Source organism: Halomonas sp. YLGW01, assembly GCF_014840935.1.
GTDB lineage: Bacteria > Pseudomonadota > Gammaproteobacteria > Pseudomonadales > Halomonadaceae > Onishia.
Map to the genome: position 1 here is coordinate 1 of NZ_CP062005.1, position 113741 is coordinate 113741.

At 66.1% G+C, this 113741-nt stretch carries 100 protein-coding genes, 1 other RNA gene and 4 pseudogenes (1 of these 105 running past the window's edge); 70 read left to right on the plus strand and 35 right to left on the minus strand.

Features of this window, described 5'->3' with window-relative positions; all coding sequences use genetic code 11:
• The 4 genes from dnaA (at position 1) to gyrB (ending at position 6230) form a co-directional block, all read left to right on the plus strand.
• The gene (gene dnaA / locus IEJ03_RS00005; RefSeq protein WP_192035735.1) at positions 1-1470 is read left to right on the plus strand and encodes a chromosomal replication initiator protein DnaA; all 1470 of its coding nucleotides are present in this window, start codon (positions 1-3) and stop codon (positions 1468-1470) included.
• Positions 1471-1531: 61 nt separating this feature from the next.
• Positions 1532-2635: a DNA polymerase III subunit beta gene (gene dnaN, locus IEJ03_RS00010; RefSeq protein WP_192035736.1), complete on the plus strand. Its 1104-nt coding sequence runs from the start codon at positions 1532-1534 to the stop codon at positions 2633-2635.
• Positions 2636-2696: 61 nt separating this feature from the next.
• Complete coding sequence (gene recF, locus IEJ03_RS00015) at positions 2697-3806, plus strand: DNA replication/repair protein RecF (RefSeq protein WP_192035737.1); 1110 nt, start codon at positions 2697-2699, stop codon at positions 3804-3806.
• A 3-nt stretch (positions 3807-3809) separates the two neighbouring features.
• Entirely contained in the window at positions 3810-6230 is a 2421-nt protein-coding gene (gene gyrB / locus IEJ03_RS00020) for a DNA topoisomerase (ATP-hydrolyzing) subunit B (RefSeq protein ID WP_192035738.1), read from the plus strand.
• Between the two features lie 127 nt (positions 6231-6357).
• On the opposite strand, the gene gmhB is transcribed toward gyrB, so the two are convergent.
• The 3 genes from gmhB to glyQ form a co-directional block, all read right to left on the minus strand.
• Positions 6358-6996 (minus strand): D-glycero-beta-D-manno-heptose 1,7-bisphosphate 7-phosphatase, encoded by a 639-nt coding sequence (gene gmhB / locus IEJ03_RS00025; protein WP_192035739.1) that lies wholly within the window; start codon positions 6994-6996, stop codon positions 6358-6360.
• 208 nt (positions 6997-7204) lie between these two features.
• Positions 7205-9271: a glycine--tRNA ligase subunit beta gene (glyS, locus tag IEJ03_RS00030; RefSeq protein WP_192035740.1), complete on the minus strand. Its 2067-nt coding sequence runs from the start codon at positions 9269-9271 to the stop codon at positions 7205-7207.
• Positions 9272-9274: 3 nt separating this feature from the next.
• Positions 9275-10222 (minus strand): glycine--tRNA ligase subunit alpha, encoded by a 948-nt coding sequence (gene glyQ / locus IEJ03_RS00035; protein WP_192035741.1) that lies wholly within the window; start codon positions 10220-10222, stop codon positions 9275-9277.
• A 118-nt stretch (positions 10223-10340) separates the two neighbouring features.
• Between glyQ and rfaD the strand changes: the two genes are divergently transcribed.
• Both rfaD and waaF read left to right on the plus strand, forming a co-directional pair.
• Positions 10341-11297 (plus strand): ADP-glyceromanno-heptose 6-epimerase, encoded by a 957-nt coding sequence (gene rfaD, locus IEJ03_RS00040; protein ID WP_192035742.1) that lies wholly within the window; start codon positions 10341-10343, stop codon positions 11295-11297.
• On the plus strand, positions 11290-12330 hold the full coding sequence (waaF, locus tag IEJ03_RS00045) for a lipopolysaccharide heptosyltransferase II (RefSeq protein ID WP_192035743.1): 1041 nt from the start codon (positions 11290-11292) through the stop codon (positions 12328-12330). The genes rfaD and waaF overlap by 8 nt, the downstream gene beginning before the upstream one ends.
• Here the strand turns inward: waaF and IEJ03_RS00050 are convergent.
• Entirely contained in the window at positions 12314-13078 is a 765-nt protein-coding gene (locus IEJ03_RS00050; RefSeq protein WP_192035744.1) for a glycosyltransferase family 2 protein, read from the minus strand. The genes waaF and IEJ03_RS00050 overlap by 17 nt on opposite strands.
• 195 nt (positions 13079-13273) lie before the next feature.
• Between IEJ03_RS00050 and IEJ03_RS00055 the strand changes: the two genes are divergently transcribed.
• Positions 13274-14317, plus strand: a complete 1044-nt coding sequence (locus IEJ03_RS00055) for a glycosyltransferase family 4 protein (protein ID WP_242458001.1) — start codon at positions 13274-13276, stop codon at positions 14315-14317.
• Between the two features lie 175 nt (positions 14318-14492).
• Positions 14493-15470, plus strand: a complete 978-nt coding sequence (locus IEJ03_RS00060) for a glycosyl transferase family 90 (RefSeq protein WP_192035746.1) — start codon at positions 14493-14495, stop codon at positions 15468-15470.
• On the opposite strand, the gene IEJ03_RS00065 is transcribed toward IEJ03_RS00060, so the two are convergent.
• Complete coding sequence (locus IEJ03_RS00065) at positions 15446-16225, minus strand: 3-deoxy-D-manno-octulosonic acid kinase (protein WP_192035747.1); 780 nt, start codon at positions 16223-16225, stop codon at positions 15446-15448. The two genes, IEJ03_RS00060 and IEJ03_RS00065, sit on opposite strands and share 25 nt — an antisense overlap.
• Between IEJ03_RS00065 and IEJ03_RS00070 the strand changes: the two genes are divergently transcribed.
• From IEJ03_RS00070 to waaA, 3 genes are read left to right on the plus strand one after another with little or no spacing between them, the layout of a single operon-like run.
• Complete coding sequence (locus IEJ03_RS00070) at positions 16224-17297, plus strand: glycosyltransferase family 9 protein (RefSeq protein ID WP_192035748.1); 1074 nt, start codon at positions 16224-16226, stop codon at positions 17295-17297. The two genes, IEJ03_RS00065 and IEJ03_RS00070, sit on opposite strands and share 2 nt — an antisense overlap.
• Positions 17287-18717 carry a bifunctional D-glycero-beta-D-manno-heptose-7-phosphate kinase/D-glycero-beta-D-manno-heptose 1-phosphate adenylyltransferase HldE gene (gene hldE / locus IEJ03_RS00075; protein ID WP_192035749.1) on the plus strand — a complete coding sequence of 477 codons (1431 nt, stop codon included), beginning with the start codon at positions 17287-17289 and terminating at the stop codon, positions 18715-18717. Before IEJ03_RS00070 ends, hldE begins: the two co-directional genes overlap by 11 nt.
• Positions 18717-20063 carry a lipid IV(A) 3-deoxy-D-manno-octulosonic acid transferase gene (waaA, locus tag IEJ03_RS00080; protein ID WP_192035750.1) on the plus strand — a complete coding sequence of 449 codons (1347 nt, stop codon included), beginning with the start codon at positions 18717-18719 and terminating at the stop codon, positions 20061-20063. The genes hldE and waaA overlap by 1 nt, the downstream gene beginning before the upstream one ends.
• An 8-nt stretch (positions 20064-20071) precedes the next feature.
• Here waaA and rpiA read toward each other — a convergent pair whose 3' ends face one another.
• Positions 20072-20752 (minus strand): ribose-5-phosphate isomerase RpiA, encoded by a 681-nt coding sequence (gene rpiA / locus IEJ03_RS00085; protein WP_192035751.1) that lies wholly within the window; start codon positions 20750-20752, stop codon positions 20072-20074.
• A 190-nt stretch (positions 20753-20942) separates the two neighbouring features.
• Between rpiA and ilvA the strand changes: the two genes are divergently transcribed.
• Positions 20943-22457, plus strand: coding sequence for a threonine ammonia-lyase, biosynthetic (ilvA, locus tag IEJ03_RS00090; RefSeq protein WP_192035752.1), 1515 nt, complete (start codon positions 20943-20945; stop codon positions 22455-22457).
• Positions 22458-22887: 430 nt separating this feature from the next.
• Here ilvA and IEJ03_RS00095 read toward each other — a convergent pair whose 3' ends face one another.
• The 3 genes from IEJ03_RS00095 to IEJ03_RS00105 all read right to left on the minus strand — a co-directional run bounded on the left by IEJ03_RS00095 (position 22888) and on the right by IEJ03_RS00105 (position 24139).
• Complete coding sequence (locus IEJ03_RS00095; protein WP_192035753.1) at positions 22888-23574, minus strand: 5-formyltetrahydrofolate cyclo-ligase; 687 nt, start codon at positions 23572-23574, stop codon at positions 22888-22890.
• Between the two features lie 35 nt (positions 23575-23609).
• Positions 23610-23794, minus strand: a non-coding RNA gene (gene ssrS, locus IEJ03_RS00100) — 6S RNA.
• A gap of 45 nt (positions 23795-23839) precedes the next feature.
• Positions 23840-24139 carry a cell division protein ZapA gene (locus IEJ03_RS00105; protein WP_192035754.1) on the minus strand — a complete coding sequence of 100 codons (300 nt, stop codon included), beginning with the start codon at positions 24137-24139 and terminating at the stop codon, positions 23840-23842.
• Between the two features lie 142 nt (positions 24140-24281).
• Here IEJ03_RS00105 and IEJ03_RS00110 point away from each other — a divergent pair, with 142 nt between their 5' ends.
• The 4 genes from IEJ03_RS00110 to IEJ03_RS00125 all read left to right on the plus strand — a co-directional run bounded on the left by IEJ03_RS00110 (position 24282) and on the right by IEJ03_RS00125 (position 28830).
• Positions 24282-24857 (plus strand): UPF0149 family protein, encoded by a 576-nt coding sequence (locus IEJ03_RS00110; RefSeq protein ID WP_192035755.1) that lies wholly within the window; start codon positions 24282-24284, stop codon positions 24855-24857.
• Between the two features lie 20 nt (positions 24858-24877).
• A complete protein-coding gene (gene pepP, locus IEJ03_RS00115) occupies positions 24878-26215 on the plus strand; it encodes a Xaa-Pro aminopeptidase (RefSeq protein ID WP_192035756.1) in 1338 nt (445 codons plus the stop codon).
• Between the two features lie 77 nt (positions 26216-26292).
• Complete coding sequence (gene ubiH / locus IEJ03_RS00120) at positions 26293-27537, plus strand: 2-octaprenyl-6-methoxyphenyl hydroxylase (protein ID WP_192035757.1); 1245 nt, start codon at positions 26293-26295, stop codon at positions 27535-27537.
• A gap of 54 nt (positions 27538-27591) precedes the next feature.
• Positions 27592-28830: a UbiH/UbiF/VisC/COQ6 family ubiquinone biosynthesis hydroxylase gene (locus tag IEJ03_RS00125; RefSeq protein WP_192035758.1), complete on the plus strand. Its 1239-nt coding sequence runs from the start codon at positions 27592-27594 to the stop codon at positions 28828-28830.
• Between the two features lie 223 nt (positions 28831-29053).
• Here the strand turns inward: IEJ03_RS00125 and IEJ03_RS00130 are convergent, their stop codons facing one another.
• From IEJ03_RS00130 to gpmI, 3 genes are all read right to left on the minus strand, one after another.
• Positions 29054-30358: a S41 family peptidase gene (locus IEJ03_RS00130; RefSeq protein ID WP_192035759.1), complete on the minus strand. Its 1305-nt coding sequence runs from the start codon at positions 30356-30358 to the stop codon at positions 29054-29056.
• A gap of 78 nt (positions 30359-30436) precedes the next feature.
• Positions 30437-31702 carry a peptidoglycan DD-metalloendopeptidase family protein gene (locus IEJ03_RS00135; RefSeq protein WP_242458002.1) on the minus strand — a complete coding sequence of 422 codons (1266 nt, stop codon included), beginning with the start codon at positions 31700-31702 and terminating at the stop codon, positions 30437-30439.
• Positions 31699-33270 carry a 2,3-bisphosphoglycerate-independent phosphoglycerate mutase gene (gene gpmI / locus IEJ03_RS00140; protein ID WP_192035760.1) on the minus strand — a complete coding sequence of 524 codons (1572 nt, stop codon included), beginning with the start codon at positions 33268-33270 and terminating at the stop codon, positions 31699-31701. Before gpmI ends, IEJ03_RS00135 begins: the two co-directional genes overlap by 4 nt.
• A 225-nt stretch (positions 33271-33495) precedes the next feature.
• Here gpmI and IEJ03_RS00145 point away from each other — a divergent pair, with 225 nt between their 5' ends.
• The 9 genes from IEJ03_RS00145 (at position 33496) to IEJ03_RS00185 (ending at position 41312) form a co-directional block, all read left to right on the plus strand.
• Positions 33496-33918: a rhodanese-like domain-containing protein gene (locus tag IEJ03_RS00145; RefSeq protein ID WP_192035761.1), complete on the plus strand. Its 423-nt coding sequence runs from the start codon at positions 33496-33498 to the stop codon at positions 33916-33918.
• Positions 33919-33978: 60 nt separating this feature from the next.
• Positions 33979-34488, plus strand: coding sequence for a protein-export chaperone SecB (gene secB, locus IEJ03_RS00150; protein WP_192035762.1), 510 nt, complete (start codon positions 33979-33981; stop codon positions 34486-34488).
• A 27-nt stretch (positions 34489-34515) separates the two neighbouring features.
• The gene (locus tag IEJ03_RS00155) at positions 34516-35247 is read left to right on the plus strand and encodes a 16S rRNA (uracil(1498)-N(3))-methyltransferase (protein WP_192035763.1); all 732 of its coding nucleotides are present in this window, start codon (positions 34516-34518) and stop codon (positions 35245-35247) included.
• A gap of 99 nt (positions 35248-35346) precedes the next feature.
• Entirely contained in the window at positions 35347-36120 is a 774-nt protein-coding gene (locus IEJ03_RS00160; protein ID WP_192035764.1) for a S1-like domain-containing RNA-binding protein, read from the plus strand.
• A gap of 135 nt (positions 36121-36255) precedes the next feature.
• Entirely contained in the window at positions 36256-37263 is a 1008-nt protein-coding gene (gshB, locus tag IEJ03_RS00165) for a glutathione synthase (protein WP_192035765.1), read from the plus strand.
• A 9-nt stretch (positions 37264-37272) separates the two neighbouring features.
• On the plus strand, positions 37273-38148 hold the full coding sequence (locus IEJ03_RS00170) for a TonB family protein (RefSeq protein WP_192035766.1): 876 nt from the start codon (positions 37273-37275) through the stop codon (positions 38146-38148).
• Between the two features lie 14 nt (positions 38149-38162).
• Positions 38163-38720 carry a YqgE/AlgH family protein gene (locus IEJ03_RS00175; protein ID WP_192035767.1) on the plus strand — a complete coding sequence of 186 codons (558 nt, stop codon included), beginning with the start codon at positions 38163-38165 and terminating at the stop codon, positions 38718-38720.
• The gene (gene ruvX, locus IEJ03_RS00180) at positions 38720-39175 is read left to right on the plus strand and encodes a Holliday junction resolvase RuvX (protein ID WP_192035768.1); all 456 of its coding nucleotides are present in this window, start codon (positions 38720-38722) and stop codon (positions 39173-39175) included. The genes IEJ03_RS00175 and ruvX overlap by 1 nt, the downstream gene beginning before the upstream one ends.
• Positions 39176-39578: 403 nt before the next feature.
• Positions 39579-41312 (plus strand): PilZ domain-containing protein, encoded by a 1734-nt coding sequence (locus IEJ03_RS00185; protein WP_192035769.1) that lies wholly within the window; start codon positions 39579-39581, stop codon positions 41310-41312.
• A 113-nt stretch (positions 41313-41425) separates the two neighbouring features.
• On the opposite strand, the pseudogene IEJ03_RS15840 reads toward IEJ03_RS00185, so the two are convergent.
• Positions 41426-41709, minus strand: a pseudogene (locus IEJ03_RS15840) (aspartate carbamoyltransferase); the annotation flags it as partial.
• A 10-nt stretch (positions 41710-41719) separates the two neighbouring features.
• Here IEJ03_RS15840 and IEJ03_RS15845 point away from each other — a divergent pair.
• The 4 genes from IEJ03_RS15845 to IEJ03_RS00205 all read left to right on the plus strand — a co-directional run bounded on the left by IEJ03_RS15845 (position 41720) and on the right by IEJ03_RS00205 (position 48701).
• The gene (locus IEJ03_RS15845) at positions 41720-42070 is read left to right on the plus strand and encodes a GGDEF domain-containing protein (protein WP_242458003.1); all 351 of its coding nucleotides are present in this window, start codon (positions 41720-41722) and stop codon (positions 42068-42070) included.
• Between the two features lie 264 nt (positions 42071-42334).
• Complete coding sequence (locus IEJ03_RS00195; RefSeq protein WP_192035770.1) at positions 42335-44041, plus strand: methyl-accepting chemotaxis protein; 1707 nt, start codon at positions 42335-42337, stop codon at positions 44039-44041.
• 34 nt (positions 44042-44075) lie between these two features.
• Complete coding sequence (locus IEJ03_RS00200; protein ID WP_192035771.1) at positions 44076-46604, plus strand: EAL domain-containing protein; 2529 nt, start codon at positions 44076-44078, stop codon at positions 46602-46604.
• Positions 46605-46715: 111 nt separating this feature from the next.
• Positions 46716-48701, plus strand: coding sequence for a diguanylate cyclase (locus tag IEJ03_RS00205; RefSeq protein ID WP_192035772.1), 1986 nt, complete (start codon positions 46716-46718; stop codon positions 48699-48701).
• Between the two features lie 115 nt (positions 48702-48816).
• Here the strand turns inward: IEJ03_RS00205 and IEJ03_RS00210 are convergent, their stop codons facing one another.
• The 5 genes from IEJ03_RS00210 to uraD form a co-directional block, all read right to left on the minus strand.
• Complete coding sequence (locus IEJ03_RS00210; protein WP_347400986.1) at positions 48817-49788, minus strand: alcohol dehydrogenase family protein; 972 nt, start codon at positions 49786-49788, stop codon at positions 48817-48819.
• A gap of 70 nt (positions 49789-49858) precedes the next feature.
• Positions 49859-50389, minus strand: a complete 531-nt coding sequence (locus tag IEJ03_RS00215; protein WP_192035773.1) for a TetR/AcrR family transcriptional regulator — start codon at positions 50387-50389, stop codon at positions 49859-49861.
• 226 nt (positions 50390-50615) lie between these two features.
• Positions 50616-51647, minus strand: a complete 1032-nt coding sequence (locus IEJ03_RS00220) for an aspartate carbamoyltransferase (protein ID WP_192035774.1) — start codon at positions 51645-51647, stop codon at positions 50616-50618.
• A gap of 120 nt (positions 51648-51767) precedes the next feature.
• Positions 51768-52604, minus strand: coding sequence for an IclR family transcriptional regulator C-terminal domain-containing protein (locus tag IEJ03_RS00225; RefSeq protein ID WP_192035775.1), 837 nt, complete (start codon positions 52602-52604; stop codon positions 51768-51770).
• A gap of 164 nt (positions 52605-52768) precedes the next feature.
• Positions 52769-53338: a 2-oxo-4-hydroxy-4-carboxy-5-ureidoimidazoline decarboxylase gene (gene uraD, locus IEJ03_RS00230; protein ID WP_192035776.1), complete on the minus strand. Its 570-nt coding sequence runs from the start codon at positions 53336-53338 to the stop codon at positions 52769-52771.
• A 97-nt stretch (positions 53339-53435) separates the two neighbouring features.
• On the opposite strand from uraD, the gene uraH reads away from it, so the two are divergent.
• The 11 genes from uraH to IEJ03_RS00285 all read left to right on the plus strand — a co-directional run bounded on the left by uraH (position 53436) and on the right by IEJ03_RS00285 (position 63008).
• Positions 53436-53786, plus strand: a complete 351-nt coding sequence (gene uraH, locus IEJ03_RS00235; RefSeq protein WP_192035777.1) for a hydroxyisourate hydrolase — start codon at positions 53436-53438, stop codon at positions 53784-53786.
• A gap of 21 nt (positions 53787-53807) precedes the next feature.
• A complete protein-coding gene (locus IEJ03_RS00240) occupies positions 53808-55010 on the plus strand; it encodes a urate hydroxylase PuuD (protein ID WP_192035778.1) in 1203 nt (400 codons plus the stop codon).
• A gap of 3 nt (positions 55011-55013) precedes the next feature.
• Positions 55014-55958, plus strand: coding sequence for an allantoinase PuuE (gene puuE / locus IEJ03_RS00245; RefSeq protein ID WP_192035779.1), 945 nt, complete (start codon positions 55014-55016; stop codon positions 55956-55958).
• Between the two features lie 404 nt (positions 55959-56362).
• Positions 56363-57178 carry a transporter substrate-binding domain-containing protein gene (locus tag IEJ03_RS00250; protein ID WP_192035780.1) on the plus strand — a complete coding sequence of 272 codons (816 nt, stop codon included), beginning with the start codon at positions 56363-56365 and terminating at the stop codon, positions 57176-57178.
• A gap of 8 nt (positions 57179-57186) precedes the next feature.
• Entirely contained in the window at positions 57187-57864 is a 678-nt protein-coding gene (locus tag IEJ03_RS00255; protein WP_192035781.1) for an amino acid ABC transporter permease, read from the plus strand.
• Positions 57861-58517, plus strand: a complete 657-nt coding sequence (locus IEJ03_RS00260; RefSeq protein ID WP_192035782.1) for an amino acid ABC transporter permease — start codon at positions 57861-57863, stop codon at positions 58515-58517. Before IEJ03_RS00255 ends, IEJ03_RS00260 begins: the two co-directional genes overlap by 4 nt.
• A complete protein-coding gene (locus IEJ03_RS00265; protein WP_192035783.1) occupies positions 58498-59226 on the plus strand; it encodes an amino acid ABC transporter ATP-binding protein in 729 nt (242 codons plus the stop codon). The genes IEJ03_RS00260 and IEJ03_RS00265 overlap by 20 nt, the downstream gene beginning before the upstream one ends.
• A 46-nt stretch (positions 59227-59272) precedes the next feature.
• Complete coding sequence (locus IEJ03_RS00270; protein WP_192035784.1) at positions 59273-60133, plus strand: MurR/RpiR family transcriptional regulator; 861 nt, start codon at positions 59273-59275, stop codon at positions 60131-60133.
• Positions 60134-60303: 170 nt separating this feature from the next.
• Complete coding sequence (locus IEJ03_RS00275) at positions 60304-61155, plus strand: bifunctional allantoicase/(S)-ureidoglycine aminohydrolase (RefSeq protein WP_192035785.1); 852 nt, start codon at positions 60304-60306, stop codon at positions 61153-61155.
• A 20-nt stretch (positions 61156-61175) separates the two neighbouring features.
• A complete protein-coding gene (locus IEJ03_RS00280; RefSeq protein ID WP_192035786.1) occupies positions 61176-61664 on the plus strand; it encodes an ureidoglycolate lyase in 489 nt (162 codons plus the stop codon).
• Positions 61665-61793: 129 nt separating this feature from the next.
• Positions 61794-63008 carry an amino acid deaminase gene (locus IEJ03_RS00285; RefSeq protein WP_192035787.1) on the plus strand — a complete coding sequence of 405 codons (1215 nt, stop codon included), beginning with the start codon at positions 61794-61796 and terminating at the stop codon, positions 63006-63008.
• Positions 63009-63054: 46 nt separating this feature from the next.
• Here IEJ03_RS00285 and IEJ03_RS00290 read toward each other — a convergent pair whose 3' ends face one another.
• The 3 genes from IEJ03_RS00290 to serA form a co-directional block, all read right to left on the minus strand.
• Positions 63055-64407: a nucleobase:cation symporter-2 family protein gene (locus IEJ03_RS00290; protein ID WP_192035788.1), complete on the minus strand. Its 1353-nt coding sequence runs from the start codon at positions 64405-64407 to the stop codon at positions 63055-63057.
• A gap of 351 nt (positions 64408-64758) precedes the next feature.
• Complete coding sequence (locus IEJ03_RS00295) at positions 64759-65742, minus strand: rhodanese-related sulfurtransferase (protein ID WP_192035789.1); 984 nt, start codon at positions 65740-65742, stop codon at positions 64759-64761.
• A 290-nt stretch (positions 65743-66032) separates the two neighbouring features.
• A complete protein-coding gene (serA, locus tag IEJ03_RS00300; RefSeq protein ID WP_192035790.1) occupies positions 66033-67283 on the minus strand; it encodes a phosphoglycerate dehydrogenase in 1251 nt (416 codons plus the stop codon).
• A 360-nt stretch (positions 67284-67643) separates the two neighbouring features.
• On the opposite strand from serA, the gene IEJ03_RS00305 reads away from it, so the two are divergent.
• The 6 genes from IEJ03_RS00305 (at position 67644) to IEJ03_RS00330 (ending at position 73925) form a co-directional block, all read left to right on the plus strand.
• Positions 67644-67916: an exodeoxyribonuclease VII small subunit gene (locus IEJ03_RS00305; RefSeq protein ID WP_242458004.1), complete on the plus strand. Its 273-nt coding sequence runs from the start codon at positions 67644-67646 to the stop codon at positions 67914-67916.
• Between the two features lie 23 nt (positions 67917-67939).
• Complete coding sequence (gene ispA, locus IEJ03_RS00310) at positions 67940-68824, plus strand: (2E,6E)-farnesyl diphosphate synthase (RefSeq protein ID WP_192037117.1); 885 nt, start codon at positions 67940-67942, stop codon at positions 68822-68824.
• Positions 68825-68840: 16 nt separating this feature from the next.
• Positions 68841-70763 (plus strand): 1-deoxy-D-xylulose-5-phosphate synthase, encoded by a 1923-nt coding sequence (gene dxs / locus IEJ03_RS00315; protein ID WP_192035791.1) that lies wholly within the window; start codon positions 68841-68843, stop codon positions 70761-70763.
• A 348-nt stretch (positions 70764-71111) separates the two neighbouring features.
• Positions 71112-71399, plus strand: a complete 288-nt coding sequence (locus tag IEJ03_RS00320; protein ID WP_192035792.1) for a hypothetical protein — start codon at positions 71112-71114, stop codon at positions 71397-71399.
• Positions 71400-71593: 194 nt separating this feature from the next.
• Entirely contained in the window at positions 71594-72361 is a 768-nt protein-coding gene (gene djlA / locus IEJ03_RS00325; protein ID WP_192035793.1) for a co-chaperone DjlA, read from the plus strand.
• 322 nt (positions 72362-72683) lie between these two features.
• Positions 72684-73925, plus strand: coding sequence for a DUF4172 domain-containing protein (locus IEJ03_RS00330; protein ID WP_192035794.1), 1242 nt, complete (start codon positions 72684-72686; stop codon positions 73923-73925).
• Positions 73926-73961: 36 nt separating this feature from the next.
• Here the strand turns inward: IEJ03_RS00330 and IEJ03_RS00335 are convergent, their stop codons facing one another.
• Together IEJ03_RS00335 and ribA are read right to left on the minus strand one after the other, a co-directional pair.
• Positions 73962-74663: a hemolysin III family protein gene (locus IEJ03_RS00335; RefSeq protein WP_192035795.1), complete on the minus strand. Its 702-nt coding sequence runs from the start codon at positions 74661-74663 to the stop codon at positions 73962-73964.
• Positions 74664-74809: 146 nt separating this feature from the next.
• On the minus strand, positions 74810-75445 hold the full coding sequence (gene ribA, locus IEJ03_RS00340; RefSeq protein ID WP_192035796.1) for a GTP cyclohydrolase II: 636 nt from the start codon (positions 75443-75445) through the stop codon (positions 74810-74812).
• A 196-nt stretch (positions 75446-75641) separates the two neighbouring features.
• Between ribA and hemE the strand changes: the two genes are divergently transcribed.
• The 7 genes from hemE to IEJ03_RS00375 all read left to right on the plus strand — a co-directional run bounded on the left by hemE (position 75642) and on the right by IEJ03_RS00375 (position 82723).
• Entirely contained in the window at positions 75642-76709 is a 1068-nt protein-coding gene (gene hemE, locus IEJ03_RS00345) for a uroporphyrinogen decarboxylase (RefSeq protein ID WP_192035797.1), read from the plus strand.
• 4 nt (positions 76710-76713) lie between these two features.
• Positions 76714-77085, plus strand: coding sequence for a VanZ family protein (locus IEJ03_RS00350; RefSeq protein WP_192035798.1), 372 nt, complete (start codon positions 76714-76716; stop codon positions 77083-77085).
• Positions 77086-77147: 62 nt separating this feature from the next.
• A complete protein-coding gene (speE, locus tag IEJ03_RS00355) occupies positions 77148-78011 on the plus strand; it encodes a polyamine aminopropyltransferase (protein ID WP_192035799.1) in 864 nt (287 codons plus the stop codon).
• A gap of 475 nt (positions 78012-78486) precedes the next feature.
• A complete protein-coding gene (locus tag IEJ03_RS00360) occupies positions 78487-79521 on the plus strand; it encodes an amino acid ABC transporter substrate-binding protein (protein ID WP_192035800.1) in 1035 nt (344 codons plus the stop codon).
• 73 nt (positions 79522-79594) lie between these two features.
• Positions 79595-80785: an amino acid ABC transporter permease gene (locus IEJ03_RS00365; protein WP_192035801.1), complete on the plus strand. Its 1191-nt coding sequence runs from the start codon at positions 79595-79597 to the stop codon at positions 80783-80785.
• 9 nt (positions 80786-80794) lie between these two features.
• Positions 80795-81889 carry an amino acid ABC transporter permease gene (locus IEJ03_RS00370; RefSeq protein ID WP_192037118.1) on the plus strand — a complete coding sequence of 365 codons (1095 nt, stop codon included), beginning with the start codon at positions 80795-80797 and terminating at the stop codon, positions 81887-81889.
• 105 nt (positions 81890-81994) lie between these two features.
• Complete coding sequence (locus IEJ03_RS00375) at positions 81995-82723, plus strand: amino acid ABC transporter ATP-binding protein (protein WP_192037119.1); 729 nt, start codon at positions 81995-81997, stop codon at positions 82721-82723.
• A gap of 119 nt (positions 82724-82842) precedes the next feature.
• Here the strand turns inward: IEJ03_RS00375 and IEJ03_RS00380 are convergent, their stop codons facing one another.
• Complete coding sequence (locus tag IEJ03_RS00380) at positions 82843-83373, minus strand: hypothetical protein (protein ID WP_192035802.1); 531 nt, start codon at positions 83371-83373, stop codon at positions 82843-82845.
• A gap of 219 nt (positions 83374-83592) precedes the next feature.
• On the opposite strand from IEJ03_RS00380, the gene IEJ03_RS00385 reads away from it, so the two are divergent.
• From IEJ03_RS00385 to IEJ03_RS00400, 4 genes are all read left to right on the plus strand, one after another.
• A complete protein-coding gene (locus tag IEJ03_RS00385) occupies positions 83593-84021 on the plus strand; it encodes a host attachment protein (protein WP_192035803.1) in 429 nt (142 codons plus the stop codon).
• Positions 84022-84163: 142 nt separating this feature from the next.
• Positions 84164-86056, plus strand: coding sequence for a methyl-accepting chemotaxis protein (locus IEJ03_RS00390; RefSeq protein WP_192035804.1), 1893 nt, complete (start codon positions 84164-84166; stop codon positions 86054-86056).
• 285 nt (positions 86057-86341) lie between these two features.
• Positions 86342-88189, plus strand: a complete 1848-nt coding sequence (locus IEJ03_RS00395; RefSeq protein ID WP_192035805.1) for a methyl-accepting chemotaxis protein — start codon at positions 86342-86344, stop codon at positions 88187-88189.
• A gap of 43 nt (positions 88190-88232) precedes the next feature.
• Complete coding sequence (locus IEJ03_RS00400) at positions 88233-90332, plus strand: methyl-accepting chemotaxis protein (RefSeq protein WP_192035806.1); 2100 nt, start codon at positions 88233-88235, stop codon at positions 90330-90332.
• Between the two features lie 24 nt (positions 90333-90356).
• Here the strand turns inward: IEJ03_RS00400 and IEJ03_RS00405 are convergent, their stop codons facing one another.
• Positions 90357-91283: a LysR family transcriptional regulator gene (locus IEJ03_RS00405; protein ID WP_192035807.1), complete on the minus strand. Its 927-nt coding sequence runs from the start codon at positions 91281-91283 to the stop codon at positions 90357-90359.
• Positions 91284-91453: 170 nt separating this feature from the next.
• Here IEJ03_RS00405 and IEJ03_RS00410 point away from each other — a divergent pair, with 170 nt between their 5' ends.
• Positions 91454-92230, plus strand: coding sequence for a ferredoxin--NADP reductase (locus IEJ03_RS00410; protein WP_192035808.1), 777 nt, complete (start codon positions 91454-91456; stop codon positions 92228-92230).
• A gap of 193 nt (positions 92231-92423) precedes the next feature.
• Here IEJ03_RS00410 and glnK read toward each other — a convergent pair whose 3' ends face one another.
• The 3 genes from glnK to IEJ03_RS00425 form a co-directional block, all read right to left on the minus strand.
• Positions 92424-92762 carry a P-II family nitrogen regulator gene (gene glnK / locus IEJ03_RS00415; protein WP_192035809.1) on the minus strand — a complete coding sequence of 113 codons (339 nt, stop codon included), beginning with the start codon at positions 92760-92762 and terminating at the stop codon, positions 92424-92426.
• Between the two features lie 165 nt (positions 92763-92927).
• Positions 92928-94178 (minus strand): ammonium transporter, encoded by a 1251-nt coding sequence (locus tag IEJ03_RS00420; RefSeq protein ID WP_192035810.1) that lies wholly within the window; start codon positions 94176-94178, stop codon positions 92928-92930.
• 101 nt (positions 94179-94279) lie between these two features.
• Positions 94280-94618, minus strand: a complete 339-nt coding sequence (locus IEJ03_RS00425; RefSeq protein WP_092526622.1) for a P-II family nitrogen regulator — start codon at positions 94616-94618, stop codon at positions 94280-94282.
• A 343-nt stretch (positions 94619-94961) separates the two neighbouring features.
• On the opposite strand from IEJ03_RS00425, the pseudogene IEJ03_RS15850 reads away from it, so the two are divergent.
• From IEJ03_RS15850 to IEJ03_RS00440, 3 genes and pseudogenes are all read left to right on the plus strand, one after another.
• A pseudogene (locus tag IEJ03_RS15850) lies at positions 94962-95201 on the plus strand (accessory factor UbiK family protein); the annotation flags it as partial.
• Positions 95202-95504: 303 nt separating this feature from the next.
• A pseudogene (locus IEJ03_RS00435) lies at positions 95505-96152 on the plus strand (magnesium chelatase domain-containing protein); the annotation flags it as partial.
• 298 nt (positions 96153-96450) lie between these two features.
• A complete protein-coding gene (locus tag IEJ03_RS00440) occupies positions 96451-96771 on the plus strand; it encodes a hypothetical protein (protein ID WP_192035812.1) in 321 nt (106 codons plus the stop codon).
• Between the two features lie 1420 nt (positions 96772-98191).
• Here the strand turns inward: IEJ03_RS00440 and IEJ03_RS00445 are convergent.
• The gene (locus IEJ03_RS00445) at positions 98192-99739 is read right to left on the minus strand and encodes a recombinase family protein (protein WP_192035813.1); all 1548 of its coding nucleotides are present in this window, start codon (positions 99737-99739) and stop codon (positions 98192-98194) included.
• 65 nt (positions 99740-99804) lie between these two features.
• Here IEJ03_RS00445 and IEJ03_RS00450 point away from each other — a divergent pair.
• Positions 99805-100677: pseudogene (locus IEJ03_RS00450) on the plus strand (YifB family Mg chelatase-like AAA ATPase); the annotation flags it as partial.
• Positions 100678-100685: 8 nt separating this feature from the next.
• Here IEJ03_RS00450 and IEJ03_RS00455 read toward each other — a convergent pair.
• The 3 genes from IEJ03_RS00455 to IEJ03_RS00465 form a co-directional block, all read right to left on the minus strand.
• On the minus strand, positions 100686-101783 hold the full coding sequence (locus tag IEJ03_RS00455) for an aminotransferase class I/II-fold pyridoxal phosphate-dependent enzyme (RefSeq protein ID WP_192035814.1): 1098 nt from the start codon (positions 101781-101783) through the stop codon (positions 100686-100688).
• 135 nt (positions 101784-101918) lie between these two features.
• Positions 101919-102476 (minus strand): hypothetical protein, encoded by a 558-nt coding sequence (locus tag IEJ03_RS00460; protein WP_192035815.1) that lies wholly within the window; start codon positions 102474-102476, stop codon positions 101919-101921.
• Positions 102473-103459, minus strand: coding sequence for an alpha/beta hydrolase (locus IEJ03_RS00465; protein WP_192035816.1), 987 nt, complete (start codon positions 103457-103459; stop codon positions 102473-102475). The genes IEJ03_RS00460 and IEJ03_RS00465 overlap by 4 nt, the downstream gene beginning before the upstream one ends.
• A gap of 232 nt (positions 103460-103691) precedes the next feature.
• On the opposite strand from IEJ03_RS00465, the gene IEJ03_RS00470 reads away from it, so the two are divergent.
• Both IEJ03_RS00470 and IEJ03_RS00475 read left to right on the plus strand, forming a co-directional pair.
• Positions 103692-105875, plus strand: a complete 2184-nt coding sequence (locus IEJ03_RS00470; protein WP_192035817.1) for a malate synthase G — start codon at positions 103692-103694, stop codon at positions 105873-105875.
• Between the two features lie 280 nt (positions 105876-106155).
• On the plus strand, positions 106156-106569 hold the full coding sequence (locus tag IEJ03_RS00475; RefSeq protein ID WP_192035818.1) for a PaaI family thioesterase: 414 nt from the start codon (positions 106156-106158) through the stop codon (positions 106567-106569).
• Between the two features lie 15 nt (positions 106570-106584).
• Here the strand turns inward: IEJ03_RS00475 and IEJ03_RS00480 are convergent, their stop codons facing one another.
• Positions 106585-106956, minus strand: a complete 372-nt coding sequence (locus IEJ03_RS00480; RefSeq protein WP_192035819.1) for a DUF423 domain-containing protein — start codon at positions 106954-106956, stop codon at positions 106585-106587.
• Positions 106957-107067: 111 nt separating this feature from the next.
• Between IEJ03_RS00480 and thiS the strand changes: the two genes are divergently transcribed.
• Genes thiS through trmB form a run of 3 tightly spaced genes read left to right on the plus strand, consistent with a single transcriptional unit; the run spans position 107068 to position 108979 of the window.
• Positions 107068-107268: a sulfur carrier protein ThiS gene (thiS, locus tag IEJ03_RS00485; RefSeq protein WP_192035820.1), complete on the plus strand. Its 201-nt coding sequence runs from the start codon at positions 107068-107070 to the stop codon at positions 107266-107268.
• Between the two features lie 47 nt (positions 107269-107315).
• A complete protein-coding gene (locus IEJ03_RS00490; protein ID WP_192035821.1) occupies positions 107316-108113 on the plus strand; it encodes a thiazole synthase in 798 nt (265 codons plus the stop codon).
• Between the two features lie 41 nt (positions 108114-108154).
• Positions 108155-108979 carry a tRNA (guanosine(46)-N7)-methyltransferase TrmB gene (gene trmB / locus IEJ03_RS00495; protein WP_192035822.1) on the plus strand — a complete coding sequence of 275 codons (825 nt, stop codon included), beginning with the start codon at positions 108155-108157 and terminating at the stop codon, positions 108977-108979.
• Here the strand turns inward: trmB and IEJ03_RS00500 are convergent.
• Positions 108877-110022: a DMT family transporter gene (locus tag IEJ03_RS00500; RefSeq protein WP_242458005.1), complete on the minus strand. Its 1146-nt coding sequence runs from the start codon at positions 110020-110022 to the stop codon at positions 108877-108879. The two genes, trmB and IEJ03_RS00500, sit on opposite strands and share 103 nt — an antisense overlap.
• 121 nt (positions 110023-110143) lie before the next feature.
• On the opposite strand from IEJ03_RS00500, the gene IEJ03_RS00505 reads away from it, so the two are divergent.
• Positions 110144-111055, plus strand: a complete 912-nt coding sequence (locus IEJ03_RS00505; RefSeq protein WP_192035824.1) for a LysR substrate-binding domain-containing protein — start codon at positions 110144-110146, stop codon at positions 111053-111055.
• 363 nt (positions 111056-111418) lie between these two features.
• Positions 111419-112420: a 2-hydroxyacid dehydrogenase gene (locus IEJ03_RS00510; protein ID WP_277950334.1), complete on the plus strand. Its 1002-nt coding sequence runs from the start codon at positions 111419-111421 to the stop codon at positions 112418-112420.
• Positions 112421-112435: 15 nt separating this feature from the next.
• Here IEJ03_RS00510 and IEJ03_RS00515 read toward each other — a convergent pair whose 3' ends face one another.
• Positions 112436-113353, minus strand: a complete 918-nt coding sequence (locus IEJ03_RS00515) for an AEC family transporter (RefSeq protein ID WP_192035825.1) — start codon at positions 113351-113353, stop codon at positions 112436-112438.
• 115 nt (positions 113354-113468) lie between these two features.
• Here IEJ03_RS00515 and IEJ03_RS00520 point away from each other — a divergent pair, with 115 nt between their 5' ends.
• On the plus strand, positions 113469-113741 hold the 5' portion of the coding sequence (locus tag IEJ03_RS00520; protein WP_192035826.1) for a hypothetical protein. It continues 237 nt past the right edge of the window; only the first 273 of its 510 coding nucleotides appear in the window; the start codon lies at positions 113469-113471; its stop codon lies off the right edge, out of view.

Here is a 113741-nt window from a genome sequence, read left to right on the forward strand (position 1 = left end):
GTGTCTGTCGCTCTTTGGCAACAATGTCTGGATTACCTGCAGGACGAACTGAGCGCCCAGCAGTTCAATACCTGGATCCGTCCCTTGCAGGCGGAAGAAGGCGAGTCCAACGAGCTTTGCCTGTTGGCCCCCAATCGCTTCGTGCGCGATTGGGTCAGTGATAAGTACGCCAAGCGCATCAGTGAGCTGATGCGTGAACTGTCGCCGGCGAAGCCTCCCAAGGTGTCGCTGTCTGTCGGCAGTCGGCGGGCCGCGCCTGCGCCCCAGCCGCGTGAGTTGGGTAACCCCGTTTCTGCTGGCCCGCGCCCGGCGCCGGCTGGGCCGGCGGTGCATACGCCCCCCCGGGGCGATTACGCCGATGAGCGCGAGATCGATCAGATGCGGGATGAGGGGGCCAGGCGTCCTGCCGCTAACCCCCGTCAGGTGCAGGTCGAGGGCAGCCTCAAGCACCAGAGCGGCCTCAACCCCAACTTCACCTTCGAAACCTTCGTCGAGGGCAAGTCGAACCAGTTGGCCCGTGCCGCCTCGCGGCAGGTCTCCGAGAATCCCGGGGGCGCCTATAACCCGTTGTTCCTGTATGGCGGTGTCGGCCTGGGCAAGACGCACCTGATGCATGCGGTGGGCAACCAGCTGGCCGGGCGCAGCGAGAACGCCAAGGTGGTCTATCTGCATTCCGAGCGTTTCGTGGCCGACATGGTCAAGGCGCTGCAGCTCAACGCCATCAATGACTTCAAACGCTTCTACCGCAGCGTGGATGCCCTGCTGATCGACGATATCCAGTTCTTCGCCGGTAAGGAGCGCTCCCAGGAAGAGTTCTTCCATACCTTCAATGCGCTGCTCGAAGGCGGTCAGCAGATGATCCTGACCTCTGACCGTTATCCTAAGGAAATCAGTGGGGTAGAGGAGCGTCTCAAGTCACGCTTCGGCTGGGGACTGACGGTGGCCATCGAGCCGCCGGAGCTCGAGACTCGGGTCGCGATCCTGATGAAGAAGGCCGATCAGGCCAAGGTCGACCTGCCTCACGACGCGGCCTTCTTCATTGCCCAGAAGATTCGCTCCAATGTGCGCGAGCTCGAAGGGGCCCTCAAGAAGGTCATCGCCGATTCCCATTTCATGGGCAAGACGATTACCCAGGACTTCATCCGCGAGTCCCTGAAGGACCTGCTGGCCCTGCAAGACAAGCAGGTGGGGGTCGACAACATCCAGCGCACCGTCGCCGAGTACTACAAGATCAAGCTGGCCGATCTGCTCTCCAAGCGTCGCTCGCGCTCGGTGGCGCGCCCTCGTCAGGTGGCCATGGCCCTGGCCAAGGAGCTTACCAACCATAGCCTGCCGGAGATCGGCGACGCCTTCGGTGGGCGCGATCACACCACGGTGCTGCATGCCTGCCGCAAAGTGCAGGCCCTGCAGGAAGAGAACGCGGATATTCGCGAAGACTACAAGAACCTGTTGCGCCTGCTGACCAGCTGATGGCGGCCGACCGGTTACTCTCGCATCACGTCATCGAATTCAGGACAAGAGTGGAGCTCCCATGAAATTTTCCATCTCCCGCGAAGCCCTGCTGCGCCCTCTGGCGCTGGTCGCCGGCGTGGTCGAGCGACGCCAGACCCTGCCGGTACTGTCCAATGTGCTGATCCAGGTTCAAGACACCCAGGTAGCCCTGACCGGCACCGACCTCGAGGTCGAGCTGATCGGCCGCACCGCCCCGAGCCAGGTTGATGAGCCGGGCTCGGCCACGGTGCCGGCACGCAAGCTGATGGATATCTGCAAGTCGCTGCCCGAGCAGTCCGAGATCCAGTTCGTGCTGGAAGACGGGCGTGCCGTGCTACGCAGCGGTCGCTCACGCTTCACGTTGTCCACCCTGCCGGTGGCCGAGTTTCCCAATATCGAGGACGGCCAGGGCAGCGTCGAGCTCAGCCTGCCGCGGGGCACCCTGAAGCACCTGATCGAGTCGACCTCCTTCGCTATGGCGCAGCAGGACGTGCGCTACTACCTGAACGGCATGCTGCTCGAGCTGCGCTCCAATCTGGTGCGCACCGTGTCGACCGACGGTCACCGCCTGGCGGTCTGCTCTCGCCCGGCCGACATCGAGGTCGAACCGGCCCAGAAGTTGATCGTGCCGCGTAAGGGGGTGCTCGAGCTGTCGCGCCTGCTCGACGACAGCGACGAACCGGTCAGTCTGACACTGGGCTCCACCCATGTGCGCGCTCATACCGGCGAGTTCACCTTCACCTCGAAGCTGGTCGACGGCAAGTTCCCGGACTACGAGCGGGTGGTGCCGCGTAACGGTGACAAGGTGTTCATCGCCGACCGCGCCGAGTTGCGTCAGGTGCTGTCACGGACCTCGATCCTGTCCAACGAGAAGTATCGTGGCGTTCGACTGCACCTCGAGGAGGGCAACCTGCGGGTCATGGCCAACAACCCCGAGCAGGAAGAGGCTGAAGAGAACGTGGCCATCGAGTATTCAGGGCCGGCCATGGAAATCGGCTTCAATGTCGGCTATCTGATCGATGTGTTGGGGGTGCTCGACGAGGACCGCGTGCAGATGACCCTGGCCGATCCCAACAGCAGCGCCCTGATGGAAGAACCGGGCGGCGGCGATGCCATGTACGTGGTCATGCCGATGCGCCTCTGATTTCATCCCTCCCTGCACCACGGATGATGCCCGGTTCACCGGGCATCCCGGGAAGCGTGTCATGACCCTCGATCGTCTCGCCTTCATGGGGTTGCGTAACCTCTCCCGCCTGGAAATGACGCCCCGGCCGGGGATCAACGTCATCGTCGGAGCCAATGGCAGCGGCAAGACCAGTCTCCTCGAGGGGATCCATATCCTTGGTATGGGGCGCTCCTTCCGCACCCAGCAGCTCAAGCACGCCATCGATCATGACCAGCAGGCGATGACCCTCCATGGGCGTCTGGTCGGCGACCCGTCGGTGCCGCTAGGCATTCGCCGGCGTCGCGACCAAGCCGAGCTAGAAATGCGCATGGCCGGCGAGCGGGTAGCTCGGGTCTCCCAGCTGGTCGAGGCGCTCCCCCTTCAGCTGATCAATCCCGATGCCTTCCGGTTACTGGAAGGGGCGCCTTCCGCACGTCGCGAGTTTCTCGACTGGGGCGTGTTTCACGTGGAACACGAGTTCCTCGAGGCCTGGCGCCGCGTGCGGCGGGCTCTGAAACATCGGAATGCGCTTCTCAGGCGTGATAGAATGGATGGTCGTTCACTGGACGTCTGGGACCACGAGCTGGCGCAATGGAGCGAGCGTCTGGACGCGCTGCGGCACGCCTATATGGATGCCTTTCTGCCGGTGTTCGAGGACACGCTCGACGAGCTGCTTCCGCTGCCTGGCCTGAGCCTGCGCTACTCGCGAGGCTGGGATCGGCAGCGCAGCCTCGCGGAGGTGCTGCGCCAGGGACGGGACACCGATAGCCAGATGGGCTTCACCCAGCAGGGTCCGCAGCGAGCCGATCTGAAGCTTCGCGTGCAGCGACGTCCGGCGGTCGAGGTGCTGTCTCGCGGCCAGCAGAAGCTGGTGGTCAGCGCACTCAAGCTGGCTCAGGGGCGGTTGCTGGAGATGGCCACGGGGCGGACCTGCATCTACCTGATCGATGATCTGCCTGCCGAACTCGATGCGGCTCACCGTCAGGTGTTCTGCCGCTGGTTGGAGCGCATGGAGTGCCAGGTGTTCATCACCACTGTCGATCCCGAGGTTCTCGCTGGGGGCTGGCAGTCGACAACGCCAGTGGCAATGTTTCACGTGGAACATGGCCGGCTGGCGGCATACGGAATGAAAGACTTCACGACGGAGTAGTCAATGAGCGAACAGGCTTACGACTCATCGAGCATCAAGGTACTCAAGGGGCTGGATGCCGTACGCAAGCGTCCCGGCATGTATATCGGTGACACCGATGACGGTACCGGCCTGCATCACATGGTGTTCGAGCTGGTAGACAACTCCATCGATGAAGCACTGGCGGGGCACTGCAGCGAGATTCGGGTCGTCATCCACCCGGATGAATCCATCACCGTCAGCGACAACGGCCGCGGCATCCCCACCGACATCCATGAGGAAGAGGGCGTGTCGGCGGCGGAAGTGATCATGACCGTGCTGCATGCCGGCGGCAAGTTCGACGACAACTCCTACAAGGTCTCCGGTGGTCTGCACGGGGTCGGGGTCTCGGTAGTCAATGCGCTCTCCGAAGAGCTGAAGCTGACCATCTGGCGTGCCGGCCAGGTGCATGAACAGATCTATCATCATGGCGTGCCGGCATCACCGCTGGAGGTAGTCGGCAAGACCGAACAGAGCGGTTCACGGGTCCATTTCCGGCCGTCCCCCGAGACGTTTGCCAACATCGAGTTTCACTACGACATTCTCGCCAAGCGCCTGCGCGAGCTGTCCTTCCTGAACTCCGGGGTGGCGATTCGTCTGATGGACGAGCGCAGCGGCAAGGAAGAGCTGTTCCACTACGAGGGCGGCCTCAAGGCCTTCGTCGATCACCTCAACACCAACAAGTCGGTGCTGAACCCGGTCTTCCACTTCAACGTGGAGCGCGAGGACGGCGTCGGCGTCGAGGTGGCGATGCAGTGGAATGACACCTTCGCCGAGAACATCTTCTGCTACACCAATAACATCCCGCAGCGCGACGGCGGGACGCACCTGGCCGGCTTCCGTGCCTCGCTGACTCGTAGCCTCAACAACTACATCGAGGCCGAGGGGCTGCTCAAGAAGTCGAAGGTCAACACCTCTGGCGATGATGCCCGGGAAGGCCTGACCGCGATCATCTCGGTCAAGGTGCCGGATCCCAAGTTCTCCTCCCAGACCAAGGAGAAGCTGGTGTCCTCCGAGGTCAAGACCGCCGTCGAGCAGGAGATGGGACGCCAGTTCTCCGATTACCTGGTCGAACGGCCGAACGAGGCCAAGGCGATCGTCAACAAGATGCTCGACGCCGCCCGCGCCCGCGAAGCGGCCCGCAAGGCACGCGACATGACGCGTCGTAAGGGTGCGCTGGATATCGCCGGGTTGCCTGGCAAGCTGGCCGATTGCCAGGAGAAGGACCCGAGCCTGTCCGAGCTGTACCTGGTCGAGGGCGATTCGGCCGGTGGTAGTGCCAAGCAGGGGCGTGATCGTCGTACGCAGGCGATCCTGCCGCTCAAGGGCAAGATCCTCAACGTCGAGAAGGCGCGCTTCGACAAGATGCTGTCCTCGGCCGAGGTTGGCACCCTGATCACGGCGCTGGGCTGTGGCATCGGGCGTGAGGAGTTCAATCCCGACAAGCTGCGCTATCACTCCATTATCATCATGACCGATGCCGATGTGGACGGCTCCCACATCCGCACACTGTTGCTGACCTTCTTCTTCCGTCAGATGTCGCAGCTGATTGAGCGTGGCCATGTCTTCATCGCCCAGCCGCCGTTGTACAAGATCAAGCGTGGCAAGCAGGAAAGCTACCTGAAGGACGAGCAGGCGCTGGTCAATTACTTGACCACCACCGCCCTGGACGGTGCCCGCCTGCACGTGAATGCGGATGCTCCCGGGATCGGCGGCGAGCAGCTTGAGACGCTGGTGCAGCAGTACCGCGATGTCATGAATCGCATTGATCGCCTAGCGCGGGTCTATCCCAGCGAGGTGCTGCGCAAGATCGTCCATGCCGAGAGCCTGGCGGGTGAGGAGAGTCTCAAGGACCGCGCCCTGATGCAGCGCTGGATCGATGAGCTGCAGGGCGAGATGGATGCCCTGATCGCCTACGAGGGCGGCCCCCGTTACACCTTCGAGCTCCAGGAAGACACCGAGCGTGGCCTCTTCCTGCCCGGCGTGACCCTGACCGCCCACGGTGTGTCGACCGATTATGTGTGGGGCATGGATTTCTTCCGTAGCGCCGACTATCAGGCCATGACAGGGCTCGGCGATACGCTGGAAGGACTGCTCGAGGAGGGCGCCTATGTGTCCCGTGGCGAGCGTCAGCAGCCGATCACGACCTTCTACGAGGCTCTGGAATGGCTGATGAAGGAGGCCCAGCGCGGCTTCTCCATCCAGCGCTACAAGGGGCTGGGGGAGATGAACCCCGATCAGCTGTGGGACACCACCATGAACCCGGATACCCGTCGAATGCTCCGCGTGACCATCGAGGACGCGGTGGCGTCCGACATGATGTTCAACACCCTGATGGGGGACGAGGTGGAGCCGCGGCGCGACTTCATCGAACGCTTCGCTCTGGTGGCCAACCTGGACGTGTGATGTCCAGTGAGCGCCATGTTTTATGTGAAGCGTGTTCCACGTGAAACATGGCGCGACTTCCTATCTCTACAACGACCGAGGCCGGCATTCGCCGGCCTCGTGTCGTTGGGGGGCCGAACTAACGGCCTCATGAAGCCTTGGGCTGGTCCTCGGTCGCGCCCAATGCAGAAGCGCCAGGCGCCACGTCGTCGCGTCGAGAATCGTCAACGGCGACACTGTCCTCGATCAGCCAGGTCACGAACGCGGACAGGTCGTCGAACACCCTGGCCTGCGCCAGTCCCTCCCCCTTAGCCTCGGTTTCTCGGCCCTTGCCCGTGCGGACCAGGGCGCTGCGACAGCCAATGGCTTCGCCTGCCTGCAGGTCGCGCAGACTATCTCCCACCATCCAGCCCCGCTCTAGGCCGGCCAGTCCCAGCCGGTCGCGGATCGTTGCCAGCAGCCCCGATCGGGGCTTGCGGCACTCACAGTCATCATCTGGGCCATGGGGGCAGTAGACGATCTGCTCGATCTTGCCACCGGCCGCTTCTACCAGGGCCACGAGGTGTGCATGAATCTCGTCCACCACGGTGTCATCGAAATAGCCCCGAGCGATGCCAGACTGGTTGGTGGCCACGGCCACGGTCCAGCCGTCGCGAGACAGGCGCGCGATGGCATCGATGGCGCTGGGGTAGGGGGTCCACTCGTCGAGAGACTTTATGTAGTGATCGGAGTCCTGGTTGATGACGCCATCTCGATCGAGGATCACCAGTTTGGGAGCAATGGGCATGAGGGGATCTCAGTAGGGAGTCGCAAGGTTTTAGTGTAGGCGGGTGTTTCACATGGAACAAACGTGAGGCCGAGGGAAGGCATTGTCGGCAAATTGTGAGTGTTTCACATGAAACATCCGGCTCAGGTGCAGCGGAACAAAAAAAGGGCCCGCCTGGCGGGCCCTCTCTGTGGCGAGCGTCGACGCGGGGCGCCGCCCCATCGCCCGGTTACTGCTGAAGTTCGGCGATATCGGCCACGCCCAGGAACAGGGCCTGGAGATTGGCCAGCAGGGCCAGGCGGTTGCGGCGGACGCCATCGTCCTCGGCCATCACCATGACCTCATCGAAGAAGCGATCGACGGGCTCACGCAGGCTGGACAGGGCATCCAGCGCCTCGCTGTAGCGGGCCTCGGCGAACAGCGGCGTCACGGCGACTCGGCGCGCTTCCAGTACCTCGGCCAGGGCATGCTCCGCGGCTTCCGCAAGCAGATTGGTATCGACATGAGTCGACCCGTCGTGCTCCTGCTTGGCCAGGATGTTGGCCACGCGCTTGTTGGCGGCGGCCAGGGCGGCGGCTTCCTCCCGCTGGCTGAAGGCATGCACGGCCTGTACACGGCGAGCGAAGTCCAGCGGCTTGGTCACGGGGCGGGCACGCACGGCGAGGTAGACCTCGACGGCGATGCCCTCGTCCTGGGTCCAGGCCCGGAAGCGGTCGAGCATGTAGTCGAGGACATCATCGACCAGTCCCTCGGCCTTGGGCAGATCCTGATGCTGTGCCGCGGCCAGCTCGAGCAGCTCGCGCAGATCCAGGTCCAGCTCGCCCTTGATCAGGATGTTCAGCACGCCGATAGCGGCACGGCGCAGGGCGAAGGGGTCCTTGGCGCCGGTGGGGCGTGCGCCGATGCCGAAGATGCCGGTCAGGGTGTCGAGGCGATCCGCCAGGGCCAGTGCCTGGCCGGTGCGGGTCTGCGGGATGACATCGCTGGCGAAGCGCGGCAGGTATTGCTCGTACAGGGCCTGAGCCACGTCCTCGGCCTCACCGTCCTGGCGGGCGTAGTAGCAGCCCATGATGCCCTGCAGCTCGGGGAACTCCAGCACCATCTCGGTGACCAGGTCACACTTGGCAAGCTGGGTGGCGCGCTCGGCATGACCGGCATCGCCGCCTATCTGCTCGGCGATGAAGCGGGCTACCGGTACGCTGCGCGCGGCCTTGTCGGCCAGGGTGCCCAGCTGCTGCTGGAAGACCACGCTGGCAAGCCCCTCGCGGCGGTCGGCCAGCGCCGTCTTGCGGTCGATGTCATAGAAGAAGGCCGCATCGGCGAGACGCGGACGGATCACCTTCTCGTTGCCCTCGATCACCTGCTGCGGATCACGGCTTTCGATGTTGGCGATGGTGATGAACAGCGGCTTGAGCCGGCCATTGGCATCGAGCAGGTGGAAGTACTTCTGGTTGGCCTTCATCGAGGAAATCAGGCACTCCGGCGGCACTTCCAGGAAACGTTCGTCGAAGCTGCCGGTGAGGGCCACCGGCCATTCCACCAAGCCACTGACTTCGACCAGCAGATCCTCGTCGATCACCGCCTCGGCGTCCTGACACTCGGCCTCGGCGAGTACCTGTTCGCGGATGCGTTCGCGACGACGGTCGCGGTCGGCGAGCACATAGGCCTCTTCCAGGGCGCCTAGATAGTCATCGGCATGGGCCAGCGCAATCGCCTCGGGGGCGTGGAAGCGGTGGCCATAGGTGGTGCGGCCGGCCGCGAGCCCCAGGACCTCGGCCTCGACGATCTCGTTGCCATAGAGCATCACCAGCCAGTGCACCGGACGCGAGAACTCGATGCGCGAGCTGCCCCAGCGCATGTTCTTGGGCACCGGCAGGCCGGCGATGGCCTTGGCGACGATCGCCGGCAGCAGTGCGGTGACGGCTTCGCCCTGCTGCTGTTCGCGATAGCCAAGCCAGGTGCCCTTGGGGGTCTCGAGATGGATCAGGTCATCGACGCTGACGCCGCAGGAGCGGGCGAAGCCTTCGGCGGCCTTGGTGGCCACGCCGTCCTTGAAGGCGGCGGCCAGCGCCGGGCCGCGGCGCTCGACCTCGCGGTCGGGTTGCTTGTCGGCCAGGGCCTCGATCTGGACGGCGAGCCGGCGGGGCGTGCCATAGGCACGTACCTCGGCGAAGGGCACCTCTGCCTCGGTGAGGCCCTGACGCAGGCTCTTGGCCAGGGCGTCCGAGAGGCTGTCGATGGCACTCGGCGGCAGTTCTTCAACGCCGAGTTCGATCAGAAAGGTATCGGTGGCCATGGCTCAGGCGTCTCCTTGTTCGGCTAGCAGTTCGCGTTTCAGGGCGTCCGGGGCCATCGGGAAGCCAGCGGCCTTGCGCGACTCGTAATAGGCGTTGGCCACGTCGCGGGCCATGGTGCGTACGCGCAGGATGAAGCGTTGGCGCTCGGTGACCGAGATGGCATGGCGGGCATCGAGCAGGTTGAAGGTGTGGGAGGCCTTGAGCACCATTTCATAGGCCGGCAGCGGCAGGCCGGCCTCGAGCAGCTTGCTGCACTCGCGTTCCTGATAATCGAAGGCATCGAACAGAGCCGGCACGTCGGCGTGCTCGAAGTTGTAGGCCGACTGCTCGCGCTCGTTCTGCAGGAATACATCACCGTAGGTGACCGTCGAGCCGTCCGGGGCGATGGTCCAGACCAGGTCGTAGACGCTGTCGACGTCCTGCAGGTACATGGCGATGCGCTCGAGGCCATAGGTCAGCTCGCCGGTCACCGGATAGCATTCGATGCCGCCGGCCTGCTGGAAGTAGGTGAACTGGGTCACCTCCATGCCGTTGAGCCACATCTCCCAGCCAAGCCCCCAGGCGCCCAGGGTCGGCGATTCCCAGTTATCCTCGACGAAGCGGATATCGTGGACCAGCGGGTCGATGCCGAGACGCTCCAAGGAGCCCAGATAGAGCGCCTGGAAGTCGGCGGGTGAGGGCTTCATGACCACCTGGAACTGATAGTAGTGCTGCAGGCGGTTGGGGTTCTCGCCGTAGCGGCCATCGGTCGGCCGGCGCGAAGGCTGTACGTAGGCAGCGTTCCAGGTCTCCGGGCCGATGGAGCGCAGGAAGGTGGCCGGGTGGAAGGTACCGGCACCGACTTCCATGTCCAGCGGCTGCATGATCGCGCAGCCCTGTTCGGCCCAATATTGCTGCAGGGCGAGGATCAGGCCCTGGAAGGTTTTCACGTCTGGCGTCGACTGTGTCATTGGTGAAGCACCGTTGGCCCATGAATTCAAGAACCGCCAAGTATACAATCAGAGGTTAATCGGATATAGGCGCGCGGACGGATTGAGCCGGGTGCCGGGACATGATGAGGAATCAACGATGATCGTAGTCACAGGCGGTGCCGGCTTTATCGGCGCCAATCTGGTCAAGGCGCTGAATGCTCGCGGCCGCGACGACGTGCTGGTGGTGGATGATCTCTCCGACGGCACCAAGTTCGTCAACCTGGCCGACTGCACCCTGGGGGATTACCTCGACAAGGATGACTTCCTGATGCGTGTCGAGGCCTCCCTGCGCGGCGACGATGCCGGCCTGCCGGAGATCGAGGCGATCTTCCACGAAGGCGCCTGCTCCGACACCACCGAGTGGGACGGCCGCTTCATGATGGAGAACAACTTCGAATACTCGAAGGTGCTGCTCCACTTCTGCCAGGCCAAGGGCATCCCCTTCCTGTATGCCTCGTCGGCGGCGACCTACGGCGGCAGCGAGGTGTTCGTCGAGGCCCCGGAGCACGAGAAGCCGCTCAACGTCTACGGCTACTCCAAGCTGCTGTTCGATCAGTACGTGCGGGCGCGCTGGAACACCTTCACCAGCCAGGTGGTGGGGTTTCGCTACTTCAACGTCTACGGGCCCCGTGAACAGCACAAGGGCAAGATGGCGAGCGTCGCCTACCATCACCACACCCAGGTCCAGGCCGGCCAGAATCCCAAGCTGTTCGGCGCCTGGGATGGCTATGAGGCCGGCATGCAGAGCCGCGATTTCGTCTATGTCGGCGACGTGGTGGACGTCAACCTGTGGTTCCTCGACCATCCGGAATGCTCGGGCATCTTCAACCTGGGCACCGGCCGGGCCGAGCCGTTCAAGGCTATCGCCGACACCGCGATCGACTACTACGGCAAGGGTCAGATCGACTTCATCGACTTCCCCGACGAGCTCAAGGGCCGCTACCAGAGCTATACCCGCGCCGACATCACGCGCCTGCGCGAGGCCGGCTACACGGCCGAATTCAAGACCGTCGCCGAGGGCGTGCGCGAGTACCTGGAGTGGCTGAATGGCTGAAGCCGGCGAGCGGATCCTGGTGGTGGGCCCCTCCTGGGTCGGAGACATGGTGATGGCTCAGAGCCTGCTGATGACGCTCAAGGCGCGCCACCCCGGCTGCACCCTGGGGGTGGTTGCCCCCGGCTGGTCGTTGCCGATCCTCGAGCGCATGGCCGAGGTCGACGAGGCGCTGGCTCTTGAAGTCGGCCACGGCGAGTTCGGCCTCGCCGCCCGCCGCGAGCTGGCGGGCCGGCTCAAGGGTCGCTTCGATCGTGCCATCGTGCTGCCACGGTCCTGGAAATCGGCGATGGTGCCCTTCCTGGCCCGCATTCCTCAGCGCCTTGGCTTCACCGGCGAGCAGCGGCTGTGGCTGCTCAACGAGCGGCGTCGCCTGGACAAGACGGTGCTCGATCAGACCGTCAAGCGCTTCGTGTCCCTGGGGCTGTCCGAGGACGATGCGGCCAGCGGCGAGTTCGCCATTCCGCGCCCGCGCCTGGCGGTGGACACGGATAACCTGGTGGAACTCAGGCTCACTCACCAGCTGTCCTCGCGCCCGGCCATCGGCATGATGCCGGGGGCCGAGTACGGCCCCGCCAAGCAGTGGCCCCTCGAGCACTTTCATGCACTGGCGGCGAAGCTGGTCGCCGAGGGCTACGAGATCCGGGTGTTGGGTGGGCCGAAGGACGCCCCCGCCGGGGAGGAGATCTGCGCGGGGTTGTCCCACGCTCATAACCTGTGCGGACGCACGCGCCTTGCCGATGCCGTGGACTTGCTCGCCGACTGCGAGCAGGTGGTGACCAACGACTCGGGGCTGATGCATGTGGCTGCCGCCGTCGGCACCCGGGTGCATGCCATCTACGGCTCCTCGACGCCCGCGTACACGCCGCCGCTGACCGACAACGCCCGGATTCACTACTTGGCGCTGTCCTGCTCGCCGTGCTTTGCCCGCGAGTGTCCGCTGGGCCACACCAACTGCCTGAAGGACATCTCCCCCGAGCGGCTGTTGGCGGCCATCCTGACGGCATCGCCCAGGGTGCTCACCCCTGCCGGTTGATGCGCTCGTTCTCGTAGAGTTCGTTGAGCTTGGCGTACTTCATGTAGGCACGAAAGGCGGTGGTCATCGCGACGGTCATGCCGTCGCTGCCCTGGAAGATGCCTCCCTTGAGGATCAGTTTGCGCAGGGTGGCGGTCAGGGCATGCAGCGCCGGTGCCCAGGGGGAGGCCTTGACGCCGCGATCCTTCATGGCCCAAGCGTCCCGAGAGGAGAGCTGGTTGATGCGCTCGATCCAGTGCTTGAGGTCATGATAGGTGAAGTGATGCAGGTGGGCGCCGGTCTGCTCGATGCGTGGCGCCTTGACGGCGGCATGGCCCTTCTTCGGCTCGTAGCCCGACCGGGTCCGGTTGTAGAGCCGGGTGACCGAGTCAGGATAGAAGCCTGCGGCGCGGATCCAGTGGTGGCCGACATAGTTCTTGCGCCGGAAGGCATAGCCGACGTCAGGGTCCTCGAGCGACAGCGACTGGATCTTGGTCACGGCATCGTCGTCGAGCCGCTCATCGGCATCGAGGGCCAGGATCCAGTCGTGGCTGGCCGAGGGCACGCCGAAGGCCTTCTGTGGTCCATCACCCAGGTAGGCCTGCTCGATCACCCGAGCGCCCTCGGCCTCGGCGATCCTGACGGTGCCATCCTGGCTTAGCGAGTCCACCACGATGACCTCGTCGCAGACCCGAAACAGTGAACGGATACAGTCGGCGATCAATTGTTCTTCATTGAGAGTGATGACCACTCCGGTGATTGGCATCATGGTGCGATCTCTTGTTGAGCGATGACGAGCATGGTGACCTCGCGGCGGATACCGAGCAAGGGCGTGGCCGGCGCGAGCCAGCCGCCCGGAAGGAGGATTTAATCCTCGAGGCACAGCCGCGTATAGTACTCGGGGTTGCGCTCGGGAGACCAATATCGCCGGTCCGGCCTTTGCCCTTGTCATTGGGAGTCATTGTTGAAGATCATTCATGTCAACCTCGCCAAGGGGTATCGCGGCGGGGAGCGTCAGACCGAGCTGCTGATTCGGGAACTGGCGACGCGACCCGATGCGCGCCAGTGGCTGGCCTGTCGCCGGGATTCGCCGCTGCGTCAGCGGCTGGCCGGAGTTCGCGAGCTTGGCTTTATCGCGGCCGATCACCAGCTGGCCGGTCATCGTGCGGCCGGCCGGCTCGCCGCGGATATCGTGCATGCTCACGAGGCCAAGGCCGTTCACTGGGCGGGGCTGCATCATCTGCGCTATCGGGTGCCCTACCTCCTGACCCGCCGGGTCGACACACCGATCAAGGACAAATGGAGCAACCGGCTCTTCTATCGCGGTGCGGCCAGCCGGGTGGCGATCTCTATGCCTATTCGCCAGCAGCTCCTCGAGCATGGCTGGGGCGAGGCGGCGCTGATTCCCAGTGTCCACTCCGGAGGCGAGACCGATCCTGGCGTGGCGAGGGCGCTGCGGGCCGATTTCCCCGGCAAGTACCTGATCGGGCATGTCGGTGCCCTGGTCGATCGCCATAAGGGGCAGCGGGTGCTGATCGAGGCCGCACGACACCTCGAGACGCACCGTCCCGACCTGCAGGTGCTGTTCTTCGGTCGTGGCGAGGATGCCGAGCGACTTGAGGCCGAAGCCGCGGGTCTGGGCAACGTCACCTTCATGGGCTTCAAGGACAATATCGGCGACTACCTGCCGGGACTCGACCTCTTCGCCTTCCCCTCCCGCAACGAAGGGCTGGGATCGGTGCTGCTGGATGTCATGCACGCTGGGGTGCCGATCGTGGCCTCCCGGATCGGCGGCATTCCCGACATTGTCCATGACGAGGAGACAGGGCTGCTCGTGCCGCCCGATGATGCCGTGGCCCTGGCCGAGGCCATCGGGCGCCTGAAGGATGATGCCGTGCTGGCACGCCGGTTGGTCGATGGTGCGCGGGCACGTCTCGATCGCTATACCCCGAAGGCCATGGCCGAGGCCTACTGGGGGCTTTATCAGGGGCTGGTGGCCATTCGCTGATCGGCCGGGGTGGACGCGGCGGATGCGTAGCGCAGAATACGCCTCTGCTATTGCGAGAAACGAAGCGGCCAGCAGATGATCCAGGGATGAGGCCGTTAGGTGCAGGGATGCCGTCTAATCAGAACGCCGATGCCTTCCATCTTTGAGGGGCGGCGACGACGGGGTAAGTCTCGGCATGAACGCACTGGCCAAGTTGCACAAGAACGCGCACAAGTTTCACTTCTATTCGCGTCAGGCCGCCGGCCTGGCGGTGCCGGCGGCCATGCACCGCCGTCGCCTGGCGAGGATACTGGGCGAGCTCGCAATCCTCGACGAGGAGGTGCGCCGGGATATTGAGACCCGGGTCGCCTACTACAATCAGCAAGCGATGCCCTTCACGCTGGGTGAGGCCGCGACTCGGGTGAGCACCTTCACCCGGGACAAGAGCTGGGCCTACTATCTGGATCTGCTTGGCTACCTGCGCTTCTTCCCACGTCACCTGCGCTTTCATCATCGCTTCGGCGATGTTCGCGAGGTGCCGGATGTTCCCACCTTCGTCAAGAGCCGCCCGCTGAGCGAAAACAACCGCAATTCCGTGCTGCTCAAACTGAACACGGTGCGCCATTACTACATCTATCCCGATCGTACGCCCTATACGGCCAAGCGGGATCGGGTGGTATGGCGCGGCGCTTGCCATCGGCCGCACCGTCAGGCCTTCGTCGAGCGCTTTCACGACCATCCCCTCTGCGATGTTGGCGACGTGCGGCGCAGTGCCCAGGGCCAGCCCTGGTATCGGCCCTTCCTGAGTGTTCCGGAGCAGCTCGAGTACAAGTTCGTGCTGAGCATCGAAGGCAAGGACGTGGCCACCAACCTCAAGTGGATCATGGCCTCGAACTCCCTGTGTCTGATGACGCGGCCGCGCTTCGAGACCTGGTTCATGGAGGGGCGGTTGATCCCGGGCCATCACTATGTCGAGCTGGCTGAGGACTACAGCGATCTCGAAGAGAAGCTTGCCCACTATCGAGCGCACCCGGAAGAAGCTCAGCGTATCATCGCCAACGCCAACGCTTACGTGGCACAGTTTCAGGACGCCTGGCGCGAGCGGCTGGTCAGCCTGCTGGTGATGGACAAGTACTTCGCTCGCTCGGGTCAGCCGTCGCTCTTGTCGTGGTAGCCGGCGAGGATCGCGGGCAGCGATGCACTCGCACCGAATTTCTTAAGCGAGCGCTCCAGACGTGAAAGGTTGCCGGCCTGCCATCGGCCCGGCTGGCGCAGGCGGCAGCGATCCAGGTCGATCAGGAACACCTCGCCGCCCGGGGTGACGAGCAGGTTGCGGGCGTTGAGGTCCACATGGTCGAGGCCTGAGTCATGGAAGCGGCGGATGGTGGCACCGACCCGCTCGAGCAGGGCGGCATCGGCATCTGCCAGGCAGTCGGCCAGGGCGCGGGCGCCGGTCAGGCGCACGGTGATCAGCGCGGCCTGATAGGTGAAGCCGTGCTGCCAGACGCCGGCCGCGACCGGGCGTGGCACCGGCAGGCCCTTGGCGTGAAGGGCGGCGGTCAGGCGAAGCTCGCGAAAGGCGCGGGTGCGTTCGCGTCCGGTCCATAGATAGTGTGCGTCGTTCACGCGGGCGATCAGACCGCCGCGCCGGTAGGGGCGCAGCACCCATTGCTCATCCGGCCGGTCGGGGGCGGTGAGAAAGAGGCTCGCCCCGCGCCCCGGGGCCTCGCCGGTCACGGCGTCGCGTTCGCGCCAGTAATCCGGGAAGAACCAGCGCGGCTCCAATGGCATGGAAGACGCACATCGGCCGCGTGCCGCCCCTTCTTGAGCACCAATACCGGGAGGTTCCAGTGGCTTTCCCCCGTCACAAAAGCGCTCCGCATCATATAGAATGAAGTTCTTTTCTTTCTGGAACGTTGCCAACTGCATGAAGCATCCTCTGCCCGCCCACCCCACGCACCTGTGCGTGCTTCGGCTCTCGGCCCTGGGCGATGTCTGTAACCTGGTGCCGACCGTGCGTGCCCTGCAGCGCCAGTGGCCAGGCGTGCGCATTACCTGGATCGTCGGTAAGGCGGAGCACAGTCTACTGTCGGGCCTGACCGGGGTCGAGTTCGTGGTCTACGACAAGGCGACCGGACTCGCCGGCATGCGCGAGATCTGGCGCACGCTCAAGGACACCCGCTTCGATGCGCTGCTGCACATGCAGCAGTCGCTGCGCGCCAGTGTGCTGTCCCTGGGGCTGCGTTCCCGGGTGCGCATCGGGTACGACAAGGCTCGGGCCAAGGACTGGCAGCACTGGTTCACCCAGCATCAGCTGGCGCCGCATCCCCGTGCTCATGTGCTCGAGTCCTTCATGGACTTCGCTCGAGAGCTCGGCGTTGAGGACCTGACGCCCGAATGGGACCTGGCGATTCCCGAGGACGCCCGGCGCGAGGCGCGCCAGGTCAGCGGCGAGGGGGAGTACGTGCTGATCAGCCCCTGCGCCAATCCGCGGCTTCGCAACTTCCGCAACTGGTCCGCCGAGGGCTATGCCGCGGTGATCGAGCACCTGTGGAGCCGCCACGGCCTCGCGACGGTGATGAGCGGCGGCGGCAGCACCCAGGAGCGGGAGATGGGCGCGCGCATCCAGGCGCTTTGCCCCGAGGGGGCGGTGATCGACGCCATCGGCGGCACCTCGCTGAAGGGGCTGCTGGCGTTGATCGACGGCGCCTGCGCGGTGGTCGCCCCCGACTCCGGCCCCGTGCACATGGCCAACGCCCTGAATACCCCGACCGTGGGGCTCTATGCCACCACCAACCCGGAACGCGCCGCCCCCTACCGCTGGCGCGCGCATGTCGTCAATCGCTATCCCGAGGCCGTGCGCACCTACCTGCACAAGTCGCCCGACGAGATCGTCTGGGGCACGCGGGTGCGTCACCCCGATGCCATGTCGCTGATCCACGCCGAAGACGTGATTGCCCACCTCGACGCCCTATTGCTGGAGCCCCGTGATGAAGCTTGACCTGACCGCTCTCGAACAGGCCCGCCTGCTGGTGGTGGGCGACGTGATGCTCGATCGCTATTGGCACGGGGGCACCTCGCGGATCTCGCCTGAGGCCCCGGTGCCAGTGGTCAAGGTCAATGACGGTGAGGACCGTCCCGGCGGCGCCGCCAACGTGGCCCTCAACATCGCCTCCCTGGGCGCCCACGCCGCGCTCGCGGGTCTGGTCGGCGATGACGAGAATGCTGACCTGCTGACCCATCGCCTCGAAGACTCCGGAGTGAGCACACACTTTCAGCGCAGCGCCGAGATCCCGACCATTGCCAAGCTCCGGGTGATGAGCCGCAACCAACAGCTGATTCGCCTGGACTTCGAGCAGGCCCTCGATGAGGTGGATACCCAGGACCTGCAGGCTCGGGTCGAGGCACAGCTCGGCGACGCCGACCTGGTGATCCTCTCCGATTACGGCAAGGGCACCCTGAATCGCGTCGAGTCGCTGATCCCGCTGATCCGCGCCGCCGGCAAGCGGGTGCTGGTCGACCCCAAGGGCAGCGATTTCCGCCGTTACCGCGGGGCCAGCGTGGTCACCCCTAACTTGACCGAGTTCGAGGCCGTGGTTGGCCCCTGCCGCAGCGACGAGGAGCTGGCCGCCAAGGGCGAGGCACTCCGCGCCGAGCTCGATCTCGAGGCCCTGCTGATCACCCGCAGCGAGAAGGGCATGACCCTGATCCGCGGCGATCATGCTCCGCTTCACCTGCCGACCCGGGCCCGCGAGGTCTACGACGTCACCGGCGCCGGCGATACCGTGATCGGCGTGCTGGGCCTGGCACTGGCCGCCGGCCACGGCTTCCCCGAGGCCATGACGCTGGCCAACCTGGCCGCAGGCCTGGTGGTAGCCAAGCCGGGCACCGCGACCCTCTCGATCGCCGAGCTCTATACTGCCCTGCACGGCGACAAGCTGGCCGAGTTTGGCCTCATCCAGGCCGCGCCGCTGGTCGAGGCAGTGCGTGCCGCTCAGGCCCGCGGCGAGAAGGTGGTGATGACCAACGGCTGCTTCGACATCCTGCATGCCGGCCACGTGGCCTATCTCGAGCAGGCTCGCCGGCTCGGCGACCGGCTGATTGTGGCGGTCAACGATGATGCCTCGATCGCCCGGCTCAAGGGCCCCACCCGGCCGATCAACCCCCTTAACCGGCGCATGCAGGTGCTCGCGGGCCTGGGCGCCGTGGACTGGGTGGTGCCCTTCGGGGAGGACACTCCCGCAGCGCTGATCGAGACCGTGCTGCCCGACGTGCTGGTCAAGGGCGGCGACTACCGGCCCGCCGACATCGCCGGGGGCGAGGCGGTGATCAGTAACGGCGGCGAGGTGCGGGTGCTCGACTTCGAGGACGGCGTTTCTACCACCGCGATGATCTCGACCATCCTCGACCGGGAGCGCTGATGCCCGCCCGCTGGCCCCGGCTCGCCTACTCGACGGCGCTCTATGGCCTCGCGCCGTTGATCTGGCAGCGGGTCTGGCGTGAGCAGGCGCTCGCTCACCCGCGGCGAGAACGTCTCGGGCTGATTCCCCACTCCTCTGCGGGCACATCGGCCGACGGCCTCGCCGAGCGTCCCGTGACCTGGCTTCATTGCGCGTCGGTCGGCGAAGTGCTGGCGGCCCGGCCGTTGATCGAGGCGCTGGTCGCCGCCCGCCCCGGCCACCAGTTGGTGGTCACCACCATGACCGCCACCGGCGCCGACCGGGTTCAGGCCCTGGCCGACAAGCTCAATACAGAAGGTGCTGGCGCGATAGTGAGCCATCACTTCGTTCCCCTGGATTTCCCCGGTGCCGCGCGGCGCTTCGTCGACCGCCTCGCCCCGGTACAGGCGATCTTCTTCGAGACCGAGCTGTGGCCCAACCTGCTCGCCGCCTGCCGTCGTCGGGGCGTGCCGGTGGCGGTGGTCAACGGCCGCCTGTCGCCCCGCGCCTTCGCCCGCTACTTGAAGATCCGCCCACTGATGGCGGCGGCGCTCGCCAACGTCGACTGGCTGGCCGCCAAATCCGACGAGGACGCCGAGCGCTTTCAGGCGCTGGGCATGGCCGAGGCGAACACCGCCATGGTGGGCTCCCTCAAGTTTGATATGTGTGCCTCCGACGAGGATCTCGAGCGAAGTGAGCGCTTGCGTACCTGGCTCGGCGAGCGGCCGACCTGGGTCGCCGGCTCGACCCACCCCGGCGAAGACGAGCCGCTGCTCGCCGCGCATCGGCGCCTGCTCGAGACGCATCCCGAGGCGCTGCTGATCCTGGTCCCCCGCCACCCTCAACGCTTCGATGAGGTGGCCGCTCTGTGTGAGACGCAGGGTGAGACACAGGGCATGCGCGTGGCGCGCCGATCCCGGGACGAGCGCCCCGGTCCCGAAACAGAGGTCTATCTCGCCGACACCATGGGCGAGCTGTCGACGCTCTATGGGGCCGCGGATATCGCCTTCGTCGGCGGCAGCCTGGTACCGATCGGCGGCCACAACCTGCTCGAGCCCGCGGTGCTGGGAGTGCCGGTGGTCACCGGGCCGTCGCTCGAGAACTTCAGCGACGTCGCCGCGACCCTGCGTGAGGCCGGAGCGCTCACCGAGGTGCCTGATGGCGAGGCGCTGGCGGCGACCCTGGCCGCGTTCCTCGACGACCCGGCGGCTCGGGACCGCCTCGGCGAGGCGGGGCGACGAGTGGTGGCGGCCAACCGGGGCGCGCTTTCGCGCACCCTCGATGGCCTGGGTCGGATGCTGGAGGCTAAAGGGGTAAGGGCGAAGTAAGTATTCGCTTACGACTGGCCTTTCTCGATGCGCTCCACGCCCTGGGCGCCGCCGAGTAGCAGCACATCGGCACTGCGCGCGGCGAACAGGCCGTTGGTGACCACACCGACGATGGCATTCAGGCGGGCCTCCATGGCCACCGGGTCCTCGATCATGAACTCATAGCAGTCGAGGATCTGGTTGCCGTTGTCGGTCACCACCCCGTCGCGGTAGACCGGTGTGGCGCCTAGCTTGACCAGCTCCCGGGCCACGTAGGAGCGCGCCATCGGAATCACCTCCACCGGCAGCGGGAAGTCACCCAGCACCTCGACTCGCTTCGAGGCATCGGCGATGCACACGAAACGCTCGGCGCAGGCGGCGACGATCTTCTCACGGGTCAGGGCCGCCCCGCCGCCCTTGATCATCTCTAGGCGAGGGTTGATCTCGTCGGCGCCGTCCACGTATACCGGCACCGTTCCCGCCTGGTTCAGCTCGACCACCTCGATGCCATGATCGCGCAGGCGCCGGGCGGTGGCCTCGGAGCTGGCCACGGCGGCCTGGAAGTCGTCGCGCAGGGCGGCCAGGCGGTCGATGAAGCGGTCGGCGGTGGAGCCGGTGCCGACGCCGATGATCACCTCGCGGCCGAGCAACGGGCGAATTTCCTCGATGGCGGCGGCGGCCACTGCGTCCTTCAGTTCGTCTTGAGTCATGGGAGCTCGCTTGGGAATGGCGGAAGGGTGGCGGCGATTATAGGTCAGTTGGGCGCCCGTGTTGATGCTTCCGCCCTCCGGCGGTGACGGCGCTGGACGCCACGGCTGCGGGTCTGCTACCAATAGAAGCTTTGCCACGCACGCGTTGATCGCATGGCGCCCGCCATGCCGCTGCCCTTGGGACATCAGGATGCTCGAAGAAACCGTCAAGAAGATACTCACCGCCCGGGTCTATGAAGCCGCTCGGGAAACGCCGATTTCACCGGCCACCATCCTCTCCAAGCGTCTGCACAACCAGATTCTGATCAAGCGCGAAGACCTGCAGCCGGTCTATTCCTTCAAGATCCGCGGCGCCTACAACAAGATGGCGCAGCTCACTGAAGAGCAGAAGGCCAAGGGCGTGATCGCCGCCTCGGCGGGCAATCATGCCCAGGGGCTGGCGTTGGCCGCCAAGCTGATGGGCGTGAAGGCGGTGATCGTGATGCCGCGCATCACCCCGGAGATCAAGGTCCAGGCGGTGCGGGCGCGGGGTGCCAAGGTGATCCTCAAGGGCGATGCCTTCGCCGCCGCGGCCGCCCACGCCCAGGAGCTGATCGAGGAGCACGGCTACACCTATATCCCGCCCTTCGACGACATCGACGTGGTGGCCGGTCAGGGCACCATCGGCGTGGAGATCCTGCGCCAGCACGGCGGCCGCCTGGATGCAGTCTTCGTGCCGGTGGGCGGCGGCGGCCTGATCGCGGGCGTGGCGGCCTACATCAAGTACCTGCGCCCCGAGATCAAGGTGATCGGTGTCGAGTCCGAGGACAGCGCCAGCTTCAAGGCGGCACTGGAGGCAGGCGAACGCGTGGTGCTGGATCAGGTCGGCGTCTTCGCCGAGGGCGTCGCCGTGGCCCAGGCCGGCGAAGTGCCCTTCGCCGTCGCCAAGGATCTGATCGACGAGATCATCACCGTCAACGCCGACGAGATGTGCGCCGCGGTCAAGGACATCTTCGAGGATACCCGGGCGGTGGCCGAGACCTCCGGCGCCTTGTCGCTGGCCGGCCTGAAGAAGTATATCCAGCGCGAAGGCGCCGAGGGCGAGACGCTTCTGTGCATCAACTCGGGCGCCAACACCAACTTCGATCGCCTGCAGCATATCGCCGAGCGCACCGAGCTCGGCGAGCAGCGCGAGGCGATCCTGGCGGTGACCATCCCCGAGCGGCCGGGCAGCTTCAAGCGCTTCTGCAAGGCCATCGGCAAGCGCATGGTCACCGAGTTCAACTACCGCTACGCCGACCCCGACGGCGCCCATATCTTCGTCGGCGTGCAGGTCAAGCCGGGCGGCGAGGACCGCCAGGCGGTGATCGGCAAGCTGCGTGACGCGGGCTACCCGGTGGTCGACCTCACCGACGACGAGATGGCCAAGCTGCATATTCGCCACCTGGGTGGCGGGCGTCCCAAGGAGCAGTTCGAGGAAGAGGTCTATCGCTTCGAGTTTCCCGAGCGCCCCGGGGCGCTGATGAACTTCCTGACGCACCTGCCGGCGGACTGGAACATCTCGCTGTTCCATTACCGCAACCACGGCGCCGCCTATGGCCGGGTGCTGGTCGGCATGCAGTTGCCCAGTGATGATCGCTCCCACGTCGAGGAGTACTTCGATGCCATCGGCTATCGCTACTGGAAGGAAACCGACAACCCGGCCTATCGACTGTTCATGGCCTGAGTCTGGTGGATATCACTGTGTGTAAGCGGTAACTAACGGCTAGCCTTAGCTATGGCAGGCGTTTTATCATGTGCTCAGGCTATCGAGGCAATTGTCATTCTTTAGGCTTAGCCGTATAGTCTTTTTACGTCGTTTGTCAGACGACGCTTACATCTTTTGTTACGACATCATGGAGTTGGCAATGAAACGCAAGCCCGATCTGGTCATGGCGCTGGTGCTGGTCTTCGGCCTCGGAGTGGTCGCCACCGGTTATGCCCAGGCCCTGGGCGGTAGCTGATTCCCAGGCTTCGCCAGAGCTCTTGCAAGAGCCCCCGCCAGACCCTGTACGCATCATCCAGGCGCCTTACCCGGATGAGCCCAAAAAGACCGGCCACTGCTCAGTCAGTGGCCGGTCTTTTATTGTGCCTGCGTATGCTCGCGTGACGTGCTCTCAGGGCCGCAGCACCCGGGCGTCGCTGACGATGGCGTCCAGCGGCACGTCCCAGCTCGCCACCGGCAGGGTTGGCACGCGCTGGCAATCATGGGCCAGGCCGATCAGCTGGGGGCGTGGGCCCCGCTGGCGGGTGAAGGCGAAGCTTCTATCGTAGAAGCCGCCCCCCATGCCCAGGCGCTGGCCCTGGGCATCGAAGCCGACCAGCGGCATCAGCACCACCTCCAGGGCCCAGGCGGGCAGGCGCCGGGCATGATGGGCGCCATGGCGGGTGTCGGGTTCGCGGATGCCGAAGCGATTGCTGACCATCGGCGTGCCGCTGTGGTAGCGCACGAACCACAGCCGGTTGTGGGTCAGCGGCGCCAGCACCGGCAGATAGACCTGGGCGCCCCGCCGCTCCAGCCAGGCGATCAGCGGCCGGGGGTCGATCTCGCTATCGTTGGGCAAGTAGAGCGCCACGCGCCGGGCACGACGCAATTCCGGCAGGCCACGCAGGCGGCGACACAGGGCCTTGGCGGCCTGGCGCTGCTGTCGCGGGGACAGGGCGCGGCGTCGGCGGCGCAGGGTGCGGCGCAGCTCGCGTCGCTGAGTCTGGGTGTCGTCGGGCTGGGTGGGCAGGCCGGAGGGCGGCTCGCCGCCGTGAGGGGCACGGCAGATGGGCGTATCGGTCAGGGGCGCATGAGGCATGGCGTCTGAACTCATGGCGGGCGGCGGATGAGCGGAGGTTTCCCAGAATGCCGCTGTCGTTCTGGCCCTTGAACCCATTGGTTCAAGGTGGGTGGCCGCAGACAGACCGTCAGGCTTTCCGTCGCGCGGACATGCACACGGGCCTGTCTAGCATGTGGCCCCCTGGGTAATGCGCATAGGCTCGAGGGACTGTAACGACTGGCGCACATTCCAGGAAACGCCCTCATCCTACCAGAGCGGGACGAGGCGCCAAAGCGCAGATTGCTCAGTCGGTGCTAGTGGCGCCCAGCACCCGCTCGAGCCGCTCGTTGAGGCGGTTGAGGCTGTCCTCCCCGGCCTTGCGCTCGTCGAGCACCTGCAGGAGCTCGTGGGTGATGTTCAGTGCCGCCATGATGGCGGTCTTCTCGGTGCCGAGCACCTTGGACTGCGAGTGGATGCCGTGCATGGCACGGTCCAGATAGCGGGCGGCGCGATCGAGCTGGTCCTGCTCGTCCGGCGGACAGGCGATGACGTAGCTGCGGCCCAGGAGGGTGATGTCGGCGGTACGCCGGGCGTCATCGGTCATCGGTGGGCTCCAGACCGGGCCAGCGACGGGCCCGATGCGTTACTATGAAAGATATCGATTCACTATAAGAGAGCCGCTCGCGAGCGGTCAACGCAAGCCATGTTCGCCGGCCCCCCGCGCCGGCTCCATCGAAGAGTGCTTCATGTCCCTGATCAACGATCGCCTCGACTTTTCCACCGTCGCCGACGTCTTCCTGATGCACGGCAGCATGCAGTCCCCGGCCTTCCAGGACGGCCGCCTGGCCGGTGCCCTGGCGCTCAACGACCTGAGCGCCGAGGCCTGGCTCGACGAGCTGTGCGCCGGTTTCGGCGTCGAGCAGCCCCGGGACCCGGAGAGCGCCGAGGTGCTGCTGGGCTGGCGTCGCCAGGCGCTGGACGCCCTGGCCGCCGCCGAGCTCAACTACGAGCCGCTGTTGCCCGACGACCTGTTCTCCCTGGCCGAGCGCGCCCAGGGGCTGCAGGAATGGACTCTGGGCTTTCTCGAGCTGGTGCAGACCGTCGACGCCGAGACCCGCAATGCCTGGTCGGCCAATCTGCGCGAGGCGCTGGATGATCTGCAGACGCTGGCGAGTATCGAGGTCGACCTGGACGACAGCAGCGAGAACGAGAATGATCTCTTCGCCCTCACCGAACATGCGCGCATGGCGGCCATGTTGCTCTACACCGAGCAACATCCCGGCAAGCCGCAGGTCGAAGAGGCCGACGCCCCGCAACAGTGAACCCCGTCTCAGGAGCCGTGATGTCCCCCGAACTGCTTCCCCGTCCGGCCGCCATCGGCCGGGACGAGTATCGCCGGCGCTGCCAGACCCTGATGGCCGCCCTGCCCGCGCATAGCGCCGTGTTGCTGCCTGCCGCCAGCCTAGTGACGCGCAGCAACGACAGCGAGTACCCCTTTCGCCAGCGAAGCGACTTCCACTACCTGACCGGCTTCCCCGAGCCCGATGCCCTTTTGCTGCTTCTGCCCGGGCGCGAGGCCGGCGAGAGCGTGCTGTTCTGTCAGGAGCGCAACCCGGCCATCGAGGCCTGGACCGGCATCCGGCTGGGCACCGAGGGAGCCCTCGAGCACTTCGCCATCGACGAGGCCTTCGAGAACCCGGTGCGCATCGAGCAGCTCGCCGAGCTGATCGACGGCCGCGAGACGCTGTATCTGCTGCTCGACGACGCCGAGAGCCTGGCGCTGGCCGACGAGGTGCGCAGCGAGCTCAAGGGCCGCGCAAGGCGCGGGGCCATCGCGCCGCGGGCGCTGGCCGACCTGGCCCCGCTGCTGCACGAGCAGCGCCTGATCAAGAGCAAGGCCGAGCTCGCCCTGCTGCGCCACGCCGGCGAGATCTCGGCGCGAGCCCATGTGCGCGCCATGCGCACCGCCCGTCCCGGCCTCGCCGAATACCACCTGCAGGCCGAGCTGGAGCACGAGTTCCGCTGGCAGGGCGCCAATGGCACGGCCTACGACAGCATCGTCGGTGGCGGCGCCAATGCCTGCGTGCTGCACTACATCGAGAACCGCGCGCCGCTCGAGGACGGTGAGCTGGTGCTGATCGATGCCGGCGCCGAGTTCGATCTCTATGCCGGCGATATCACTCGCACCTTCCCGGTCAACGGACGCTTCGAAGGCGCTCAGCGCCAGCTCTACGACATCGTGCTGGCGGCCCAGGAACGCGCCATCGAGGCCGTGACGCCGGGTGCCACCCTGGCCGCCATTCACCAGGGCGTGGTGCGCGACCTGTCTCGGGGGCTGGTGGAACTCGGTCTGCTCGAGGGGGAGCTCGAAGCGGTGATAAGCGAGGAGCGCTACAAGCGCTTCTATCTGCATTCCACCTCCCACTGGCTGGGCCTGGATGTTCACGATGTGGGCAGCTATCGCCGCCAGGGCGAGCCGCGCCCGCTGGCGCCGGGCATGGTGCTGACGGTGGAGCCCGGCCTCTACATTCCCGATGACGAGGACATTCCCGAGGCCTTCCGCGGCATCGGCATCCGTATCGAGGACGATGTGGCGGTGACCGCCGACGGGCACGAGGTCCTGACCGATGGCGTGCCCAAGCGAGTGTCGGAAATCGAGGCCCTGATGGCCAAGGAATGATCAACTCAGATGATCAGCGAGATCGCCTTACGTAATTTACGTAAGGGAGTGGTTTTCTTTACGGTGAGCGAGAGCGGATGCAAGAGCGCGAGACCCGAAACGCCCGCGTTGCGCAGGATCGGCCCTGCCAGCGAGTCGATATCGCCATCGTCGGCGGCGGTCTGGTAGGGGCCAGTCTGGCCTGCGCCCTGGCGCCCCTGATCGAGCGGGCGGGGCTTAGAGTGGCGGTGATCGAGGCCAATCCCCTGCCCGACCTCGATGAGACGGCCTACCAGCCGAGCTTCGATGCCCGGGCCAGTGCCATCGCCCAGGGCTCCCGGGAGCGTCTCGAGACTCTGGGGCTGTGGACGGCCATGGCCGAGGAAGCCGAACCGATCCGCCGCATCCACGTCAGCGAGCGCGGACGGCTGGGGGCCACCCGGCTGAGTGCCGAGGAATTCGACGTCGAGGCGCTGGGCTACGTGTTGCCCAATGCCTGGATGGGTCGGGTCCTGCATCGACGGCTCGATGCGTTGTCGCTTGATTGGCACTGCCCGGCGCGGGTGGCATCGATCACGCCGCAGGCCGGCGGCCACCGGTTGGCGCTGGACGATGGCAGCGTGCTCGAGGCGGATCTGACGGTGCTGGCCGATGGCGGCCGCTCCGGGCTCAAGGAACGGCTCGGCATCGAGAGCCGCCGGGAGGCCTACGATCAGGTGGCGGTGATCGCCAACCTGGAGGTCAGCCGGCCCCACGGCGGCGTGGCCTACGAGCGCTTCACCCCCGAGGGGCCGCTGGCGCTGCTGCCCCTGTCCGGCGAGCGCATGGAGTTGGTGTGGACTCATCAGGGCGGCGCCGAGGCGGCGACCCTGGCCATGAGCGACGGCGACTTCCTGGCGCGGCTGCAGCAGGCCTTCGGCGACCGGGCCGGCCACTTTCGTCGGGTGGGCAAGCGTCACGCCTATCCGCTGTCGCTGGTCACGGCCACCGAGCAGGTGCGCCCGGGGCTCGCGGTGCTCGGCAACGCCGCTCATGCCCTGCACCCGGTGGCCGGCCAGGGCTTCAACCTGGCGCTGCGCGGGGTGATGGACCTGGTGGCCGCCCTCGAGGCGGGGCTGGATGCCGGCCGTTCCCCGGGCGACATGGCCACCCTGCAGGCCTTCGAGGCGCAGCGGGCCACCGATCGTCACAGCGTCATCCGCTTCAGCGATGGCCTGATCCGGCTGTTCGGCATCGATCACCCGCTGCTCTCCCATGCCCGGGCGGCGGGGCTGATCGGCCTCAACCTGGCCGGGCCGCTGCGCCGGGCCCTGGGGCGCCGCGCCATGGGGCGCGAACGCTGAGCTGGCGCTTCAGGGGGGGGCCCTCCTGGGCATCATGAAACACGGGAGAACGAGATGCACGAACAGCAAGGGACGCCGGACGAGGCGATCATCGTCGGTGCCGGCATGGTGGGCATGACCCTGGCGGTGTTGCTGGGCCAGGCCGGCATCGCGGTGCGGCTGCTCGATGCGCGCCCGGCCAGCCTGCCCGACGAGACGGCGGGCCGCGGCCGGCCTGGCCTGCGGGTCAGCGCCCTGACCCCGGTCTCCCAGCGTCTGCTCGAGGGCCTCGGGGTCTGGCCGGCGATGGCCGAACGGCGCCTGTCGCCCTACACCGCCATGCAGGTATGGGACGCCGAGGGCAGCGGCGAGATCCGCTTCAGTGCCGACCAGGCCGGGGTGCCGGTGCTTGGCCATATCGTCGAGAACGACGTCACCCAGGCGGCCCTGGAGGCCCGTCTCGCTGCCCTGCCCAACGTGCGCCGCGAGGCCGAGGCGCGGGTGATTGCGCTCGATGAAACGCCCGACGGTCGTGAGCTGCGCCTGGAAGACGGCCGGCGCTTCTCGGCGCCGCTGGTAATCGCCGCCGACGGTGCCCGCTCGCCGCTGCGCGAGCGGGCCGGCATCGAGACGACCGTCCGGGATACCGGCCATGTCGCCATGGTCACTACCGTGCGCCTGGCGCAGTCTCACGGTGGCGTGGCCCGTCAGGCCTTCCTGCCCACCGGCCCCCTGGCCTTCCTTCCGCTGCGCATCGAGGGCCGGGACGATCACTGCTCGATCGTCTGGTCGACCAGCCCCGACGAGGCGGCGCGACTGACCAGGCTATCCGCCGAGGCGCTGGGCGAGGCACTCGCGGCGGCCATCGATCACCGGCTCGGTGAGGTCACGCTCATCGATCGTGCGGTCAGCGTGGCACTGACTCAGCGTCACGCCCGGGACTATGTGCAGCCGGGGCTGGCGCTGGTCGGCGATGCCGCCCACAGCATCCACCCGCTGGCCGGCCAGGGGGTCAACCTGGGGCTGATGGACGTGGCGGTGCTGGCCGAGGAACTGCTCTCCGCTCGTGAGCGGGGCGTGGCGATGGGCGATGGGCGGATCCTTGCCCGCTACGCCCGGCGCCGGCGCGGCGACAACGCCAGCATGCTGGCGTTGATGGACGGCTTCCGGCTACTGTTCGGGGCGCGTCAGCCGGCGCTGACCCTGGCCCGCAACCTGGGGCTTGCCGGCATCGACCGGATCACCCCGCTCAAGCGGATGATGATGCGCCAGGCAATCGGCGAACGGGGGCGCCTGCCCGCCAGCTGTCGCTGACGCACCGAAAGCGCGACTCGCGGGGCATCGCATCGCCCCTCTTTCTCGCGTGCTCTCGTTAACTGCTCTCCTCACTTGTCCTTGTCCTTGTCCTGCGAGGACGGCTCTGGGCCGCTGACAGACAAAAGGGGCGCATCGACTCAAGGTCGATGCGCCCCTTCTTGCTGTCGGTTCGTGATCCTTCGGCGTTTTGCCGGCGGCCCGGAAGGCGCTGGCCGCCGCCCTAGCGCTCGGCCCGGGGGCCGAGCACCTTGAGGGCCTTGAGCAGGTTCAGCGCCTCGCCGAGCTGGTAATCCTCGCGCACCCGCGGCGAGGTCTTGTCTTCGCCGGCGCGATCGCCGTTGCCCTTGAGGTGGCCGGAGAGGTCGGCCTCGCGCAGCCGCTGGGCGGAGCTGTCGGTGACCTCCAGACGTCCCCGCACCACCTGCACGTCCGGGGTGATGCCGAGGGCCTGGATCGAGCGGCCGTTGGGGGTGTAGTAGAGCGCGGTGGTCAGCTTCAGGCCGTCGCCGTTGCCCAGTGGCATGATCTGCTGCACCGAGCCCTTGCCGAAGCTCTCGGTGCCCATGATCACCGCCCGGCGCTGATCCTGCAGGGCGCCGGCGACGATCTCCGAGGCCGAGGCGCTGCCGCCGTTGATCAGCACCACCACCGGCACCCGGGGCGCGGCGGTCTGGCCATGCGCCGAGAAGCTCATCTGGCTGTCGGTCAGGCGTCCCTCGGTGTAGACGATCAGGCCCTGCTCGACGAAGGCATCGACTACCTCCACCGCCGCTTGCAGCACGCCGCCGGGGTTGTTGCGCAGGTCCAGCACCAGGCCGTCCAGGCCATTGCCCTCCTGCATCGCGGCCAGGGCATCGTTGACCTGCTCACCGGTGGTGCTCTGGAACTGGCTGATGCGCAGGTAACCGTAGCCCGGCGCCAGGAACTCGTGCTTGACGCTCTCGGTGCGGATCACCTGGCGGGTCAGGGTAAGGTCCCGGGGCATGCTCTCCCCCGAGCGCAGGATGGTGATGCGAATCTCGCTGCCCGGCTCGCCGCGCATCAGCTCCACCGCTTCCTGCAGCGACAGGCCGTCGGTGGCGGTGTCATCGATGCGCAGGATGGCATCCTGGGACTGCAGGCCGGCGCGGGCCGCCGGGGTATCGTCGATCGGTGCGATCACCATCAGCTGGCCGTCGCGCATGCCGATCTCGATGCCGATGCCGCCGAACTCGCCCTCGGTGGATTCCTTGAGGCTCTGGAATTCCTGCGGGTCGAGATAGGTCGAGTGCGGGTCCAGCTCGCTGAGCATGCCGCGCATGGCGTTATGCAAAAGGGTGCTGTCGTCGACCTCATCGACGTAGGCGCGCTTGATGCGCTCGAAGACCTCGGCGAAGGTCTGGACGTCGGCGACCGGCAGGTCGTCGTCCGCTGTGGGGGCCGGCGTCTGAGCGGACGCGGGAAGCGCCAGCAGGGCCGTGCACAGCCAGGTGGTGAGCCTGGTCGAGAACTTGGTCGAAAAAATAAGGGGGGCCTTGACGCGCATGCGGTCTCCGGTCGCGGAACTGGGGGCAGGGCCCCAGCATAGCGTTACAGCGGGGCGCGAATCCATCGGTGGCGGAGCTTAGCGTCGGGCGACCCAGGTCGCGGGGTCGATCGGCTGGCCGTGGCGGCGCACCGCGAAGTAGAGCGCCGGGGTGGTGCGACCGCCGCTGACCCCCACGGCGGCGATAGGCTGGCCGCGGTTCACGGCCTCACCGGGGGATACCGTGAAGTTCTGCAAGTGGGCGTGCAGGGTCATCACCCCGTCGCCATGATCGAGGATCAGCAGATTGCCGAAGCCGCGCATCCAGTCGGCGAAGACCACGCGCCCGGCATGCACCGCCTTGACCGGGCTGCCCGCCGCGGCCTGGATCAGCAGGCCGTCGCGATCCACCCCCTCGCCGGCACCGAAGCCCGACAGCACGCGCCCCTGGGTCGGCCAGGGCAGCTCGCCCCGGGTCGATTCGATGGCGGTGGTCGGCGGCGGGCGTTTCAGCGCGGCGAGGCGTTCGCGGACCTCGCCGAGCACCCGCTCGGCATCCTCCCGCTCCTGCTTGAGGCGCGCCTGACGCGAGTGCCCGCGGCTGATATCGGCCTCGAGCTCGGCGAGCAGTGTCTCGCGCTCGGCAAGGCGCGAAGCCAGCGTCTGGCTGCGTGTCTCGAGCTCCTCTCCCACCCTGGCCAGCTGGTCGATCTGGGTGGTGAGGGCTCGGCGGTTGTCGGCCAGGCGTGTATCCAGGCGCGCGAGCTCGTCCAGGCGCGCCTGACGCGCCCGGGACAGATGATTGAGGTAGGTCTGCAGGCGATCCAGGCGGGCCGGGTCGTCCTGGTTGAGCAGCAGCTTGAGCTGGGGGGCAACGCCGAGGCGATAGAGGGCGTCGAGCTGCTCGGCCAGCGCCGCCTCCTGGGCGCGACGCTCGCCTTCAAGGATGGCTCGGCGCTCCTCCAGGTCGGCGATCTCGTCACCCAGCGTACGCCGTTCGGCCTGGAGCTCATCCAGGCGGCGGTGGGTCGCGGCCAGCGCCGTCTCCACCTCGGCAAGCGCCTCGGCGGCATCGTCGCGGGCCTCCCGACGGCCGGAAAGCTCGCGCTCCAGGGCCTTCAGGTCCTCGGCCAGGGCGTCCACCCGGGCCCTGGCCGCCTCCTCGTCGGGAGCGGCCAGGGCGGGGGTGGCGAGGCCACACGTGAGGCACAGGATCAGGCTAGACGCCAGCAGCACCGTCAGCCCGGCCCGGGGCCGCGACGACAGGGCATCGGCGAGGCGGGGCGTGAGGCGCCCGCCCGCCGTGCGAGACGGGGGGCGCCGGGAGGTGGCTGACGGTTCGGCGTGGGCGTGAGGCGAGGTCACGACAGCTCGGTGAGCACCTGGCCGGTCATCTCCTCGGGGACGGCCTCGCCCATCATGGTCAGCAGGCTCGGTGCCAGGTCGCACAGCCGGCCATCCTCGCGCAGCCTGGCCTGGCGCTTGGTGACCCAGATCAGCGGCACCTCGCAGGTGGTGTGAGCGGTCTGTGGCGCCCCGGTCTCCGGGTTGACCATCTGCTCGGCGTTGCCGTGGTCGGCGGTGATCAGGCATTCGCCGCCGACGCGCTCGAGGGCCTCGACCACGCGCCCGACGCAGGCGTCTACCGCCTCGATGGCCTTGACCGCGGCATCGAAGTTGCCGGTGTGGCCGACCATGTCGCCGTTGGCGTAGTTGCACACGATCAGGTCATAGGCGCCGCCGTCGATGGCCTCGACCAGCTTGTCGGTGACCTCGACCGCACTCATCTCGGGCTTCTCGTCGTAGGTCTTGACGTCCTGGGGCGAGGGAATCAGCTCGCGGGTCTCGCCGGCGTAGGGTTCCTCGCGACCACCGGAGAAGAAGAAGGTCACGTGAGCATATTTTTCGGTCTCGGCGATCCGCAGCTGGGTCATGTCGCGCTTGGCGATTACCTCACCCAGGGTGTTGGTGAGCTCCGCCGGCGGGAAGGCGGCCGGCGCCGGGATGTCGGCGGCATACTGGGTCAGCATCACCAGGCCGTCGGCGGCAAGCTGGGGCCGCGCCTGGCGGGTGAAGCCCGCGAAGTCGTCCTCGGCGAAGGCGCGGGTGATCTCCCGGGCGCGGTCGGCGCGGAAGTTCATGAAGATCGCCGCGTCGCCGTCGACCATTTTCACCGGCTCGCCCTGGGGGCGGATGCTGGTGGCGGCCACGAACTCGTCGGTCTCGTCGCGCTCGTAGGCGGCGGCCAGGCCCTCGACCGCATAGGACGCAACGTGCTCGCCCGCGCCTTCGGTGATCACGCGATAGGCCTTTTCGACCCTATCCCAACGGTTGTCGCGATCCATGGCGTAGTAGCGACCGACCAGCGAGGCGACGAAGCCGTTGCCCTCGCCGACCAGCTCGGCGAGCCTGGCGTCGGCGCGCTCGATCGAGGCCTTGGCGCTCTTTGGCGCGGTATCGCGGCCGTCGAGGAAGGCGTGCAGGTAGATCTGCTTGGCGCCGCGGGCAGCGGCCAGTTCGGCCACGGCCAGGATGTGATCCTCGTGGCTGTGCACGCCGCCGGGCGACAGCAGCCCCAGCAGGTGCACGGCGCGGCCGGCCTTGACGGCGGCGTCGATCGGCGCGGTCAGGGTGGCGTTATCCTTGAGGGTGTCGTCCTCGATGGCCTTGGTGATCCGGGTGAAATCCTGATAGACGATGCGCCCGGCCCCCAGGTTCATGTGGCCGACCTCGGAGTTGCCCATCTGGCCCTCGGGCAGGCCGACATACTTGCCGTCGGTATGGATCAGGCTATGCGGATAGTCCCGGCCCAGGCGGTCCATCACCGGGGTATTGGCGGCGGCGATGGCATTCGATTCGAGCGAATCGCTGTGGCCATAGCCATCGAGGATGATCAGGGCCACCGGACGTGGGCGGGAGTTGGCATCGGACATGAAAAGGCCTCGTTGGTAAACGTCGGAGAATCCCCAGCCGGCGGCGCCGGTCCGGGGTCGCGACTCACGGCTCCTTGGGGCATCATATCCTAGGGCGGTGCACAGCGTCAGCCGCCCGGGTGCCAGACGCGTCAGGACGCCTTGTGTATACTGGGCGCCGCCCCGGCGGCGGGGCATCCAGTGATTCCCCACACCAGTGATTTTTAACGAGAGTGTCCCGGACCCATGATCGATCAGTTGTTCGAATTCGTGCAGAACCACCTGCTGCTGACTGGCGCCTTCGTGGTCGTGCTGGCGGCCTGGATCGCCTATGAAACCATGCAGAGCGGTCGCAGCGGCGTCGATGCCGGCGAGGCCACCCAGCTGATCAATCGCGAGGATGCGGTGGTGCTCGATGTTCGCGATGCCAAGGACTTCAAGGAAGGCCATCTGGCAGGCGCGCGCAACATCCCCCAGAGCAAACTCGACAACCGCCTCCATGAGCTCGACAAGCTCAAGGACAAGCCGGTGATCGTGGTCTGCAAGCATGGCCAGGCCTCCGGCGCGGTGCTCGCCAAGCTCGACAAGGCCGGCTTCACCCGGGCGCTCAAGCTCAAGGGCGGCATGGCCCAGTGGCAGGCGGATGGCCTGCCGATGGTGCGCAAGTAAGTCGCTGCGCGCCCCGTCTATAACCACATCTCATCACGCACGCTTCAAGGAACAAAAGCCATGGCGGAAGACAACAATCAAACCACCGGTAGTGCCGAAGGTGCCGCTTCCGGCGAGCAACAGGCCCAGCCGCAGTTCGCCCTGCAGCGCATCTACGTCAAGGACATTTCCTTCGAGTCACCGAACTCTCCGGGGGTGTTCCAGCAGCCGTTCAAGCCCAAGGTCGGCCTCGACCTGAACACCACCAGCAGCCAGGTCGGCGAGGGCCTCTATGAGGTCGTGATCAAGGTCACCGCCCAGGTCTCTCACAGCGAGACCGGCACTACCTCGTTTCTCGCCGAGATCGAACAGGCCGGCCTGTTCCGCATCGCCAACATCGAAGGCGCACAGCTCGAGCACACCCTGGGTGCCTTCTGCCCCAACCTGCTGTTCCCCTATGCCCGCGAGTGCATCGACAGCCTGGTCAACCGCGGTGGCTTCCCGCCGCTGATGCTGGCGCCGGTCAACTTCGAGGCGATGTACGCCCAGAAGAAGCAGCGCGAGGCTCAGGCCAGCGAGGCCACCCAGTAAGATGCGCCTGATTGCCGGAGAGCGGCCGTGAGCGGCCCGCGCATCCATGTCGCCGCCGACCTCACCGTCGGCGGTGAGCTCGTGCTGCCCGAGGGCCCGGCGCGTCACGTGGCGCTGGTGCTGCGCCTCAAGGAAGGCGCGGCGCTGACGCTGTTCGACGGGGCGGGCCTCGAGGCCGCCGCGGTGCTCGCGGAGGTCACCCGCAAGCGGGTGGTGGCGCGTCTCGAGTCGGTGACCCCGGGACGCGGCGAGTCGCCCCTCGGCGTGCATCTCGGTCAGGCGATCTCCAAGGGGGATCGCATGGACTACGCCATCCAGAAGGCGGTGGAGCTCGGTGTGGCGGCGATCACGCCGCTCTACACCGAGCACGGCGACGTGCGCCTGAAGGGCGACCGCGCGGCCAAGAAGCTGGCCCACTGGCAGGCGGTGGCCGCCAGCGCCTGCGAGCAGTGCGGCCGCGCCACTCTGCCGCCGGTGCATGCGCCGATGTCGCTGACCGACTGGCTGTCGGCGCGCGACGAGCCGCTGCGCCTGGTGCTGCATCCGGCCACCGAGGGCGTCTTTGCGCCCGGTGAGGCCACGGCGCCCGAGCGGGCCAGCCTGCTGATCGGCCCCGAGGGCGGGCTCTCGCCCCGCGAGGTCGAGCGTGCCCTGGCCGACGGCTTCGCCCCGCTGACCCTTGGCCCGCGCATCCTGCGCACCGAGACCGCCCCCGTGGTGGCGCTCACGCTGCTGCAGCACCACTTCGGCGATCTCTAGCCCACAGCGTTATCCGGCGCGCTATCCTCCTTGTGCGCCTTTCCGTCTTGTCGGCTCCGTTCATCATCGCCTCTCATCGTTATTTCTCAGGATATGCCCATGACCCGGTCTTCCCAGGATCGCCCCGCCGCCCGTGGCGCTCGTGCCGCCCACCCTGCTGCCTCTACCCCCGCGGCCTCCGCGCCGTTGGCCGAGGTCGGTCAGGTGGCCTATCTGGAGGTGGTGGCGGTCAACAACACCGGCGCCTTCCTCGGCTGGGGACGGCCCAAGGACCTGCTGCTGCCCTTCAACGAGCAGCCCTATCGTCCCGCGGTGGGCAAGCGGGTGCTGGTAATCATCTTCGAGGACGATCAGGGGCGCCCCACCGCCTCGATGCGCCTGGATGACTTCCTTCACGATAGCGTCGACGACGCCCTGCGCGAGGGCGGCCTCGACGAGGCGGCGGCCGGCGCCCTGGCGCCCGGCCGGGCGGTGACGCTGGTGATCGGCGATCGCACCGATCTGGGGCTCAAGGCGGTGGTCGAGGACCGGGTCTGGGGGCTTCTCTATCATGACGAGCTGCCGCGCCAGGTGCGCCGCGGCGAGCGCCTGACCGGTTACGTGAAGCACCGGCGCGAGGATGGCCGGCTCGATCTGTCGCTGATGCCGGCGGGCGGCGCCAAGCGTGACCTGGCCACCGACAAGGTGCTGGCGGCCCTCGAGGAGGCCGGCGGCTTCCTGCCGCTGACCGACAAGAGCCCGGCGCCTGAGGTCAAGGCGCGACTGGGCGTCAGCAAGAACGCCTTCAAGCAGGCCATCGGCGGCCTTTACAAGGCACGCCAGATCACCCTCGAGGCCGACGGCATCCGCCGGCGCGAGAGCGACCAGGACTGACGCCGGGGCCTGGTTTGTCGGCGTCGTCGGCCTTGGTGCTGGCCGCGCTGCTGCGGCATACTGCGTTCATCATGCCCGTCGCGGCACACCCCCTAGCCGAGAGCCGTCTTGATGAGCGAGCCGAAGAACGAGTCGATGAACGAACCGATTGATAACCCCGGGAGCGCATCACGGGGCGAGCGCGCCCTGAAGATCGGGGTGGTGATGGACCCCATCGCCGACATCACCTACAAGAAGGACACCACCCTGGCCATGCTGTGGGCCGCCACTGCCCGCGGCGCCTCGCTCTACTACATGGAGCAGGAGGATCTCTTCCTGCGCGACGGCCGTGCCCATGCGCGGCTGCGCGATCTCGAGGTCTTCAAGGACCCCGAGGACTGGTATCGCCTCGGCGAGCCGGCGGCCACGCCGCTGGCCGAGCTCGACGTGATCCTGATGCGCAAGGACCCGCCGGTGGACGGCAATTTCCTCAATGCCGTACACCTGCTGGGCTTCGCCGAGCGTGAGGGCGTGCTGGTGGTCAATCCGACCCGGGCGCTGCTCGAGTGCAACGAGAAGCTCTTCGCCCAGCAGTTTCCGCAGTGTTGCACGCCGACCCTGGTCTCCTGCAGCGAGCCGGTGCTGCGCGCCTTCCAGGCCGAGCATGGCGACGTCATCTTCAAGCCGCTGGATGGCATGGGGGGCAGCGGCATCTTTCACGTGCGCCCGGACGGGAGCAACATCGGCGCCATCATCGAGACCCTCACCGACCGGGGGCATCGCCAGATCATGGCGCAGCGCTACCTCCCCGAGATCAAGGACGGCGACACCCGCATCCTGCTGGTCGACGGCGAGCCGATTCCCTATGGCCTGGCCCGGGTACCGATGGCCGGCGAGACCCGTGGCAACCTGGCCGCCGGCGGGCGCGGCGTCAGCCGCGAGCTGACCGAGCGCGATCACTGGCTGATCGAACAGGTCAAGCCGATGATTCAGGAGAAGGGCCTGTTGTTCGTCGGCCTCGACGTGATCGGCGATTACATCACCGAGATCAACGTCACGAGCCCCACCTGCGTGCGCGAGATCGACGACCAGTGCGGCACCGACATCGCCGGCACCCTGATGGACGCCATCGAGCGCCGCCTCGCCGCCCGGCGGGCCGGCTAGGTCCTCGCCATGGCCAGCCTCGGCGATATCGTTGGCCCGCGCCCCGGCGTCGGGGCCTTCGATGTCCAGGTCCATGCCCCGGTCACCCGGGGCTATCGCCGTGCCCTAGCCTTAGCGCTGGCGGTCGGCCTGCACCTGATCCTCCTGGGGCTGGGGGCGTGGGTCTCGCTGCCCATGCCGTCCACGCCATCTACGCCGGAGCCGCCCAGCCTCGACGTGGTGCTGGTCAGCCGCCCAGCCGCGGAGCCCGAGCGGGCTCTTGCCATCGCCGAGGCGGCCCAGCAGGCCGCCCGGGTCGAGGCGCCGCCAGCGCCCGATGCCGCACCTCCTTCCGAAGCGACACCCGAGCCTGCAGAGCGCACCACCGAGCAGGCCGCCGCGCCCTCTCCTGAACCCGTCGCTGAGCCTGAGCCTGCGCTCGAGCCATCATCGGACCCTGAGCCTGCGCCCGAGGCGCCGGCGCTGTCCGGCCGCGAGCTGGCCGCCAGCGCCACCGCCTCGTTGCGCGAGCGGGACTTCGCCATGAACGAGCCTGCCGCCGAGCTTGCCGACCGGTCGCAGCAAGCCGCCCGGCAAGCCGCCGAGGCCCGCTACGTGGACGCCTGGACGCGGCGGGTGCAGGACTTCGGCAACCGCTTCTACCCCGCGCCGCCGGACCTGGATGGCCAGCTGAAGCTTCGCGTGGTGATCGACCATCAGGGGAAGCTCCTGCAGGTAGAGGTGGTACAATCGTCCGGACACCCCGAACTCGACCAGGCGGCGCTGAATACCATCCGTGGCGCAGCCCCCTACCGGCCCTTCGATCAAGGCATGGCCGGGCTCGACCGCCTGTCCATCAGTCGCGTCTGGCGATTCGGCACCGGCAACGATTTCGGCGTGCGCTGACGCCCGGGAGGCCCATGCAAAGCTTGAAGCACCATTTTCTGCTGGCGATGCCCCATCTCGAAGATCCCAACTTCGCGGGCAGCCTGAGCTACCTGTGTGATCACGACGACAACGGCACCATGGGCGTGATCGTCAATCATCCCCTGGACATGAGCCTCGACGCCCTCTTCGAGCAGCTGGATCTGGATGCCAGCGAGAGCCTGCACCGCAATGCCCCGGTCTACTACGGCGGCCCGGTCCACCAGGATCGTGGCTTCATCCTGCACAGGGGCTCCTCAAAGCCCTGGGACTCGAGCATCCAGGTCGACCACGACGTCGCCCTCACCACCTCGATGGACATGCTCAAGGCACTCGCCGAGGGCCGTGGCCCCGACGACTTCCTGCTCTGCCTGGGCTGCAGCGGCTGGGAGGCCGGCCAGCTCGAGGACGAGCTGAAGGACAATGCCTGGCTGACCGTCGAGGGCGATAGCCGCATTCTCTTCGAGACGCCGTCGGAGCAGCGCCTGCATGCCGCCGCCGGCATCCTCGGCATCGACCTGAACCTGATGAGCCGCGAGGCGGGGCACTCCTGATGGCCAACCCAGGCGAGCGGCTGATCCTGGCCTTCGACTTCGGCACCCGGCGCATCGGCGTGGCGGTGGGCAACGAGATGCTCCGGCGCGCCACCGCCCTGGAGCCGCTGCCGGCCCGGGACGGCATCCCCGACTGGGCGCAGGTCACGCGCTTGATCGAGGAGTGGCGCCCGGATCTGTTCGTGGTCGGCCTGCCGATCAACATGGACGACAGCGAGTCCGAGATGAGCACCCGCGCCCGCAAGTTCGGCAACCGGCTCTACGGGCGCTACGGCAAGCCCTGCGAGATGGTCGACGAGCGAGGCTCCACCCGCGAGGCCAAGACCCTGGCCCGGGAGGCCGGCCATCGCGGCAACTACCGCGAGGACAGCGTCGATGGCCTCGCCGCCGCGCTGATTCTCGAGGGCTGGTTCGCCCACGGCGAAGGCCTGCCCGGCGGGCGCACGACCGGCTGAGGCGGGGCGTTATTCCAAGAGTCAGACTCGGTTGCCGTTAGCCGAAGATATTCACCCCCTTGATATTCAAAGAACTGACCCGCGGACTTAGCTTTTGTAGCCGGAGACTGCCCGGGGGTGAGTTGAAAGAAGGTCGTACCATCGCCATCTCTAGCCTGGTTCCCGGAACCCGTCTTGGCATCACGCCAGAGATTCAGCATGCCTGCGCGGCCAGGAGGGGGAGGAAAATCAGGCTCACTGGCAGGCCAACATCGCCTCATCCATTGCGAGGCCACCCGAGAATGGGCATTTCCTGCCGGAGATATGACGCTGATAAGTAGAAAACATGTGATCTGATACAATGTATAAAATTTATATGTATTTGATTTTTAAATAAAAGTCACCGGATTGGCAGGTGTCTCGAATGGCCGTCTCCCCTCTCTCCAAAAACCCCTCAGCGAACGTGATTCGCTCACTGCTCCAGCACACTCATGAATTATCGGTGTATGCCAAAGACATGGCCTATCCCTTGAAGGCGGAGGTCGCCGATCTGGACCTGACCGCCGGGCGTATGGTGCTGGAGTTGGAGTATGCCGGCCCAGATATTGAGCAGTATCTGGGCGGCGGCGGCCTGAGCTTCGACTTGGAAGCGCTGAAGGGATCTCAGGCCATCGAGCATGAGACTTACAGTCTCAGCAACGTCGCCGCCAAGCTGCTCAAGACCGACAGTACGCTGTATCGCCTAGAGTGCCAGCTACCAGAATCGGTCTTCGTGAAGGAGAACCGGGGGGTGGTTCGCATTCCCTTCATCCTCGGCATGCAGGCCCGTATCAACCTCGAAGTTTACCGGCATAAACTCAGCGTGCCGGGCAAGCTACGCAACCTTTCCGCGGGCGGCTGCATGTTCGAGATCGACCTTGCGGATAGCGTCGCGATCGGCGTGGATCAGAACATTCCCGGGGTGACGCTGAAGTTTCCCAACGGCGATAGCTTCTTCGCAGAAGGTAAGGTTCGTCATATCCGTCCCTTCGGCCAGCATGGCTATGCGGCCGTGGGCCTCCAGTTCACCAACCTGTCGACGTCCCAGACAGAGGTCCTGTTACGGTACGTGAATGACTCAGAGCGAGAAGCCGCTTTCCGTACCGGATCTAACGACAAGCTGACCGATCACGTGCCTCTGTTTATCCCTGGCGCCAAGGAGAAGAAGATTCAGCAGCGAGAAGCCCAGGAACGCGATAAGCGCGGCCGCCAGTCACCTATGGAACGCGGTGTGCTGGAAGTGGCCCATCAGCTCCAGGTGGGGCTGATGTACATGAAGACTCGCAACCTGTTTCCCGATGAGATTTTCTACGATTGCGCCGACACCCTGCGTTACCTCGTGGAGCAGGACCGCAAGGCGTTCCTATATGCCCTGGCGTTTCTTCGTGACGAGCCGGATTGGGTCAGACATGCCGTACAGGTTGCCGGCCAGTTAGTTGACCTCATGATGATTCGTGACCCGCACGATCCCCAGGTGCGTGAGGCCGTGCTGGGCACCTTGCTACATACCATGGGCAAGCCCATGCTGATCAGCGCGGAGCTACCGTCTCTCAAGGCCAATATGAAGCCGGAGCAGAAGGTAATCCTAAAGAGCCATGTGGCAGTGCTTCTCGACAAATTACGTGAGATAGGCTGGGAACCCAGTGCTACCTGCCGCGATGTGATCGAACAGGCCAACGAACGCCTGGATGGCTCCGGCTACCCAGCGGGCAAGCACGGTAAGCAGCTCTCGGAGCTGATTCGGTTGGTCAGTGTCATCAAGGCGATCAATAAGCTGCAGCATGGGCGTAACGGCGTACCGCCGCACTCACCGCTTGACGCCTACCGCAGGATCCATGCGGCGAACACGGCTTATGACAAGACGGTGCTCGTGGAGTACATCCAGGTGTATGGCCTCTACCCGATCGGTAGCCTGGCGAAATTCTCTGGCGGTTTCCTTGCCTGGATCATGGATACCGACGGCAAGGGAACGCCAAGCAAGATCCACGTCGTCAAGAACCTTCGCTTCCCGGATACCAACAATAGCAGTGTGATCACCAAGAGCGACTTCTCACAGATCGGCAAACTCGAGGGCATCGTCAGCCCCTCAGTGTATGGGGTGAAGGTCAGTAAGGTGTAGAAAGTCCGATAAGGCATTTGGATGCCTCCCCGGCCAGCGCCCCTATCACCGACACGAAACGGCCCGCTCAGTGAGCGGGCCGTTTCGTATTTAGGCGTTGCGTAAGGCTGGGTTCAGCCGCGCAGGTCGCCGACGCCGACGGTATCGGGCACGAACCAGCGCACGTCGCGCAGGTCCTTCTCGATCAGGTGATCGACCTTAAGCAGGGTGGCGAAGATCGGGGAATGCCGTTGTCGGCCTGGCAAAAGGTCGCCAGGCGCGGGTCGCCATTCAGATCCACCTCCAGGTCGTTAGCCTCGGGGCGGCTGTCCTGGGGCAGCGGGTGCATGACGATGGTGAAATCCCGGGACAGGCCGCCGAAGCTCTCGCTAATCTCGGCGGTGAAGCGCTCCTATCTGGATGCGCATGTGGCGACGTTGATCTCACGCGACGAGCCTTTCTCGCTTGTTGTCGACGTCGACCACTTCAAGCACGTCAACGACACCCTTGGCCACGATGGTGGTGATGCCACGCTCCTGTGGTTGAGCGCCCGCATATTAGTGTGTCTTCATGATGGCGACATCGTGGCTCGAACGGGCGGCGAGGAATTCGTGATCGTGATGCATCGTGCCTCGGCGTCGAAAGCCGAGCAGGTCATTGAGGGACTACGTCAGCACATCAACACAGGCATCGTCACGCTGCAGGACGGCAGCGAGCTCAGCACCACCATCAGCAGCGGCCTCAGCGAGCATGCTAAGGGACGTGCTCAAGCGGGCTGACACGGCGCACTACACGGCCAAGCGTACAGGTCGCGACCAGGTCTGTAGCGAATAACCGAGGAACTATCTGGCTTCTAGCTGGAAGACAGACTACTTCCACATCGCTCATGATCGGAATGGAAATTACTGTTGCGCAGCCTGTCCTCAACACTTGATCGAGTCTGCCCCGCGTCTGCCTACTCAACTAAAGGTATATGAATCCTTGCCGATATAAGGAAGCGGGAAGTTGTACCTCCCCCACGCACATAACGAAAAGACTAAATCATGCGCAGACTAACATTAAAAACCCTACTGACCACGCTACTGCTTATCATGGTGGGCATGGCCGCCATCATCGGCACTATTTCCATCCGCGGTCAGCTCGCCCTCGAAAGCGATATCAACGAACTTGCGGAAACCAGCGTCGATCAAGCCAACACCGCTAATCGCATGGAATCGAACCTCCTCGAGATGCGGCTTCGCATGGCCCGTTATGAGGAATTCTCACGGCGTGGCAACGACGAGATGGCCGTCACCGCACTCGATCAAGCGCGAGAAAGCCTCGGGCGCACCCAATCCCGGTTTGAAGAGTTTCGTAGTGTTGATATCACGACCTCTCAGCGCCGCTATCCCTACTTCGAGGCCGTGGTAGAGGCCTTCGGGGACATGGTAACGCCGGGGTTGGTCGAAGCCATCGAAAATGGGGACATCACCGCCATACGACAGGAGCGCCAACGGCTTACCACTCTTGGTCCTGACTTCTCGGACAGCGTGCGCGCCTTCGCGGGATACGCCGAGGAGCGTGCCGGTGAGATGAAGGCGGAGGCCAACGGCAACGTGCAACAGACCATCATCGTGACGGCGTTCATTTTGCTGATGGCATCCCTGCTGACTTTCCTGGCCTATGTCGGTATCCAGAAATTGCTGGTCGCTCCCTTGCGGCGTGCCGGCAAGATCTGTGCACAGATCGCCAAGGGTGACCTCACCAACCAGATCGAGGTGAAGGGGAACAATGAAATCAGCACCCTGAACCAGGCGCTGCATGACATGCAGGTCCGCCTCATCGAGGTCATCGGCATGCTGCGCCAAAGCGGCGACCAGGTGGCTCACAGCTCTCGCGAGATCGCAGCGGGCAGCGAAGACCTGGCCAGCCGCACCGAGGAACAGGCTTCGGCACTGCAGGAGACGGCCACCAGCATGGAGCAGATGAACTCCACAGTACGCCAGACCAGCGAGTCCGCCACGTCCGCCAATCAGCTCAGTGAGGAAGCGGTCGACAAAGCAAAGGAGTCCCGCGAAGCCGTTATCCGCACCTCGCAGCTGATGGAAGCCATGGAGACCAGCTCACGCCGTGTGCAGGATATTATCGAAACCATCGAGAGCATTGCCTTCCAGACCAATATCCTGGCCCTGAATGCGTCTGTTGAGGCCGCCAGAGCCGGAGAGCATGGCCGTGGATTCGCGGTGGTGGCTGGTGAAGTACGTAAGCTGGCAGCCAACTCCGCCGAGTCTTCCAAGGAGATACGCTCCATCATCGAGGAGATCACCCACCATATCGCCGATGGTGCCGAGCAGTCGGGCCGGACACGCGAAAACATGGAAGCCACCATGCAGGCGATCCAGCAGGTTACGTCCATGATGCAGGGGATCCAGAGTGCCGTGCATGAACAGGAGAGCGGCATCAGCCAAGTGTCGACGGCGGTTAACCAGATGGACGGCGCGACCCAGCAGAATGTCTCTCTGGTGGAGCAGACCAGCACCGCAGCGGCATCGCTGGAAGATGAGGCCTCTCGCCTAGCAAGCCTAGTGGCAACCTTCCAGCTCCGAGAAGGCGCGGCAGCGCCGGCTGTCACCCTCCCCTCACGGCAAGAAAGCAGCGTAGACCGTAACGCGCCGCCATCACCGCGCGATGAGCGCAGCGCAAACGGTGGTCCAAGGCCTCAGAAAGCCAGTGCCACGCGCCCAGAAGTGGAAGAATGGGAGTCTTTCTAAGGCAACTAAGATCATCTCAGCGAGCGATGCATTGATGGCGATACTGGATAACCTGATATTCGATCCCCATGCCATCGGGGCGGTTCAGGGCGAATACAACATGCACCTGGTGCTGTTGTCGTGGCTGGTCGCTCTGGCGGCCGCCTATACCGGCCTGGATATCGTCAAGTTGACGCGTCAGGTGCGCCGAGTGGCATGGCGATGGCTCTGGCTATGGTCGGGGGCCTGCGTGATGGGGCTCGGGGTCTGGAGCATGCATTTCATTGGCATGCATGCCTACCGCCTCGACTTTCCGCTCAATCACGACCCGGCCTTAACCTTGATGTCCATGGTACCGGCCATCCTGGGCAGCCTCGGCACCATGGCCGTGCTGTCGCGATCGCAAGTATCCCATCATGCACTGCTCTGGGCCGGCATCGGGCTAGGGGCCGGCATCGGCCTGATGCACTATACCGGCATGGCGGCGATGCGCATGCCCGCGGAGCTGTATCATGCCACCAGCCTGTTCCTGCTCTCGCTGTTGATCGCGGTCGGCCTCGGTATCGTGAGCGTCTATGCCTATCGCCTGTTTCGTCTAGGGTGGGGCGCCAAACGGGTCAAGACCTGCGCCTTGATCTCGGCACTCGGCGTGTCCCTCGCCATCTGCGGCATGCACTACGTGGCCATGGAGGCGGCCTGGTTTGCACCGCGGCCAAACGCCCTCATCTCGCCCCAGACCATGGGCACCCGCTCCCATTGGTTGAGCTATCTCATTGGAGGGGGTATCGCCATTATCGCGATACTGACCCTGGTCGCCGCTCAGGTGAGCCGTCGTTTGCGCGCCAGTGCTTACCATCAGTATATGACCCGCACCCACCTGCTTGAGGTCCTTTCGGCCCTCCATGACGGCGTGGTGTTGTTCGATGACAAGACACGCATCCGGCTCTGTAACGCTGCCTTCGAGCGGCTGCTCGGCTGGAGCACACAAGAGTCGATCGGGCGCTCGGTCTGGCACCTCAGCTACACCCACGATAGCGAGGCGCTCAACCAGCAGATCCAACACGCCCTGCAGACAACAGGCGAGTGGCGAGGGGAGATTGAGGCTCGACACCAAAATGGCCAGCGCTTTCCGGCCCAGCTCAGCGTCAGTCGTGTCACTTACCCTGACAGCGACGAACGCGACTATGTGGCCTTGCTCAGCGACCGCTCGGCCGAACAGCGGGCGCAGCAACGTATTCGCCACCTTGCCTACCACGACACCCTGACGGGGCTCCCCAACCGGCGAGCGCTGCAGGAACGTCTTGCCGACTATGACGCCGACCACGCGGACGGTCCGCCTTGGGCATTACTGACAATGCTCGACATTCATCGCTTCAAGGCCCTCAACGACAGCCTGGGCCCGGATACCGGTGACGAGCTGCTGCGTCAGCTGGCCGAGCGCTTACAGCGCTGGACTAAGCCTGGGGTTGACGCCGCCCGTCTGGATGGTAATGAGTTCGCCCTGCTCACGAAGCTGTCCGCCAGAGACGAGACCGCCGCACAGCAGGAAGCCGACCACCTCATCGACGAAGTGATCGCCGACTTGAGCGCCGATTACGCCCTGCATGGCCACACCTACCCGTGCCGATTGAACGTCGGCATGCTGATCTTCGCGCCCAGCGAGCCAGCGACGGTCGGTCAATGGCTCAAGCGAGTTGCGTTGGCCTTGCTGGAAGCCAAGCGTCAGCGTGACGGGCATCCTAGGCGCTTTCACCCGCACTTCGAGCAGGAGCTCGACGCGCGCGTTATCCTCGAACGCGATCTGCGCTATGCCATCAAAAAAGGCGAGCTGTGCCTGCATGTACAGCCCCAGGTCGATGCAGACCAGTGCATCATCGGCGCGGAGGCCTTGGTCCGTTGGGAACATCCCAAGCGTGGCCGTATCTCCCCTGGCCACTTCATCCCGGTGGCGGAAGAGACGGGACTCATTGTGCCCCTGGGCCTCTGGGTGTTGAAGGAGGGGTGCCGCCTGCTCGGTGAGTGGCGCCAGAATCCGGCTCGTCGCTATCTCAAGCTCTCCTTGAACGTCAGTGTTCGTCAGTTCCAGCAACCGGATTTCGTCGACCAGGTGCTCACGGCGATCCGCCAGCATGACGCACCTCCTGAGCGCCTGACCCTGGAATTGACGGAGTCCCTGATGCTCAGTGATCCGGAGGGCACCATCGAGAAGATGGCCGCGCTGCGCGCCATCGGGGTCAGCTTTGCACTGGACGATTTTGGGACCGGCTACTCCTCCCTGACCTACCTGCAATCCCTGCCACTGGACATCCTCAAGATCGACATAGCCTTCGTGCGTGACCTGGGCCACGAGAGGCGGACGCCCCCCATCGCCGCCACCATCATTGCCCTCGCCGACAGCATGGGGCTGACGGTGGTCGCCGAGGGGGTGGAAACCCCGGTTCAGCAGGCCGTGCTGGCCGAGCTGGGCTGCGCGATCTACCAAGGCTACTTCTTCGCCGCTCCCCTGCCCCTCGAGGCATTTCACCAGCTACCAAACTGCCTTGCCGTTGAACAAGAAGGCAGCAATAGCCCACCTTTTACCTAACAATGCAGGCTCGTTAGGGCATTTTATATCCATGCGCATAACCATGCTGTGCTTTCACCACCCCGTGGCAACGCGGAGGAGCTCGCGTATCGCGTTCTCGGAGCCTCAGGAATGATGCTGAAGACTTTAAGCCGTCGACTGATCTTGGCCATCGTGGTGCTGAGCGTCCTGATGACAGCCATCCTGTTGCCGCTTTTCCAGGCCTATCTCGACGCCCGACTCGACGCGGATAAGGCCAGCGCGGAGGCGATGCTGGAGGCGGGCCAAGCCACCCTGCGCCGAGGGATGAACGAAAGTTTCAACGACATCCTGGGCATCGCGCAGCAACCCCTGCTCAGACGCTATCTCACCTACCTGGATGACTCCCGCGGGGGCGATCCCACGCCGGCGCCCGGATGGGAAGCGCGGCAGCTCTCGGACCAGCTTCGCACGCAGCTGGTCCACGCTCGCCACTACACCAAGGTGGTGTTGCTGGATACACAGGGCCAAGAGCTGTTTCGTGCTCACCATGGACCGCCACGCCCCCCCGTATCACGGCGCATGTCGCACGCCGATGCAGCTTATTTCCAGGCGGCCATGCAACTGAACCCCCGAGACCTCTATATCTCGCCCCCCGGCCATCAGGTCAGCTACGAAAACACCACCGATGGCCTCTCCCCGGTGATCGATATCGCGACCCCCGTCTTCGATACCCACGGAGAGAAGAAAGGCGTCCTGCTGCTCAGCCTGGACTGGCAGTACCTGACCGCCGCTCTCCGTCAGGATGTCGCGCGGGACCAGGCGGCTCGGCTGATCATGGTGGATGCCACCGGCCGTTGGCTGCTTCCTGGCCACGGTAGCGTCATCTCATTAGGCCAGCCTGTCGCCTCCCACTTCCCTATGATCTGGGCGTCCCTCTCCCAAGAGGGACCGGAACCGGCTCTGAACGACCGTCTCTTGCTGACCCAAACCATCGACATGCGAACCCAGGACTACCGCAGCCTGGTGGAGAGCGTGGGTAGTTTGCCGTCCTCTCACCCTTGGCATCTCGGGCTGCTGTTGCCCAAGCCAAGCCTGGCCACTCTGCTGTCGGAGAGTCTCGGCGTGCGGCTGATACCCTTGCTCTACGGTCTCGCCCTCCTCCTTGGCGTGTCCTGGGCCGTGAGCAGTCATCGTCAGCAAGCCTTGAAACGACAGGCTCAACGCTATGCCAGTGAAGTACGCGACCTCTATGAACATGCGCCCTGCGGCTATCATTCGCTGGATGCCGACGGCCGCATCGTCAGGATGAACCGCACCGAACTCGACTGGTTGGGGTACCACGCCGACGAGGTGATCGACAGGCGGTACTACCGAGACTTCGTGACACCGGCCACCCGCGAGGCCTTCGACGCCGCCTTCCATAGCGTCCTGGGACCGAACCAGGAAGGAGCGGCGGAGTGCGAGCTGGTCACACGCGATGGCACTCTTCTGCCGGTCGCCATTCAGGCCTCGGCCTCGATCACGTCACGTGGCTTCAAGTACACCCGCGCCATGGTCTTCGACCTGACCGAGCGCAAACGGCTGGAAACGACACTAGCGAAACAGGCCATGACCGACCCGCTCACAGCGCTTGGCAATCGGCGTTATCTCGAGGATCAGGCTGCCCTGGAAAAGACCCGAGCACAGCAAAGCGGCCAACCGCTTAGCCTGGCCGTGGTCGATCTCGATCACTTCAAGCAGATCAATGACGCGCATGGTCACGAGGCGGGCGATAAGGTTCTGCAGGCCTTTGCCGAGACCGCCAACGCCGTGCTTCGCGATGGCGATGTCCTATGCCGCACGGGCGGGGAGGAGTTCACGGTCCTGCTCCCGAACACCTCTCAGGACCAGGCTATCCAAGTGGCCGAACGACTACGGACTGCCATTGAACATGCATCGGTGCGAGTTGGGAGCCAGGACCATCTGTCCTATACGGCGTCGTGCGGCGTCACCACGGTATTGCCAACGGAAACATCCCTCCTACCGGCCGTCAGACGAGCCGATCAGGGGCTCTACCGGGCCAAGGAGCAGGGACGAAACCGGGTGAACTGTGTATCGGTAAGCCGTGTGACAGCGTACGACCTCGATAGCCAGTGAATACCGCCACTACAAAGAGACCGTCTCGATAAGGTTACTGTCCGGGGTATAGCCAAAAGCCAGACAGTATCAGGCGCTATGTCACGTGAGGAACCGCGACTCAGCGTCCAGGTGATTACCCTGATGCACTAACTTCAAGCACGATTTTTCCGACATGGCGCTTTTCCTGGAACAGCGCCTGGGCCTCGCCGATCCGCTCGAGGGGCAGGGACGCCGCCACCAGGGGCGCAATCTTGCCTTGCTCGATGTGGGATACCAGGTTGCCGAAGACCTCGGGCTCCAGCACCGTGCAGCCCAACAGGCTCAGGTCCTTGAGGTAGAGCGTTCGGACATCCAGCTCGACGATGGGACCGGCAATCGCGCCGGAGACGGCATAGCGTCCCTTGCGGCGTAGTACCTCCAGGTATTGCGGCCACTGCTCGCCCGCGACCAGATCCACCACGACATCGATGCTGTCCGCCTCGATGGCATCTCGCAGGTCGTCGTCTCTCAGTACCACCTCGTCGGCGCCCAGCTCCCGCAGCATGTCGGCCTTCTCGGCACTGGTGATGGCGATGACATACGCCCCGCGTGCCTTGGCCAGCTGGACGGCGGCCGAGCCGACCCCGCCGGAGGCACCCGTGACCAATACGCGCTCCCCTGATTCGACCCTGGCCCGCGTCAGCATGTTCTCGGCGGTGGAGTAGGAGCAGGGGAAAGAGGCGAGTTCGACGTCGCTCATCTCACTGTCGATGCGATACGCATGTCGCGCGGCCACGGTCGTGTACTCTGCAAAACCGCCATCGCACTCGGAACCGAAGTACCAGGGCTGATCCAGCCTCTGGCCGCCGCCTTCCCTGATGCAGGGTTCGATCAGCACTCGCTCGCCGATCCTCTCGGCACTCACCTCATCGCCGACCGCGACAATCCGGCCACAGACATCGGCCCCCTGGATGCGCGGAAACTGGAGGGCCTGGCCCGACCAGCTGGCATCCTCGCTCTCTCCATCGCCTTTCGAATACCAGGCGAGACGGGTGTTGATATCCGTATTGTTGACGCCGGCCGCGGCCACCCGAATCAATACCTCACCCGGGGCAGGGGTCGGCATGGGAATGTCGTGTCGATGTTCGAGCATTTCAGGGCCACCATGCCCAGTGAGCTGGATGCCATGCATCGTGTCAGGCAGCGTCATCGTCAGTTCTCCTCATCAGTTGCATGGCAGCCGTTTGGGCTGTCCGAATGGCTTCCTCCCCCAGCGTGGGCCAGGCCGTCGAGGCCCCTTCATGAAGGAGGAAGAGCTCTCCCGCCAGATCCTCACGACCGCTCAGGGTCGCCAGCAATCGGCGCATGTCGTGCTTGTGCTGCTTCACCGAGGCATTGACCTGCGCATTGTTGGGAAAGGCGGCGAAGGCGCTCATCGACAGACAGCCATGGGGCGCGTTGCTTGCCATCCACTGGGCCAAGCGGTGGAACAGCTCGGTGATGGCATCGGTCCCTGGAGGTGGGGTATCCGACGCCAGGAAGTCGAGATAGCGAGCATGGCGATGATCCAGAGCGCCGATCACCATCGCCTCCCTGGAAGGAAAGTGACGATACAGGGTCCTCATGCTGACCCCGGATGCCTTTTGGATCTCAGGCACGCTGGGCGTGGCGAAGCCCTGTTGGCTGAAAAGCTCCTCCAGCCGTGCCGCAATTTGATCCCTGTCCATTGAACCTCCTCGGTAGAAAGATCATTCTACGCAAAGGGTAGAATGATCTTTCTACATCCGTCAAGTCATGGCGTGGCGAGGCACGTAGGATCATTAGAAAGCGTCTTAAGGTGACGCGCCTTATCTCGATGAAATCGTCCTGAGCGGTCATCGCACCTGTCCCCAACATGAAACGGCCCGCTCAGTGAGCGGGCCGTTGTTGTGTAGAGCAGGACTTCGAATGAGATCAGCCGCGCAGGTCATCGACGCCGACGGTATCGGGTACGAACCAGCGCACGTCGCGCAGATCCTTCTCGATCAGGTGATCGACCTTAAGCAGGGTGGCGAAGATCGCCATCCGAACCGGGATGCCGTTGTCGGTCTGGCGGAAGATCGCCAGGCGCGGGTCGCCGTTCAGATCCACGTCCAGGTCGTTGGCCTCGGGGCGGCTGTCCCGGGGCAGCGGGTGCATGACGATGGTGTCGCGGTTGCAGTAGCGGTCCATGAAGGCGCGATCGACGGTGAAGTCGCGCGACAGGCCACCGAAGCTTTCGCTCATCTCGGCGGTGAAGCGCTCCTTCTGGATGCGGGTGGTGTAGACCACGTCCAGGTCGCTGAAGTCGCTGGCCAGGCTCTCGCGGGTCTCGACCCGGTGGCCGCGGTTGCTGACCAGGTCGATCAGGTGGCGCGGCATCTCGAGTCCCGGCGGGGCCACCAGGGTGATACGCATCGGCTCGTACAGCGACAGCAGCTTGATCAGCGAGTGCACGGTGCGTCCGTATTTCAGGTCGCCGGTCAGCAGGATATGGGCGCCTGAAAGCGACTTGCCGAGCCGGGTGAATTCCTTGTCGATGGTATAGAGATCGAGCAGCGCTTGGCTGGGGTGCTCGCCGGGGCCGTCGCCACCGTTGATCACCGGCACGTTGGTGGCCCGGGCAAACTCGGCCACCGCGCCCTGTTCCGGGTGGCGCAGCACGATGGCGTCGCAGTAGCCGCTCATCACCCGGCTGGTGTCGTAGAGGGATTCGCCCTTGGCCATCGATGAGAAGGTGAAGCCGGTGGTGTCGCACACGCTGCCGCCGAGCCGGCTGAAGGCGGCGTGGAAGCTGACGCGGGTGCGGGTACTGGCCTCGAAGAACAGGTTGCCGAGCACCGCCCCCTCCAGCACGCGGGTGACCTTGCGGCGTTGGGCGATCGGCTCCATCAGCGCGGAGACGCGCATCAGGTGATCGACATCGTCGCGTGACAGGGAATCGACGGAGAGCAGGTGGGAACTCATCGCGGGCCTCGGCTGGCTGGATACGGTGGCGCTAGTGTACTCCCCGCGGCGCCACGCTTCAGCCTCGATGCATCGCGCGTCCGGCGCCTGGGGCCGGACGCCGTGACGCAGGCATGCCGATCACCGGGGGCGTCGGCCGCCGGGACGCCGGCCGCCCAGCAGGGCGGTGATCTCGTCGGCCGCCTCGCGCACCAGTTGGCCCAGCTCGTTGAGGCGCGCCTCGGGGATGCGGGCCATGGGCCCGGAGACCGAAATCGCCGCCAGCGGCCGGCCGTGTTCGTCGTGAATCGCCGCGGCCACGCAGTGCAGGCCGATGGCGTGTTCCTCGCGATCGCAGGCATAACCTGCGTGGCGGATCTCGGCCATCGCCGCCTCGAGCGTGGCGGGGGTATCCAGGCTATTGGGGGTCACGCGGGGCAGGCCATGGGCGTCGAGGATGCGGGCCACCTCGGCCTCGGGCAGCCAGGCCAGCAGCGCCTTGCCGACGCCGGAGGCGTGCATCGGCGCCCGTGAGCCCAGCCTCGTGATCATGCGCATCATCTGCGGCGACTCGGTCTGAGCCAGGAAGACCGCCTGGCCGCTGTCCTCGATGCCGAGGTTCGCGGACTCGCCGCTGGCCTCGGTCAGCCGGCGCAGGAAGGGGCGGGCGGTGGCGACCAGATCGCGGGCCTCGAGGAAGGCGTTGCCGATGCGGAACGTCTTGACGTCGATGCGCCAGCGGCCCAGCGCCGTCTCCTGGGTGATGAAGCCCTGGCCGTGCAGGGCCTGCAGCAGCCGGTGAGTGGTGGAGGGGGCGAGCTCCATGCGCGCGGCGATGTCCGAAAGCGCCAGTCCCTGGGGCTCCACGGCCAGCACCTCCAGGATGTTCAGCCCGCGCACCAGCGACTGGCTGTGGCCGCCGCCGCTCTTTGCCGTGCCGGCGGGGCGTCCCACCGTCTTGCGTTTTCCGTCTGTCACGCCGTGCTCCTCATGGCCTGCCTGATCGGCTACAGGATACCGTCTCGATGATGGGCTGTCGTGAAAACGGAAACGCCTTCCACCTTTTCACTAGCGGTGATCACTGCAGGTTTTCGCGACAGACAGGCGGCACCGTCCATGTCCCCACCACCGATCTTGGAGCGTCACTCCCCGGGCAGGCTCTGCGCCCCTTGCTCAGCGGCGCGTGTCTCGAGGCGCAGTCGTGCGATGCGATGGATCTGGGCGATGGCGGTGCGGCGCTCCTCATCCGGGGTGTTGTCGAGCCGAGCCTCGAAGGCCGAGAGGATGGCGTGGCGATCCTGGCCCTTGACCGCGATCACGAAGGGAAAGGCGAAGCGCGCCTGGTAGGCCGCATTGAGGCGAGTGAAACGCGCAAGCTCCTCGGGGGTACATTGGTCCAGGCCGGCCCCGGCCTGCTCTTTTCGCGAGTCGTCGGTGAGCTCGCCGGCCAGCGCCGCCTTGCCGGCGAGGTCCGGGTGGGCGCGGATCACCGCGAGCTGCTGTTCTTCGCCCGCCGCATCGAGCACGGCGGCGAGACGCCGGGCGAGGCCGTCGACACTATCGTCCTCCGGGCCGAGGCCCTGATCCCAGGCCGCCGCGGCGATCCAGGGCGAGCGCTCGTAGAGATCGCCGAAGCGGGCCATGAAGGCTTCGCGGTCGAGGGTGCTGGGGCGAGGGTGCAGCGGCAGGCTAGTGGAGGGGCGGTCGGCCATGGTGGCTCCTTTGCGCGGCGGCAGAAGATATGCGATACATTAACTGTATACAATAACCAGGGGCGAGACACGCCCCGACCTATCCACAGGAGGTCTCATGGGGTATCTGACCACCCATGTGCTCGATACTGCCCGCGGCCGCCCGGGCCGCGGTATCCGTCTCGAGCTCTTTCGCCTCGACGGCGAGACCCGCACCCGGCTCACCGAGGCCGTGACCAACGCCGACGGCCGCTGCGATGCGCCGCTGCTCGAGGGTGACGTCTTTACCGAAGGCGAGTACGAGCTGCTCTTCCATGCCGGTGACTACCTGTGCGAGTCGACACAGGCGGCCTCGGGCGTCTTCCTCGAGCGCATCCCGCTGCGCTTTCGGGTCAGCGCCGCCGACGAGCACTACCACGTGCCGCTGCTGCTCTCGCCCTACGGCTACACCACCTATCGCGGCAGCTGACGCTCCCCCCGAGAGAGACTCATGGACTACCTTCACGACTGGGCCAACCTGCTGCTGCGCTGGGGCCATCTGATCGTCGGCGTGGCCTGGATCGGCGCCTCCTTCTACTTCAACTGGCTCGAGAACCACCTCGAGCGCCAGAACGCTTCCCTGGGCGACGGCGTGGCCGGCGAGCTGTGGGCGATCCACGGCGGCGGCTTCTACCACCTGCAGAAGTACGAGCTGGCGCCGCCGAGCCTTCCCGAGCCCCTGCACTGGTTCAAGTGGGAGGCCTACACCACCTTCCTGACCGGCTTCGCGCTGCTGTGGGTGGTCTACTACCTGAATGCGGGCACCATGCTGCTGCCGCCGGGCTCGACGCTTGTGCCCTGGCAGGGCGTGCTGCTGGGGCTCGGGGTCGTGTTCGGCGCCTGGTTCGTCTACGACGCCCTGTGCCGAAGCCCGCTGGGTCGCCGCCCGGCCTGGCTGGCGATGGTGGGCTTTGTGCTGCTGATCGCGCTGACCTGGGGGCTGATGCAGGTCTTCAGCGGGCGCGCTGCTTATCTTCATGTCGGGGCGGCGATCGGCACCTGCATGGTGGCCAACGTCTTCCGGGTGATCATCCCCGGCCAGAAGGCGCTGGTGAGCGCGATGCAGACCGGCGCCGAGCGGGACCCGGCCCACGGCCGCCATGCGCTGCTACGCTCGCGACACAACAACTACCTGACCCTGCCGGTGCTGTTTCTGATGATCAGCAACCATTACCCCATGACCTACGCGTCCGAGTGGGGCTGGCTGGTGCTGGCCGGGCTGATGGTCTTCAGCGTGCTGGTGCGTCACTACTTCAATGTTCGTCATCTGGCCGGACGCAAGGTGTGGGTGCTGCCCGCCGCCGGCCTGGCACTGGTGACCCTGATGGCGGCGATGGTGCCTGAGCCGGCCCCGTCTCGCCAGGCGGCCGGGAACGGAGCGCCAGAGGTCGCCTTCGGCGAGGTGGCCGCCATCGTCGAGGAGCGCTGTGCCGGCTGCCACGCCGCCGAGCCGAGCTTCGGCGGCTTCGCCGCGGCACCGGCGGGCGTGGCGCTGGACACCGGTGAGCAGATTCGTCGTCACCTCAAGGACATCCAGCGGGTCGCGGTCACCAGCCGCTATATGCCGCTGGGCAACGTGACCGGCATGACCGACGTCGAGCGGGCCACCCTCGGCGCCTTTATCGCCGCCCCCTCACCCGCGCCCGGGAGCTGAACCATGACCGATGACAGAACCCGACCGGCAAGCCTCGGCGGCTATCCCCGCGACCTGATCGGCTACGGCCGCACGCCGCCCCAGGCCAACTGGCCCGGGCGAGCCCGGATCGCCGTGCAGTTCGTGCTCAATTATGAAGAAGGCGCCGAGAGCTGCGTGCTGCACGGTGACAGCCACTCCGAACAGTTTCTCTCCGAGATCGCCGGCGCCGAGGCCTATCCCGACCGCCACCTGAGCATGGAGTCGAACTACGAATACGGCTCCCGAGCCGGGGTGTGGCGGGTACTGCGCGAGTTCGAGCGCCGCGGCCTGCCGCTGACCGTATTCGGCGTCGCCATGGCCCTGGAGCGCCATCCGGAGGTGGCGAAGGCCTTCAAGGAGCTCGGCCACGAGGTGGCCTGCCATGGTTACCGCTGGATTCATTACCAGAACGTGCCCGAAGCGGTCGAGCGCGATCACCTCGAGCGCGCGCTTTCGATCTTCGAGTCGCTCTACGGCGAGACGCCGCTTGGCTGGTACACCGGCCGCGACAGCCCCAATACGCGGCGGCTGCTGCTCGATCGGGGCGGCTTCCTCTACGACAGCGACTACTACGGCGATGACCTGCCGTTCTGGACCGATGCCCAGGACAGCCAGGGGCAATCGCATCGCCACCTGATCGTGCCCTACACCCTGGACACCAACGACATGCGCTTCGCCTCGCCGACCGGCTTCGATCACGGGGAGCCGTTCTTCCAGTACCTGCGCGACGCCTTCGACGTGCTCTACGCCGAGGGCGAGGACACGCCGAAGATGCTCTCGATCGGCCTGCACTGCCGACTGATCGGACGCCCCGGCCGCTTTCGGGCGCTGCAGCGTTTCCTCGATCATCTCGAGGCCCATGACCGGGTGTGGATAACCCGGCGTGTGGATATCGCGAGGCACTGGCAGGCCGAGCATCCGGCCTGAATGGCGCCTTGGTCGGACCATGGTCCTGGCGCGAGTATCATGAACCTGGTGGAAGGCCCCGTTCGCAGGCTCTGTTCGTAGCCTCTTCGCCAAGTCATGAGCGTGGCTTGGGCTCGTGTGAAGGGGCGCGGCGCGCGGCGATGGTGCCCCGTATCCGTGCCATCTGATGGCGCAAGCGACTTTTTGCGCGCACTCAATCCGTGCGTCTGGTGTCCTGCGTTGGTCGTGGAGTGATCGCTCTGTGGCCGTGAATTTTGGCTAATTGACTGAATTGGCGCCATTAGCGCGGCAGTTGGCGTCTCGCTTGCAGGGTTGTGAGTGAAACGATGGTTTCTCAGGAAGTGGATAAGTTGCCGATCGTTTCTTTTCCTGCACAACAATGTAAGCTCATCAGGAGATTCGTCATGTTTGCCTTTACCAAGAACCGATTCTGTCGCCAGGCCGTGCTGGCGCTCTGCTGCACCGTTGTCACAGGGCTTGCCGCCGTCTCGACCCAGGCCAGCGACCTGGAGACCATCGAGCAGCGCGGTACGCTGCGGGTCGCCGTGCCGCAGGATTTCCCGCCGTTCGGCTCGGTAGGCACCGACCTCCAGCCGCAGGGCTATGACATCGATATGGCGCACTATCTGGCCGATCAGATGGAGGTCGACCTGGAGCTGGTGGCCGTGACCAGCGCCAACCGCATCCCGTTTTTGCAGACCGACAAGGTCGATCTGGTGATTTCGAGCCTGGGCAAGAACCCCGAGCGCGCGGCGGTGATCGACTTCACCGAAGCGTATGCGCCCTTCTTCCTCGGTGTCTTCGGTACCCCCGAGGCGGATGCGATCGAAGCGCCGACCGGGCTGTCCGGCAAGACCGTCGGCGTGACCCGCGGCTCGGTCGAGGACATGGAGCTTTCCGAGCTGGCCCCGGATGACACCACCATCCAGCGTTTCGAGGACAACGCGACGACCATTTCCGCGTTTCTCTCCGGGCAGGTCGACTATATCGCGACCGGCAATGTGGTGGCCGCCCAGATCGCCGAGCGTAACACCGAGCGCGCGCCGACCATGGTCTTGCGCATCAAGAACTCGCCCTGCTACATCGGCCTGAGCCAAGACAACCTGGCGTTGAAGGACAAGGTCAATGACCTGATAGAGCAGGCCAGGCAGGACGGCAGCCTGGAAGCGATGTCGCAGCAGTGGTTCCACACCGCACTGCCCGACGATCTGTCCAGCTGAACGGGTGAATGACCATGACGCTGGATTTCTCCACGCTGCTGCCGTATTCGGGCGAGATCCTGGAAGGGCTGGTGACGACGCTGTGGCTGACGGTCGTCACTACCTTCGCTGGTATCGCGCTGGCGATCGTCGTCGCCTATGTACGTGACCTGGGGTCGGGCATCACGAGCCGCCTGCTGGGCGGCTATGTCGAGGTGGTGCGCAACACCCCGTTCATCGTGCAGCTGTTCTTTCTGTTCTTCGGCCTGCCGGCGCTGGGCGTGCCGATCAGTGCGACGGTCGCGGCCCTGCTGGCGATGATCTTGAACCTGGGCGCCTACACCGCCGAGATTCTGCGCGCGGGGATCGACTCGACCGTCCGCGGCCAGCATGAGGCCTCGCGTGCGCTGGGACTTTCCCGCCTGCAGAGCTATCGCCATGTGGTACTGGTGCCGGCCTTTTCGCGGGTTTATCCGTCGCTGATCAGCCAGTGCATCATCGTGATGCTGGGCTCGGCGGTGGTATCCCAGATCTCGGTCTTCGATCTGACCTATGCCGCGAATTTCATCCAGTCACGGAATTTCCGCGGCTTCGAGGTCTATCTGGTGGTGACGCTGATCTATCTGCTGCTGGCGGTCGGTATGCGGCTCTCGTTCGAGCTCGTCGGGCGGCGCCTGTTCGCCTTCCGCCAAGGAGGTTCGGCATGACGGATTTCACGCTGTGGGACATCGTCCGCAACCTGCTGCTGGCCGGGCGCTGGACGGTGGTGCTGTCTCTGATCGCCTTCATCGGCGGAGCCGCGGTCGGGCTGGTGTTGACCCTGCTGCGCATGGGCGGGCTGAAGCCGATTCGCTGGCTGATCCGGCTCTACGTCGATGTGTTCCAAGGCACGCCGCTGTTGATGCAGCTGTTCCTGGCCTATTTCGGTGCGGCGGTGCTGGGGTTCGACGTCTCCGCCTGGACCGCGGCCAGTGTGGCGCTGACGCTGTTTACCAGCGCCTTCCTGTGCGACATCTGGCGCGGCTGCGTCGAGGCGGTGCCCAGCGGCCAGTGGCAGGCGTCTCGCGTCCTCGGGTTGAACTACCTGCAGTCGATGCGCCATGTGATCCTGCCTCAGGCGCTGCGACTGGCTGTGCCCCCGACGGTCGGTTTCTCCGTACAGGTCATCAAGGGCACTGCCCTGGCCTCGGTGATCGGCTTCGTCGAGCTGACCAAGGCCGGCACCATGCTCAACAATGCGGCCTTCGCTCCCTTCACCATCTTCGCGCTGGTGGCGCTCGGATACTTCATTCTCTGCTATCCGCTGTCCCGCTACGCCCGTTATCTGGAGAAACGACTCTATGGCGCTGGTATCCGTTAAAGACCTGTATAAATCTTTCGGTGACCTGGAGGTGCTCAAGGGCATCGACCTGGAGGTCGAGTCGGGCGAGGTGGTCGCGGTCATCGGTCGCAGCGGCTCGGGCAAGAGCACCTTTCTGCGCTGCCTCAACCAGCTCGAGCAACACGACTGGGGCACCATTCATCTGGCCGATCAGCGTCTCGATGGCGCCGCGATGTCGCCGGGTGAGCTGAGCCAGAACGTGGGCATGGTGTTCCAGAGCTTCAACCTGTTCCCGCACAAGACGGTGATCGAGAACGTCATGCTGGCTCCCGTGGTGGTCAAGCAGACGCCCCGAGCCGAGGCGCGCAGGATCGCCGAAGAAGTGCTCGACAAGGTCGGCATGCTGGAAAAGATCGATGCCTACCCGGCCCAGCTCTCCGGCGGTCAGCAGCAGCGCGTCGCCATTGCCCGGGCGCTGGCGATGCAGCCGAAAGTACTCCTGTGTGACGAGGCGACCTCGGCACTCGACCCCGAGCTGGTGGGCGAAGTGCTGCTGGTGCTGGAGAGCCTGGCGGCGGAGGGCATGACGCTGATTCTGGTCACTCACGAAATGAAGTTTGCGCGTGATGTCAGTCACCGGGTGGTGTTCATGCATCAGGGACGCATTCACGAATCGGGTGATCCGCAGACGCTCTTCACCCAGCCCAAGACGCCGGAACTGAGCCAGTTCATTGCCTCGGTGTTGTGAGCGGGGGGCGGTAACTAGTAACTAATAGAGGCGTAACGCGAGAATCATGATGTCGGGAGCGAGTACACAGATCCATATCGGGCGTCGGCTACAGCAGCATTTTTCCGAGCTGGGGCCCCAGGAGCGCCGGGTGGCCGACTTCATCCTGGCCCATCTGGAGGATCTGGCGGTCTACAGTGCCGCGGACCTCTCGCGCCTGAGCGGAGTGTCGAAGGCCACCGTCACGCGCCTGTTCAAACGGCTGGGCTTTGACGACTTCAAGGCGGTCAAGGCGCATGCGCGGCAATTGCGCCACTATGGCGTGCCTTTGGTGTCGGGCGCCGATGCGCTGGGCGATGAGGTCGAGCGCTTCCGCCGTCATGCCGAGCGTGAGCAGGACAATCTGCGTCAGTGCCTGGAGGGGCTGACGCCGGTGCTGTTCGACGAGGTGGTCAGCGCGTTGGACGAAGCGCCGACCCTGGCCGTGATCGGCTACCGCAACAGCTATCCGATCGCCCTGCATCTGCGCCAGCAGTTGCTGCAGGCTCGGGCAGGGGTGCGGTTGCTGCCGGCACCCAATCAATCGCTGGCGGAAGAGCTGGTCGAGCTCGATCCGCAGGCGCTGATCGTGCTGGTCGGTTTTCGTCGTCGCCCGCGGCTGTTCGACGCGCTGATCGAGACGCTGGCTCAGCGAGACCAGCGCGTGCTGCTGATCGGCGATCCGACGACCGCCAAATACGATGATCGCGTGACCTGGCGGCTCGAATGTTCGCTGGAGACGATTTCGGCGTTCGACAGCTATGCCAGTCCAATGAGCCTGGTCAGTCTGCTGGCCAATGCCATGCTGCATCGTCGGTTGGCGCAGGGGCGTGCGCGCATCGGTGAGGTCATGGAGCTCTATCAGGAGCTCGACGAACTGGCGCCCTAGGGAAGGCCCGCCGACGGCCGCCGGCGCGCTGATGCCTGGGGTGTCTGCGCCGGATGGCCTGTTCGCGCTCTGCGCGAACAGACATCGGCAAGAAAAGAAATCCGTAGAATGACACGGATAAGAATAGGAGCCGGAACCGCCGGCCCGTCACCCTTGATTGAGGAGAGAGCATGCCACAGCGTTCCTACTACGCCCCCCAGGGCGGATTGCCCCCCCAGACTCAGCTGCTGTCGGACCGGGCGGTGTTCACCGACGCCTACGCGATCATTCCCAAGGGCGTGCTGCGCGATATCGTTGCAAGCTACCTGCCCTTCTGGGAGAAGACCCGGCTGTGGGTGCTGTCGCGGCCGATGTCGGGCTTCGCGGAGACCTTCTCCCAGTACATCATGGAAATCGCCCCGGGCGGCGGCAGCGACCGGCCCGAGCTCGATCCCGGCGCCGAGGGGGTGCTGTTCGTGGTGGAGGGTGAGCTGACCCTGACGCTTGCCGGCGAGACGCATCTGATGCGCCCGGGGGGCTACGCCTTCATTCCGCCGGGATGCGACTGGCGGGTGCGCAACGAGGGCGCGAGCGAGGTGCGCTTCCACTGGATCCGCAAGGCCTATGAGGCCGTCGAGGGCCTCGAACCGCCCACGCCCTTCGTCACCAACGAGCAGGACATCGAACCGACCCCGATGCCGGATACCGACGGCAACTGGGCCACCACGCGCTTCGTCGACCCGGCCGACATGCGCCACGACATGCACGTCAACATCGTCACCTTCCAGCCCGGTGGCGTGATTCCCTTCGACGAGACCCATGTGATGGAGCACGGCCTCTACGTGCTCGAGGGCAAGGCCGTCTATCATCTCAACCAGAACTGGGTCGAAGTCGAGGCCGGCGACTACATGTGGCTGCGCGCCTTCTGCCCGCAGGCCTGCTATGCGGGTGGCCCCGGCCCCTTCCGCTACCTGCTCTACAAGGACGTCAATCGCCACATGGCGCTGAACGCCTCCGCGGCCTATCGGGGCCTGCACCGCTAACGCTGGCCGAGGAGCCTGCCATGCTCGAGTTGATCGCCCGCCCCCTGACCCGCGAGGCCTTCGCGCCCTTCGGCGATGTCATCGACAGCCGCGGGTCGGCGGCCTTCCCCATCAACGCCGGGCGTACCCGGCGCCATCATGATCTGGCCAGCGTCGAGCTGCTCGGCGAGGGCGCGCGGCCGCTGATCAGTGTCTTCGTCAGCCAGCCGGTCAGCCTGCCCCTGGAGCTCCCCCACCTTGAGCGCCATCCGCTGGGCAGCCAGGCCTTCATGCCGCTGCACGAGGAACGCTTCCTGATCGTGGTGGCGCCCCCAGGCGAGGTCATCGACCCCGGCCAGGTCTGCGCCTTCGTCACCGATGGTCGCCAGGGTGTGAACTACCACGCCGGCACCTGGCATGCGGTGCAATCGGTGCTCGAGCGCGAGGGGGAATTTCTGGTCGTCGACCGGGGCGGCCCTGGCGACAACTGCGACGAGCAGGCCCTAGCGGTGCGGGTGAGCCTGTCCTGACGGTAAGCATGAACATGGGCTAAGCGCGGCTGCCTGGCCGGACTTTGGCTGCATTTTGGCTGCCATCGGCGCGATTGGGGCATGATGGCGTCCATGCTATCCCTTTTCCCCCATCGCCCAGGAGGCCTCATGCACACCGACAAGGGCACCATCGAGACCGGCCCCAATCTGCTGGCCGGTGTCAGCCTGCCCGCGGCGGCGGTCTTCGAGCCGGCGCTGGCCCATAACCTGACCTGGATGCAGGCCTTCGCCGACGCCCATGGCGCCCGGCTCGCTCCCCACGGCAAGACCACCATGACCCCGGCGCTCTTCAAGCGTCAGCTCGAGGCGGGCGCCTGGGGCATCACCCTCGCCACCGCCCCTCAGTGCCGTGCTGCCTTCGCCCATGGCGCCACACGGCTGCTGATGGCCAACCAGCTGATCGGCGAGCCCAACATGGCGATCATCGCCGACCTGATCGAGGACGGCGCCGAGGTCTATTGCGTGGTCGACAGCGCCGCCAACGTCGCGCAGCTGGGACGTTACTTCGCGGCCCGCGGCTTGAGGCTCAACGTATTGATCGAGCTGGGTGTGGCGGGTGGACGCTGCGGCTGTCGTGACCAGACGCAGGTGCTGGCGCTGGCCGCACGCCTCCAGGAAGAGCCGGCGCTGGTGCTGGCCGGGCTCGAGGGCTATGAGGGCGTGGTGAAGGCCGACGATGGCGAACCGGCGGCGGCGATCCGTGCCTACGCCTGGCGCATGGTCGAGGCCGCCCAGGCGTTGGAGGAGGCCGGTTTGATCGAGGCCGAGACGGCGCTGATTACTGCCTCGGGCTCGGCCTGGTACGACCTGATCGCCGAGGTCTTTCACGAGGCCGAGCTCGGCGCACCCTTCGTGCCGGTGCTGCGTCCCGGCTGCTATGTGGTGCATGACCACGGCATCTATCGTCAGGCGCAACGGGGCGTGCTTAAGCGTCAGCCGACGCTTAAGCAGGGCCTTGAGCCGGCGCTCGAGATCTTCGCCCAGGTGCAGTCGCTGCCGGAGCCGGGACTTGCCGTGGTGGCCATGGGCAAGCGCGACATCGGCGCCGACCAGCTGCCAGAGCCCCTGCGCCGCTATCGGGAGGGCGGCGCTGCCGAGCAGACGCTGTCGGTGGCCGGCTGGAAAGTCGTCAAGCTTATGGATCAGCACGCCTTCGTGCGGCTGCCCGCCGCAGCGGATGGGAGTGATGCGGACGAGGTGCGCATCGGCGACATCGTCGCCTTCGGTGCCTCACACCCCTGCCTGACCTTCGACAAGTGGCGCCGCGTCTGTCGGGTCGACGCGGCGCTCGATGTCATCGAGGAGATGCCTACCTGTTTCTAGGCATGATCATCAGGGAAGTCGTCGTGACGGGGGGCAGAGCAGGGCGTCATGACGGCTCGTGCTCGGCGGGGCCGGCCTCGCGGTTGGGCAGTACCAGGTTCATGACGATGGCGCATAGGGCGCCGGGAATCAGCCCGGATTCGATGATCGCCTGAAGGTTGTCATCGAGGCCCGCATAGAGGCCCTGCTGCGCCGGTAGGCCGATGGCCGCCGCCAGCGAGACGCCGATGATCACCATGTTGCGCTTGTCGAAGGCGACATGGGACAGCATCTTGATGCCGGCACTGGCGATCATGCCGAACATGATCAGCACGGCGCCGCCCAGAACGGCATCGGGAATGCTCGAGATCAGCGCGCCGAGCTTGGGTACCAGCCCGGCGATCACCAGGAAGGCCCCGCCGATCGCCACCACGTAGCGGCTGACCACCCCGGTCAGTGCCACCATGCCGACGTTCTGGCTGAAGCTGATCTGCGGGAAGGCATTGAACACCGCCGCGAACACGCTGGACAGGCCATCGGCCATCACGCCCCCGGAGAGCTCGCGCCGGGTCGGCTGGCGGTCCATGCCCCCCGAGGTGGTGCCGACGATGTCGGCGATCGACTCGGCGCAGGTCACCACCGCCAGCAGCACCACCGGCAGGATCGCCGCCAGGTGAAACTCGACGCCGATGGCGAGCGGCGCCGGCAGCGACAGCCAGCTCGCCTCTCCCACCCCGGAGACATCCACCAGGCCGAAGGTCGCGGCGGTGGCGTAGCCCGCCAGCAGGCCGATCAGCGGCGCCGCCTCCGACCAGATGCCACGGCCGAACTGATGCAGCCCCAGGGTCACCAGCAGCACCAGGGCCGCCAGCAACAGATGGTGGGGGGCCCCGAAGTCGGCGGCGCCGAAGCCGCCGCCCACATAGGCAAAGCCCACCGGAATCAGCAGGGTGCCGAGCATCACCACGAAGGTGCCGGTCACCACCGGCGGGAACAGGAAGCGCACCCAGCGCAGGCAACTGCCGACCAGTGCCATGGCGATGCCGCCGCATAGCCCGGCGCCCAGCGCCGCGGGGAGTCCCATGCCCACCGCGATGGGTATTAGTACCGGCACGAAGCCGAAGCTGGTGCCCATGACGATTGGCAGCCGCGCGCCGATCGGCCCCAGGCCCAGCGATTGCAGCAGCGTCGCGGCGCCGGCGACGAACATCGCCGCCTGGATCATGAAGGCGGTCTGCTCGGCGGGCAGGTCGGCGGCGCCGGCAATGATGATCGGCACGGTGACGTTGGCGACGAACATCGCCAGCACATGCTGCAGTCCCAGCGGGATCGCGCGGGACAGCGGTGGCAGGGCATTGACGTCATTGGTGCTGCGGACGCGCGTGGGCGCATCGGCGAGCGAGTCGCTGTGAAGGGTCATCCTTGGGTCTCCGCATGCAGTGTTGTTGTTGAATCGTGGATGCTGGAGCAGGCGTGGGATGGCTCGCGAACGGGGCGCGGGCGGAGTGTGGTGGCGTCGGCCATGCCGCTCGGCCGGCGGTCCACACCTTTGAATGTTTTGTATACACTCCTTGTATATCATCAGGCGGCCCGGCCGCAAGCCGAGTCTGTCGATGGCTGATCGCGAAGGCGGTCGATGTAGCTTCACGGCGCGCGGCAATAGTCGCCAGGCGTTGCCCATAAAAATGCCGCCGCCTCGGTGAGGCGGCGGCATGGGAGCGTGATAGGGAAAGGGGCGGGTCAAGCCCGTCTTGTCTGCGGGTTTTCTGGCTTATTTCGCCTCTTCTGTCGCGTCTTTGTGCGTCCCTTCTTTCATCTGGCGCGGGTCCCGGCCCAGCGGATGCGGCTCGCCGCGCTCCCTGGCCAGCTGGATCTGCTTCTGGCGCTCGCGGGCCGCGGCGCGGGTCTTCTCGGGCAGTGAATCGAAGCAGTGCGGACAGCTCACGCCGGGCTCATAGGTCTCGGCCTGTTGATCCTCGGTGGAGATCGGCATGCGACAGGCATGGCACTGGTCGTACTCGCCCTCGCTGAGGTCGTGGCGTACCGTTACGCGGTTGTCGAAGACGAAGCAGTCGCCGCGCCACAGCGATTCCTGCTCGGGCACCTTCTCCAGATAATTGAGGATGCCACCCTTGAGGTGGAAGACCTCCTCGAAGCCCTCGTGGAGCATGAAGCTCGAGGCCTTCTCGCAGCGGATGCCGCCGGTGCAGAACATCGCCACCTTCTTGTGCTTGGCCGGGTCGTAGTGCTCTTTGACGTAGTCCGGGAATTCGCGGAACGACTTGGTCTGGGGATCGATAGCGCCCTCGAAGGAGCCGATCGCCACCTCATAGTCGTTGCGGGTATCGATGACCAGCACTTCCGGGTCGGCGATCACCGCATTCCACTCCTCGGGGTCGACGTAGGTTCCGACCTTGGCGTTGGGGTCGACCTCGGGCACGCCCATGGTGACGATCTCGCGCTTCAGCTTGACCTTGGTGCGGTAGAAGGGGTGTTCGTCGCAGTAGGACTCCTTGTGATCGACATCGCCAAGGCGCGGGTCACGGCCCAGCCAGTGGAGCAGGGCGTCGATGCCTTCGCGGGTGCCGGACACGGTGCCGTTGATGCCCTCGCGGGCCAGCAGCAGGGTGCCCTTGACGTCATGCTCGAGCATGGCCTGACGCAGCGGCTCGCGCAGGGCCTCGAAATCCTCTAGCGCGACGAACTTGTACAGGGCGGCAACGACGATGCCCCCCGTGGAGTGAGGTGATGCCATGAAGCTCTCCTGGTAGTCGTCCTCGCAAAGGACGGACCGGGGTTGAAAGTGGGCGCTATTTTACTCGCCCGGCGCGGCCTTCGCACCCCGCGGGCCTTGATCTCGCTCAGGCCTGTGGTGGGTTGGCATGGCCATGGGGTGCCCAAACGCAACGACCCCGGCCTTGGGAGATCAAGGCCGGGGTCGTCAGCGGTGTCGGCGAGCCCGAGGCTCGCCTTGCCTGGTTACTCTGAATAGTAACTCTGAGTAGTAACTCTGAATAGTTACTACGAAGCAGTAACTTCGAGCAGTTACTCCGAGTAGTTGGTCTCGGAGTAGAGCACGCGGATGCGCAGGGTGTGCTCGACCTTCTTGAGGGCCTCGAGGGCCTGAGGGCCGTAGGCCTTGTCGACATCGATCACCACGTAGCCGACCTCTTCGTTGGTCTGCAGGTACTGGCCGGAGATGTTGATGCCGTTCTCGGAGAGCACGCGGTTGATCTCGGACAGCACGCCAGGCACGTTCTCGTGGATGTGCAGCAGGCGATGCTTGTCCGGGTGCGCCGGCAGGGCCACCTCGGGGAAGTTGACCGAGGTGATGGTGGTGCCGTTGTCGGAGTAGGTGATCAGCTTCTCGGCCACCTCGACACCGATGTTCTCCTGGGCCTCCAGGGTCGAACCGCCGATGTGCGGCGTCAGGATCACGTTCTCCAGGCCGCGCAGCGGGCTGACGAATTCCTCGTTGTTGCCCTTGGGCTCGACCGGGAAGACATCGACGGCCGCGCCGAGCAGGCGCCCTTCCTTGAGGGATTCGGCAAGCGGCTCGATCTCCACCACGCTGCCGCGGGAGGCGTTGATCAGGATGCCGCCCTGCTTCATCAGGCCGATCTGCTCCGCGCCGATCATCCAGCGGGTCGAGGGCAGGTCGGGCACGTGCAGGCTGACGATGTCGGCGCGGGCCAGCAGTTCCTCGAGGCTGCCCACCTGACGGGCATTGCCCATGGCCAGCTTGGTCACCACGTCATAGTAGATGACGTCGAAGCCGAGCGACTCGGAGAGCACCGACAGCTGGGCACCGATGCTGCCGTAGCCGATGATGCCCAGGGTCTTGCCGCGGGCCTCGTGGGAGTTCTTGGCGCTCTTCAGCCAGCCGCCCTTGTGAGCCTGGGCGTTCTTCTCCGGAATGCCGCGCAGCAGCATGATGGCCTCGGCCAGCACCAGCTCGGCCACCGAGCGGGTGTTGGAGTAGGGCGCGTTGAACACCGGGATACCGCGCTTAAGCGCCGCGGTCAGGTCGACCTGGTTGGTGCCGATGCAGAAGCAGCCCACCGCGACGAGTTTCTCGGCGGCGGCGAAGACGCGCTCGGTCAGCTGGGTGCGGGAACGCAGGCCGATGAAGTGGACGTCGCGGATCTTCTCGATCAACGTCTCTTCATCGAGCGAGGTGGAGAGATGCTCGATGTTGGTGTAACCGGCATTCAGGAAGTTGTCCACCGCGCTCTGGTGGACGCCCTCGAGCAGCAGGATCTTGATCTTGCTCTTGTCCAGGGACGTTTTGGCCATTGTCGAATCAACCCTATCGTTGGCGTGAGTCGCCTAGTTCTGCGAGACCCGGCCAACCACGGGCGCGGCGCCTCTGTTCGTGACATGTCGTCTGTTGGCCTGTCGAGACGCCATCCCGCGGCGCACGCCCAGGCAAGGCGTCGCCTCGTGCAGCGAGAGAGCAGGGTCAACAGGGCGCATATCCTAGCACAGACGCGGCCCGCGCCGACCGCGGCCGGGATGAAAATGCTGCGTTGCGGCCATGAGCGCGGTGCAAGTCGGGCGCGGGGCAGACGCACCCCCCGGGGTTGCGTGTATACTGAGCGACCAGATTTTTGACGCGTGCGGGCCCGGCGGCCTGCCCACGACAGCGAGATGCCCATGGCCGATCAGGACAGCATGCCGGATGCCGGTGCGCCCCCTCAGGATTTTGCCTCGACCCTCGAGCGGCTCGAAGCCCTGGTGACTCGTCTCGAGTCCGGCGAACTGAGCCTCGAGGCCTCGCTTGAGGCCTTCGAGCAGGGCGTGGGCCTGACCCGCGAGGCGCAGAGCCGCCTCGATGCCGCCGAACTCAAGGTGCGCAGCCTGGTCGAGGGCGCCGATGGCGGTCTCGATGAGGCGCCCTTCCCGGGTGGCGCGGAGGAGGTGCGGTGAGTGTCGAGGAGCAAGCCCCGGCGATGGCCGGGGCGGTGCCGCTCACGCAGCGGCTGACCGCGGACCGGGAGCGCATCGATGCCTGGCTCGAGGCGCTGTTCGCGACGCCGGGTTCGGCCGAGCGCCTCGACGCCGCCATGCGCCATGGCGTGCTGGGCGGTGGCAAGCGTCTGCGCCCGGTGCTGGTGTATGCCGCCGGCCGCGCCCTGGGCGCCGCCGATGAGGTCCTCGATCCACCGGCCGCGGCGGTGGAGCTGATTCACGCCTACTCGCTGGTGCACGATGACCTGCCGGCGATGGACGACGACGACCTGCGCCGTGGCCAGCCGACGGTGCATCGGGCCTTCGACGAGGCCAGCGCGATTCTCGCCGGCGATGCCCTGCAGACCCTGGCCTTCGAGGTGCTGGCACACCAGGCGCATCCGCGACTGGCCGCCCTGGTGACGACCCTGGCCGAGGCCTCCGGTCGCACCGGCATGGCCGCCGGCCAGGCGCTGGACCTCGCCGCCGTGGGGCAACCGGCCGATCTCGAGGCGTTGGCCCGCATGCACCGCCACAAGACCGGCGCGCTGATTCGCGCCGCCGTGCGCCTGGGTGGCCTCTCCGCGGTCGACGCCGACGACCCGCGGCTGGCGGCCCTGGACGCCTATGCCGCGGCGATCGGCCTGGCCTTCCAGATCCAGGATGACATCCTCGACGTCACCGGTGATACCGTGACGCTGGGCAAGACCTCGGGGGCCGATGCCGCCCGGGACAAGCCGACCTATCCGGCCCTGCTCGGCCTCGATGGCGCCCGCGCCATGGCCGATGACCTGCTCGACGAGGCCCGGGCGGCGCTGGCGCCGCTGGGCGACGATGCCGCCACCCTGGTGGCCCTGGCACGTCATATGATCGAGCGCGACCACTGACACGATAGATGCCCACATGAAGCTGTTCGACGAGATTCCCGCCGAGCGTCCGGCCACGCCGTTGCTCGACACCTTGGATACGCCCGCCGCGCTGCATGCGATGAGTGCGGGTCAGCTCGCCCAGCTGGCCGACGAGCTGCGTGCCTATCTGCTGTATAGCGTTGGCGTCAGCGGCGGCCATTTCGGTGCCGGGCTCGGCGTGGTGGAGCTCACCGTGGCCCTGCATCAGGCCCTGGATACTCCCCATGACCGCCTGATCTGGGACGTCGGCCACCAGGCCTATCCGCACAAGATCCTCACCGGCCGGCGCGAGGCGATGCTCGGTATTCGCAAGCACGGCGGCCTGGCCGCCTTCCCGCGGCGCGCCGAGTCGGAGTTCGACACCTTCGGGGTCGGCCATTCCAGCACCTCGATCTCCGCGGCCCTGGGCATGGCCCTGGCCGCGCGCGCCCAGGGCCAGAAGCGCCGCGTCTGCGCGGTGATCGGCGACGGCGCCCTGACCGCCGGCATGGCCTTCGAGGCCCTAGCCCATGCCGGGCATGTCGATGCCAATATGCTGGTGGTGCTCAACGACAACGAGATGTCGATCTCCGAGAACGTCGGCGGCATGGCCAGCTACCTGGCCAAGATCCTCACCAGCAAGCCCTACACGATGATGCGCGAGAACTCCAAGCGCATGCTCTCGCATCTGCCCGGCGCCCTGGAGCTGGCGCGGCGTACCGAGGAGCACATGAAGGGCATGGTCAGCCCGGCGACGCTGTTCGAGGAGATGGGCTTCAACTATATCGGCCCCATCGACGGCCATGACCTGCCGCTGCTGATCCAGACCCTGCACGGCATGCGTGACCTGGACGGCCCGCAGTTCCTGCACGTCAAGACCCGCAAGGGCCGCGGCTTCGAGCCCGCCGAGGCCGATCCGATCGGCTATCACGCCATCACCAAGCTCGAGAAGCCCAGCGTGACGCCGGCTGCATCGCCGGCGCCGGTGATGGAGCCAGGTGCCGCCGAGGCCCCGCCGCGACCGAAGCCGAAGAAGTACTGCAACGTCTTCGGCGACTGGCTGTGCGACATGGCCGCCGCCGACACGCGGCTGATCGGCATCACGCCGGCGATGCGCGAGGGCTCGGACCTGGTGCGCTTCTCCAGGGAGTACCCCGAGCGCTACTTCGATGTGGCGATCGCCGAGCAGCATGCGGTGACACTTGCCGCCGGCATGGCCTGCGAGGGCAGCAAGCCGGTGGTGGCGATCTACTCGACCTTCCTGCAGCGTGGCTACGATCAGCTGATCCATGACGTCGCCGTGCAGGAGCTGGATGTGACCTTCGCCATCGACCGGGCGGGCCTGGTCGGCGAGGACGGCCCCACCCACCACGGGGCCATGGACCTGTCCTTCCTGCGCTGCGTGCCAGGCATGGTGATCCTGGCGCCGGCCAACGAGGCCGAATGCCGCGCCATGCTCTCGGCGGCCTATCAGCATCCCGGCCCGGCGGCGGTGCGCTATCCCCGCGGCACCGGCCCGGGCGTGGAGATCCCCGCGCACCTCGAGCCGCTGGAAATCGGTAAGGCGGAGCTGCGACGCCAGGGCCACGGCATCGCCATCCTGGCCTTCGGCAGCCTCAACGGCGCCGCCGCCGAGGTCGCCGAGCGCCTCGATGCCACCCACTTCAACATGCGCTCGGTGAAGCCGCTGGATCGCGAGGCGGTGCTGGCCGCGGCGCGCTACCATGACCTGCTGGTGACGCTAGAAGAGAACGTGGTGGCCGGCGGCGCCGGCAGCGCCGTCAACGAACTGCTCGCCGAGAGCGGCGAGTCGGTTCGGGTGCTCAACCTGGGGCTGCCCGACGCCTTCGTCGAGCACGGCACGCCCGCCCAGCTGCTCGCCGACTGCGGCCTCGACGTACCCGGCATCGAGGCCGCCATCCTGGCTCGGCGCGGCTAATACCCTAACGCTACCTGTCCTGCCAGGCGCCGCCCGATCGGGCGGCGCTTTTGTATCCGGGCGCCCTTCCTGATCGCGCTCCCCACCCTCTGTCTTCGCCCCGTCGATCGCGTATTGCCTGCTCTGGCCGGCGCGCCTCTACCTGCCCGTTTCCTCGCCGCGCTGGTCGTCCTGCCTCATCACGGCGGTGGTGGTCCTGTTTCATCATGGCGAAGATCAGCCATAGGCAGAGCGGCGAGGGTCGATTGAGAGATACTATTAGTCAACTAATTAACTGGCTAATAGTATGCTCTCCATCGCAACGCAGCGGATCGCTGCGCCGCCAATGCTCAAGAGGAGATAGTTCTCATGGCACGCCAACTGACGCTCACCGCCCTCGTCGCCGCCGCCGTTCTGCCGATTGGCGCCCAGGCCAGCTACATGACCGAGCAGGCGCAAGATATCAACCAGGCCGCCCCCGAGCAGGCCATGGCTGTCAGCACCGACCAGCCGGTCGAGGCCTTCCACCTGGACGCCGACAGCCACGCCATGGCCAAGGCTCGCCTGGCACTGCTCGCCGACGGAGAGCGCCGCACCGCTTTCTCCGATCAGGCTCAGGCCGAGTCCCTGCGTCACGCCCGCGCGGCGACCCGCTAAGCATCGATCGTCCGTCGATGACTAGCGACAGGTTTTGATCCCTTGCCTGGCCCCACCTCGGTGGGGTCTTTTTTTGTCTGTCGGAACGAAAGGGCTGGGTTCGTGGCCGCCCAACCCGGCCTGATAAACTGCTCGCACGCATACCCTCCCTACCCACTCACGCCGGCATGACGCCGGCCTAGGACGAGAGACTCATGGTGATAGCGATAGTGATTGGCGCCCTGCTGGGCTATCTGATCGGCGGCCCGATCGGCCTGCTGGTCGGTGGCGGGCTCGGCTACTGGCTGGTCCAGCGCCTGAAGAAGAGCGTGATCGGCAAGCTTGCCGGGGCCCAGGCACAGTTTCTGGAATCGACCTTCGCGGTGATGGGCTGCATGTGCAAGGCCGATGGCCAGGTCTCCGAGGAGGAGCTGGAGGCCTCCCGGCGGCTGTGGGATCGCCTGGGGCTGAGCGAGGCGCAGCGGGCCAAGGCCCGGGCCGACTTCACCCGCGGCAAGGGGCCGGACTTCGACCTGGAGGCGGAGCTCGCCAAGGTGCGCGGCGTGGTCGGCAGCCAGCGAGCCCTGCTGCAGGTGTTCCTGCAGGTCCAGCTCGCGGCCATCGCCGCCGATGGCCAGTTGCATCCCGCCGAGCACGAGATGCTGCTGCGGGTGGCGCGGGGCCTGGGGTGCTCCGAGGCGGAGATCGCCCAGATCGAGGCCATGCTGCGGGGTGGCGCCGGGGCCGGCGGCGCGCCCGAGGGGCCGTCGCTGGAGGATGCCTATCGGGTGCTGGGGGTCTCGGAGGAGTCAAGCGATGCCGAGGTCAAGAAGGCCTACCGTCGCCTGATGAGCGAGAACCACCCCGACAAGCTGGCCGGCAAGGGGCTGCCGGAGAGCATGCGCGAGATGGCCAAGGAGCGCACCAGCGAGATCAGCAACGCCTACGAGCGGATCAAGAAGGCGCGGGAAGCCGCCGCCTGATGTAGCGCCTCTCGGTGCGCGAGCCATTCTGGCGCCCATTGCGGATCACCTGGTGATACGCAATGGGCGCTTTTTTGTCGCTCGATCAAGGCCTGATCGTGCGAGAGGGGTGCGGCTTCCCCGTCCCCCTGATGACGCCATGAAATGATAAGAATCATGGGCTTGCCACAGATCAGGTAGTGACTCTAGCGGGTGATTGGTGAAACTCTGTCCGTAGATCGACATCTTTGTGTTTTTCGTGTCATAAATTGATCCGTAGAGTGGTAAAATGCGCCTCTCGGTTGCCGTTTGGCTCTGAAAACATCAAGGAGAAGAAGACGTTATGTGGATTTGGCAGGAGTCGGACTGGCCCCGAGGCCGCCTCGACCCGAGTCGGTTGCTGGGACCGCTGGGCGCAACCCAGGCGACGGTGGCGCCGCTGGTGAGTCAGGGCGCCGCCCTGACGGCCGATCAGCGCCTGCGGCTGGAGGCGACGCTGCTCGGCGAGGAGATCGAGTCAAGTGCCCGGCTCTCCGGTGTCGCCCTGGAGCGCAGTGCGATTCGCACCGCTCTGCACCAGGCGCTGGGGCTGGCCGATGAGGGCCCGGGGCGACCGGTGGCGCCCATGGTGGAGACCTTCGTCGACGTGACCCTGGAGGCGGTGCGCACGGCCTTTATGCCGCTTGGCGAGGCGCGGCTGCGGGAGTGGCACCGTCGCCTGGCGCCCCAGTTGCCGCGCAGTGCCGGCCAGGCGGTGGGCGAGTGGCGGGACGGGCCCTTCGAGGAGGTCAGCGGGCGCTACGGGATCAAGCGCCTGCGCTACCGGGCACCGGGGGCGGACCGGACGGCCCTGGCCGCGGAGCTCGAGGGCTTCTTCACGCGCCTTGAGAGTGAGGAGCCGGGGCTCGAGGGGGCCGGCCACCTGCAGACGCTGCGGCTGCATGCTCACTGGTCGGCGCTGTCGCCCTTCGCGCTGGGCAATGGCCTGATCGGCCGGCTGCTGCTCGCCCGCTGGTTGACTCGCGCCGAGGGCATCATGGCGCTGCAGGCCGAGGGCGAACTCGCCGCGCTGCCCGATGCCGCGACGCTGGAACCCTATGCCTGGCGTCGTCAGGCCCTCGCCCCGGCCCTGGTGGACGCCCATGGCGACTGGCAGGCGCTGCGCGAGGCCTGCTTCGGCCGCCCACCCACCCCCCGCTCGCGGCTGGATGCCGGCCTGCCGGCCGAGGCAGAAGCCGAGCCCCCCGGTGACCTGGAGCCCTGGGTGCGCTGGTGGCTGGCTCGGCTGCGTGAGGGCGCCCGAGGTGCCCAGGCCCACTTCGTCCGGGTGCGCCGGGCCGAGCGGTTGTGGCTTGCGCACGCCCGCACGCCTCTCAATGCTCGCCAGCGGGAGCTGGTGCTGACCCTGCTCGAGCGGGACGATGGCGCCGGGGTGGCGCGCTCGGACTACCGGGCGCTGGTGACGACCTCCGATCCGACCGCGGCGCGGGATCTTTCGGATCTGGTGGCCAAGGGAGTACTGCAGAGCACCGGGGTGGGTCGGGGCACCCGCTACCGGCTGCCGGCCCTTGAGGGGAGCGACTAGCGTGGCCCGCCAGGCCTGCATCAGGACACGACCTCCCTAGAGGGCTACGAAGGGCAGCACCCCGGTATAGACGGCGGCGTAGTGACAGCCGCTACCCGCCAGTACGAAGCCGTGCCAGATGGCGTGATTGTAGGGAATGGCCTCGATCACGAAGACGATCACGCCGAGGGTGTAGATGACCCCGCCGCCGAGCAGCAGTGCAAGGCTGGTCGGTGAGAGCGCCGTGACGAGATCATCGACCGCCATCAGGGCGAGCCAGCCCATGGCCAGGTACAGGATCAGACGCAGGGTGGCGAAGCGGTGGGGCCAGCCGATCTTCAGCGCGATGCCGCCGAGGGCCAGGGTCCAGACCAAGGCAAGCAGGCACCAGCCCGGTCCGTCGCGCAGGTTGACCAGCAGGAAGGGGGTATAGGTGCCGGCGATCAGGGCATAGATGGCACAGTGGTCGGCGATCTGCAGCGCCCGCTTGAGGCGGGGGTGGCGGCTGCCGTGATAGAAGGCCGAGGCGCTATAGAGGGTGATCAGGGTGATGCCATAGAGACTGACGCCGACCAGCTTCCAGGGGTCGACGTCACGACCCAGGCTCGCCGCCACGATCAGCACGGTCATGCCGGCCACGCTGAGCACGGCGCCGATGCCGTGGCTCACGCTGTGCAGGAGTTCCTCGAGCAGGGTATAGCCGTCGGCTGCGTCGGACGGCGAGGGCTCATCGGTGGGGGGTGGCGAGATCGCGACCATGCTGTCTCTCCCATGGTGAGGGGCGAGCCTGCGCAGGTCACGATCGGGGTGGTGGGTCCGCCCCTCGTCGTTCACGACGGTAGCTAAGGGCTATCTATAGGGCTATCTCCAGTCCTATCTCCCGCCCTATCTCCACCCTTATCCCCTCAGGATCTGCGCTCGATGTCCACGTCGTCCGCCTGGGTGAAGTCGCCCAACGCCATCATGTGCCCCAGCTTGCCGGCCTTGGTGGACAGATACTGCTCGTTATGAGGATTGAGACCGGTGGTGATGGGTAAGCGTTCACTCACCTCGACGCCATCGCGGGTCAGGGCCTCGACCTTGCGCGGGTTGTTGGTCATCAGACGCAGCGAGGCGACCCCCAAGTGATCGAGCATCGGCACGCACAGGCCGTAGCGGCGCATGTCGGCGCCGAAGCCCAGGCGCTCGTTGGCCTCCACGGTATCGGCGCCCTCATCCTGCAGGTGATAGGCGCGGATCTTGTTGAGCAGGCCGATGCCGCGGCCTTCCTGGCGCAGGTAGAGCAGCACGCCTCGGCCCTCGGCGGCGATCCGCTTGAGCGCTTCCTGCAACTGATAGCCGCAGTCGCAGCGCATCGAGAACAGCGCGTCCCCGGTCAGGCACTCCGAGTGCACGCGACCGAGTACCGGCGCGCCATCGGCGATGTCGCCGAGCGTCAGGGCGATGTGATCCTTGCCGGTGGCCTCGTCCTCGAAGCCGTGCATGGTGAAGGTGGCCCAGGGGGTGGGCAGCCGGGAGGCGGCGATGAATCGAATCGTCACGAAAAACCTCGATAGAGCGGGGCGGCGCGCGGCACGCGATGTTTCCAGTCTACCAGCAACGCCGCCCACGCTCACGAGTCACCAGCGTCATGGCGTCCCCCGGGAGCGGCCAATCGAGGCATCGGGTCGCAGGTCTGGTACCAGAGGCCCCGGCATTCGGTACAATGGCGTCGAATTTTCCAGCGGATGACGTCGCATGCACCTCGAGAACGATCGTATCCTGCGCGCCCTGGCGCGCGAGCCCGTGGACCGCACCCCGGTCTGGATGATGCGCCAGGCCGGTCGCTACCTGCCGGAGTATCGCGAGCTGCGCGGCCAGGCCGGCAGCTTCATGGACCTGTGCCGGGACACCGACCGGGCCTGCGAGGTGACGCTGCAGCCGCTGGAGCGCTTCCCGCTGGATGCCGCCATCCTGTTTTCCGATATCCTGACCATTCCCGATGCGATGGGCCTGGGGCTTTATTTCGAGACCGGGGAGGGCCCCAAGTTCAGAAAGCCGGTGCGCACCCCGGCCGAGGTGGCCGCCCTTCAGGTGCCCGATGCCGAACGGGATCTCGATTACGTGATGAACGCGGTCGGTGCCATCCGTCGCGAGCTCAACGGTCGGGTGCCGCTGATCGGCTTCTCGGGCAGCCCCTGGACGCTGGCTACCTATATGGTGGAAGGCGCCTCGAGCAAGGACTTCCGCCACGTGAAGACCATGCTCTACGACACGCCGGATACCATGCACCAGCTGCTCGACGTGCTGGCCCGGTCGGTCACCGACTACCTCAACGCCCAGATCCGCGCCGGCGCCCAGGTGGTGCAGATCTTCGATACCTGGGGCGGTAGCCTATCGACGCCTGCGTATCTCGAGTTCTCGCTGCGCTACATGGAGCAGATCGTCTCAGGCCTGATCCGCAGCCACGAGGGGCGCCGGGTGCCGGTGATCCTGTTCACCAAGAACGGCGGCCAGTGGCTCGAGCACCTCGCCGCCAGTGGTGCCGATGCGCTGGGGCTCGACTGGAGCACCGAGCTCTCCGATGCCCGCCAGCGGGTCGGGCACCGGGTCGCCCTGCAGGGCAATCTGGACCCCAATGTGCTGTTCGCCAAGCCCAGCGCGATTCGCGCCGAGGTGGCGCGGGTGCTCGACAGCTATGGCGCAGGCCCCGGGCATGTCTTCAACCTCGGCCATGGCATCAGCCAGTTCACCGACCCGGGTCACGTCAGCGCCTTCATGGACGCGCTGCACGAGCTGAGCCCGGCCTATCACGCGGCGCCCTGACGCGATGGAGTGGCTCCTTCGCCTGCATGAGCGCCGGCGTCTCTGGGCCGGGCTCGCCGTCCTGGCGGCCTTGGTGATCGCCTTGGGCAGCCTGACCCCCGGCGCCGAGATGCCCGAACGCCTGCCCTGGGACAAGGCCAATCACTTCATTGGCTATGGTGGGCTCGCCGGCCTGGTGGGCCTCGCCGGGATCAATGCTCGGCCCGCCTTCGTCGGGGTGGTGGTCTACGGCATCGCCATCGAGCTGGCCCAATGGCCGGTGCCCGGGCGCCTGGGCGGCGATCCCCTCGATATCCTGGCCAACACCCTTGGCGCCCTGCTGGGCCTGGCCGTGCTGGCCCTGTCGCGCCGCTACTTGCGGCGTTTCGACGCCTAGCGGCGCTGTCGCCTCGGCGACAGCGCCTCCCCTGTTGTCTCTACCCGATTGTGAGAGCCCCGATGACCCAACCCCTCGATGCCAGCTGGTTCACTGAAGTCTTCGACAGCCACGGCAGCGCCTTCTCGCTCAAGGTTCGCGAGAAGCTGCTGGACGTCACCAGCCCCTATCAGCACCTCGAGGTCTACGCCACCGAGACCTACGGCAATCTGATGGTGCTCGATGGCTGCGTGATGCTGACCGATCGCGACAACTTCCTCTATCACGAGATGATCGCCCATCCGGCGCTTTACGCCCACGCGGCACCCAGGCGGGTGGTGATCATCGGCGGCGGCGATTGCGGCACCCTGCGCGAGGTGCTCAAGCACCCGGGGGTCGAGCATGTCACCCAGATCGACATCGACGAGGAGGTGACCCGTGCCGCCGAGCGCTTCTTCCCGGCGCTGACCGAGTCCAATGACGACCCCCGCGCCGAGCTCCTGTTCGCTGACGGGGTCAAGTGGGTAGACGAGGCCGCCGACGGGAGCGTCGATGTGATGATCATCGATTCCACCGACCCGGTGGGCCCGGCCGAGGGGCTGTTCAAGGTCGACTTCCTCAAGCGTTGCCATCGTCTGCTCGCCGAGGGTGGAGTGATGGTGCAGCAGAGCGAATCGCCGCTCTATCACAGCGGCAGCATCATCCGGGAGCTGCGCCGCGACATGCGTGCCGCCGGCTTTACGAGCGTGGCCACGTTGCCGTTCCCGCAGCCGGTCTACCCCTCGGGCTGGTGGAGCGTGACCCTGGCGGGCAAGGGGGCCGACGTGAGCCGCTTCCGCGAGGCCGATGCGGCGGCCGGCGACCTTGCCTGTGACTACTACACGCCTGAGGCCCATCGCGGTGCCCTGGCACTGCCGCCCTTCATGCGCCGCGCCTTCGAGGCGTGATCCTCCCGGCACCGGTCCGCGCCGGTGCCGTTTGGGTGTGACGCCGGCGGCGCTTCGTGATGAGCCGTCGGCCGTTGTCACGGCCCCTTTGTCCTAACCCCTGCCCTGATCCTTTCTCCGACTCCAGCCCCGATCCCCGCTCGGCCTCTCGGGCCGCTCCTGCCTCGCCTCCTCGCCTCCTCGCCATTGCCCGTACGGCTCTCTGCCGAACGTTGAATGGCCGCTCGCCTGTCATGGCCTTATCGCGAGCAGCAGGCGTCAATCAACGTTCTACGACTTTCGGATGATGCTGCTAAGTTGCTGTGCAAAAGCGGCTTCTGCGCCATTTGGGTTGTCTGTGCGTGGGCTCGTGCTGGTGGTTGCGTTGAAGAAAGGTTGTCGGCCTGTTCTACCAGCGCGGGAAGGGGCTTTGCTACTGTCGCTCCACATGCCACGAGCATGACAACAACAACTCACCCAATCCAAGGGGATAACCATGTTGCACAACAACAAGAAGACCCTGCTGTGTTCCGCCACCGCCCTGGTCGCCACCCTGCTGGCAACCGGCACCGCCCAGGCCGGCGAGACCTTCGATGCCGTCAAGGAACGGGGTCAGGTGGTCTGCGGCGTCAGCACCGGCCTGCCGGGGTTCTCCTCGCCCGATGATCAGGGCAACTGGGAAGGCATCGACGTGGATGTCTGTCACGGGGTGGCCGCCGCGGTGTTCGGCGATGCCTCCAAGGTGCAGTTCGTGCCGCTGAACGCCAAGGAACGCTTCACCGCGCTGCAGTCCGGCGAGATCGACGTGCTGTCGCGCAACACCACCTGGACCGCGACCCGCGACACCACCCTGGGCCTCAACTTCACCGGCGTCAGCTTCTATGACGGCCAGGGCTTCCTGGTCAAGAAGGACCTGGGTGTCGACAGCGCCAAGCAGCTCGACGGCGCGGCCTTCTGCGTGCAGTCCGGCACCACCACCGAGCTCAACCTGGCCGACTACTTCCAGGCCAACGACATGAGCTTCGAGCCGGTGGTCTTCGACACCTCCGACCAGACCGTCGGTGGCTTCGAGGCCGGTCGCTGCGACGTCCTGACCTCCGATACCTCCCAGCTCAATGCCCTGCGCATCAAGCTGGCCGACCCCGATGGCGCCAAGGTGCTGCCGGAGGTGATCTCCAAGGAGCCGCTGGGCCCGGTGGTCCGCCAGGGCGACGATCAGTGGTTCAACGCCGTCAAGTGGACCCTGTTCGCGATGCTCAATGCCGAGGAGATGGGCATCAGCAGCGAAAATGCCGACGAGCTGAAGGATTCCGACGCGCCGGGCATCGCCCGCTTCATGGGCAGCGAGGGTGATTTCGGCAAGGCCATGGGCTTGCCGGCCGACTGGGCCTATAACGTCGTCAGCCAGGTGGGCAACTACGCCGAGGTCTTCGACCGCAACGTCGGTGCCAATTCACCGCTCAACATCGAGCGTGGCATCAATGCCCTGTGGACCGATGGCGGCGTCCAGTACGCACCGCCGATCCGCTAAATCTCTCCACAGGCCCCGCCCCTCCTGGGGGCGGGGTCCGTCGTTGTGTCATCGCTAGTGGAGAGGATCTTCCATGACTACTCCTTCCTCGCCCCCTCCTCGCGGGGAGACGCCGCCGTTCTGGCGCGATCCCGCCAAGCGGGCGCTGCTTTTCCAGGCGTTGATGCTGGCCGCACTGTTCGCGGTGATCGGCTTCATCGTCGGCAACACCCTCGATAACCTGGATGCCCGGGGCATCACCACCGGTTTCGGCTTCCTCGACAACACCGCGGGCTTCGGCATCGTCCAGAGCCTGATCGACTACACGCCCCAGAGCACCTATGGGCGCACCTTCGTGGTCGGGCTGCTCAACACCCTGCTGGTCTCGGCGCTGGGCATCCTGCTGGCCACGGTGATCGGCTTCTTGATGGGCATCGCGCGGCTGTCGCCCAACTGGCTGATCGCCAGGCTGGCCGGTGCCTATGTCGAGATCTTCCGCAACATTCCGCTGCTGCTGCAGATCTTCTTCTGGTACTTCGCCGTGCTGCGCAGCCTGCCCTCGCCGCGCAATAGCATGAGCCTCGGTGAGGCCGTGTTCCTCAATATCCGCGGCCTCGTCGTGCCCGCCCCGGTGGGCGAATCGGGGCTGGTCTGGACCTTCGTGGCGCTGGCCGTAGCGGTCATCGCGGCCCTGGTGCTGGTGCGCTGGAATCGCCGTCGCCAGGAGGCGACCGGAGAGCGGCTGCCCGCCGGTTGGATCGCTGTCGGGCTGATCGTCGGTCTGCCGGCGCTCACCTTCGGCGCCAGTGGCATGCCGCTTGACTGGGACATTCCCACCCTCGGGGGCTTCAACTTCTCGGGGGGCATCACGGTGCTGCCGGAGTTGCTGGCGCTGTGGCTGGCCCTGTCGATCTACACCGGCGCCTTCATCGCCGAGATCGTGCGCTCGGGCATCCAGGCCGTTTCCCACGGCCAGACCGAGGCCGCACGGGCGCTGTCGCTCTCCGGCGGCATGACCCTGCGGCTGGTGGTGATCCCCCAGGCGATGCGGGTGATCATTCCGCCGCTGACCAGCCAGTACCTCAACCTGATCAAGAACTCGTCGCTGGCCACCGCCATCGGCTACCCGGACCTGGTGTCCGTGTTCGCCGGCACCACGCTCAACCAGACCGGCCAGGCCATCGAGGTGATCATGATGACCATGGCGGTCTACCTGACGCTGAGCCTTCTGGTGTCGATGTTCATGAACTGGTTCAACGCGCGCATGGCGCTGGTGGAGCGATAAGTGAACAAACTGACCTTAAACACGACCATGGTGGACGCCCGTCCGGCGCCCAAGCGCAGCATCGGCGCCATCGCCTGGCTGCGTGCCAACCTCTTCCAGGGGCCGATCAACAGCGTGCTCTCGCTGCTGGCGATCTGGGCGCTGATCACGGGCCTCACGCCGCTGATCCAGTGGGCGATCATCGACGCCGACTGGATCGGCACCAGCCGCGAGGCCTGTAGCTCAGGCGGTGCCTGCTGGGTATTCATCTCGGCCCGTTTCGAGCAGTTCATCTATGGCTTCTACCCCAGTGAACTGCGCTGGCGGGTCAACCTCACCTTCGTGCTGTTCGCGGTGCTGATCGCCTGGCTGGCGCTGCCCCGCCTGCCGGCCAAGAAGCTGGCGGCGGTGGTGACCCTGGTGGCCTTCCCGATCGTGGCCTTCTACCTGCTGCACGGTGGCTCGTTCGGGATGCCGGCGGTGCCGACCCATCGCTGGGGCGGCCTGATGCTGACCCTGGTGCTGGCGGTGGTGGGGATCGTCGCGGCGCTGCCGATCGGCGTGGTGCTGGCGCTGGGTCGCCAGTCGAAGATGCCGATCATCAAGAGCGTCTCGGTGGTGTTCATCGAGTTCTGGCGCGGCGTGCCGCTGATCACGGTGCTGTTCATGGCCTCGGTGATGCTGCCGCTGTTCGTGCCCACCGAGGTCGACATGGACAAGCTGGTGCGCGCCCTGATCGGCATCACCCTGTTCCAGAGCGCCTACATGGCCGAGGTGGTGCGCGGGGGCCTGCAGGCGATTCCCAAGGGCCAGGAAGAGGCGGCCGCGGCGCTGGGCATGGGCTACTGGAAGCGCATGGGCCTGATCGTGCTGCCCCAGGCGCTGAAGATGATGATCCCCGGCATCGTCAACACCTTCATCGCCCTGTTCAAGGATACCTCGCTGGTGCTGATCATCGGCCTGTTCGACCTGCTGGCGATCGTGCAGGCGGCGCTGGCCGACGCCGACTGGTTGGGCTATTCCATCGAGGGTTATGTCTTCGTGGCGCTGGTGTTCTGGGTCTTCTGCTTCGGCATGTCCCGCTACAGCCAGTACCTGGAACGCAAGCTGCACACCGGCCACTAGACGCGCACAGGCGCGGCTGGCGACCGTCCGCCCGGCGGGCGGTCGCCCACAAGAACAAGGATATTCAGCATGACGACACAAGCGGCCAAGAGCCATGACACCCCGATGGTCGAGATGCGCGGCCTGAACAAGTGGTACGGCGATTTTCACGTGCTGCGCGACATCAACCTGACCGTCCAGCGCGGCGAGCGCATCGTCATCTGCGGGCCTTCGGGCTCCGGCAAATCGACGATGATTCGCTGCATCAATCACCTCGAGGAGCACCAGCAGGGCGAGATCGTCGTCAATGGCATGGCCATGACCCAGGACGTCAAGCGCATCGAACAGATCCGCCACCACGTCGGGATGGTGTTCCAGCACTTCAACCTCTTTCCGCACCTGACGGTGCTCGAGAATTGCAGCCTGGCGCCGATCTGGGTGCAGAAGAAGCCGCGCCGCGAGGCCGAGGCCCTGGCCATGCAGTACCTCGAGCGGGTACGCATCGCCGAGCAGGCGCACAAGTACCCGGGCCAGCTCTCCGGCGGCCAGCAGCAGCGGGTCGCGATCGCCCGTTCGCTGTGCATGCACCCGGAGGTGATGCTGTTCGACGAGCCGACCTCGGCGCTGGACCCCGAGATGATCAAGGAAGTGCTCGACGTGATGGTGGAGCTCGCCGAAGAGGGTATGACCATGCTCTGCGTGACCCACGAGATGGGCTTCGCCAAGACCGTCGCCGATCGGGTGATCTTCATGGACCAGGGCCAGATCATCGAGGAGAACGCCCCGGAGCCCTTCTTCAATAATCCGCAGTCCGAGCGGACCCAGCTGTTCCTGAGCCAGATCCTCGGTCACTGAGGTCGGTCACTCCGGCGCAGCCAACCGCGCTTAACGAGACGCCCCCGCAGGCCAGCCTGCGGGGGCGTCTCGTTTGTGGCGCTCATGGTGGCGGCTATCAGCAGACGATGTGGCCTGCGTCAGAGCCGCGGCTCGCTCTGAGGGGCGTACTCGCCCGGCCAGGCGGTCGCGGCCAGGTCCAGCTGCGGTTCCCGGGGCCTTGGCCAGGGCGCCTGGGCCGCGGGCGCCGGTGCTTCAGTGGCAGGAACGACGGGGGCGGCGGCCGGCTCGTCCGGCGTGTACGCAGTATCGGTCACCGGGGTGACCCGGCGCGCCTCGCCCACCCAGCTGTCGGCCTCGTCGTGGACCGCCGGGCGCCGGCGGGTGGAGCGGGTGAAGGGCAACTCGCGGCGTTGGAGCATGGCCTGGACGTGATGAGGCGTCATCAGCAGTTCAAACAGCATGCGCACCAGCAGGCAGGCGGCCAGCGTCGCGCCACTGCCCAGGGCCAGCATCGGCCACTGGTCTCCGAGCGGCGTGGTAGCGAGGGGCGCCAGAGCCTCTCGAGTCCAGAGCCCGCCGGTCGCGAGTACGCCAAGCTGGCTCAGCAGGTGTAACGAGACCAGCAGGCCGCGGGGCAAGGGGCGGCGCATCAGCAACAGATTGCGCATCGAAAACGTCTCCACTGACGGGGATGGGGGCGGGCCATGACCGCAGTGATGGGTCTGGGGATGCCTTCCTGGGGGCGGGGATTCTAGCACAGCGCCCCGGTCACGCATCCTGTCGCCACTGGCCGACGAGTCGCAGTTGACGCCCTCCCGGGCCCTTGCCACGCTCCATAGAGGGTACAGATGCTGGACGAGGCCGTTTCACTCAACCGAGGAACTGCGATGACAACCTATATTCTGGTGGCCGATGCCGCCCGGGCGCGGGTCTTCACCCGGGATGCGCTCACGCTGGTCGAGCATGACAGCCTGGTGCATGCCGAGGGACGCCTGCACGAGGGGGATCTGGTCACCGACAACGGGGGAGACGTGCATCAGTCGTCGACCACGGCCGCCAGCGCCTCCGGGGGAGAGAACGTGGCCACCCAGCATCACGCCGAGCGCTTCGCCAAGGAAGTCGCCGAGCGCCTCTACCGGGCCCGGGTCGAGAACGACCTGGAGAAGCTGATCCTGGTGGCGCCGCCACGCTTCCTCGGTCAGCTGCGCGACAAGCTCGATGGCCCGACGGCCCACCGGGTGATTCATAGCCTTTCCAAGGATCTGTCCAAGGCCAGCCTCGCCACCATTCAGGAGGCAGTCAGCGACCTGCGCTAGATAGTTTCGCATCGCCTGCATGGCCGGTCGGCGACTCAAGAAACGGGCGCCCTTGCCGATAGGCCAGATATGGCAAACACCTTAATACTCAGCTGTTTGCGACCGAATAACACAACATCCGGCTACTCGAGGGCGCCCCTCCATGTTTTCCTCCCTCCGCAAGCGCATCCTGATCATCACCCTGGCGGTCATCGCCCTGGCGCTGGTGATCAATGCCACCGTCAGTTATCTGACCGTCGAGTCCCACGACCGGCAACAGGTTGCCGAGCAGCTCGGCTCGATCGCCTCCGGCAATGCCATGGCGATCGAGGAATGGGTCGCCGCCCGCACCAGCATGGTCGAAGCGGCCCGTACGCCGGTGCAGGGCGACGCGCCGGTCACGGCGTTGATCCAGCTGGCCGAGTCCGGCGGTTTCCTGTCGACCTATCTCGGCAAGCCGGATGGGTCCCTGACCACCTCGGACGGCTGGGTGCCGCCCGATGACTACGATCCGCGCCAGCGCGGCTGGTACCTCGCCGCCACCGAGCAGGACGCGACCATCGTGTCGCCGCCCTATGTGGACGCCAACAGTGGCCGGGTGGTGGTCACCTTCGCCACGCCGGTCAGGCGCGGCGGCCGCCTGCATGGGGTGATCGGGGGTGATGTGGTCATCGACAAGCTGATCGGTCAGGTAAACGGCATTCAGCCGACGCCGTCGAGCTTCGCCTTCCTGAGCCGCGGCGGGGAGACCCTGATCGCCCACCCCGATGCCGAGCTGACCCTCGAGCCGCTGGTCCGCATCAGCGAGGCCCTGACGCCGGCCGCCGTTGCGCGCCTGGGCGATACCCGCAATGACTGGCTGTCGGTGATAGTCGGTGGGGAGCGCAAGCGACTGTCCGTGACCCCCATCGCCGGCACCGACTGGCATCTCGGGGTGGCACTGGACGAGGCCGAGGCCACCGCCGGCATGCAGGCCATTCTCGAGTCTTCCCTGATGACGCTGGTGATCATCATCGCCATCACCGCACTGCTGCTGGGCCTGTGGCTGAAGCGCACCTTCGCCGGCCTGGAGCGGGCACGCGATGCCCTGGAAGACATCGCCAGCGGCGAGGGCGACCTGACCCGACGCCTGCCGGAGCAGGGGCGCGACGAGGTGGCGCAGATCGCCGCCGCCTTCAACCGCTTCGTCGCCAAGATGCACGACGTATTGCTCGACGTGCGCGACAGCAGCGAATCGGTGCGTATTGCCGCCACCGAGATCGCCGACGGCGGCCAGGATCTGTCCCGGCGCACCGAGAACGCCGCCTCGAGCCTGCAGCAGACCTCGGCCTCGATGGAGGAGATCACCAGCACCGTCGAGCACACCGCCGAGTCGTCTCGCCAGGCCAACGGCCTCAGCGAGTCCGCCTCCCAGATCGCCCGCCGCGGCGGCGAGGCGGTTGGCCAGGTGGTCGATACCATGCAGGGCATCCGCGACTCCGCTGCCCAGATCAGCGAGATCGTTACGGTGATGGATGGCATCGCCTTCCAGACCAACCTCCTGGCGCTGAACGCCTCGGTGGAGGCGGCCCGGGCCGGCGAGCAGGGCCGCGGCTTCGCGGTGGTGGCCGGCGAGGTGCGAAAGCTGGCTTCACGCAGTGCCGAGGCCGCCAAGCAGATCAAGGGGCTGATCGACACCTCCAGCGCTCGCACCGAGGAGGGCGCCGCCCAGGTGCGGGCCGCCGGCGAGACCATGGAGGAGATCGTTCAAAGCGTGACGCGAGTGACCGACGTGCTGGGCGAGATCACCGCCGCCACCGGCGAGCAGAGCGACGGTATCGGCCAGGTCAACGTCGCGGTCTCGGAGCTCGACCGCATGACCCAGCAGAACGCCGCTCTGGTCGAGGAATCCACCACCGCCGCCGAGCAGCTCAAGGATCAGGCGGATCGTCTGGCCGAGGCGGTGGCCGGCTTCACCCTGCGCGAGAGGACCTCCGACGCCGCGCACGGCGAGCAGCCCCGGCTGGTCGAACGTGATGGTCAGTCTCAGCCACGCCCGCGCCTCGATTACGCCTGAGTCACGGGCCCTTCCTTTCTATCGAGCCCTTTCTTACATCGCCATATCCCACTCCTCACCCCACCCCTGGCCATCGCATGGCCGGGGTGGGGTGCGCCCTCGCGTCACCTTTATGTCGCGTTCTTTCCCCAGTCGGTGTGCGTTCACTCCGCTATGCACCATCATGGAGCAAGATTCGCCGACTGCGCCTAAAGTCGTGCCTGCCGTCGCCGATAGCATGGGTGCCGACGGCAAGGCCAGGAAGGCCTGCCGCGTCCGACTTCACTGCATAGCGAGACTCTCTTCATGCTGTCCTCCCTTCGTCTGCGCATTCTGGCGGTCACCCTGGTGGTGGTCGCCCTGGCGCTGATCATCAATGCCTCTGTCAGCTACCTGACTCTCGAGACTCACAACGAAGCGCAGATCGGCCAACAGCTCGATGCGGTAGCCAGTGGCAATGCTCGAGCCATCGAGGAGTGGACCCGGGCTCGTGCCGATATGATGGAAGCGACCCGCGAGCCGGTGATGGGCGATGACCCGCTCACCGCCCTGATCCAGTTGGCCGAGTCCGGCGGCTTCCTGTCCGCCTATATCGGGCGCCCCGATGGCAGCATCATGACCTCCGATGGCTGGGACGCTCCCGACGACTTCGATTCGACAACCCGTGGCTGGTACACCGATGCGGTCGCCCGTGACGACACGATCATCTCCCGGCCCTTCGTCGATGCCGTCAGCGGCAAGCAGGTGGTCTCCTTTGCCACCCCGGTCAAGCGCGACGGTCGCCTCGCCGGGGTCATCGGGGCGGATGTGGTGATCGATGACCTGATTGCCGAGGTAGCGGCGATTCGCCCGACCCCGTCGAGTTTCGCCTTCCTGAGCCGCGGCGGCGAGACCCTGATCGCCCACCCCGACGCCGAGCTGATCCAGCAGCGGCTGACGGCGGTCAGCGATAGCCTGACACCCGAGCTCATCGCACGGCTGGGGCATCAGGCTGATGCCTGGGAGCCCGTTCGCATCGACGGCGACGCCAAGCGGCTCGTCGTGGCACCGGTCGCCGGCACTGACTGGGAGCTTGGCGTGGTGCTGGATGAGGACGAAGCCACCGCCGGCCTGCGAGCCGTGCTCGAGTCTGCCGTGATGACGCTGGTGATCATCGCTGCCATCACCGCCCTGCTGCTGGGCCTGTGGCTGAAGCGCGCCTTCGCCGGCCTGGAGCGGGCACGCGATGCCCTGGAAGACATCGCCAGCGGCGAGGGCGACCTGACCCGGCGCCTGCCGGAGCAGGGGCGCGACGAGGTGGCGCAGATCGCCGCCGCCTTCAACCGCTTCATCGCCAAGATGCACGACGTGCTGCTCGACGTGCGCGACAGCAGCGAATCGGTGCGCATTGCCGCCACCGAGATCGCCGACGGCGGCCAGGATCTGTCCCGGCGCACCGAGAACGCCGCCTCGAGCCTGCAGCAGACCTCGGCCTCGATGGAGGAGATCACCAGCACCGTCGAGCACACCGCCGAGTCGTCTCGCCAGGCCAACGGCCTCAGCGAGTCCGCCTCCCAGGTCGCCCGTCGCGGCGGCGAGGCGGTCGGCCAGGTGGTCGATACCATGCAGGGCATCCGCGACTCCGCGGCCCAGATCAGCGAGATCGTCACGGTGATGGATGGCATCGCCTTCCAGACCAACCTCTTGGCGCTCAATGCCTCGGTGGAGGCGGCCCGGGCCGGTGAGCAGGGCCGCGGCTTCGCGGTGGTGGCCGGCGAAGTGCGAAAGCTGGCTTCACGCAGTGCCGAGGCCGCCAAGCAGATCAAGGGGCTGATCGATACCTCCAGCGTCCGCACCGAGGAGGGCGCCGCCCAGGTGCGGGCCGCCGGCGAGACCATGGAGGAGATCGTCGCAAGCGTGACTCGGGTGACCGACGTGCTGGGCGAGATCACCGCCGCCACCGGCGAGCAGAGCGACGGCATCGGCCAGGTCAACGTCGCGGTCTCGGAGCTCGACCGCATGACCCAGCAGAACGCCGCTCTGGTCGAGGAGTCCACCACCGCCGCCGAGCAGCTCAAGGGTCAGGCGGATCGTCTGGCCGAGGCGGTGGCCGGCTTCACCCTGCGCGAGAGGGATCAGGGTGATCACCGCTCGGCCATGCCACGGCTGACTTGAGCGTGGTGACCCACTGCCTATTTGTCCTAAGAGAATCAATTTGATGCGTTTCAAATCTCTGCGGTCCTTCGTCACCCTGCTGGTGGGGACCTGTATCTTGATCGTGGTCGCCGCGCTGGTGAGCTATGCGATGATGGCCAATTCCCGCTCCCAGACCCTGGTCGAGGCTCGCACCGGCGAGCTGTTGCGCGAGAATGCACGGGAGCGACTGATGGCGCTGGCCGAGGCCCAGAGTCAGGATGTTCAGCGTCGACTCGAGCGGGCCCTGCTGCTGGCTGAGCAGTTGGCCGATACCAATGCCCTGATGGGGCAGCGCGACGAGGACGGCCAGGCCCGTGTGGTATTGAGCCGCTACGAGCTCTCGAACCTGGCGCGTAATCTGGTGGTCCAGAATCCCGACCTGCTGGATGCCTTCATCGGCTGGGAACCGAATGCCTTCGGCAACGATGCCGTTTTCACCGGCAAGACCGATGAGGGCTACGACGGCAGCGGGCGCTTCATGCCCTGGTGGTATCGCAACGGTGAGGGTGAGATCGAGGTGCTGCCGCTGGGCGATACCATGGAAAGCGAGACGCGAGATGATCAGGGGCTGCGTAACGGCGAGTACTATCTCTGCCCGCGGGAAACAGAGCGTACCTGCATCATCGATCCCCGCTATTACGACTATAACGGCCAGCGCCTGCTGGTGACCTCCTTCAATGCGCCGATCCTGGTCGATGGCGACTTCCGCGGCGTGGCGGGAGTCGACCTGGGCGTCGATTTCATCCAGGGCTGGCTCGAGAAGGCCAATGCCGACTTGTATGACGGCGCCGGTAGCATGGCACTGATGGCTTCTCGGGGGGTGATGGTCGGCTCCACTGGGCATCCCGGTAAGCTGGGGCAGTCAGCCGAGGCGGTGCTTGGTGACGCCCTGGCCGCGCAGCTGAATGCCGCTCAGCAAAGCGGGGTGCAATACGCCTATAACGTCGAGCGTGAGCGCTTCGAGCTGACCTGGCCCTTCACCATCGGCGGCAGCGAGGAGACCTGGGTGCTGTCGATTCGCCTGCCTGAACAGGTGGTGATGGCGGGGCTCATCGAGTTGCGCGGCCAGCTCGCCGAGAAGCGTCAGGCGGATCTGGTCGGCATGGCCCTGATGGGGCTGGTGATTGCCCTGCTGGGCTTGCTGGCGATCTGGATGGTCGGCGGCAGCATCGCCCGGCCGCTGCGCCAGCTCGCCGAGCGCATGGGCGACATCGCCTCCGGCGAGGGCGACCTGACCGCCCGCTTGCCGGTGCGGGGGCGCAACGAGGCCGCCGAACTCGCCACCCAGTTCAATGCTTTCGTCGCCAAGATGAACGACGTATTGCTCGACGTGCGCGACAGCAGCGAATCGGTGCGTATTGCCGCCACCGAGATCGCCGACGGCGGCCAGGATCTGTCCCGGCGCACCGAGAACGCCGCCTCGAGCCTGCAGCAGACCTCGGCCTCGATGGAAGAGATCACCAGCACCGTCGAGCACACCGCCGAGTCGTCTCGCCAGGCCAACGGCCTTAGCGAGTCCGCCTCCCAGGTCGCCCGTCGCGGCGGCGAGGCGGTCGGCCAGGTGGTCGATACCATGCAGGGCATCCGCGACTCCGCGGCCCAGATCAGCGAGATCGTTACGGTGATGGACGGCATCGCCTTCCAGACCAACCTCCTGGCGCTGAACGCCTCGGTGGAGGCGGCCCGGGCCGGTGAGCAGGGCCGCGGCTTCGCGGTGGTGGCCGGCGAGGTGCGCCAGCTGGCGAGTCGCTCGGCCTCCGCCGCCAAGCAGATCAAGGGCCTGATCGATACCTCGAGTGCGCGCACCGAGGAAGGCGCCGCCCAGGTGCGCGCCGCCGGCGAGACCATGGAGGAGATCGTTCAAAGCGTGACGCGAGTGACCGACGTGCTGGGCGAGATCACCGCCGCCACCGGCGAGCAGAGCGACGGTATCGGCCAGGTCAACGTCGCGGTCTCGGAACTCGACCGCATGACCCAGCAGAACGCCGCTCTGGTCGAGGAATCCACCACCGCCGCCGAGCAGCTGAAGGATCAGGCGGATCGTCTGGCCGAGGCGGTGGCCGGCTTCACCCTGCGCGAGAAAACCGAGCGGCCGGCCCTGGCCTCACCCGGACAGCGCTGATCGCGGCCCCCGGCGAGGCGCCGCTCATGGGGTGACGGGCAGGGGAATCTGGTCGCTGCGCTGGATGCCGGCGGTCATCTGCCGGCACAGCTTGAGGTATTCGCGCATGCCGGTGGTCAGGTACTTGTGGCGATGCCAGATGAAGGAGAACTGGCGGCGCAGGTCGAGCTCCGGGGTGGGAAGCGCCACCAGGCTGCCCCGGCGGAAGGCATCGCGCAACGCCAGGCGCGACACGCAGCCGATGCCGAGCCCGGACTCCACCGCTCGCTTGATGCCCTCGGTGTGCTCCAGCTCCAGCAGGATGTTGAAGCGGCCACGGCGATGGCGGGCGGCGTGCTCCAGGGTCAAGCGGGTCCCCGACCCCTGCTCGCGCATGATCCAGTCCTCGCGCAGCAGGCGATCCATGTCCAGCGCGCCGCTTCCCGCCAGGGGGTGATGAGGCGCACAGAACACCACCAGCTCATCCTCCACCCAGGGCTGCATCACCAGCGCCTCGTGCTGGCAGTCGCCCTCGATCAGTCCCAGGTCCAGCTCATGTTGCGCCACCCGTTCGATGATGCTCTGGGTGTTGCCCACCTGCAGACGCACCCGGCTGTCCGGGTGCGCCTTGAGGAAGTCGCTGACCAGCAGGGTGGCCAGGTAGTTGCCGATGGTCAGGGTGGCGCCGACGTCCAGCGAGCCGATGCCGTGCTGGCCGCGCAGCAATTCCTCGATCTCCTCGCCTCGGTCGAGTAGCGCTACCGCCTTGGGCAGTAGCTGGAAGCCCAGGGCGTTGAGCTTGAGGCGCTTGCCGACTCGGTCGAGCAGCTGGCAGTCGAACTGGCGCTCCAGCTCGGCAAGCGCGGTGCTGGCCGCCGACTGTGACAGTGAAAGCTCCCGGGCGGCCCGGGAGACGCTCTCGTGCTGGGCGACGGCGACGAAGACTTCGAGCTGGCGCAGGGTATAGCGCATGGTCACTCTCGGTAGCGGGGTATATCTACATTATAGATAAGTGTTATCCATACAAACCATTTAACAGATAGGTTGTCGGCTCTTAGAATTCAATCATCAAAATCTTCGGCGACGTTATTCGTCTTTGGAATATAAGACGATTCGCGTCTCGGGAATCTAAGGAGCCGGTCATGAGCAAGTTTGCCCTGGAAGAAGTCCTGAGCGTCCATCACTGGAACGACACCCTGTTCAGTTTCAAGACCACCCGCGAACGCAGCCTGCGCTTCAAGAACGGTCAGTTCGTGATGATCGGCCTCGAGGTCGAGGGCAAGCCGCTGATGCGCGCCTACTCCATCGCCAGCCCGAACTACGAGGATCACCTCGAGTTCTTCAGCATCAAGGTGCCCGACGGTCCCCTGACCTCGCGCCTGCAGCACCTCGAGGTCGGCGATCAGATCATGGTCAGCCGCAAGCCCACCGGCACCCTGGTCACCGATGACCTGCTGCCGGGCCGCAACCTCTACCTGCTGTCCACCGGCACCGGCCTCGCGCCCTTCATGAGCCTGATCCAGGACCCGGAGGTCTACGAGCGCTTCGAGAAGATCGTGCTTATCCACGGCGTGCGCACCGTCAGCGAACTTGCCTATGCCGACTTCATCACCAAGGACCTGCCGGCGCACGAATACCTGGGCGAGGAGATCGCCGAGAAGCTGGTCTACTACCCGACGGTGACCCGCGAGGCCTTCCACACCCAGGGTCGCCTGACCGATCATATCCGCAGCGGTAAGCTCGCCGAGGACACCGGCCTGCCGCCGCTGGACCCGAAGCAGGACCGCGCCATGATCTGCGGCAGCCCGGCGATGCTGGACGAATCCAGCGCCCTGCTCGACGACCTGGGCTTCAAGATCTCGCCGCGCCTGGGCGAGCCCGGCGACTACGTGATCGAGCGAGCCTTCGTCGAGAAGTAAGCCTGAGACGCTTGAAGAGCGCCGCTCAGCGGCGGGAAGGCGAAAGAAAACCCCGTGGCCTTGGCCACGGGGTTTTTCATGGGTAAGGGCAGCGTCAGGCTGATCGAGCTTCGAGCTTCGAGCTTCGAGCTTCGAGCTTCGAGCTTCGAGCTTCGAGCTTCGAGCTTCGAGCTTCGAGCTTCGAGCTTCGAGCTTAGACGGCGTCCTTGTCCTTCTCGCCGGTGCGGATACGAATCACCTGCTCCAGCGGCGAGACGAAGATCTTGCCATCGCCGATCTTGCCGGTGTTGGCCACCTGGGTGATGGAGTCGATCACCTGTTCGGCCATGGCATCGTCCACCGCTACCTCGAGCTTCACCTTGGGCAGGAAGTCGACCACATACTCGGCGCCGCGGTACAGCTCGGTGTGGCCCTTCTGACGGCCGAAGCCCTTGACCTCGGTGACGGTGATGCCCTGCACGCCAATCTCGGAAAGCGCTTCCCGGACGTCGTCGAGCTTGAACGGCTTGATGATGGCGGTCACCAGCTTCATGGTCATTCTCCTTGCATTCGGTGGTAGGGGCGCGGTGGCCGCCGGGGGCAGGCGACGCGACAGATCCCGCGAGCATGCCCTCAAGCATACACCGCACCGGGCGGGAATAAAAAAGGCCCCCGTTAGGGGGCCAGGGGAGCACGCCAGCTCACTCGGTGTGTCGCCTCACTTCTTGGCGACGTAGAACTCGGGGTAGGCTTCCAGGCCGCACTCGGCCAGGTCGACGCCTTCGTATTCTTCTTCTTCGCTGACTCGTACGCCCATGATGGCCTTGAGGATCAGCCACACCACCAGGCTGGCCAGGAAGACCCAGGCGAAGATGCCGATGATGCCGATGATCTGGGCGCCGAAGGAGGCCCCGTCGTTGGACAGCGGCACGGCCAGGACGCCCCAGATGCCGACCACACCGTGCACCGAGATGGCGCCGACCGGGTCATCGAGCTTGAGCTTGTCGAGGCTGACGATGGACAGCACCACGATCAGGCCACCGATGGCACCGATGAAGGCGGCACCCAGTGCGGAGGGCGACAGCGGGTCGGCGGTGATGGCGACGAGGCCGGCCAGGGCGCCGTTCAGGCACATGGTCAGGTCGGCCTTGCGGAACCACAGCTTGGCCAGGATCAGGGCGGCGATCACGCCGCCGGCCGCCGCGGCATTGGTGTTGACGAATACCTGAGCCACATTGTTGGCGGAAGAGGCATCGGACATCTTCAGCTCGGAGCCGCCGTTGAAGCCGAACCAGCCCATCCACAGGATGAAGGTACCGATGGTGGCCAGCGGCAGGTTGGCGCCCGGGATGGCGTAGATGGAGCCGTCCTTGCCGTACTTGCCCTTGCGCGGACCCAGCACCAGCACGCCAGCGAGTGCCGCGGCCGCACCGGCCATGTGCACGATGCCGGAACCGGCGTAGTCGGAGTAGCCGACCTCGGACAGCCAACCGCCGCCCCAGGTCCAGAAGCCGGATACCGGATAGATGAAGCCGGTCATGACCACCGCGAAGGCGAGGAAGGCCCACAGCTTCATGCGTTCGGCCACGGCGCCGGAGACGATGGACATGGCGGTCGCCACGAACACCACCTGGAAGAAGAAGTCGGAGCGCATGGAGTAATAGGGCGCGTCGTCACCGCCGCCGGTGATGGCGTCCAGGGTGTTCTCGCTGCCGATCAGGAAGCCCAGGTTCGGCAGGAAGCCGCCGGCACTGCTGGAATACATGATGTAGTAGCCGATCAGCAGGTACATGGTGCAGGCGATCGCGAACAGGGCGATGTTCTTGGTCAGGATCTCGGCGGTGTTCTTGGAACGGACAAGGCCCGCCTCGAGCATCGCGAAGCCGGCGGCCATCCACATCACCAGCACGCCGCAGATGAGGAAGTAGAAGGTATCGAGCGCGTAAGTCAGCTCTGAAAGTTCGATCATGGGTACTCTCCTGGGCCAGCGTTGCCTTTGTCGTTGTGACGCTGACGGTGGTACTCGCGTTATGGGGTTAAGTTGTTGCCAGGGCCCTGCGTCGGGTCACCTCAGACCGCGTCGGCGCCACGTTCGCCGGTGCGGATGCGGATCACGTCCTCCAGCGGGGTGACGAACAGCTTGCCGTCGCCGATCTTGCCGCTGTTGGCAGCGTTGCGAATGGCCTCGAGAACGCTTTCGAGCCGTGAGTCGTCGACGGCGATCTCGACCTTCACCTTGGGCAGGAAGTCGACCACGTACTCGGCGCCGCGGTAGAGCTCGGTGTGCCCCTTCTGGCGGCCGAAGCCCTTGACCTCGGTCACGGTGATGCCCTGAACGCCATTGTCGGCGAGGGCCTCGCGGACATCGTCGAGCTTGAAGGGCTTGATGATGGCAGTGATGAGTTTCATTCCGTGTCTCCCACTGAAAGGGGTTGTCGGTGGCGTGCTGGCTTGGGTGGTGCGTATCTCAGGGTTAGCGGGTAGCGTGCCAAGATAGAAAAAAAATCAATAAATCAGTCAATTGAGAGAGCGGCGAGCGGTGGCGGCGTCGAGGTGGCGCAGTCTGGCATCCGGGGGCGCACTAATATGGTGCCAATGCATCGCGGCGGTGCGCCGGGAGGGTGCGCGACCGGGGCGGCGCGGGAAGGAGGCGGGGTTGGACCGGTCGTGAGGGCCCGCATGGCATGCGTGATCGCGCGGCCTTGCGTATCCTGTATCCAGCCATCGATATTGACCGACAGGAGTGCGACCCATGGTGACGAACGATCGAATCAGCCGTCTGGCCCAGCAGCTCGGCGAGCGTCTGCAGGGCGCCTCCCATGCGCCGGAGGAGCTGCAGCGCGGCGTGCAGCAGGTGGTACGGGGCGCCTTCGAGCGCATGGAGCTGGTGACCCGCGAGGACTTCGACATCCTGATGGATGTGCTGCAGCGTACCCGCTCACGGGTCGAGGGACTGGAGAAGCAGGTCGCGGCGCTGGAGGCTGCCCTCGATCAGGGCGCCTCGACCACCAGCGAGTCTTCTCTGGCGGCCGAGCCGGCCCCGGCCGAGGCGTCGACAGCGCGGACAGAGCAGCCAGACACCGGCACCGCTGCCGCCAACGCCGGGCCTGAGGCAGAGGGTGAGGAAAGCGGCAAGGTAAGTGGTAAGGCAAGCGGCGAGGACCGCAAGGCGGGTGACGACAAGCCGACCTCGGGCCGGTCCTAGCGTTGGCGTCTTTCCGGGCGCGTCGGCGACAGGCCGGCGTGTCCTAGGCTAGTGTCTAGGAGACGACACTGAGCTACGCAAGGAACGCGTATGACACTGGCGATCATCTCGAGCCGGGCGAGCCTCGGCCTCGAGGCCCCGGAAGTGCTGGTCGAGGTCCACCTGGCCAATGGCCTGCCGGGCCTGACCCTGGTGGGCCTGCCGGAGACCGCGGTCAAGGAAAGCCGCGAACGGGTGCGCAGCGCCCTGATCAATTCCCAGCTCGAATTCCCCAACACCCGCCGCATCACCCTCAATCTGGCGCCCGCTGATCTGCCCAAGGAAGGCGGGCGCTTCGATCTGCCGATCGCGCTGGGCATCCTGGTGGCTTCCGGCCAGCTGCCCGCCGAGTCCTTGACCGATCTCGAGTGCCTCGGCGAGCTGGCGCTCGATGGTCGCCTGCGTCTGGTACCCGGCGTGCTGCCGGTGGCGCTCGCCACCCGTGCTCGGGGTCGCAAGCTGATCGTGCCGCGGGCCAACGCGGACGAGGCGGCGCTCGCCGGCGGGCTCGAGGTCCTGCCCGCCGATCATCTGCTCGAGGTGGTGGCGCATCTGGTCAAGCAGGCGCCACTGACGCCCCATCGCCTGGCCGCTCCCCTGCCACCGGCGGTGATCGGTGCCGATCTCGCCGAGGTGCGCGGCCAGCACCAGGCTCGCCGGGCGCTGGAGGTGGCCGCCGCCGGCGGGCACAACCTGTTAAAGTTGTGTCTTTAGAGACCCACAATATCTCAAAGTTAATAGCTTCGGCTAGGACTAGGGGCTCACCCTCTCCGTAGAGGTTTTGGTAACGGGTAAACCGATTGGCTAGGCTGCCCTCTCCTAGCAGACGACTATTATCCGAGATCGAGCTACAGCTACGTACCCGGCATTTCCCCTGCATCGGTCAAGGGAGTGTGAATGCTAACGACGACCATTGCCCGAGTATCGGGTGGTGGCTTAGGCAAATCTAATCTATGCTGCTGGTTAACTTAACAAGGAACTGTAAAGGAGAAGGGTAGTGCTCTATATAGGGGGTTTTGTTGCTGCGCTGGTTGTTTTTCTTCTTTTGTTAAAAGCATTTGGTTCTGGCAAAGGGTTTATGAAAGCTGCTCTATATCATTATTACATGGATGGGAGGGAAGGGATAATAGAAACTCATGGGCCAGATGCTGCAGTGCCTGATATTGCATATCGTATGGCAGCCAGAACGTATCAGAACATGAATAATAGTCAGCAAGATTCCAGCTTTTGCTTTGAAGTCCTTAATTACCAAGTTAGGAACTATGGGGGGCGGAAAGCGATGCTTCAAGCTGCGCGTCAACGCCATTTCCCAGAGTGACTTGGCCATGTTAGGCCACAAGCTTTAACGAGATCAGTTCATTGAGCCTGTCATGCAGCCAAGCAGCCCAGTGAGGAGGGAAACCGAGGGCAAGGAATATCTCTATTGCCCCTCAGGTCGACCTGTCTGCCTTCCTGAGCTGCGCTCCCTAATGCGCCTATGGCTATGCAAGCCCTCAGGGAGCTTGCACAAGATTTCTGGTCGATGCGGGCTAGCGGGTGCGGTGCAGGCTGGAAGGCGGGTGCATGGGCTCCAGTCCAAGAATAAGGTTCGCTCGATCCCCGCATCGAAGACTTATCCCACACTATAGAAGCGATGGTGACTCAGGGGCTGCCCCTAGATCATTGGAGCGATGCCAGCCCTACTTCCTACCTCCGGTAGTCAGCACGGGGAGTCCTAGGATTCCTAGGACGTAACAGGATTAGCTGGAAGCACGCGCAGCGTAACGTCATGGGGTGGCGCTATATATACAAGTATAAATTCCTAATGCACCGTTCATCCTAGTACCCTCCCTCCCTCCCTCCCTCCCTCCTTTTCTTAGAAAAGGGATGGTCTGTAACGCTCTATACGTCCTTGGTTCTGCTGCTTTGGAAGAACCAAAGTTAAGAAATGGTCTAGGGTGTCGAGAATAGCACTCTTGTCTATTCGCCCCCGTGTCCATTGTCGCCTTGCTAGTCTTCTATAGCTTCAACAGCTTCTCTCAAGCCTGCCTTTGCAGCCGAGCCTTTGGCTCTGCATTGGCGGGCTTCTTTTCGCCTAAATGAGAATTGTTACTGATTGTCGGCATGGCCCTGTCCGGGCTCTATGCGACCGCCTCAGGCGTTCTGAGTGCCAGCAGTACCCATGGGCAGATCAAGGTCGAATCGTTTAGCAGTGGGCCTGTAGGGCCTGCTTAAGACCTATCTGGGATCAGATGTCCTGTCGGGTGCCTCAGAAGCACGGCTCTCCTTGAAAAGAAGGGGACTCGCAGGGGCATAGCCCTGCGGATTTCAAGCACAGGCGGGCTTGCTGGCGCTATCATGGGCTTGCTAGTGCATAGATGCGAACTATTCTCAAGGTTGCCTTTGAAGCCCTGTGCCTCTCAAGTCGCCTTTTCTGGCTCTCTCAGGCGATGCAGGGAGAAGCAGTACGGTACAGCAGGTCATGGCCGGATCGCCCGGCAGAGGGAGCCACAGACAGCAGTCGGGTGGGATCTCAGCGCCAGCAGGGACAAGCCCAAGGCAACTCGGCCTGTCGGTACAACCTATGCCAGATGCAAAATCCTGCAAGGAATCCTGTGCAGCTATCTCGGTCTTCGACAGCCCCGTATTTCCCCGGTTGCCTGGGCTCGAAGAAAGTAAAGGGGGGGGCAATAGGCTCTTCTCTCTGGCATCTATTTGTACTAGCACTTGTATCTGTCCTAGCCAGCCCAGCCTCGATGTCACTTACTTGCCTTGTATCTAATGCTAGTCTCTCCGCCTTGCTTCCAGTGGAACACCAGAGTCTCTGACCGGAAGTCTACAACCACCTTAGAGAAGCATTCTCGCATCTTGGTGTTGCATAGGGTCTTGTCCTCTGGGTGCTCAAGAACAGCAGACCTTAGGCTCTCTGAACGTCGCATAGCCAGCTCAGTGCCTAGCATGTTCCGTTGCTGGTACAGTTCGGAAAGCCGAGCCTTTATGTCATCTACCTCCGTCCTTCTTTGAGAAAGTCTCTCCTGCAAGAAAGGAATGCCTTTAGCGTTTGGTGGAAGCTGTCCTTGCTCGATTGTTTCTAGCATCCTATCAATGTTTTTCTCTTTAAGCTTTAGTTCTAGCTTTGTGTCTTCTATCTGCATGTCTAGTGAGTCATCGCCGGAAGGGCAGGCATCGACAAGCCTGTTTATCTTGCTGTGAATCACAGGCTCTACACGGTCATAGCGGACTGCATTGTACTTGCATCCTGCGCCCTGCCGGGCTCTCTGGCAGGCAAGGTATACCCAGCCTTTCGCTACGTTCTTGGATACCCTAGCCATCGTGCTACCGCACAGGGGACAGGTAGATAGCCCGCCTAGGATGTTCTGTACTTGGCTCTGAGAATGCCTGCCTCTCCTTGGTGCCTTGCTGGCTTGAAGGGCTTGAAAATGCTCAAAGGTATCCTTGTCGATGACAGCAGGATAGTAGCCTTCAATGGGGTCACAGGCTTCCCTGTCAGCCTTCCTCTCTGGCCTGCTGGTGAAGGGTATTAAGGTGCCATAGGTGGCAGGGTTATTCAGTATTTTATGCACATAGCTAGAGTGCCAGTGCCTGCCACGACCGAAGACAGGAACTCCCTCAGAGTTCAGGGATTCACAGATGGATTTCTTGCCTGTTCCATTTAGTGCCATCTCGAAGATTCTACGGACTACTTCACCACGTTCAGGGATGATCTCAAAGGATACGGCATCGTCAGCAGGCCGGAGCCATTGGGGGGCACGGGAAGTCAGGCGGACAGGCTCGCCAGATGCGACCTTCTTCCGCTTCTCCTGCCAGGCTGAGCGAAGCCGGTAAGCTTTGGTTGCCGACTCTTCATGCGCTCGCTGGAAGATCAGCACTGCCATGATGAAAGCTACAGGGTCTTTGTCCAGGCTCTCGGTATCGTAAGCCTTGCCATCGAACAGGGTCACTACCGTTATGCCCATGTCGCAGATGTCGCCCAGCAGGCTAGATGCCTTCCTCGCAGACTGTCGGGAAATCCTATCCAGGGACTCAACCAACAGGTACGAGCCCGGTTCGATGTTCCCGTCTTCCACAGCCCGAAGGAACAGGCGCAGCTTGCCTGTCTCTTGATTCCGGCCTTGGTAAGCAGACAGCCCGAAGTCATCGAAGCTGTGCTCATCCAGCTCCAGCTCATGCTGCGCTGCATACTCATGCGCTAGCTGTGTCTGCCTCCTGAAGCTGTCTCCCTGCATCTGCTCAGGAGTGGAGAACCTTAAGTAGCTGTATGCTTTGGGTTTTCTATGCTCGGTCATGCCTGTGGTTCTCCTTTCCCTTGCAACTGTAGGATGCCGCTAGCCTAGCTATAGGTCTTCACGTTCACAACCTGTTATTCGCCGGGCCGCCCGGCACCGGCAAGACCATGCTGGCCAGCCGCCTGCCGGGCATCCTGCCGCCGCTCTCCGAGGACGAGGCCCTGGAAGTGGCCTCCATCCGCTCGGTGTGCGGGCTCGGTCTACGCGAGCAGTGGGGCCAGCGTCCCTTTCGTGCGCCGCACCACACGGCCAGTGCCGTGGCCCTGGTCGGCGGTGGCTCCAAGCCGCGTCCCGGCGAAATCTCGCTGGCGCATCATGGGGTGCTGTTTCTGGACGAGCTGCCGGAGTTTTCCCGCCAGGTGCTCGAGGTGATGCGCGAGCCCATGGAATCCGGGCAGATCCATATCGCCCGGGCCAGCCAGCAGCGCAGCTACCCGGCCGGCTTTCAGCTGGTCGCGGCCATGAATCCCTGCCCCTGTGGCTATCTCGGCGACCCGCGCCGGGCCTGTCATTGCACCACCGCCCAGGTGCAGCGCTATCAGGGCCGGCTGTCCGGCCCGCTGCTCGATCGCATCGACCTGCAGGTGGAAGTCCCGGCGCTGGCGCCGGAGCAGCTGACCTCTCGGGAGGCCGGCGAGGATTCGGCGACGGTGCGGGCGCGGGTGATGGTCGCCCGGGCCCGCCAGGCGGAGCGCGGGGCCCTCAACACCCGGCTGCCGGGGCGCGAGCTGGAGGCCGCCTGCGCCCTCGACGCCGCCGACCGGGCCTGGCTGGCGACCGTGCTCGAGCGGTTGTCGCTCTCGGCGCGGGCCTATCACCGGGTGCTGCGGGTGGCGCTGACGCTCGCCGATCTCGCCGGTGAACCGCGCCCCGGGCGGGCCGAGCTGATGGAGGCGATCGGCTTTCGCCAGCTCGACCGGCTGTTGAAGCGCGGCTAGCCGGCGCGTTAGCCGTTGGCCAGCGCCGCTTCCAGCGCGGCCAGTCGGCCGGGCATCAGGGCGTCCTGCACCGCGGTGATGCGCAGCACATGACCAAGCGCCGGGTGCGGCGGGCGGTGGATCAGGCTACCGGCGGCGAGCAGCTCGCCGTGTACCCGGGCGGCGAGGTCCGTATCGGGCAGGCGCACGGCGATGAAGTTGGTGGCGCTGGGCAGCACCTCGGCCCCGAGGCCGCGCAGGTGGGCGGCCAGGCGCTCGCGGCGTGCGACCACCGCGGCGATATGCTCCCGGGTCTCGCCCGGGTGATCGAGCAGGGTCTCGGCGGCGGCCTCGGCCAGCGACGACACCGCATAGTGGATGCGCACCTTCATCAGCATGGCCAGTGTCTCGGCCTCGGCGATCGCATAGCCGATGCGCAGCCCGGCCAGCCCATGGGCCTTGGAGAAGGTGCGCACGCGGATCACCCCGGGCAGCACGGCGTGTCCCGCCGTATCGGGGCGAAAGTCGTGATAGGCCTCGTCGAGCAGCAGGGTGCAGCCCTCGGGCAGGGCATCGCGCAGCGTGGCGATAGCCTCGTCGCCGTGCAGGTGTCCGCCCGGGTTGTCGGGGTTGGCCAGATACACGAGCCGTGCGTCTTCGCATTTCGCGGCATCCACCAGGGCCTCGAGGTCCGGGGCGAGCAGCCCCGGTGCTTCCCGATAGGCGACCTCGATGATCCGGCAGCCCTGGCCGGCGGCGAAGTAGCCGAAGGTGGGATAGCTGCCGGCGCTGGTCACCACGGCGCTGCCCGCGGGGGCCACGGCGCGCAGGGCGAGCGCCAGCAGGCTGTCGGCGCCGGCATCCACCAACAGGTTCTCCCGCTCGACGTCCAGAGCCGCGGCAAGCCGCGTGCGCACCCCCAGGGCCTGTGCGTCACCGTAGCCCCGCGCCAGCTCGCAGAGCGCCTTGCCGAAGCGTGCCTCCAGGGCCCGATGCGGCATGTCCAGGCCCTCGTTGGAGCCGAGGCGATGGGGAATCTCACGGCCCAGACGGCGCTCCAGGGCCTTGATGCCGGGGAAGGGGTTGGCGGGACCGTCGTGGTAGAGATGATCGGCGAAGCGTGGCATGCGGGCTCTCCTGACAAGCGATAGCGCATTGTGTCGTTAGGGGAGGGACCGACTCAACTGCATGTCGTCAGCGTCCCGCGCCGACCGGGGGTGCCAGGCGAGGGCAAAGCGAGTCAGGGGCCGGCAGGGGCGGGCTCAGAGTGCGGTCATGTCGAAGGCGCCGCTGATCACCCGCTGCCAGCGGATCTTGTCCTCGCCGGGGTGGCGCAGCGCCAGCGTCAGCCGATAGGGCAGCAGGTCCCGGTCCGAGAGCCTCAGCACGGGGCCATCGGGCTCGAGCCGGCTGTCCAGCAGCCAGAGGTTGCCGTTGTCAGAAGCGGTGGGCGTGGCCGCGTCCGGCTGCCAGTCGAGCACCTGGGGGCCCTGGGGCGCGGCCAGCAGCGCCCGGGACAGGGTCTCGCCGAAGCGCTCGGGGGTGATGCCGAGGCGGGCGTCCACCTCGGCTTCGCCGAGTAGCAGCACGATGTCCTGCCCGGCGCTGGTATCGGTGCCGGACCAGGCGGGCTGTGTCAGCACCAGGGTGGCGGCGCGCTCGCCGAGGCCCAGTAGCGCCTGACGCAGAGTCGGCGGCGCCTCGGGCGCGCTGGCACAGCCGACCAGCAGCAGGAGCGCGAGCAGGGCCGCCAGGTGCGTCCTGCCGCGGGTGACCACTGCGGTGCTGGTGTCGCAACGCTCTCTCGGGGGCGCGCTCATGCCGAGGATTCCTCCGGCGCGGCGGGGCTCGTCTCGAACTGGGCCAGGAAGACCTCGAGCTCGGCAAACATGGTCTGGCGGATCGCTTCGGCCTCGTTGACCAGGTGATGGCGGGCCTCGGGGTGGCGATGGACGATGGCGCGGGGAAACTTGCCGCGCAGCACCTCGAGGTTCCACTGCCAGTCGACGGTCAGGTCCTGTTCGCCCTGCAGGATCAGTACCGGCAGCTCGCTGGGGGGCAGCGCCAGCAGGCGAGGCATCCAGCGACGCATGGCATCGATCCAGCTGACCGGCAGGCGGCTGGGCTGCAGGGGGTCGCTCTCCTTGAGGAAGGTGGTGAAGTCGCTGTCGGTGGAATTGGGGTTGAAGCGCCGGGGCAGGCTGCGCAGGAAGGGCCCGGCGAGCAGGTGCAGCCAGCTCGACTGCGACCAGCCGAAGGGGCGCACCAGCGGCGCCAGCAGGGCGAGACCGGCCCAGGGGCTGTCCGGTCCCTGGCGCAGGGCGTCGGTGGCGAGTATCGCCGCGCCGGTGCTCTGGCCGATGCCGATCCAGGGGCCGGGCGCCAGGCCGCGGCCGTGAAGGTGATCCTGCAGTGCCCTCAGGCACAGCCCGTAGTCGTCGAAGTCCTCGATGGTGGCCCGGGGGCCACTGGAGAGACCATGACCGGGCAGGTCCCAGAGCACCACCCGCCAGCCGCGTTCCAGCAGCAGAGACAGCAGATGGCGGTAGAGCCCGAGATGATCGAAGTAGCCATGCACCACGAAGGCGGTGCCTCTGGGCTCGGCGGGGCTCCATACCTGTGCCCAGAGGCGGAAGTCACCGGCCTCGACGAAGCCCACGTGCAGGCCGACCCGGTCGGCGAGCAGCGGCGACAATTGGTAATGCGCGAGATAGCGGCCGAGAGGCCCGGCCTGCAGCGGGCCGCCGGGGGGGCCGGTGCAGGCCATCGGCCCTAGCGCCTGCAGTGATGCGAAGTCGGTCATCGATCTCTCCCTAATGCTCACATGCTAGCGTCAGCGCAGGGCACAAGCCATATTTGTACACGACCCTGTTCATCATTTGGTCGAGGAGTTGGCGACGCCCGGCGAAATATGGGTTAGCATCGGATCAAACTTGTTTTGGAATCTATTTCCACAAACAGGCCTCGGCCTCCGGCCAGAGGTCGCTCGCCACCGCGAGTCTGGCCGGCCGGCCAGCGAGCATCAGGAGATCCCCATGGCTGAACGTGTCACCCGCCACCGCCTTCAGGTGGCCCGCGAGCTGGACAGTTTCATCACCGATCAGGCCCTGCCGGGCAGCGGGATCGAGGCCGATGCCTTCTGGGCCGGTGTCGATGCCCTCTTTGCTGATCTGACCCCGCGCAACAAGGAATTGCTCGCCGAGCGTGAGCGCCTGCAGCAGGCGCTCGACGTCTGGCACCGGGAGCATCCCGGCCCGGTGCGCGACATGCCGGCCTATCGGGCCTTCCTCGAGGAGATCGGCTATCTGGTCGAGGCGCCGGACACAGTCAGCGCCACCACCGCCCACACCGATCGCGAGATCGCCGTTCAGGCCGGTCCCCAGCTGGTGGTGCCGGTCAGCAACGCCCGCTATGCCCTGAACGCGGCCAATGCGCGCTGGGGCAGCCTGTATGACGCCCTCTACGGCACCGATGCGATCAGCGAGGACGACGGCGCCGAGAAGGGCACCAGCTACAATCCCAAGCGCGGGGCCAAGGTGGTGGCCTATGCCCGTGGCGTACTCGACCGCGCCGTGCCGCTGGCGACCGGCTCGCATCGCAATGCCGTGGGCTATTCACTGCGCGACGGTCACCTGCTGGTGCGCCTCGAGGGCGGCCGCGAGACCGGCCTCAAGGACCCGGGCAAGCTGATCGGCTACCAGGGCGAGCCGAGCGCACCCAGCGCCATCCTGATGGCCAACCACGGCCTGCATCTGGAGCTGCAGTTCGACAGCAGCCACCCGATCGGCAAGACCGACCCCGCCGGGGTCAAGGACCTGGTGGTCGAGGCCGCCCTGAGCACCATCATGGACTGCGAAGACTCGGTGGCCGCGGTGGATGCAGAGGACAAGGTCGGCGTCTACCGCAACTGGCTGGGGCTGATGCGCGGCGATCTCGAGGAGCAGCTCGAAAAGGGCGGCAAGACCGTCACCCGTCGCCTCAACGCCGATCGCGACTACCTGACCCCGGACGGTTCCTCGCTGCGTCTGCACGGCCGCTCGCTGATGCTGGTGCGCAACGTCGGTCACCTGATGACCACCCCGGCGATCCTCGATGGCGCCGGCAACGAGGTGCCGGAAGGCATGCTCGACGCCGTGGTCACCGGCCTGCTGGCGCTGCACGACCTGAAGAAGCCCGAGGGCGAGCTGCGCAACTCGCGCAGCGGCTCGGTCTACATCGTCAAGCCGAAGATGCACGGCCCGGCCGAAGTGGCCTTCGCAAGCGAGCTGTTCTCCCGGGTCGAGGACCTGCTGGGCATGGCCCGGGATACCCTCAAGATGGGCATCATGGACGAGGAGCGGCGCACCTCGGCGAACCTCAAGGCCTGTATCCATGAGGCCGCGTCACGGGTCGCCTTCATCAATACCGGCTTCCTCGACCGTACCGGCGACGAGATGCACACCGCCATGGAGGCCGGGCCGATGATCCGCAAGGGTGACATGAAGGGCAGCAAGTGGATCGCGGCCTACGAGCACAACAATGTCCAAGTCGGCCTGGCCTGCGGGCTGCGCGGCCGCGCCCAGATCGGCAAGGGCATGTGGGCGATGCCGGACCGCATGGCGGCCATGCTCGAGCAGAAGGTCGGCCACCCCAAGGCCGGCGCCAATACCGCCTGGGTGCCGTCGCCCACCGCCGCCGTGCTGCACGCCCTGCACTATCACCAGATCGACGTGCAAGACGTCCAGCGGGAACTGGAGGCCAAGGGCGAGGCCGATCTGCTGGATGACCTGCTGACCGTGCCGGTGGCCGAGGCCCCCGACTGGGCCGACGAGGACATCCAGCAGGAACTCGACAACAACTGTCAGGGCATCCTCGGCTATGTGGTGCGCTGGGTCGAGCACGGCACCGGCTGTTCCAAGGTGCCGGATATCCATAACGTCGGCCTGATGGAAGACCGTGCCACCCTGCGGATCTCCAGCCAGCATATCGCCAACTGGCTGCACCACGGCGTGGTGAGCGCCGATCGGGTGCGCGAGACCCTGGAGCGCATGGCCGGGGTGGTCGACGAGCAGAATGCCGGTGACCCGGACTACACGCCGATGAGTGCCGATTTCGCCGGCTCCAGCGCCTTCCAGGCCGCCTGCGATCTGGTCTTCAAGGGCCGGGTGCAGCCCGCCGGCTACACCGAGCCGCTGCTGCATCACTGGCGGGCGGTGCACAAGGCGAAGGCCGCGCACTGACGGCGAGACCCTCGCCTGGTGCCTGGTACCCCAGGGGCTGAGCCCTGACGCCTGGTCAGTTTTTGGCCAGGCATTGGAAGGGCCAGGCCGAGAGACCAATTGACGGAAGCGAGCAAGGCCCCGGAACCTGAGTTCCGGGGCCTTTTTGCGTGGCCGGTGGGCGGCTCGGCCTGCCACCGATGAAGGGGCGATGAGGGCTGGGCGCGCCGCCTGCCAATGGGCTATCTTGGGCTCGATCACCGACTTACCCCAGGAACGTCGCTGCCGCAGGGAGCCCGCCATGACCGTGATGTCCGCCGCCGCCATCGAGGAATTTCTCGACGAGGCCTTTCCCCATCGCCAGGGCACCATCGAGGGCGTCGATACGATGCGCGCCACCATGAGCCTCGCCATCGAGGACGAGCACCTGCGCCCCGGCGCCAGCGTCTCCGGGCCGAGCATCATGGGGCTCGCCGATGTCTGCCTTTATGTGGCGATCCTTGCGCAGATCGGCCCCGAGGCGATGGCCGTGACCACCGACTTCAACTGCCACTTCCTGCGCCGGGCACGGGGCGATCGCGACCTGATCGCCAACGCCAGACTCGTGAAGTTGGGGCAGAGACTGGCGGTCGGCGAGGTCGAGTTGTTCTCGGCCGGCGACGAGCAGCCGGTGGCGATCGTCACCGCGACCTATGCGCTGCCCGACGGCGATTAGACGCGATGGTGGCGATCAGGCGCGCCAGGCGCAGAGCCCCAGCGCCAGCCAGCCCAGGATCAGGCACAGGCCGCCGACTGGGGTGATCAGGCCGAGCCAGGTCACGCCGCCGAGCGCCAGCGCATACAGCGAGCCCGAGAATAGCAGCGTCCCGAGCCCCCACAGCCGGATCACCGCCAGCTGACCGCGACGCGGCAGGCTCGCCCGCCAGGCCAGCACGCCGAGCATCGCCAGGGTGTGCCAGGCCTGGTAGCGCACGCCGGTCTCGAAGGCTGCCAGCAGCTTCGGGGCCAGGCTGTCGCCCAGCGCATGGGCGCCGAAGGCCCCCGCCATCACCGTCAGCGCGCCACTGGCGGCCGCCGTCATCCACCATCGCCTGTCTCGCATGCTGCGCTCCTGCTTCGTGGGAGATCGTTCGCCGTGTCCGGGATTACCGTACCCCGGGCGCCGCGAACAGGCTACAATATGGCCCCCTTACCAGCCTGTTGAGAGGATGCCATGCAGATCCAGCTCAATGGTGATGCCAAGCAGCTGGCGGGCGAGACCACCGTCGGCGAGCTGATCGTCGCCCTGGACCTGGCCGGCCGGCGCATCGCCGTCGAGGTCAACGAAGAGATCGTGCCCCGCAGCCAGCATGAGACCACCCGACTCGCCGCAGGCGATCGCGTCGAGATCGTGCATGCCATCGGTGGCGGCTAGCGGCCCGCTCGAGCCATCGCCGTGCGCCCCCTACCCGAGGAGATCAGATGTCTGAACGTATCGAGGATCACCCGCTGACGATCGCCGGTCGCGAATTCGATTCGCGCCTGCTGGTCGGTACCGGCAAGTACCGGGACTTCGACGAGGCGTCCCGCGCCATCGCGGCCAGCGCCGCCGAGATCGTCACCTTCGCGGTGCGTCGCACCAACCTGGGGCAGGACGCCGAGGCGACCAATCTGCTCGACGTGATTCCGCCGAGCCGCTATACCCTGCTGCCCAACACCGCCGGTTGCTACACGGCGCGGGACGCGGTGCGCACCTGCAAGCTCGCCCGGGAGCTGCTCGACGGCCACAACCTGGTCAAGCTCGAGGTGCTCGGCGACGACGGCACCCTCTACCCCAACGTGGTCGAGACCCTGAAGGCCGCCGAGGAGCTGCTGGCCGATGGCTTCGACGTCATGGTCTACACCAGCGATGATCCCATCGTCGCCCGCGAACTCGAGCGCCTGGGCTGCTGCGCGATCATGCCGCTGGGCTCGCTGATCGGCTCCGGCCATGGCATCCAGAACCCGCACAACCTGCGCCTGATCGTCGAGCAGAGCCAGGTGCCGGTGCTGGTGGATGCCGGCATCGGCACCGCCTCGGACGCGGCACTGGCCATGGAGCTCGGCTGCGACGCCGTGCTGATGAACTCGGCGATCGCCCATGCCCGCGACCCGGTGCGCATGGCCAACGCCATGCGCCAGGCCGTGGAGGCCGGTCGCGAGGCCTTCCTGGCCGGGCGCATGCCGCGTCGCCAGAGCGCCGAGCCGTCCTCGCCCTTCGCCGGGCGCATCAACGGCTGATCACCGCCTTCTTTCACTACCGGATACCCGACCGCCGCCGTATGAACGACGACCGCACCCCGACGCCCGATACCGCCCCCGCCGACCAGGCGGATGACGCCGATGCCACCGCCCCGGACGCGGCGCCCGCCGAGCCCAAACAGGACGCAACAGAGGCGCCCGAGGGCGAGCAGGCCGCGCCGTTGCACCGGCGGGGCATCAAGAGCTATGTGCTGCGGGCCGGGCGCATGACCCAGGCCCAGACCCGCGGCCTTGAGGAGGTCTGGCCGCGGCTGGGCCTGACGCTCGCCGACGGCCCCCAGGACCCGGCGACCCTGTTCGGGCGCCAGGCCCCGCTGGTGGTGGAGATCGGCTTCGGCATGGGCGGCTCGCTGATCGAGCAGGCCGAGACCCACCCCGAGACCGACTTCATCGGCATCGAGGTGCATGCACCGGGCGTGGGCAAGCTGCTGGACGAGGCCGACAAGCGCGGGCTCACCAACCTGCGGGTCTACCGCGAGGACGCCCTGCGGGTGCTCGACGAGTGTCTGCCCGAGGCGAGCCTCGATCGCCTGCAGCTGTTCTTCCCCGACCCCTGGCCGAAGAAGAAGCATCACAAGCGTCGCATCGTTCAGCCGGCCTTCGTCGACTTGGTGCGCCGCTGCCTGAAGCCCGGCGGCACCCTGCACATGGCCACCGACTGGGAGGCCTACGCCGAGTGGATGGCGGAGGTGATGGCGGCCGCGCCGGGCTATCGCAACACCGCCCCCGCCGAGAGCGCGCCCTATGTGCCGCGCCCCGACTTCCGGCCGCTGACCAAGTTCGAGGCCCGCGGCGAACGACTCGGCCACGGCGTCTGGGATCTGATCTTCGCTCGCGAGGCCTGAGCCTCGCCCACCGGTCGCGCCTCGGCCACCACGTGCTCGGGGCTCGCCGGGCCGACCGTCTCCTGGGCGGCCCGGTGCGTCGGGTGTGCGCCGCTGCGTTGGTGAGAGGCCCTCGGCGCGCGTAGGCCCAGTGCCATCAGCACGCCGACGGCGGCCACCGCCATGCCCAGCCAGCCCAGCCGCCCCGGCAACTCGTCGAACAGCAGGGCGGTGAAGCCCAGGGTCACCGCCGGCGTCAGGTAAATCAGGGTCGACAGTCGCGCCACCCCCAGGCGCCCCAGCCCGACCACGAAGAAACCATAGCCGCCGAAGGTGGCGAGCCCCACCAGCCAGGCCATCACGGTGAGCGTCTCGGCGTCCATCGCCGGCGGCGCCAGGGAGCTGCCGCTGGCGAGAGCCGCGGCGAAGAACACCAGGGTGGCCGCCGCCAGCTGGGCGGTCAGGCGCGCCATCAGTGGCAGCTTCACGCTGGGGGCCGAGGTCATCACGCTGCCCAGCGTCACCGCCGCCACCGCCAGCACCGGCAGGGCATAAGCCCAGGCTGGAGCCCCGCCGACGCCCTGCACGTCATCCAGCACGCACAGCCCGGCCCCCAGGGTCGCCACGCCCATGCCGACCCAGCGCCCGCGGCCGTTGACCTCGCCGAGCCACCAGGCGGCCAGGGCCGCGGCGGCCAGCGGCTGCAGGGCGCCCACCAGCGAGGCCACCCCCGCACTGACCCCCTGTTCCACGGCCACCAGCATGGCCAGCAGGTAGAGGCCCACGGTCAGGCTGCCGATGGCCGCCTCGCGGCCGAGGGCGCGCCATCGAAGCGGCGCGCGCAGGCCTCTCGGGCCCGCCTGGGCGGCCCAGATCAGGGCCGCGATCAGCGTGGCCAGGGCGAAGCGCCAGGCATAGAGCGCGAGCACCGGCGTCTCCACGGCCACCGCCAGGCGGCTGCCGACGAAGCCGCTGCTCCAGCACAGCACGAAGCCCGCCGCGATGGACAGGGTCCCGAGGGGCAGGCGACGCGGCAATCCAGGTGTCGATGAGTGCAGTTGCATCCGTCCTCCTTGTGCATCATCAGGTCCCAGGCGGCCGGCGGGCGCCGGCGGGGATGGCGTCGCCATTCTCGGGCGGCTAGAGTGTTCAGGGAATCGATAAAAATTGCAGTGAGCCTTCAATATGTCTGAAACCTCCTCCGGTACCCTGGACCTCGAATCGCTGCGCAGCTTCCTGGTGGTGGCGCAGCTCGGCACCCTGGCCGCCGCCGCCGAGCAGCGCCATCGCACGGTCAGTGCCATCAGCATGCAGATCAAACGCCTGGAGGAGCGTCTGGCGACGCGGTTGTTGATCCGTGGCGCCCGCGGCATGACGCCGACGCCGGCCGGAGAGGCGCTGCTGCGGGAGGCCCGCGCCCTGCTCGGCCAGCACGATCGCCTGCTGGCGCGTTTCACTGGTCAGGGTCTCTCCGGCCGGGTGCGCTTCGGCATGCCCGAGGATTTCGCCCGGGAGCTGGTGGGGCAGATCCTGCCGGAGTTCCTGGCGCGTCACCCGGACGTGCTGCTGGAAACGGTGACCGCCACCAGCGGAGCCCTGGCCAAGCGCCTGGAGCGCGGCGAGTTGACCCTGGCCGTGCTGCTGGACCGCCCCTATCGGCTCGAGGGAGGCGAGGCGCTGTGGCGCACCTCGCCGGTGTGGGCCGCGGCCCGGGAGTATGTGCTCGACCCCGAGCAGCCGTTGCCTCTGGGCCTGCACCCGGTGGACTGCCCCTACCGGGCCATCGGCCTCGAGGCCCTGGAGGCGGAGGGGCGCAGCTGGTATGCGGTCTTCACCAGCACCAGCGTCAACGCCCTGGAGACCGCCGTGGAGTCGGGGCTCGCCATCGGCGTGCTGGATCGGGAGCGCCTCACCCCGGCCATGCGCGAGCTGGGACCGGCCGATGGCCTGCCGGCGCTGACCGGCGCCGAGGTGCGGCTACATCTTGGCCAGCGCATGTCGGCGGCCTCGAAGCCCGCGGTGGAGGCCCTCGCGGCGCTGCTTCACGAGCGGCTCTATCAGCGGGGCCTATGGCGGGAGCGGGGCGCGGCCCGCTGAGGCGAGGCGGCATGGAGCATTGCCATGGACTAGACATGGTGAACAAGGGGCATGATGAAGCAGGGGCGTGGTGAGGCGGAAAGACTTGATCAGGGGCAAGGCGGGTCACGGCGGCAGCGGGCACCATGGGCGCTCGGTCGGGGGAGCCGGCCGGACAAAAAAACGCCGCCCATTGGGGCGGCGAGAAGACCGTGACTAGCTTGATGAGGAGAAACCATGACAGGGAACCTGACATTCTCTGCATGGCGGGTGGCGCCTGGCGAGCGCCACAATTCAAAGATAAGCATTCTCATTTGAGCGGTCAAGCGTAACGAGAATATTTTTCAATTAAGATCCTCGAGAAGGTGTCACAAGGAGGTGTCCGTGCTCCGCGTTGCCATGTTCAGTGCCCAGCCCTACGACCGGCGTTTCTTCACCGAGGCGGCCGCTGGCCGCGAGATCGCTCTGCAGTTCCACGAGGTCACCCTGACCCCCGATAGCGCCGTCCTGGCCCATGGGGCCGACGGAGTCTGTGCCTTCGTCAACGACCGCCTGGATGCCGAGGTGCTCGAGGCACTGGCAGTGCAGGGCGTGCGCTTCATCGCCCTGCGCTGTGCCGGCTTCAACAACGTGGGCCTGGCCGCCGCCGAGCGGCTGGGGCTGGCCGTGGCGCGGGTACCTGCCTACTCGCCGGAGGCGGTGGCCGAGCATGCCCTGGCGCTGCTGCTGACCCTCAACCGGCGCATCCATCGCGCCTTCAACCGGGTACGCGAGGGCAACTTCATGCTCGAGGGCCTGCTCGGCATGACACTCGCCGGCAAGACGGTGGGCCTGATCGGCACCGGGCGCATTGGCCTGGCCACGGCGCGCATCTTCCGCGGCTTCGGCTGTCGGCTGCTCGGCGAGGACCGCTATCCGAGCGAGGCCTTCACGACCCTGGGCGGGGAATATGTGTCGCGGGAGCGGCTGCTGGCGGAAAGCGACGTGATCAGCCTGCACTGTCCCCTCACCGACGACACCCGCTACCTGATCGACGAGGCGGCGCTTTCCCGGCTCAAACCCGGGGCGATCCTGATCAACACCTCTCGGGGCGGGCTGGTCGACACCCGAGCGGCGATCGCGGCGCTCAAGACCCGCCGCCTGGGGGGCCTGGCTATCGATGTCTACGAGCAGGAGACCTCGCTGTTCTTCCGTGATCACTCCAGCGACATCATCGACGATGATATCTTCCAGCGCCTGACCACCTTCCCCAACGTGCTGATCACCGGCCACCAGGGCTTCTTCACCGCCGAGGCACTGACCGAGATCGCCGAGGTGACCCTCGACAACATCGAGGCGCTGGGTCGCGGTGAGCCCTGCCCCAACCGGGTCAGCCAGGAAGGCTGAGGGGCGGGAGAAGGCCTAGGACAGCACCAGACCGAGCCACAGCGGCAGGGTCAGCATGGCCAGCAGGGTCTGGGCGGTGATCAGCGCCGCCATCAGCTCGGCATCTCCGCCCAACTGGCGGGCCAGGATATAGGCCGAGGTAGCGGTGGGCAGGGCGGCGAACAGCAGCGCCACGTCGCGGCTGACCGGCGGCAGGCCCAGCAGCAGGGCGAGGCCCAGTACCAGCGCCGGCATCAGCGCCAGCTTGACCGCCGTGGCGGCCCAGACCCCGCGGGAGAGGCGCAGCAGGGCCTGGGGGCGCAGGGCCACCCCCACCGCCACCAACCCCAGTGGCAGGGCGGCCCGCCCCAGCAGGCCGACCGCCGCCTCGCTCCAGCCCGGCAGCCCGATCCCGGTCAGATTGAGCGTGATGCCGGCCAGGCAGGCCAGGATCAGCGGGTTGCGCGCCAGGGCGACGAGGCTCTTGCCGAGGCTCGAGGGGCCCAGGGTGCCGGCGGCGATGAAGGCCGCCACGCACAGCACATTGACCACCGGCACCATCAGCGCCACCGCCACGGCGGCCACCGTGGCGCCGGCGCTGCCGTGCAGGGCCGCGGCCCCGGCCACGCCGACATAGGTGTTGAAGCGCAGCGCGCCCTGAAAGGCCGAGGTGAAGGCCGGCAGGCCCAGCGAGAGCCAGGCCCGGCACCGCCACAGCAGCAGCGCGAAGATGAGCATCGCCCCCAGCAGCACGATCGCCAGGCGTACCACCGGCACCGCCCCGACCTCGGCTGTGGCGAGCGTCGCCACCAGCATCGCCGGGAACAGCAGGTGATAGATGAGCCCCTCGAGGCGGGACCAGAAATCGCCCCCGGGCAGGCGCGCCCAGCCCAGCAGCGCCCCGGTCAGAATCAGCAGGAACAGCGGTCCGAGTGCCTGTTCGACGCTGGTCATGGTTTCTCCCTCATCCGTGTGGGTCGGCCTGCGACATTCCTGCTCAGGGCGCCAAGCGTAAATGCTGATAAGCTTACCCTTTAAGGCCCGCCGATGGAGTACTGCTTTCGCCGCCATGACCCCTTCCCCTCATGCCCAGGACGATGACGCGCCGCGCTCGCCGCTGCTCAACCTGCTGATCATGGTCACGCTAGTGACCGTGGTGGTGGCCTGCTGGTATCTGCTGGACTACTACCTGCGCGACAGTCGGGATGACGTGACCTGGTACCCGCCAACCGGTGCCTGCGACCTGCGCGAGGGACCCTGCGAGGCCAACCTGGGGCTGGGGGCACGGCTGGTGTTCGGGGTCGGCGGCGAACTCTCCCCGCTGACCCCGCTGCCGCTCACC

Excerpts from the sequence above, each read along its gene's own strand:
- IEJ03_RS00400 (WP_192035806.1), top strand. The coding sequence starts at position 88,233 with ATGCGTTTCAAATCTCTGCGGTCCTTCGTCACCCTGCTGGTGGGGACC.
- uraD (WP_192035776.1), bottom strand. The coding sequence starts at position 53,338 with ATGGCCGACCGCCCCTCCACTAGCCTGCCGCTGCACCCTCGCCCCAGC.
- IEJ03_RS00490 (WP_192035821.1), top strand. The coding sequence starts at position 107,316 with ATGTCTGAACGTATCGAGGATCACCCGCTGACGATCGCCGGTCGCGAA.
- IEJ03_RS00185 (WP_192035769.1), top strand. The coding sequence starts at position 39,579 with ATGGCCGTCTCCCCTCTCTCCAAAAACCCCTCAGCGAACGTGATTCGC.
- IEJ03_RS00285 (WP_192035787.1), top strand. The coding sequence starts at position 61,794 with ATGCACACCGACAAGGGCACCATCGAGACCGGCCCCAATCTGCTGGCC.
- dxs (WP_192035791.1), top strand. The coding sequence starts at position 68,841 with ATGAAGCTGTTCGACGAGATTCCCGCCGAGCGTCCGGCCACGCCGTTG.
- IEJ03_RS00375 (WP_192037119.1), top strand. The coding sequence starts at position 81,995 with ATGGTCGAGATGCGCGGCCTGAACAAGTGGTACGGCGATTTTCACGTG.
- IEJ03_RS00125 (WP_192035758.1), top strand. The coding sequence starts at position 27,592 with ATGCACGAACAGCAAGGGACGCCGGACGAGGCGATCATCGTCGGTGCC.
- IEJ03_RS00390 (WP_192035804.1), top strand. The coding sequence starts at position 84,164 with ATGTTTTCCTCCCTCCGCAAGCGCATCCTGATCATCACCCTGGCGGTC.
- IEJ03_RS00250 (WP_192035780.1), top strand. The coding sequence starts at position 56,363 with ATGTTTGCCTTTACCAAGAACCGATTCTGTCGCCAGGCCGTGCTGGCG.
- IEJ03_RS00455 (WP_192035814.1), bottom strand. The coding sequence starts at position 101,783 with ATGCCACGCTTCGCCGATCATCTCTACCACGACGGTCCCGCCAACCCC.
- IEJ03_RS00395 (WP_192035805.1), top strand. The coding sequence starts at position 86,342 with ATGCTGTCCTCCCTTCGTCTGCGCATTCTGGCGGTCACCCTGGTGGTG.
- IEJ03_RS00360 (WP_192035800.1), top strand. The coding sequence starts at position 78,487 with ATGTTGCACAACAACAAGAAGACCCTGCTGTGTTCCGCCACCGCCCTG.
- IEJ03_RS00380 (WP_192035802.1), bottom strand. The coding sequence starts at position 83,373 with ATGCGCAATCTGTTGCTGATGCGCCGCCCCTTGCCCCGCGGCCTGCTG.
- IEJ03_RS00255 (WP_192035781.1), top strand. The coding sequence starts at position 57,187 with ATGACCATGACGCTGGATTTCTCCACGCTGCTGCCGTATTCGGGCGAG.
- IEJ03_RS00280 (WP_192035786.1), top strand. The coding sequence starts at position 61,176 with ATGCTCGAGTTGATCGCCCGCCCCCTGACCCGCGAGGCCTTCGCGCCC.
- rpiA (WP_192035751.1), bottom strand. The coding sequence starts at position 20,752 with ATGACTCAAGACGAACTGAAGGACGCAGTGGCCGCCGCCGCCATCGAG.
- IEJ03_RS00290 (WP_192035788.1), bottom strand. The coding sequence starts at position 64,407 with ATGACCCTTCACAGCGACTCGCTCGCCGATGCGCCCACGCGCGTCCGC.
- ubiH (WP_192035757.1), top strand. The coding sequence starts at position 26,293 with ATGCAAGAGCGCGAGACCCGAAACGCCCGCGTTGCGCAGGATCGGCCC.
- IEJ03_RS00425 (WP_092526622.1), bottom strand. The coding sequence starts at position 94,618 with ATGAAACTCATCACTGCCATCATCAAGCCCTTCAAGCTCGACGATGTC.
- IEJ03_RS00410 (WP_192035808.1), top strand. The coding sequence starts at position 91,454 with ATGAGCAAGTTTGCCCTGGAAGAAGTCCTGAGCGTCCATCACTGGAAC.
- glyQ (WP_192035741.1), bottom strand. The coding sequence starts at position 10,222 with ATGACACAGTCGACGCCAGACGTGAAAACCTTCCAGGGCCTGATCCTC.
- IEJ03_RS00330 (WP_192035794.1), top strand. The coding sequence starts at position 72,684 with ATGTGGATTTGGCAGGAGTCGGACTGGCCCCGAGGCCGCCTCGACCCG.
- glyS (WP_192035740.1), bottom strand. The coding sequence starts at position 9,271 with ATGGCCACCGATACCTTTCTGATCGAACTCGGCGTTGAAGAACTGCCG.
- IEJ03_RS00405 (WP_192035807.1), bottom strand. The coding sequence starts at position 91,283 with ATGCGCTATACCCTGCGCCAGCTCGAAGTCTTCGTCGCCGTCGCCCAG.
- IEJ03_RS00070 (WP_192035748.1), top strand. The coding sequence starts at position 16,224 with ATGAAGCATCCTCTGCCCGCCCACCCCACGCACCTGTGCGTGCTTCGG.
- IEJ03_RS00210 (WP_347400986.1), bottom strand. The coding sequence starts at position 49,788 with ATGCCGACCCCTGCCCCGGGTGAGGTATTGATTCGGGTGGCCGCGGCC.
- IEJ03_RS00260 (WP_192035782.1), top strand. The coding sequence starts at position 57,861 with ATGACGGATTTCACGCTGTGGGACATCGTCCGCAACCTGCTGCTGGCC.
- gmhB (WP_192035739.1), bottom strand. The coding sequence starts at position 6,996 with ATGCCCATTGCTCCCAAACTGGTGATCCTCGATCGAGATGGCGTCATC.
- IEJ03_RS00335 (WP_192035795.1), bottom strand. The coding sequence starts at position 74,663 with ATGGTCGCGATCTCGCCACCCCCCACCGATGAGCCCTCGCCGTCCGAC.
- IEJ03_RS00350 (WP_192035798.1), top strand. The coding sequence starts at position 76,714 with ATGGAGTGGCTCCTTCGCCTGCATGAGCGCCGGCGTCTCTGGGCCGGG.
- IEJ03_RS00220 (WP_192035774.1), bottom strand. The coding sequence starts at position 51,647 with ATGAGTTCCCACCTGCTCTCCGTCGATTCCCTGTCACGCGACGATGTC.
- hldE (WP_192035749.1), top strand. The coding sequence starts at position 17,287 with ATGAAGCTTGACCTGACCGCTCTCGAACAGGCCCGCCTGCTGGTGGTG.
- IEJ03_RS00110 (WP_192035755.1), top strand. The coding sequence starts at position 24,282 with ATGTCCCTGATCAACGATCGCCTCGACTTTTCCACCGTCGCCGACGTC.
- waaF (WP_192035743.1), top strand. The coding sequence starts at position 11,290 with ATGGCTGAAGCCGGCGAGCGGATCCTGGTGGTGGGCCCCTCCTGGGTC.
- IEJ03_RS00445 (WP_192035813.1), bottom strand. The coding sequence starts at position 99,739 with ATGACCGAGCATAGAAAACCCAAAGCATACAGCTACTTAAGGTTCTCC.
- IEJ03_RS00460 (WP_192035815.1), bottom strand. The coding sequence starts at position 102,476 with ATGAGCGCGCCCCCGAGAGAGCGTTGCGACACCAGCACCGCAGTGGTC.
- thiS (WP_192035820.1), top strand. The coding sequence starts at position 107,068 with ATGCAGATCCAGCTCAATGGTGATGCCAAGCAGCTGGCGGGCGAGACC.
- IEJ03_RS00305 (WP_242458004.1), top strand. The coding sequence starts at position 67,644 with ATGGCCGATCAGGACAGCATGCCGGATGCCGGTGCGCCCCCTCAGGAT.
- IEJ03_RS00475 (WP_192035818.1), top strand. The coding sequence starts at position 106,156 with ATGACCGTGATGTCCGCCGCCGCCATCGAGGAATTTCTCGACGAGGCC.
- IEJ03_RS00160 (WP_192035764.1), top strand. The coding sequence starts at position 35,347 with ATGACCCGGTCTTCCCAGGATCGCCCCGCCGCCCGTGGCGCTCGTGCC.
- IEJ03_RS00480 (WP_192035819.1), bottom strand. The coding sequence starts at position 106,956 with ATGCGAGACAGGCGATGGTGGATGACGGCGGCCGCCAGTGGCGCGCTG.
- dnaN (WP_192035736.1), top strand. The coding sequence starts at position 1,532 with ATGAAATTTTCCATCTCCCGCGAAGCCCTGCTGCGCCCTCTGGCGCTG.
- IEJ03_RS00265 (WP_192035783.1), top strand. The coding sequence starts at position 58,498 with ATGGCGCTGGTATCCGTTAAAGACCTGTATAAATCTTTCGGTGACCTG.
- IEJ03_RS00470 (WP_192035817.1), top strand. The coding sequence starts at position 103,692 with ATGGCTGAACGTGTCACCCGCCACCGCCTTCAGGTGGCCCGCGAGCTG.
- IEJ03_RS00145 (WP_192035761.1), top strand. The coding sequence starts at position 33,496 with ATGATCGATCAGTTGTTCGAATTCGTGCAGAACCACCTGCTGCTGACT.
- ilvA (WP_192035752.1), top strand. The coding sequence starts at position 20,943 with ATGCTCGAAGAAACCGTCAAGAAGATACTCACCGCCCGGGTCTATGAA.
- IEJ03_RS00275 (WP_192035785.1), top strand. The coding sequence starts at position 60,304 with ATGCCACAGCGTTCCTACTACGCCCCCCAGGGCGGATTGCCCCCCCAG.
- IEJ03_RS00365 (WP_192035801.1), top strand. The coding sequence starts at position 79,595 with ATGACTACTCCTTCCTCGCCCCCTCCTCGCGGGGAGACGCCGCCGTTC.
- hemE (WP_192035797.1), top strand. The coding sequence starts at position 75,642 with ATGCACCTCGAGAACGATCGTATCCTGCGCGCCCTGGCGCGCGAGCCC.
- IEJ03_RS00515 (WP_192035825.1), bottom strand. The coding sequence starts at position 113,353 with ATGACCAGCGTCGAACAGGCACTCGGACCGCTGTTCCTGCTGATTCTG.
- IEJ03_RS00505 (WP_192035824.1), top strand. The coding sequence starts at position 110,144 with ATGTCTGAAACCTCCTCCGGTACCCTGGACCTCGAATCGCTGCGCAGC.
- recF (WP_192035737.1), top strand. The coding sequence starts at position 2,697 with ATGACCCTCGATCGTCTCGCCTTCATGGGGTTGCGTAACCTCTCCCGC.
- gpmI (WP_192035760.1), bottom strand. The coding sequence starts at position 33,270 with ATGTCCGATGCCAACTCCCGCCCACGTCCGGTGGCCCTGATCATCCTC.
- serA (WP_192035790.1), bottom strand. The coding sequence starts at position 67,283 with ATGGCCAAAACGTCCCTGGACAAGAGCAAGATCAAGATCCTGCTGCTC.
- puuE (WP_192035779.1), top strand. The coding sequence starts at position 55,014 with ATGACCGATGACAGAACCCGACCGGCAAGCCTCGGCGGCTATCCCCGC.
- IEJ03_RS00320 (WP_192035792.1), top strand. The coding sequence starts at position 71,112 with ATGGCACGCCAACTGACGCTCACCGCCCTCGTCGCCGCCGCCGTTCTG.
- ispA (WP_192037117.1), top strand. The coding sequence starts at position 67,940 with ATGGCCGGGGCGGTGCCGCTCACGCAGCGGCTGACCGCGGACCGGGAG.
- gshB (WP_192035765.1), top strand. The coding sequence starts at position 36,256 with ATGAACGAACCGATTGATAACCCCGGGAGCGCATCACGGGGCGAGCGC.
- IEJ03_RS00420 (WP_192035810.1), bottom strand. The coding sequence starts at position 94,178 with ATGATCGAACTTTCAGAGCTGACTTACGCGCTCGATACCTTCTACTTC.
- glnK (WP_192035809.1), bottom strand. The coding sequence starts at position 92,762 with ATGAAGCTGGTGACCGCCATCATCAAGCCGTTCAAGCTCGACGACGTC.
- djlA (WP_192035793.1), top strand. The coding sequence starts at position 71,594 with ATGGTGATAGCGATAGTGATTGGCGCCCTGCTGGGCTATCTGATCGGC.
- IEJ03_RS00195 (WP_192035770.1), top strand. The coding sequence starts at position 42,335 with ATGCGCAGACTAACATTAAAAACCCTACTGACCACGCTACTGCTTATC.
- IEJ03_RS00095 (WP_192035753.1), bottom strand. The coding sequence starts at position 23,574 with ATGCCTCATGCGCCCCTGACCGATACGCCCATCTGCCGTGCCCCTCAC.
- IEJ03_RS00065 (WP_192035747.1), bottom strand. The coding sequence starts at position 16,225 with ATGCAGTTGGCAACGTTCCAGAAAGAAAAGAACTTCATTCTATATGAT.
- IEJ03_RS00270 (WP_192035784.1), top strand. The coding sequence starts at position 59,273 with ATGATGTCGGGAGCGAGTACACAGATCCATATCGGGCGTCGGCTACAG.
- waaA (WP_192035750.1), top strand. The coding sequence starts at position 18,717 with ATGCCCGCCCGCTGGCCCCGGCTCGCCTACTCGACGGCGCTCTATGGC.
- ruvX (WP_192035768.1), top strand. The coding sequence starts at position 38,720 with ATGGCCAACCCAGGCGAGCGGCTGATCCTGGCCTTCGACTTCGGCACC.
- rfaD (WP_192035742.1), top strand. The coding sequence starts at position 10,341 with ATGATCGTAGTCACAGGCGGTGCCGGCTTTATCGGCGCCAATCTGGTC.
- IEJ03_RS00105 (WP_192035754.1), bottom strand. The coding sequence starts at position 24,139 with ATGACCGATGACGCCCGGCGTACCGCCGACATCACCCTCCTGGGCCGC.
- IEJ03_RS00295 (WP_192035789.1), bottom strand. The coding sequence starts at position 65,742 with ATGGCATCACCTCACTCCACGGGGGGCATCGTCGTTGCCGCCCTGTAC.
- IEJ03_RS00465 (WP_192035816.1), bottom strand. The coding sequence starts at position 103,459 with ATGACCGACTTCGCATCACTGCAGGCGCTAGGGCCGATGGCCTGCACC.
- IEJ03_RS00240 (WP_192035778.1), top strand. The coding sequence starts at position 53,808 with ATGGACTACCTTCACGACTGGGCCAACCTGCTGCTGCGCTGGGGCCAT.
- secB (WP_192035762.1), top strand. The coding sequence starts at position 33,979 with ATGGCGGAAGACAACAATCAAACCACCGGTAGTGCCGAAGGTGCCGCT.
- IEJ03_RS00175 (WP_192035767.1), top strand. The coding sequence starts at position 38,163 with ATGCAAAGCTTGAAGCACCATTTTCTGCTGGCGATGCCCCATCTCGAA.
- IEJ03_RS00060 (WP_192035746.1), top strand. The coding sequence starts at position 14,493 with ATGAACGCACTGGCCAAGTTGCACAAGAACGCGCACAAGTTTCACTTC.
- pepP (WP_192035756.1), top strand. The coding sequence starts at position 24,878 with ATGTCCCCCGAACTGCTTCCCCGTCCGGCCGCCATCGGCCGGGACGAG.
- speE (WP_192035799.1), top strand. The coding sequence starts at position 77,148 with ATGACCCAACCCCTCGATGCCAGCTGGTTCACTGAAGTCTTCGACAGC.
- IEJ03_RS00205 (WP_192035772.1), top strand. The coding sequence starts at position 46,716 with ATGATGCTGAAGACTTTAAGCCGTCGACTGATCTTGGCCATCGTGGTG.
- IEJ03_RS00200 (WP_192035771.1), top strand. The coding sequence starts at position 44,076 with ATGGCGATACTGGATAACCTGATATTCGATCCCCATGCCATCGGGGCG.
- trmB (WP_192035822.1), top strand. The coding sequence starts at position 108,155 with ATGAACGACGACCGCACCCCGACGCCCGATACCGCCCCCGCCGACCAG.
- uraH (WP_192035777.1), top strand. The coding sequence starts at position 53,436 with ATGGGGTATCTGACCACCCATGTGCTCGATACTGCCCGCGGCCGCCCG.
- IEJ03_RS00050 (WP_192035744.1), bottom strand. The coding sequence starts at position 13,078 with ATGATGCCAATCACCGGAGTGGTCATCACTCTCAATGAAGAACAATTG.
- IEJ03_RS00170 (WP_192035766.1), top strand. The coding sequence starts at position 37,273 with ATGGCCAGCCTCGGCGATATCGTTGGCCCGCGCCCCGGCGTCGGGGCC.
- gyrB (WP_192035738.1), top strand. The coding sequence starts at position 3,810 with ATGAGCGAACAGGCTTACGACTCATCGAGCATCAAGGTACTCAAGGGG.
- IEJ03_RS00215 (WP_192035773.1), bottom strand. The coding sequence starts at position 50,389 with ATGGACAGGGATCAAATTGCGGCACGGCTGGAGGAGCTTTTCAGCCAA.
- IEJ03_RS00500 (WP_242458005.1), bottom strand. The coding sequence starts at position 110,022 with ATGCAACTGCACTCATCGACACCTGGATTGCCGCGTCGCCTGCCCCTC.
- IEJ03_RS00130 (WP_192035759.1), bottom strand. The coding sequence starts at position 30,358 with ATGCGCGTCAAGGCCCCCCTTATTTTTTCGACCAAGTTCTCGACCAGG.
- IEJ03_RS00385 (WP_192035803.1), top strand. The coding sequence starts at position 83,593 with ATGACAACCTATATTCTGGTGGCCGATGCCGCCCGGGCGCGGGTCTTC.